This is a genomic window from Aquamicrobium ahrensii, from assembly GCF_040545755.1.
Lineage (GTDB): Bacteria > Pseudomonadota > Alphaproteobacteria > Rhizobiales > Rhizobiaceae > Mesorhizobium > Mesorhizobium ahrensii.
Genome location: NZ_JBEPMN010000002.1, coordinates 1 through 115343 on the forward strand (window position 1 = coordinate 1; position 115343 = coordinate 115343).

The 115343-nt window shown below is 63.0% G+C and carries 97 protein-coding genes and 3 pseudogenes (1 of these 100 running past the window's edge); 50 read left to right on the forward strand and 50 right to left on the reverse strand.

Going from position 1 to position 115343, the window contains the following annotated elements; translation table 11 throughout:
* The 3 genes and pseudogenes from ABID44_RS02940 to ABID44_RS02950 form a co-directional block, all read left to right on the forward strand.
* Positions 1–650, forward strand: a pseudogene (locus ABID44_RS02940) (hypothetical protein); the annotation flags it as partial.
* On the forward strand, positions 647–2059 hold the full coding sequence (locus ABID44_RS02945) for an argonaute/piwi family protein (protein ID WP_354150202.1): 1413 nt from the start codon (positions 647–649) through the stop codon (positions 2057–2059). The pseudogene ABID44_RS02940 and the gene ABID44_RS02945, both read left to right, overlap by 4 nt.
* 200 nt (positions 2060–2259) lie before the next feature.
* Positions 2260–3984: a retron Ec67 family RNA-directed DNA polymerase/endonuclease gene (locus tag ABID44_RS02950; protein ID WP_354150203.1), complete on the forward strand. Its 1725-nt coding sequence runs from the start codon at positions 2260–2262 to the stop codon at positions 3982–3984.
* A gap of 926 nt (positions 3985–4910) precedes the next feature.
* On the opposite strand, the gene ABID44_RS02955 is transcribed toward ABID44_RS02950, so the two are convergent.
* Genes ABID44_RS02955 through ABID44_RS02965 form a run of 3 tightly spaced genes read right to left on the reverse strand, consistent with a single transcriptional unit; the run spans position 4911 to position 7806 of the window.
* Positions 4911–5558 (reverse strand): response regulator transcription factor, encoded by a 648-nt coding sequence (locus ABID44_RS02955; RefSeq protein ID WP_193731094.1) that lies wholly within the window; start codon positions 5556–5558, stop codon positions 4911–4913.
* Complete coding sequence (locus ABID44_RS02960; protein ID WP_193731093.1) at positions 5555–7366, reverse strand: sensor histidine kinase; 1812 nt, start codon at positions 7364–7366, stop codon at positions 5555–5557. Before ABID44_RS02960 ends, ABID44_RS02955 begins: the two co-directional genes overlap by 4 nt.
* The gene (locus ABID44_RS02965; RefSeq protein ID WP_193731092.1) at positions 7363–7806 is read right to left on the reverse strand and encodes a putative pterin-binding protein; all 444 of its coding nucleotides are present in this window, start codon (positions 7804–7806) and stop codon (positions 7363–7365) included. Before ABID44_RS02965 ends, ABID44_RS02960 begins: the two co-directional genes overlap by 4 nt.
* 256 nt (positions 7807–8062) lie before the next feature.
* Between ABID44_RS02965 and ABID44_RS02970 the strand changes: the two genes are divergently transcribed.
* The 4 genes from ABID44_RS02970 to ABID44_RS02985 are packed head-to-tail and all read left to right on the forward strand — an operon-like array spanning position 8063 to position 12422.
* Positions 8063–9046 (forward strand): hypothetical protein, encoded by a 984-nt coding sequence (locus ABID44_RS02970; protein WP_239800555.1) that lies wholly within the window; start codon positions 8063–8065, stop codon positions 9044–9046.
* Positions 9047–9072: 26 nt separating this feature from the next.
* On the forward strand, positions 9073–11100 hold the full coding sequence (locus ABID44_RS02975; RefSeq protein ID WP_354150204.1) for a vWA domain-containing protein: 2028 nt from the start codon (positions 9073–9075) through the stop codon (positions 11098–11100).
* A 2-nt stretch (positions 11101–11102) separates the two neighbouring features.
* Positions 11103–11915, forward strand: a complete 813-nt coding sequence (locus tag ABID44_RS02980) for an SH3 domain-containing protein (protein WP_354150205.1) — start codon at positions 11103–11105, stop codon at positions 11913–11915.
* Positions 11916–11951: 36 nt separating this feature from the next.
* Entirely contained in the window at positions 11952–12422 is a 471-nt protein-coding gene (locus ABID44_RS02985) for a hypothetical protein (RefSeq protein WP_354150206.1), read from the forward strand.
* An 82-nt stretch (positions 12423–12504) separates the two neighbouring features.
* Here ABID44_RS02985 and ABID44_RS02990 read toward each other — a convergent pair.
* From ABID44_RS02990 to ABID44_RS03005, 4 genes and pseudogenes are all read right to left on the reverse strand, one after another.
* Positions 12505–12930: pseudogene (locus ABID44_RS02990) on the reverse strand (trypsin-like peptidase domain-containing protein); the annotation flags it as partial.
* Between the two features lie 134 nt (positions 12931–13064).
* Positions 13065–13289, reverse strand: coding sequence for a hypothetical protein (locus ABID44_RS02995; RefSeq protein WP_254692840.1), 225 nt, complete (start codon positions 13287–13289; stop codon positions 13065–13067).
* Positions 13290–13360: 71 nt separating this feature from the next.
* On the reverse strand, positions 13361–14986 hold the full coding sequence (gene groL, locus ABID44_RS03000) for a chaperonin GroEL (protein ID WP_354150207.1): 1626 nt from the start codon (positions 14984–14986) through the stop codon (positions 13361–13363).
* A gap of 56 nt (positions 14987–15042) precedes the next feature.
* Positions 15043–15357 carry a co-chaperone GroES gene (locus ABID44_RS03005; RefSeq protein ID WP_122066815.1) on the reverse strand — a complete coding sequence of 105 codons (315 nt, stop codon included), beginning with the start codon at positions 15355–15357 and terminating at the stop codon, positions 15043–15045.
* Between the two features lie 400 nt (positions 15358–15757).
* Here ABID44_RS03005 and ABID44_RS03010 point away from each other — a divergent pair, with 400 nt between their 5' ends.
* A complete protein-coding gene (locus tag ABID44_RS03010) occupies positions 15758–16102 on the forward strand; it encodes a hypothetical protein (protein WP_354150208.1) in 345 nt (114 codons plus the stop codon).
* A gap of 19 nt (positions 16103–16121) precedes the next feature.
* Positions 16122–16400, forward strand: a complete 279-nt coding sequence (locus ABID44_RS03015) for an usg protein (protein WP_354150209.1) — start codon at positions 16122–16124, stop codon at positions 16398–16400.
* Here the strand turns inward: ABID44_RS03015 and ABID44_RS03020 are convergent.
* Both ABID44_RS03020 and ABID44_RS03025 read right to left on the reverse strand, forming a co-directional pair.
* Positions 16394–16780 carry a DUF982 domain-containing protein gene (locus ABID44_RS03020; RefSeq protein ID WP_354150210.1) on the reverse strand — a complete coding sequence of 129 codons (387 nt, stop codon included), beginning with the start codon at positions 16778–16780 and terminating at the stop codon, positions 16394–16396. The two genes, ABID44_RS03015 and ABID44_RS03020, sit on opposite strands and share 7 nt — an antisense overlap.
* 33 nt (positions 16781–16813) lie before the next feature.
* Positions 16814–17029: a hypothetical protein gene (locus ABID44_RS03025; RefSeq protein WP_354150211.1), complete on the reverse strand. Its 216-nt coding sequence runs from the start codon at positions 17027–17029 to the stop codon at positions 16814–16816.
* 217 nt (positions 17030–17246) lie between these two features.
* Between ABID44_RS03025 and ABID44_RS03030 the strand changes: the two genes are divergently transcribed.
* The 15 genes and pseudogenes from ABID44_RS03030 to ABID44_RS03100 all read left to right on the forward strand — a co-directional run bounded on the left by ABID44_RS03030 (position 17247) and on the right by ABID44_RS03100 (position 31818).
* Positions 17247–17723 carry an Hsp20 family protein gene (locus ABID44_RS03030; RefSeq protein ID WP_354150212.1) on the forward strand — a complete coding sequence of 159 codons (477 nt, stop codon included), beginning with the start codon at positions 17247–17249 and terminating at the stop codon, positions 17721–17723.
* Positions 17724–17819: 96 nt separating this feature from the next.
* Positions 17820–18332 (forward strand): Hsp20/alpha crystallin family protein, encoded by a 513-nt coding sequence (locus ABID44_RS03035; RefSeq protein ID WP_253176705.1) that lies wholly within the window; start codon positions 17820–17822, stop codon positions 18330–18332.
* A 98-nt stretch (positions 18333–18430) separates the two neighbouring features.
* On the forward strand, positions 18431–19135 hold the full coding sequence (locus ABID44_RS03040; protein WP_378226833.1) for an NADH dehydrogenase ubiquinone Fe-S protein 4: 705 nt from the start codon (positions 18431–18433) through the stop codon (positions 19133–19135).
* Positions 19136–19489: 354 nt separating this feature from the next.
* Positions 19490–19849, forward strand: coding sequence for an SPW repeat protein (locus ABID44_RS03045; protein ID WP_148912897.1), 360 nt, complete (start codon positions 19490–19492; stop codon positions 19847–19849).
* A gap of 122 nt (positions 19850–19971) precedes the next feature.
* Positions 19972–21801 (forward strand): ATP-dependent zinc metalloprotease FtsH, encoded by a 1830-nt coding sequence (gene ftsH, locus ABID44_RS03050; RefSeq protein ID WP_354150214.1) that lies wholly within the window; start codon positions 19972–19974, stop codon positions 21799–21801.
* A gap of 47 nt (positions 21802–21848) precedes the next feature.
* Positions 21849–22019, forward strand: a pseudogene (locus ABID44_RS03055) (transcriptional repressor); the annotation flags it as partial.
* Between the two features lie 319 nt (positions 22020–22338).
* Positions 22339–23133 carry an IS21-like element helper ATPase IstB gene (gene istB / locus ABID44_RS03060; protein WP_354150572.1) on the forward strand — a complete coding sequence of 265 codons (795 nt, stop codon included), beginning with the start codon at positions 22339–22341 and terminating at the stop codon, positions 23131–23133.
* 394 nt (positions 23134–23527) lie between these two features.
* Positions 23528–23815, forward strand: a complete 288-nt coding sequence (locus ABID44_RS03065; RefSeq protein ID WP_354150573.1) for a LysR substrate-binding domain-containing protein — start codon at positions 23528–23530, stop codon at positions 23813–23815.
* A 184-nt stretch (positions 23816–23999) separates the two neighbouring features.
* Positions 24000–25235, forward strand: coding sequence for a chromate efflux transporter (gene chrA, locus ABID44_RS03070; protein ID WP_354150215.1), 1236 nt, complete (start codon positions 24000–24002; stop codon positions 25233–25235).
* A gap of 114 nt (positions 25236–25349) precedes the next feature.
* Positions 25350–27338, forward strand: coding sequence for a heavy metal translocating P-type ATPase (locus ABID44_RS03075; RefSeq protein ID WP_354150216.1), 1989 nt, complete (start codon positions 25350–25352; stop codon positions 27336–27338).
* 726 nt (positions 27339–28064) lie between these two features.
* On the forward strand, positions 28065–28394 hold the full coding sequence (locus ABID44_RS03080) for a DUF1236 domain-containing protein (protein WP_354150217.1): 330 nt from the start codon (positions 28065–28067) through the stop codon (positions 28392–28394).
* 186 nt (positions 28395–28580) lie between these two features.
* On the forward strand, positions 28581–28913 hold the full coding sequence (locus ABID44_RS03085; RefSeq protein ID WP_354150218.1) for a hypothetical protein: 333 nt from the start codon (positions 28581–28583) through the stop codon (positions 28911–28913).
* Positions 28914–28918: 5 nt separating this feature from the next.
* Positions 28919–29806, forward strand: a complete 888-nt coding sequence (locus tag ABID44_RS03090) for a DMT family transporter (RefSeq protein WP_354150219.1) — start codon at positions 28919–28921, stop codon at positions 29804–29806.
* Between the two features lie 570 nt (positions 29807–30376).
* Positions 30377–31081 (forward strand): glycosyltransferase family 25 protein, encoded by a 705-nt coding sequence (locus ABID44_RS03095; protein WP_354150220.1) that lies wholly within the window; start codon positions 30377–30379, stop codon positions 31079–31081.
* Positions 31082–31098: 17 nt separating this feature from the next.
* A complete protein-coding gene (locus tag ABID44_RS03100) occupies positions 31099–31818 on the forward strand; it encodes a class I SAM-dependent methyltransferase (RefSeq protein WP_354150221.1) in 720 nt (239 codons plus the stop codon).
* A 189-nt stretch (positions 31819–32007) separates the two neighbouring features.
* Here the strand turns inward: ABID44_RS03100 and ABID44_RS03105 are convergent, their stop codons facing one another.
* The 18 genes from ABID44_RS03105 to hutC form a co-directional block, all read right to left on the reverse strand.
* Positions 32008–34632 carry a TonB-dependent receptor gene (locus ABID44_RS03105; protein ID WP_354150222.1) on the reverse strand — a complete coding sequence of 875 codons (2625 nt, stop codon included), beginning with the start codon at positions 34630–34632 and terminating at the stop codon, positions 32008–32010.
* Between the two features lie 252 nt (positions 34633–34884).
* Positions 34885–35886, reverse strand: a complete 1002-nt coding sequence (locus ABID44_RS03110) for a FecR family protein (protein WP_354150223.1) — start codon at positions 35884–35886, stop codon at positions 34885–34887.
* A gap of 107 nt (positions 35887–35993) precedes the next feature.
* A complete protein-coding gene (locus tag ABID44_RS03115) occupies positions 35994–36488 on the reverse strand; it encodes an RNA polymerase sigma factor (protein WP_354150224.1) in 495 nt (164 codons plus the stop codon).
* A gap of 434 nt (positions 36489–36922) precedes the next feature.
* Positions 36923–38311, reverse strand: a complete 1389-nt coding sequence (locus tag ABID44_RS03120) for an aspartate aminotransferase family protein (protein ID WP_354150225.1) — start codon at positions 38309–38311, stop codon at positions 36923–36925.
* Positions 38241–39842 (reverse strand): M81 family metallopeptidase, encoded by a 1602-nt coding sequence (locus tag ABID44_RS03125; protein WP_354150226.1) that lies wholly within the window; start codon positions 39840–39842, stop codon positions 38241–38243. Before ABID44_RS03125 ends, ABID44_RS03120 begins: the two co-directional genes overlap by 71 nt.
* Complete coding sequence (locus ABID44_RS03130; RefSeq protein WP_354150227.1) at positions 39839–41353, reverse strand: aldehyde dehydrogenase; 1515 nt, start codon at positions 41351–41353, stop codon at positions 39839–39841. Before ABID44_RS03130 ends, ABID44_RS03125 begins: the two co-directional genes overlap by 4 nt.
* Positions 41350–42093 carry an ABC transporter permease gene (locus tag ABID44_RS03135; protein ID WP_354150228.1) on the reverse strand — a complete coding sequence of 248 codons (744 nt, stop codon included), beginning with the start codon at positions 42091–42093 and terminating at the stop codon, positions 41350–41352. Before ABID44_RS03135 ends, ABID44_RS03130 begins: the two co-directional genes overlap by 4 nt.
* A complete protein-coding gene (locus ABID44_RS03140) occupies positions 42090–42788 on the reverse strand; it encodes an ABC transporter permease (RefSeq protein WP_354150229.1) in 699 nt (232 codons plus the stop codon). The genes ABID44_RS03135 and ABID44_RS03140 overlap by 4 nt, the downstream gene beginning before the upstream one ends.
* Before the next feature lie 146 nt (positions 42789–42934).
* Positions 42935–43714 (reverse strand): lysine/arginine/ornithine ABC transporter substrate-binding protein, encoded by a 780-nt coding sequence (locus tag ABID44_RS03145; protein WP_354150230.1) that lies wholly within the window; start codon positions 43712–43714, stop codon positions 42935–42937.
* A 35-nt stretch (positions 43715–43749) separates the two neighbouring features.
* Positions 43750–44514 carry an ABC transporter ATP-binding protein gene (locus ABID44_RS03150; protein ID WP_354150231.1) on the reverse strand — a complete coding sequence of 255 codons (765 nt, stop codon included), beginning with the start codon at positions 44512–44514 and terminating at the stop codon, positions 43750–43752.
* 364 nt (positions 44515–44878) lie between these two features.
* Positions 44879–45685, reverse strand: a complete 807-nt coding sequence (locus tag ABID44_RS03155) for an IclR family transcriptional regulator domain-containing protein (RefSeq protein ID WP_354150232.1) — start codon at positions 45683–45685, stop codon at positions 44879–44881.
* A gap of 90 nt (positions 45686–45775) precedes the next feature.
* Complete coding sequence (locus ABID44_RS03160; RefSeq protein ID WP_354150233.1) at positions 45776–47272, reverse strand: M81 family metallopeptidase; 1497 nt, start codon at positions 47270–47272, stop codon at positions 45776–45778.
* A 252-nt stretch (positions 47273–47524) separates the two neighbouring features.
* Positions 47525–48019 (reverse strand): hypothetical protein, encoded by a 495-nt coding sequence (locus tag ABID44_RS03165; RefSeq protein WP_354150234.1) that lies wholly within the window; start codon positions 48017–48019, stop codon positions 47525–47527.
* 58 nt (positions 48020–48077) lie between these two features.
* Positions 48078–49418 (reverse strand): HlyD family type I secretion periplasmic adaptor subunit, encoded by a 1341-nt coding sequence (locus tag ABID44_RS03170; RefSeq protein ID WP_354150235.1) that lies wholly within the window; start codon positions 49416–49418, stop codon positions 48078–48080.
* Positions 49415–51679 carry a type I secretion system permease/ATPase gene (locus tag ABID44_RS03175; RefSeq protein WP_354150236.1) on the reverse strand — a complete coding sequence of 755 codons (2265 nt, stop codon included), beginning with the start codon at positions 51677–51679 and terminating at the stop codon, positions 49415–49417. Before ABID44_RS03175 ends, ABID44_RS03170 begins: the two co-directional genes overlap by 4 nt.
* Before the next feature lie 42 nt (positions 51680–51721).
* Positions 51722–53704: a type I secretion protein gene (locus ABID44_RS03180; protein ID WP_354150237.1), complete on the reverse strand. Its 1983-nt coding sequence runs from the start codon at positions 53702–53704 to the stop codon at positions 51722–51724.
* Between the two features lie 260 nt (positions 53705–53964).
* A complete protein-coding gene (locus ABID44_RS03185) occupies positions 53965–55716 on the reverse strand; it encodes a hypothetical protein (RefSeq protein WP_354150238.1) in 1752 nt (583 codons plus the stop codon).
* A 423-nt stretch (positions 55717–56139) separates the two neighbouring features.
* On the reverse strand, positions 56140–56907 hold the full coding sequence (gene hutC / locus ABID44_RS03190) for a histidine utilization transcriptional repressor HutC (RefSeq protein WP_354150239.1): 768 nt from the start codon (positions 56905–56907) through the stop codon (positions 56140–56142).
* A 380-nt stretch (positions 56908–57287) separates the two neighbouring features.
* On the opposite strand from hutC, the gene ABID44_RS03195 reads away from it, so the two are divergent.
* From ABID44_RS03195 to scpB, 8 genes are all read left to right on the forward strand, one after another.
* Positions 57288–58448, forward strand: coding sequence for a CaiB/BaiF CoA transferase family protein (locus tag ABID44_RS03195; protein WP_378226455.1), 1161 nt, complete (start codon positions 57288–57290; stop codon positions 58446–58448).
* Complete coding sequence (locus ABID44_RS03200) at positions 58435–59598, forward strand: acyl-CoA dehydrogenase family protein (protein ID WP_354150241.1); 1164 nt, start codon at positions 58435–58437, stop codon at positions 59596–59598. Before ABID44_RS03195 ends, ABID44_RS03200 begins: the two co-directional genes overlap by 14 nt.
* Positions 59599–59813: 215 nt before the next feature.
* Entirely contained in the window at positions 59814–60632 is an 819-nt protein-coding gene (locus ABID44_RS03205) for a transporter substrate-binding domain-containing protein (protein ID WP_354150242.1), read from the forward strand.
* Between the two features lie 51 nt (positions 60633–60683).
* Positions 60684–61349 (forward strand): amino acid ABC transporter permease, encoded by a 666-nt coding sequence (locus ABID44_RS03210; protein ID WP_378226382.1) that lies wholly within the window; start codon positions 60684–60686, stop codon positions 61347–61349.
* Complete coding sequence (locus tag ABID44_RS03215) at positions 61349–62011, forward strand: amino acid ABC transporter permease (protein ID WP_354150243.1); 663 nt, start codon at positions 61349–61351, stop codon at positions 62009–62011. The genes ABID44_RS03210 and ABID44_RS03215 overlap by 1 nt, the downstream gene beginning before the upstream one ends.
* A 1-nt stretch (position 62012) precedes the next feature.
* Positions 62013–62789 (forward strand): amino acid ABC transporter ATP-binding protein, encoded by a 777-nt coding sequence (locus ABID44_RS03220; protein WP_354150244.1) that lies wholly within the window; start codon positions 62013–62015, stop codon positions 62787–62789.
* A gap of 98 nt (positions 62790–62887) precedes the next feature.
* Positions 62888–63862, forward strand: a complete 975-nt coding sequence (locus ABID44_RS03225) for a DUF1403 family protein (protein ID WP_354150245.1) — start codon at positions 62888–62890, stop codon at positions 63860–63862.
* Complete coding sequence (gene scpB, locus ABID44_RS03230; protein ID WP_378226383.1) at positions 63859–64566, forward strand: SMC-Scp complex subunit ScpB; 708 nt, start codon at positions 63859–63861, stop codon at positions 64564–64566. The genes ABID44_RS03225 and scpB overlap by 4 nt, the downstream gene beginning before the upstream one ends.
* Positions 64567–64586: 20 nt before the next feature.
* Here scpB and ABID44_RS03235 read toward each other — a convergent pair whose 3' ends face one another.
* From ABID44_RS03235 to ABID44_RS03245, 3 genes are read right to left on the reverse strand one after another with little or no spacing between them, the layout of a single operon-like run.
* A complete protein-coding gene (locus tag ABID44_RS03235) occupies positions 64587–67589 on the reverse strand; it encodes an efflux RND transporter permease subunit (RefSeq protein ID WP_378226457.1) in 3003 nt (1000 codons plus the stop codon).
* Between the two features lie 56 nt (positions 67590–67645).
* On the reverse strand, positions 67646–68728 hold the full coding sequence (locus tag ABID44_RS03240) for an efflux RND transporter periplasmic adaptor subunit (RefSeq protein WP_354150576.1): 1083 nt from the start codon (positions 68726–68728) through the stop codon (positions 67646–67648).
* A gap of 2 nt (positions 68729–68730) precedes the next feature.
* Entirely contained in the window at positions 68731–69810 is a 1080-nt protein-coding gene (locus ABID44_RS03245; protein WP_354150247.1) for an efflux RND transporter periplasmic adaptor subunit, read from the reverse strand.
* A 452-nt stretch (positions 69811–70262) separates the two neighbouring features.
* Between ABID44_RS03245 and tauA the strand changes: the two genes are divergently transcribed.
* The 3 genes from tauA (at position 70263) to ABID44_RS03260 (ending at position 73045) form a co-directional block, all read left to right on the forward strand.
* Positions 70263–71294: a taurine ABC transporter substrate-binding protein gene (tauA, locus tag ABID44_RS03250; RefSeq protein ID WP_354150248.1), complete on the forward strand. Its 1032-nt coding sequence runs from the start codon at positions 70263–70265 to the stop codon at positions 71292–71294.
* Between the two features lie 118 nt (positions 71295–71412).
* Positions 71413–72225, forward strand: coding sequence for a taurine ABC transporter ATP-binding protein (locus tag ABID44_RS03255; protein WP_354150249.1), 813 nt, complete (start codon positions 71413–71415; stop codon positions 72223–72225).
* Positions 72218–73045 carry an ABC transporter permease subunit gene (locus tag ABID44_RS03260; protein WP_354150250.1) on the forward strand — a complete coding sequence of 276 codons (828 nt, stop codon included), beginning with the start codon at positions 72218–72220 and terminating at the stop codon, positions 73043–73045. Before ABID44_RS03255 ends, ABID44_RS03260 begins: the two co-directional genes overlap by 8 nt.
* A 205-nt stretch (positions 73046–73250) precedes the next feature.
* On the opposite strand, the gene ABID44_RS03265 is transcribed toward ABID44_RS03260, so the two are convergent.
* From ABID44_RS03265 to ABID44_RS03285, 5 genes are all read right to left on the reverse strand, one after another.
* A complete protein-coding gene (locus ABID44_RS03265; RefSeq protein WP_354150251.1) occupies positions 73251–73994 on the reverse strand; it encodes an ABC transporter permease in 744 nt (247 codons plus the stop codon).
* A gap of 22 nt (positions 73995–74016) precedes the next feature.
* On the reverse strand, positions 74017–74955 hold the full coding sequence (locus ABID44_RS03270; protein WP_354150252.1) for an ABC transporter ATP-binding protein: 939 nt from the start codon (positions 74953–74955) through the stop codon (positions 74017–74019).
* The gene (locus tag ABID44_RS03275; RefSeq protein WP_354150253.1) at positions 74952–76115 is read right to left on the reverse strand and encodes an ABC transporter permease; all 1164 of its coding nucleotides are present in this window, start codon (positions 76113–76115) and stop codon (positions 74952–74954) included. Before ABID44_RS03275 ends, ABID44_RS03270 begins: the two co-directional genes overlap by 4 nt.
* 16 nt (positions 76116–76131) lie before the next feature.
* Positions 76132–77043: a glycine betaine ABC transporter substrate-binding protein OsmF gene (gene osmF, locus ABID44_RS03280; protein WP_354150254.1), complete on the reverse strand. Its 912-nt coding sequence runs from the start codon at positions 77041–77043 to the stop codon at positions 76132–76134.
* A 123-nt stretch (positions 77044–77166) separates the two neighbouring features.
* Positions 77167–79398: a heavy metal translocating P-type ATPase gene (locus ABID44_RS03285; protein WP_354150255.1), complete on the reverse strand. Its 2232-nt coding sequence runs from the start codon at positions 79396–79398 to the stop codon at positions 77167–77169.
* 283 nt (positions 79399–79681) lie between these two features.
* Here ABID44_RS03285 and ABID44_RS03290 point away from each other — a divergent pair, with 283 nt between their 5' ends.
* The 5 genes from ABID44_RS03290 to ABID44_RS03310 all read left to right on the forward strand — a co-directional run bounded on the left by ABID44_RS03290 (position 79682) and on the right by ABID44_RS03310 (position 87866).
* Positions 79682–81139 (forward strand): phospholipase D-like domain-containing protein, encoded by a 1458-nt coding sequence (locus ABID44_RS03290; RefSeq protein WP_354150256.1) that lies wholly within the window; start codon positions 79682–79684, stop codon positions 81137–81139.
* 173 nt (positions 81140–81312) lie between these two features.
* Positions 81313–82116 (forward strand): endonuclease/exonuclease/phosphatase family protein, encoded by an 804-nt coding sequence (locus ABID44_RS03295; RefSeq protein ID WP_378226458.1) that lies wholly within the window; start codon positions 81313–81315, stop codon positions 82114–82116.
* Positions 82117–82401: 285 nt separating this feature from the next.
* Entirely contained in the window at positions 82402–84765 is a 2364-nt protein-coding gene (locus tag ABID44_RS03300) for an AGE family epimerase/isomerase (RefSeq protein WP_354150258.1), read from the forward strand.
* A gap of 72 nt (positions 84766–84837) precedes the next feature.
* Positions 84838–86706 carry a GumC family protein gene (locus tag ABID44_RS03305; protein ID WP_354150259.1) on the forward strand — a complete coding sequence of 623 codons (1869 nt, stop codon included), beginning with the start codon at positions 84838–84840 and terminating at the stop codon, positions 86704–86706.
* Entirely contained in the window at positions 86703–87866 is a 1164-nt protein-coding gene (locus tag ABID44_RS03310) for a glycosyltransferase family 4 protein (protein WP_354150260.1), read from the forward strand. Before ABID44_RS03305 ends, ABID44_RS03310 begins: the two co-directional genes overlap by 4 nt.
* On the opposite strand, the gene ABID44_RS03315 is transcribed toward ABID44_RS03310, so the two are convergent.
* Positions 87764–88969: a glycosyltransferase gene (locus tag ABID44_RS03315; protein ID WP_354150261.1), complete on the reverse strand. Its 1206-nt coding sequence runs from the start codon at positions 88967–88969 to the stop codon at positions 87764–87766. The genes ABID44_RS03310 and ABID44_RS03315 overlap by 103 nt on opposite strands.
* A 148-nt stretch (positions 88970–89117) precedes the next feature.
* Here ABID44_RS03315 and ABID44_RS03320 point away from each other — a divergent pair, with 148 nt between their 5' ends.
* Entirely contained in the window at positions 89118–90230 is a 1113-nt protein-coding gene (locus ABID44_RS03320) for a glycosyltransferase family 4 protein (RefSeq protein ID WP_354150262.1), read from the forward strand.
* 178 nt (positions 90231–90408) lie between these two features.
* Positions 90409–91206: a sugar transferase gene (locus ABID44_RS03325; RefSeq protein ID WP_354150263.1), complete on the forward strand. Its 798-nt coding sequence runs from the start codon at positions 90409–90411 to the stop codon at positions 91204–91206.
* Here ABID44_RS03325 and ABID44_RS03330 read toward each other — a convergent pair.
* Complete coding sequence (locus ABID44_RS03330) at positions 91160–91462, reverse strand: hypothetical protein (protein WP_354150264.1); 303 nt, start codon at positions 91460–91462, stop codon at positions 91160–91162. The two genes, ABID44_RS03325 and ABID44_RS03330, sit on opposite strands and share 47 nt — an antisense overlap.
* A 141-nt stretch (positions 91463–91603) precedes the next feature.
* Here ABID44_RS03330 and ABID44_RS03335 point away from each other — a divergent pair, with 141 nt between their 5' ends.
* Entirely contained in the window at positions 91604–93037 is a 1434-nt protein-coding gene (locus ABID44_RS03335) for a hypothetical protein (RefSeq protein WP_354150265.1), read from the forward strand.
* 8 nt (positions 93038–93045) lie between these two features.
* On the opposite strand, the gene ABID44_RS03340 is transcribed toward ABID44_RS03335, so the two are convergent.
* Positions 93046–94425, reverse strand: coding sequence for a polysaccharide biosynthesis/export family protein (locus ABID44_RS03340; protein ID WP_354150266.1), 1380 nt, complete (start codon positions 94423–94425; stop codon positions 93046–93048).
* 16 nt (positions 94426–94441) lie between these two features.
* Positions 94442–95317, reverse strand: coding sequence for a glycosyltransferase family 2 protein (locus ABID44_RS03345; RefSeq protein WP_354150267.1), 876 nt, complete (start codon positions 95315–95317; stop codon positions 94442–94444).
* 282 nt (positions 95318–95599) lie between these two features.
* On the opposite strand from ABID44_RS03345, the gene ABID44_RS03350 reads away from it, so the two are divergent.
* On the forward strand, positions 95600–96832 hold the full coding sequence (locus ABID44_RS03350; protein ID WP_354150577.1) for a glycosyltransferase: 1233 nt from the start codon (positions 95600–95602) through the stop codon (positions 96830–96832).
* Here ABID44_RS03350 and ABID44_RS03355 read toward each other — a convergent pair.
* The 6 genes from ABID44_RS03355 to ABID44_RS03380 form a co-directional block, all read right to left on the reverse strand.
* Positions 96829–98280, reverse strand: a complete 1452-nt coding sequence (locus ABID44_RS03355) for a DUF4214 domain-containing protein (RefSeq protein ID WP_354150268.1) — start codon at positions 98278–98280, stop codon at positions 96829–96831. The genes ABID44_RS03350 and ABID44_RS03355 overlap by 4 nt on opposite strands.
* A gap of 10 nt (positions 98281–98290) precedes the next feature.
* Positions 98291–99718, reverse strand: a complete 1428-nt coding sequence (locus tag ABID44_RS03360; RefSeq protein WP_354150269.1) for an aminotransferase class I/II-fold pyridoxal phosphate-dependent enzyme — start codon at positions 99716–99718, stop codon at positions 98291–98293.
* A 2-nt stretch (positions 99719–99720) separates the two neighbouring features.
* Positions 99721–100761, reverse strand: coding sequence for a GHMP family kinase ATP-binding protein (locus tag ABID44_RS03365; protein WP_354150270.1), 1041 nt, complete (start codon positions 100759–100761; stop codon positions 99721–99723).
* A gap of 217 nt (positions 100762–100978) precedes the next feature.
* Positions 100979–101911, reverse strand: coding sequence for an NAD-dependent epimerase/dehydratase family protein (locus ABID44_RS03370; protein ID WP_354150271.1), 933 nt, complete (start codon positions 101909–101911; stop codon positions 100979–100981).
* A 45-nt stretch (positions 101912–101956) separates the two neighbouring features.
* Positions 101957–103162, reverse strand: a complete 1206-nt coding sequence (locus ABID44_RS03375) for an AGE family epimerase/isomerase (RefSeq protein WP_354150272.1) — start codon at positions 103160–103162, stop codon at positions 101957–101959.
* 2 nt (positions 103163–103164) lie between these two features.
* Positions 103165–104430, reverse strand: coding sequence for an HAD-IIIA family hydrolase (locus tag ABID44_RS03380; RefSeq protein WP_354150273.1), 1266 nt, complete (start codon positions 104428–104430; stop codon positions 103165–103167).
* Positions 104431–104683: 253 nt separating this feature from the next.
* Between ABID44_RS03380 and ABID44_RS03385 the strand changes: the two genes are divergently transcribed.
* Positions 104684–106162 (forward strand): oligosaccharide flippase family protein, encoded by a 1479-nt coding sequence (locus ABID44_RS03385; RefSeq protein ID WP_354150274.1) that lies wholly within the window; start codon positions 104684–104686, stop codon positions 106160–106162.
* Here the strand turns inward: ABID44_RS03385 and ABID44_RS03390 are convergent.
* Positions 106146–106583 carry an Lrp/AsnC family transcriptional regulator gene (locus ABID44_RS03390; RefSeq protein ID WP_354150275.1) on the reverse strand — a complete coding sequence of 146 codons (438 nt, stop codon included), beginning with the start codon at positions 106581–106583 and terminating at the stop codon, positions 106146–106148. The genes ABID44_RS03385 and ABID44_RS03390 overlap by 17 nt on opposite strands.
* A gap of 126 nt (positions 106584–106709) precedes the next feature.
* Between ABID44_RS03390 and rocF the strand changes: the two genes are divergently transcribed.
* Positions 106710–107627 (forward strand): arginase, encoded by a 918-nt coding sequence (rocF, locus tag ABID44_RS03395; RefSeq protein ID WP_354150276.1) that lies wholly within the window; start codon positions 106710–106712, stop codon positions 107625–107627.
* A complete protein-coding gene (gene ocd / locus ABID44_RS03400; protein ID WP_354150277.1) occupies positions 107628–108686 on the forward strand; it encodes an ornithine cyclodeaminase in 1059 nt (352 codons plus the stop codon).
* 17 nt (positions 108687–108703) lie between these two features.
* Here the strand turns inward: ocd and ABID44_RS03405 are convergent, their stop codons facing one another.
* Complete coding sequence (locus ABID44_RS03405) at positions 108704–110107, reverse strand: aminotransferase-like domain-containing protein (RefSeq protein WP_354150278.1); 1404 nt, start codon at positions 110105–110107, stop codon at positions 108704–108706.
* A 116-nt stretch (positions 110108–110223) separates the two neighbouring features.
* Here ABID44_RS03405 and ABID44_RS03410 point away from each other — a divergent pair, with 116 nt between their 5' ends.
* Positions 110224–111087, forward strand: coding sequence for a DMT family transporter (locus tag ABID44_RS03410; protein WP_354150279.1), 864 nt, complete (start codon positions 110224–110226; stop codon positions 111085–111087).
* Between the two features lie 252 nt (positions 111088–111339).
* The gene (locus tag ABID44_RS03415; protein ID WP_354150280.1) at positions 111340–112113 is read left to right on the forward strand and encodes a helix-turn-helix transcriptional regulator; all 774 of its coding nucleotides are present in this window, start codon (positions 111340–111342) and stop codon (positions 112111–112113) included.
* A 104-nt stretch (positions 112114–112217) separates the two neighbouring features.
* Here the strand turns inward: ABID44_RS03415 and ABID44_RS03420 are convergent, their stop codons facing one another.
* Positions 112218–112943, reverse strand: coding sequence for a Crp/Fnr family transcriptional regulator (locus ABID44_RS03420; protein ID WP_354150281.1), 726 nt, complete (start codon positions 112941–112943; stop codon positions 112218–112220).
* Between the two features lie 580 nt (positions 112944–113523).
* On the opposite strand from ABID44_RS03420, the gene ABID44_RS03425 reads away from it, so the two are divergent.
* Entirely contained in the window at positions 113524–114342 is an 819-nt protein-coding gene (locus ABID44_RS03425; protein WP_354150282.1) for a LuxR C-terminal-related transcriptional regulator, read from the forward strand.
* Between the two features lie 307 nt (positions 114343–114649).
* Here ABID44_RS03425 and ABID44_RS03430 read toward each other — a convergent pair whose 3' ends face one another.
* Together ABID44_RS03430 and ABID44_RS03435 are read right to left on the reverse strand one after the other, a co-directional pair.
* Positions 114650–115051, reverse strand: coding sequence for a pseudoazurin (locus tag ABID44_RS03430; protein WP_354150578.1), 402 nt, complete (start codon positions 115049–115051; stop codon positions 114650–114652).
* Between the two features lie 144 nt (positions 115052–115195).
* Positions 115196–115343: the 3' portion of a DUF302 domain-containing protein gene (locus ABID44_RS03435; protein WP_354150283.1), read on the reverse strand. It continues 317 nt past the right edge of the window; only the last 148 of its 465 coding nucleotides appear in the window; its start codon lies off the right edge, out of view — the gene reads right to left on this strand; its stop codon occupies positions 115196–115198.

A 115343-nucleotide genomic window follows, 5' to 3' on the forward strand; every position in this document is an offset into this window, starting at 1 on the left:
TCGAGGCCATGCGGCTTTTCCGGCGAGGCCGGAACGCGGGTGACGACAAACTTCACCCAATAGCCGCCTTTGGGATCGACAAAGAGCATCTGTCCGTCGAGAACCTCTACCTCAAAGGGTTTGTGGAGGGCGGTTTGGCGCTCGCGCTCAAACGCGGGAAGCCGTTGGTGCATCGGGCTTCTCGCTACGGCTCTACGCTTATCGTCGAAAGGCAGTCGGCACGGTCTCCTCTCTTGAAGGGGCTATCCGAGGCTGTCGAATCTGGAGGTCACGTCTACGGGCAGGTCCCCGGCCTAATGACGAAGCCCACCGAAGAACATCCGGAGTCGATTTCCGTATGGTGGGCTGAAGCTGTGGAGATCGACCTCCAACAGATCGGCGGACGGACGTGGGTGCTGCTGAAGCCCGACGTCTACATCTGGCCGCGGTGGGCGAGAAGGGAAGCGTCCACGTTTTTGGATCGAAGAATGCGCGGTCGCTACAACGGTCCTGCCAATGCGCTGATGAGCGCGTGGATTGAGCTGCTTCTTCCCGGAACTCCGCGACACACAGACCGAACGCTGACGTCGTTCGATCACGTTGCAGGGCCGGGCAATCCGACCTTCGTCGTCAATGACCGAACGGGCTTTTCGAAAGGGGGCGCACGATGAGTCTTCGCCCCTACGAACTCAGTGGCTACCTGACGGTTCCCGAGCCGCAGTTGATCTTTGCTAACCGCAACGTCGGGCTTCATCCGCTTAAGGGACTGATCGATCGCGGCCCCTACAGTATGGCCCTCGGTGTTCCTGCACGTGTCCGACTTGCGTTCCTGGCGCCTAAGGCTGGAATGTCGAAACTCGACAGACTGGTCACTGAGCTCAACCGCAATTTCACACCGCGCGAGGCGACCAACTACTATCCGGAGTATCCTGGCTTTGAGCCTCTCTTCCGGATACCTCTGAATGGTCCGAACGCGGGTGCGCGTTCCGAGCTCGGGCAAGATCTCGACGAGAGCGCGCGGCAGGGCGACAAACGAGAACTCGCGCGCCTCCTGTTCGATGCGATCGGAAAAATGGCGTCGCAGCGATCCAACTTCGACGTCCTTCTCCTCTATCTGCCGCAGAGTTGGGCCGCCTGCTTTGAGGAGCCCGGCTTCGACCTGCACGACTTTCTGAAGGCATACTGCGCGCCGTCCAACATTCCGCTCCAAATCGTGCTGGACAGCAGTTTAGCGCGGTCAGACCGCGCGAACGTGATGTGGGGATTGAGCCTGGCTCTCTACGCCAAATCCAACGGCATCCCTTGGAAGCTGGCTGGCCTGGATCGGAACAACGCATTCATCGGCATCAGCTACGCGATGAAGAAGACGGCTGACGGCACAGAGTACCAGACCTGTTGCAGCCAAGTCTTCGACCCCGACGGCACCGGCTTTCAGTTCGTCGCCTACGACACGCGCGACTTCACGCAGGACCGTCGTCACAACCCTTATCTCTCCTACAACGAAATGCTGAGCGTCATGTCGCGCAGCCTCGAAATCTATCAGCGCGGTCACTCTGGTCGTGCACCGAAGAAGGTGACGATCCACAAGAACACGGCCTTCCGCGAGGAAGAGGCGCTGGGCGCGATCGAGGCCTTCAACGATCAGACCGAAGTTGAGTTGGTGCAGGTTGTTCGCGACACGAACTGGTCGGCGACGCGGTACAACACTTCCACCCCGCCGCGTCCTGATGGCTACCCCGTGACGCGGGGCACGCTGATCCATATGTCGGAGAGCGAAGCGCTCTTTTGGACACAAGGAAGCGTCTGCGGTGTTCACACCTCGCAGCCCAACCGCGACGTCTACAAAGAAGGGCCACTCAAGCCGGTGCCTTCGCCGTTGATGCTACGCAGGTTCAGCGGCAGCGGCGGTTGGTTCGAGACGTGTTCAGGCATATTGGGCCTCACCAAGATGGATTGGAACAACAACACGCTCTACAAGAAGCTTCCCGTGACGCTTGAGTACTCTCAGCGCTTCGCTCAGATCATCAAACAAAACCCATCGCTAGTCGATGAAGAGTACGATTTTCGGAGTTTCATGTGATGTCCCTGGCCTCGACATCAATCCGAGAAATTTGCTACTCTGGCGGCAAGGCTTACAGGCAGACTTGTTGCGGCGTCATTGCCGCATATGAACCAATGTTGGGGGGAGACGCTCCTCAACGCTCCTCGGCGATGGGCTGTCGATCGACGGTCGTTTGCGTAAGAGTGCCTGTAAGCCGCCCCCTGTTCGACGGGGGTTGAGTGTCGAAACTTCTCGCACTGAAAGCCCGCACTAAGCTTGGCGATGTGGCCGATCTTCTCGGTTTCAAGCCGAGTTATCTGGCCTACGTCCTTTACAAGCTTCCCGACGCGGCGAAGTATAAGAAGTTCACGATCCCCAAAAAGGCCGGTGGTGAGCGGGAGATTTCCTCCCCTGTCGGGCCACTAAAGGACGCGCAACGAGCGCTGTCGGATCTCCTCAACGAATGCCGAGATGAGATCCAGGAGGCGACGCCGCGCAAGCCGCTCTCCCATGGCTTCCGAAAGAAGCTGTCTATCGTCAGCAACGCGCGCAATCACACGAACCGCCGCTACATCTTGAACGTCGACCTCGCTGACTTCTTTCCGACGTTCAATTTCGGGCGCGTACGCGGTTTCTTCCTAAAGGACAAGGACTTCGAGCTCGACGAGAAGATCGCGACCCTCCTCGCCAAGATCGCCTGTTTTGAAAATGGGCTACCGCAGGGGAGTCCCTGTTCGCCGGTGATCGCCGACATGATCGCGCACCTCCTCGACGTCCGCCTCGTTCAGCTTGCTAAGAAGCATCACGTGACATACTCGCGGTACGCTGACGATCTGAGTTTTTCGACGAACCAGAAGGAATTCCCGGCCGAACTCGCGCTGCTGGCGGAGGCGGAAGACGGCTCGTGGATTGCGGGTGATGCCCTCGTCAAAGTGATTGAGAAATCTGGCTTCCTCCTCAATCCTACTAAGACCCGGATGCAGATCAAGGGGAGCCGCCAACTCGTCACCGGCTTGACCGTCAACGCGAAGGCCAACGTGACCCGCACTTATTGGCGATCGCTACGCTCAATGTGCCGGTCGATGTACGAGACAGGCAGCTATCAGCTGCCGACGCTGAAGGCCGGCGTGCCCGAAGGTGCTGCTCCTGAAAACATCACCAGCCTGGCGCCCCTAGCCGGCATGATGAGCCATGTTCGAAATGTGAAGCTCAAGAGCGAGCGCCTTCCAAACGATGCGAAGCCCGATGTCGTCTATGGTCACGCCGACCATGTCCGCTTCTGGTTCTACAAGACCTTCGTCGCGCTCGAACGGCCACTTATTGTCTGCGAAGGTCCGACCGACAGCATCTATCTGAGGAACGCGATCGCGCACCTGCCGGCGTTTCAACCGACCCTCGGCGAGAAGACGCCGGAGGGGTTCTCCTATGCGATGACCTTCTTCAACTACACGAATGAGGTCCATCGCATCTTGGGCCTAACGGGCGGTGCCAGCCTCTTGGTTTCGCTGATGCATAGCTACGCAAAGCGCATGAGGGTCTACAAACACAAGCCGTTGCTGTTCCCCGTGATCATTCTCCTAGACAACGACACGGTCCTCTCGCCGAAGGTCGCCAAACCCCTCAACAGCCACTTTGGCACATCGATCAGCAACGCCTCGACCGATCCGTTCTTCTATCTCACGGAGAACCTCTATCTCGTAAAGACGCCTCACGTCGCAGGGGCTCCCATGTCCGAGATTGAGGATCTTTTCGACGCGGCGACGAAAACTATCCCTGTCGAAGGGAAGCTCTTCCACGCGGAGGGCGAAGGCTTCGACAAGGCGATCCACATCAGCAAGGCACCGTTCGCTCATCGGGTCGTCAGACCTCATGCGAAAGCCATCAACTGGGACGGATTTACGCCGCTTCTTGAGCGCCTCGTTGCGGTGTTGGCCGACCATGCTGCGAAAGTTGGCGCGCCTTGACTTGAAGCGGTTCGCCAGCGGCGAGAACGCCTGCACTTCAGAGCGGAACTCCACAAAGTTCGAAGAGCCCTATCTCACCGCAAGGTTGGACGCCCGGCAAAGGATGCTGCGCTATTCGGACGAGACAACTCAGAACGTCCGATTTGTAGCTTGAAGCCAACGTCCGCTCCTGGCGCCAAGCTGTCATTGCGGGTGGTGTAGGTGCCACGCGCGATTTCCGGTGTGTAATCGGCGGCTGTTTTCGGCGACGGCTGTTCCGCTTGGTCGGGCATGTGAGAACCCTTCCTTTATTCGCGCTGTAGAGGGCTATCGGCGGGACGTCTCGCGTGATTCCGCAAATTACTGTGCGGTGATCGGCGGTTATGGGTGGCGATATCGCGCTATCGGCGGCGAAGTGGCGGAACGGGAGGGATTCGAACTTTGAGGTTTTTTCCTCTTTTGATCTGGGAGGCGAAATGCCCAGATCAGGAAAATCACATCGAAGGCTAAATACCTTGGCCAAATAGGCAGGCTCTAGAGGGCTATAGAGTAGACGTAGTTGTCATCTTCACCCGGAGCAGCGCGCCAAATACCGCCGATTTCCCTCCACAGTACGCTATAACCGCCGAAAGTACGCTTGTGCCAGGAGCGAGAGGTGGCGTCATGTGAGGGAGAGTAGAAACGGCGGCGTTTGGCGGTGGAGAAGTTCGAATCGCTTCCGGCCCGATTGATGGTTTTTCGCAAACGACGTTGTGCATGAAGCTCTGAATGGCAGTTGCCTGCCTTCATCGGTCGATAGCAAAGTCGAGACCTCCTATCGAGTGTGGTTATACTTTTGTCTCGGCACCTCTCACTTGGGAAGTAGCGGCAGTAAAAGAAACGGCGGAGAAAACACCGGCTCGGTGGTCACATGACGACCTCCATATACGAAAGCCTCGCAGGCGCTGTTATTTCTTGAGCAGGAGAGCAACCAGTTCCGCCTGCCTGCCGGTATTAGTCTTCTGGAATATATTGCGCATATGAAAGGCAACGGTAGACCGGGATACACCAAGGTCAGCCGCGATCTGCGTCAATTTCCTGCCTTGTGTAAGCGCTTGGGTTATCCGTATTTCTGCGGGCGTGAGGCCGTATGACTGAGCCAGCGTTGAAAAATCTGTATCGGTCGGCTCCAGTGGGCGCGCTGAACGGATTCGATCGATCTGGCGCAAACGCGCTTCGATTGTCACTAGTAAGAGATCATAATCTATTGGTTTGACGAGATAATCATCGGCACCAAGCCGCTTTCCATCGACGATGTGCCTAGGATCGGCAAGGGCAGAGAGGAACACGAACGGAATTTCGGCATAGTCCGGCCCCCTTTCATGCAGGGCCTTAAGCACGCCATAGCCGTTAAGTTCGGGCATGGAGATGTCGCAAAGAACCAGATCGGGGCAGACACGCGCCAGCTTGCCGAGCGCATGCTTGCCATTGTCGGCTTCTACCACATCATAGCCTGCCTCGACCAGTTCATCCCTGATGTCACGCCTCAGTTGCGCTTCATCCTCGATGCAAAGGATCACAAAGCGCTTCCGGTTCGGAGACGGCGCGAATGTCATGCCGGTTCCTTTCGTAGGGCCATGGCTGTAACGGAGCCGGAACCGGAGGCACTACTGGGCAGCAGCATCGCCATTCGAACCATGCCAGGCTCCGAATTTTGCAATTGCACATCACCGCCCTGCAAGCGGGCAAGCGCTCTGGCCATATAGAGGCCGACTCCGATACCGGGACGGCCTTCCGTATTGCTGCCGCGATAATAGCGTTCGAACAGCGCCTCCCGTTCGAATGACCCCTCCTGAGGTCCAGTGTTGGCTACTACGCATTCGATCTGCGTGCCGCTGTCGGTGAGGGTAATGCTTATCGGTGTCTTTGCCGGTGAGTATTTGACGGCATTGGACAGCAGATTGGTGAGGATGTGTTCCGCATGCACGGGATCACAATAGGCAATGGGAGAAGCGCCGTCTGGAAGCGTGACAGTGATCCGCCCCGAGCCAGTGTTTTCTGTCGACCGGGAGCAGATCTCTGCTACGAGGTCACCGAGATCGCAAAGCTGACTGCGGACTTCGATCTGGCCGGCATCGAGGCGTGCGGCGTCGAGGGTGCTTTCCACCAACCTGACCAGACGCGCGACAGCGCTGCGGGCTTCCTCGCCCCGTTCCAGGATTTCTTCCGGAGTCAGCCGGTCACGCCGGCGCATCAGGCGCTGAAGCGCGGAATCGACAAGGGCGAGCGGCGTGCGGAACTGGTGCGAGATCATGGTGCCGAAGTTCCGATAAAGATCCGCTGTAGCCCGCTCTCGGGTCAGGGCAGCGTCAAGCTCCTGCGTGCGCGCCTGCACCAGCTGCTCCAGATGGTCGCGATGATTGGCTATCTCCCGCTGCGCTGCCCTCCGCTCGGTCACGTCCGACATCAGCAGGATCATGCCGATGATGCGTCCGCCGTCACGCAGAGAGAAGCAGCGCAAGTCGACATAAAGCGGGTTGGACTGATGAGACGGAAAGAACGGCTGATCCAGCAGTGCAACAGCCTGTCCCTGAAGGGCATCGCTGATCGCCTGCTCAATCCTGCCGACCTCGAAAAAGCCTGAGATTTCGCTCAGTATTGCGCCTGTAGCCACGTCAGCGGTGACCCCAAACAACCGTTCGGCAGCCTCGTTCCAAACCGTGCAGCGCCGATCCATATCCACGGCGATTATGCCTTCGCCACTGGAGCCGATCAAAAGTTCGGAGAACGCCTTTTCCTTGTTGAGCAGGCGAGTCCGTTGCCTTGCATCCCGTATCGCCAGCAAAAAATGGACGCAAAGCACGGTGCCTGCCAGCGATATACCGATCATGGAGATGATGATCTGCCATAACTGCTTGCGTGTTGTGTCGAGCGTAGCGCCAAGGTCGTCCCATTCGGCCACCATTGCCTTGTTGGCCGCTTCCGTGAGCGCTGCATTGTAAGGGACAAGCAGAGCCCTGATACGGGGTATCACCTCTGGTCTGGCGCTCATCAGCAGCGAGCCAAGATCAGCCAGGCTTCCACGCAAGGCGTCAAGCGCGGAGGTAGCGCCAAGTGCTTCCATCCGCCGACGCTGCGGGCCCTCATCAAGCAAGGCAAGCCGGCTAAGGAATACGTTGTAACGCAACTCCATCTGCGCGTGATCAACCTCTCCGGCTACGCTGCCCACGACGGCCTCACCCAGCTGAAGGCTTGAAATATGCGCCCTGGAGATCACCCAAAGCATGTTCTGGGTGGCCTCGATGCGCATATCCCGCTCAAGGTCGGAAAGACGCATCAGCGAAAACGCCAGCAGAGCAACGAAGATGACGATGGCCGAAACCGGCAGCGCGACGCCAAGCAATGCACGCGCCTGACGGCTCATTGAATATCCAGCCATCGCAATTGCCAGACCCAGCGATAGTCGAAGCGGATATCCTGCAACTCCGCATGCTGGTCACGCGGATAGATTATCCATAACGGCCCCTTGTCGCTCGGCAACAACGGTTCGCCATCCATTTCATAGGCTACGAGGACATCAAACCGGTCGAATTCCTCGATCGCAATGTCAATTGCGTAATCGTTCAGGGCTCTCGCCGTCACGGTTGTGCCCCGGGCACCGATATGCGCCAGAAGGTCTCTCATCAGAAATCCGCTAAAGCGACGCACACCATCTGTGACGGCCGTCGCTGTTTCCAGCCGGGCGACAGGCAACGCCCTCAGCATCTCCATGTCGAAATACGCCGCTCCTTGCGTAGTGATCCTGGAAATCGCCCCCCGAACCTCAAGTATTGGGGGAGACGTTGGCGGCGGGATTTTTTCCATGTCACGTCCATGGACGTCAGAGAAGCAAAACAACGTGGCCGCCAAGGTAGAAAACAAAAATCTTCGCAAATTGACGCGCCGCCTCCCAGGCTTTTCCGTGTATTTTTTCTGCCAGTTTATTCCATCCGTTCTGCAGCTCGGATAGCTGGGGCCAATTATACCCAGGCTTGCCGGCATGTCCCTATCCAAATGAACGGGGCATATTGGGTTTGCGCCTGCTAAGCTTGCGCAACAGGCATATAGGGCGGAGCAGAGCATGTGGGATTTCAATGTCGGCAATGCGCTGGCAATGATGGCGCGGACCATGCCGTTCATCGTGCTGCGGATGGTCGTCTATTTCGGCATCGCCGCTGGCTACGTTCTGGTAACCGGAACCGGTGCGGGCATCGGCTATGGCGTTGGCGGCTTCGGTGACGAAGGATTTCAGGCCAATACGACCATGTGGGGCGCCATCATGGGGTTCGGCCTGTTTGGCGCCATCATGTACTGGGCGCGCGAATACATCCTTTATATCGTCAAGGCGGGCCATATAGCGGTGCTGGTCGAGCTGATCGACGGCAAGCCAATGCCAGACGGAAAGTCGCAAGTCAGCCATGCGACAGCGGTGGTAAAGGAGCGTTTCGCTCAGGCCAGCGTGCTGTTTGCCATCGATCAGCTCGTCAAGGGCGTGATCGGCGCGATCACGGGGCTGGTGCGCGGAATTCTGACCATCCTGCCCATACCTGGCGCGCAGCAGCTTTCCGGTATCCTGCATGCCTTCCTGCGGGTCGCCGTCGGCTTCATCGACGAGGTCATCCTCGCCTACGCAATTCGCACTGGTTCGACCAACCCATGGGGATCGGCCAGGGAAGCGCTGGTGCTCTATGGCCAGAATTACAAGGTGATGCTCAAGAACGCCGCCTGGCTTGCGATCATTGTCTACCTCATGAGCTTTCTCGTGTTTCTGGTCATGCTCGCGCCGGCGGCTCTCGTCGTCTATCTGATGCCGGGAGCCTGGGCGGCAGGCGGCTTCGTCTTCGCACTGCTGTTTGCCTGGAGTGTCAAGGCGGCGCTTCTGGAACCCTTCGCCATCGCCTGCATGATGCAGGTCTACTTCAGGACCATTGAAGGCCAGCAGCCAAACCCCGAATGGGACGCAAGGCTGGAACAGATGTCGGCCAAATTCCGCAAGCTGAAGGCCCGGGCCCTGGGTGAAGCACGACCTTCCGCCGCAGCCGAAAGCAGCTGGCGTCAGGCGTGACGCGCCATTCACGACAGGAGACAATGATGAAAGTTCTGAAGGCAGCGCTGGTCGCGGCCACGGCAGTCACGATGTCCATTTCGGACGCCTCGGCGGCTGAGGATGTGGTGATCGTCTATGACGCCTCCGGCTCGATGTGGGGCCAGATCGACGGCACCAGCAAGATTGAAATCGCGCGCGACGTGATGGCCGATCTCGTGACCGGCTGGTCCGACGACATCAATCTCGGCCTCGTCGCCTACGGGCATCGCTCGGAAGGCGACTGCCGCGACATCGAGACCCTGATCGAGCCGGGGCCGCTCGACCGGGCAAGCTTCATCAGCACGGTGAACCGCATCCGCCCGAAAGGAAAGACGCCGATTTCCGCCGCGGTTCAGCACGCCGCGGAACTCCTGTCCTATCGCGACAACCCCGCCACCGTGGTGCTCATTTCCGATGGTCTGGAAACCTGTCAGGCCGACCCTTGTGCGCTGGCCGAGCAACTGGCGCGGCAGGGCGTGAAGTTCACGACCCATGTCGTCGGCTTCGACCTTGAGGATCAGGCCCATGAAAGCCTTGCCTGTATTGCCGAAAACACCGGCGGCGTCTTCGTTCCGGCGCAGAATGCCGATGAATTGAAGGCCGCGCTGGCCCATGTCCAGTCGGTGATGGATTTGCAGCCAATGACGCCGCCAGAGGCCGAAGTGGCGCCGGAGCCGGAGCCGGAGCCACAAGCGGAAATAGCGATCCAGGCGCCGGAACAGGTGACGACCGGATCAAGCTTCAAGGTAACCTGGTCGGCGTCGATCCATCCGGAAGACTATGTCACCATCGTTCCGGTCGGAGCCGAGGAAGGAAAATACACCAACTATCAGCGCGTGCGTGATGTCACCGAAAACAGGTTGATCGCGCCCGCCCAGCCCGGTTTGTACGAGGTACGTTACGTCACACGGAAAGATGGCCATACGCTGGGAGCAACTCCCGTCGAGGTCGTCGAGGCCGAAATCGGTATCACTGCGCCGCAACAGGTGACCACAGGCGCAAGCTTCAAGGTGACATGGTCGACGTCGATCCATCCGGAAGACTATGTCACCATCGTTCCCACCGGAACCGAGGAAGGAAAATACACCAACTATCAGCGCGTGCGCGATGTCACCGAAAACAGACTGACCGCGCCCGCAGAGCCCGGCCTTTACGAAGTGCGCTACGTGCTGCGCGAAGGAGGCCGCACCATGGCGTCTACCCCTGTGGAGGTCGTTGAGGCCGAGATAGGGGTCGCGGCACCGAAAGAGGTGACCACTGGTGCAAGCTTCAAGGTGACCTGGTCGGCGTCGATCCATCCGGAAGACTATGTCACCATCGTTCCAGTGGGAGCCGAGGAAGGAAAATACACCAACTATCAGCGCGTGCGCGATGTCACCGAAAACCGATTGATCGCGCCCGCAGAGCCGGGTCTTTACGAGGTACGCTATGTGCTGCGCGAAGGGGGACGCACCATGGCGTCCGCCCCGGTGGAAGTCGTTGAGGCCGAAGTGGTGGTGAGCGGCCCTGATGTCGTCCGGGCCGGAACTAAGATTCAGGTGACCTGGTCGATCTCGATCCACCCGGAAGACTATATCACCATTGTTCCCGCCGGGACCGCCGAGGGCGAATATGCCGACTATATCCGGGTTCGGGACGCACGTGCCGGCGAGATGAAAGCGCCAGCTGAAACAGGGCTTTACGAAATCCGCTATGTGTTGCGCGAAGGCGCCCGCACTCTTGCCAGCCACCAGCTGGAAGTGGTGGCGCAAGACGCGCCGCTGGATGACGGGGCGGGACTGGCGGCACCGTCAGAAGCCGGAGCCGGTGAGACAATCACCGTGTCGTGGCGCACGGAAGGCAAGAGCGCGGACCAACGCGTTGCCCTTGCCCGCGCCGATCAGGCCGATTTCAGCTGGATTGCCGCGCACAAGGTCGGAGCAGAAAAATCGCTGGAGCTGCAGATGCCGGCACAGGCTGGAACCTATGAAATCCGATTTCTTGACGTCAGCGGCCGCAAGGTTCTGGGCCGTGCGATCGTAGAGGTGAAATGACCATGCCACACACATTCAAGGCCACATTGCTTGTCATGGCGCTCGGCCTGGCCGTGTCTGCCGCCCATGCCGAAATCGATGGTCACGGACCGGATGCCTGGCGTGTCACGGGCGTCTCCGGCAACGATGTTCTCAACGCTCGGATGGGCCCCGGCACCAACTATCCGGTGATCGAGACATTCGCCCACAATGAACGCAACATGCAGCAGATCACCTGTGTTCCGTTCTACACCGCTGCCCACTACATGGCGATGACGCAGGCGCAAATCAGCGCGCTGCCGCCCCGCTGGTGTCTGATGCGCAACAAGGCGATGAGCAAGGCGGGCTGGGTGGCGCAACGCTATATCACCCCCGATGGCAGCGAGCCCATCGCCGCAGCGACGAAGCCCCGCCCGGCACAGCCAGCGCCCGAACCCTATGCAGCAGCCCCCGGCATCGATCCGGTTGCTCAGGCGCAGGACCTGGTGCGTGAGCTCTACGAACGCCAGTTCCAGTCGGAAAACAGCAATCTGCCGAGCGCATTCGATCCTGCCGTATCCAGAAACTACTTCACCGACGACATCGTCGCCTGGCTGGCCTCCGGCAATGTCGGTGCGCATCCTCTTTATGGCGCGCAGGACTTCGACGGCGCCATCGAAGACCCCATGCCCGACCCCGACCAGCCGATGCTGCGCGGCATGATCACCATCAATGTCGATTTCACCAATTTCGGCAAGGACCAGCGCGCGGTCTTCTACCTGCGCGCCGACACCACCAAACCCGGCGCGCCGTTACGCATTTTCCGCGTCGAACACAACGGTTGGTCCTATCCGTAGGCAATGGAGAAAGAAGTGATCACAGGAAACTTCGGAATGGACGAGCGTAGAACCGGATCCGTTGTCATGATCGGCTTGTTCAGCAGCTTGATGCTGACAGGTTGTAGCGCGGAGGCGGAAGCGCCGACATCAGAAAGCGCCGCCGTCGTAATAAGTGTTTTGGAAACATCCGCAGGGCGCTACGAATTTACGCCGACCACATGCGGCATCCATAGCCAGGATGGTTTCGACGATATTGAAATCCAGGGGCCAGGGACGACACCGGATGGAGAAAAGTTCTTTTTCGAACTGTCGTCTACTGCAAATGCAATGACCATCGGCCTCGGCGTCGATGGCCCGTTCGCCAGTCCCGAGCGTCGGATCCAGGCCGGACGTGTCTATTCACAGGAGTTCACAATCGTGGCTTCCGGGAGACAGCTGTCCGTTGCCGGTCTGGTCTTGGTGGACGAAAATGGCGCATCTATCGATGACGGTGCTACACTAACCATCGATTGCGGCGCGCAGTAAGGAACAGGGTCTTGATTTCCTGCGAGGTTTAACACGTAGTTTTCGCCCAGAAATGAAAGCTTTCATGGATTGGGTTGCGTGTCTTGTCGCTGCCGACCAGTTCGGCATTGAAGCGGCGGCGATCTTTCAGCGTCACCGCGATCTCGCTCGCGCCGTCGACGACATGGTGGTTGGTGAGAATGTAACCCTTATCCGCGTCAACGATGACGCCGGACCCGGCGCTCATGCGGGGCCTTTGCTGCGGCATCTGAGACAGATCGAAGTAGCGTCGGAAGTAGGGATCGTTGAAGAGCGGGTTGGTTTCGGCAGACGCGCGAGACGCGACGGCGATGTTGACCACCGCGGGCGTGATCTCCTCCAGAACATCGGGCAACGAACGCTCGCCACGCACGCCGGATGCCACATCCTGTGCGGCAGCGGGCGGCACAGCGCCACCGGAAAATGACAATGCAAGGCACGTGACAAGGACGGCGACAATCTGCGGGGCGCGAGGCAGGCCGATGAACATTGTCGATCTCCCGATTTGGTTCCTTCGTGTTGGATGCGGCGATGCCGTCGCGCCGGAAGAGATCTTCCGCCGCCGGTCCTTCGCGCGTCTGGTTCGATTGGAAAGGAACCCCGCCCGGAGGCGAGGTTCCTGGATCATTGTGGCCGGCCGTCTCGCGAGAGGGCCGACACCTGCGCCGCCGCATGGAACATCAGCGCGGAGGCCGCTGTGCGCCGATCCCATCCAGCCATCACCAGTCTGTCGAGCAGAGATTCGAACAGCGGGGCCAATGCCGTGCGCGCTTCCGCATCGTGCGACAGGAACTCGGCCGGGGGATGATGCGGCACAGGTACATGGTCAAAGTCCGGCATGAGGCTCATGTCAGTCTCCGATCTATGCTTTGCTCCTGACCGCCCCCGACATGGGAGCGGTCACTTTCAGAGCGAGATGGTCAGAAGTCCATGCCGCCCGCTGGCATTGCCGGGGCTGCTTCCTTCTTCAGCTTCTCGGCGATCATCGCCTCGGTGGTCACCAGCAGGCCGGCGACGGACGCCGCGTCCTGCAAGGCAGTGCGCACCACCTTGGCCGGGTCTATGACCCCCTGTGCGAACAGGTCGCCATATTCGTCGGTCTGGGCATTCCAGCCGAAGGCGAAGTCGGCCTTCTCGCGCAGCTTGCCGACGATGATGGAGCCTTCGGCGCCGGCATTCTCGGCGATCTGGCGCACCGGCGCCTCGATCGCGCGGCGCACGATCTCGACGCCGTGTTTCTGGTCGACATTGTCGGTCTGGATACTGTCGAGAGCCTTCTGCGCACGCAGCAGCGCCACGCCGCCACCCGGCAAAATGCCTTCCTCGACCGCCGCGCGGGTGGCGTGCAGCGCGTCGTCGACGCGATCCTTCTTCTCCTTGACCTCGACCTCGGTCGCGCCACCGACGCGGATCACCGCGACGCCGCCGGCGAGCTTCGCCAGACGCTCCTGAAGCTTCTCGCGGTCGTAATCGGAGGTCGTCTCCTCGATCTGCGCCTTGATCTGCTTCACGCGGCCTTCGATCTCGGCCTTTGAACCGGCGCCATCGACGATGGTGGTGTTCTCCTTCTCGATGACGACCTTCTTGGCGCGCCCGAGCATCTCCAGCGTGACGTTCTCCAGCTTGATGCCGAGATCCTCACTGATCGCCGTGCCGCCGGTGAGGATGGCGATGTCCTCCAGCATGGCCTTGCGGCGGTCGCCGAAGCCCGGCGCCTTGACGGCGGCGACCTTCAAGCCACCGCGCAGACGGTTGACGACGAGCGTGGCCAGCGCCTCGCCCTCGACGTCCTCGGCGATGATGACGAGCGGCTTGCCGGACTGGACGACCGCTTCGAGCACGGGAAGCATGGCCTGAAGGTTGGAGAGCTTCTTTTCATGGATCAGGACATAGGGATCCTCGAACTCGACCCGCATCTTGTCCTGATTGGTGATGAAGTAGGGCGAGAGATAGCCGCGGTCGAACTGCATGCCCTCGACCACCTCGAGCTCGGTCTCGGCGGTCTTGGCTTCTTCGACGGTGATGACCCCCTCATTGCCCACCTTCTGCATGGCTTCGGCGAGGAAGCGACCGATCTCGGAATCACCATTGGCTGAGATGGTTCCGACTTGGGCGATCTCGTCATTCTTCGAGATCTTCCGCGCATTGGCCTTGAGTTCGGCGACAACCGCATCCACCGCCTTGTCGATGCCGCGCTTCAGATCCATCGGGTTCATGCCGGAGGCGACGGCCTTGGCGCCTTCCTTGACGATGGCCTGCGCCAAAACAGTGGCGGTAGTGGTACCGTCGCCGGCAAGGTCGTTGGTCTTCGACGCCACTTCGCGGACCATCTGGGCGCCCATGTTCTCGAACTTGTCCTCAAGCTCGATCTCCTTCGCGACCGACACACCGTCCTTGGTGATGCGCGGCGCGCCGAACGACTTGTCGATGACGACGTTGCGGCCCTTCGGCCCGAGCGTCACCTTGACGGCATTGGCGAGAATGTCGACGCCGCGCAGCATCTTCTCGCGGGCTTCGGTGTTGAACTTGACTTCCTTGGCAGCCATTGGATCACTCCTTCAATAGGCAGTTTTCATTGACTGGTTGATGATCGAAGAATCCGTCAGGCGGCCTTCTTCAGCGTGGCGGTCTGCTCGATCACGCCCATCACGTCGCTTTCCTTCATGATGAGCAGGTCTTCGCCGTCGAGCCGGATCTCGGTGCCGGACCATTTGCCGAACAGGATTCGGTCGCCGACCTTTACGTCGAGCTCAATGATCTTGCCCGCATCGTCGCGGGCACCGGGGCCGACCGCGATCACTTCGCCTTCGCTCGGCTTTTCCTTGGCGGTATCGGGAATGATGATGCCGCCTGCGGTTTTCTCGTCGGCTTCGATGCGGCGAACCAGGATACGGTCATGCAATGGACGGAACGTCATATCGTTCTCCTCAAGGACAAACAGATTTTGAGAGGTCCCTCCGCTCCGGCCCGGTGAGAGCCGGAGCGGGGCCGCGCAACCCTTGTCGGCGTCACGCGCGTATCGATCTGGTTTTGGCGATTTTCGATTTCAAGAGGGGAATGCAAAATTTTTGGCACTCGCAGCCGTTCACTGCTAGTGCGATGTAATCGCAGCCGAAATTGACACCATCGAGCATCCGGGCACTTGAAAAATTCGCTCGATTGGCCGAACTTCCTTCTGTGCTGTGCTGTGCTGTGCTGTGCTGTGCTGTGCTGTGCTGTGCTGTGCTGTGCTGTGCTGTGCCGTGCCGGGAGGTACGGTCCGGAGTCCTGATCGAAACGGAGTTTTTGGAACGGCTGAAAACGGAAGGAGGACAGCGATGCGCCGAGCCGATTTTTCGACGATCATTCCCTCTCTCGCGCCACGAGCCGAAGACATTGCGCTCGACCGGCTCCTGTCGCCGGCGCGCCACTACAGGTATCCCGAGGATGTGCTGCGTGACGCCACGCTCGACCGAGGCGAGAAGCGCGCCATTCTCTCGTCATGGGCATCCGACGCATGCGCGGTCGAATCGATGCCCGCACTGCGCCAGCCGCCGGGCGCGGAAAGCCCCATCCCATTCGATGTCATCATGGATGCGCTGCGGCGTCTTGATCACGGCGACATCGGGGCGGACGATGCCGTATGCGGATCCGCAGACCATCACCATCGTCTTCACGCATGAAACGACAAAGGAGAGACATATGCCAGCGATCGTCAGTCGTGAGTTCCGGATGCAGATGGAAGGCTACGGCCTGACCACAGCCGAAATCCACTATTGTCTTCCAGATCACCCGAGCCTGTTGCAGGTCTATGTCTGGCAGGATTACGATCTCGCCCCGAAGTTTCCCGAACTGCGCGGCTTTCTCGACTACTGGACCGAGACGCTGGAGGGCGCGCTGCACTCCGTGCGCGTCGCCCACCATCGTCTGATCCGGCCCTCAGAATGGAAAGCCGTCGACGGGATCATATCCGTTCACTGAAGCCCGGCGGGAATTCCCTGATAGCTACCGAGAGTACCCCGAACTCGCGTGCGTCGTGCTCCCTGAACGAGGCCCGCTCGCATTGCAGCCTTCATGAAGCTCCGGCGTGCCTCCTTCGCCGAGCGCCATCCATCGAGTGCGTCCCGACAGGCAGTAACGGCATTCCGCCAACGCCGTCCACGTGCCCAGTCCGGCCATTCGCGCTCAAGGCATTCCAGTGCTTCAAAACCTGTCGCCACCTTTCGGAGGCCAGTTTTTGGCATGCGCAGAATTACAGGTTCGTTGAACACGACATCAGACATCACTTCCTCCTTGTTTTCTGATCGTCTTTTAAGAGCAAGTAACTGATCGTTCTGTACGATCTCTTGTGATCTGGGCATACCGACGTGCCTCTTCAACCCTCCATCCGTAGCTCAGTCCACGCCGTCATCATCAGGTTCAAGCAGATCGATGAGTTGGCTGACGCGTGTGTCCGGGAGCGGTCGCCCTTCGCCCATCAGCGCCTCGTCATTGTTAAGCCAGTTCCACGCTTCTCGAAGTTCATCAACACTCGCCCCGGTTGCGATAAGCCCCACCGCCAGATCGTCGTCTATGGAGCCGAGCACTGAAACGATGTCGTCATAGGTCATGGCAGGTCTCCATTCATTTTACCAACCAACTCATCAGATGGTGGAGTTGTTCTCAATTTCCAACAGTCTGAAATCGCTGTAGAAATTTTCCGCCGTCACCCTCTTGAAACTCAGAGATGACGAAACCAGATCGATTGTGCGCCGCTGCCACTACGGGGCGGCGCCGGCCAAAAGCCGGACAATCTTGTACCCATGTTGCTTCAAGGAGAATGTGGCTATGAGAACCACTATCGATTTTTCTCCACTGTTCCGGTCGAGCATCGGCTTCGACCGTCTGGTCAATGCGCTGGAGGCAGCCAGCCGCGTCGAGAGCATCGACAATTGGCCTCCCTATGACATCGCAAAGACTGACGAAGACGACTACCGCATCACCATGGCGGTGGCCGGCTTCAGCGAAGACGAGCTTTCCATCACGCAGGAGCAGAACATGCTTCTCGTGGCGGGTAGCAAAGCCACCGACGAGAATGCGCAGTATCTGCATCGCGGCATTGCCGGACGCTCGTTCCAGCGTCGCTTCCAGCTCGCCGACCACGTGCGAGTTGAAGGCGCGACTCTCGTCAACGGCCTCCTGACAATCGATCTTCGGCGTGAGATCCCGGAGGAGATGAAGCCTCGTCGGATTGCGATCTCGTCGCAGGAGAAGACGATGCAGATTGAAGCCCCTTCGCAGACCAACGAGCAGATCGCAGCCTGACGCTTTTGTCAGTCTACGTATCGCCAGCGCCGGGCCACGCGTCCAGCGCCATCAGCGAAGCTGTGTCCAATTGTTCAGAACAGAAGGAGAGTAACCATGAACGTACGTGACCTGATCCCCTGGGGCCGTGACACGAGCAGCAATCAGGCTCCCGCTGTCTATCGTGAAGAGGACCGCAATCCGTTCCTGTCGCTGCACCGGGAAGTCAATCGCCTGTTCGATGATGTCTTTCGCTCGTTTGATCGAAACCTGCCAGCTTTTGACTCTCTGGCCTCCTTCGGACGGGGGTGGCCGAGCGTCGAAATCTCCGAGACTGAAAAGGAGATCCGCATAACCGCGGAAGTGCCAGGTCTGGAGGAAAAGGACATCGAACTGGTTCTGGATGACGGTGTGCTGACGCTGCGCGGCGAAAAGCGATCTGAGACCGAGGACAAGGACAAGCAGTTCTCGGAACGCTTCTACGGCCGTTTCGAGCGCCGTATCCCGGTTGGAAGGGAAATCGTCGAGGACAGGATAGACGCCAGGTTCAGAAATGGCGTGCTGAGCCTCGTCCTTCCCAAGACCGAAAAGGCACAGTCGCAGGTAAAACGCATAGCGATCAAGAGCTGACGACGGTTTCTGCGCCGGCGGGTTCGTTGCGCCCGTCGGCGCCGACCTTCACCGATCACGGAGGAAGAACCATGAACATTGCTGCAAGAAGGACATCAATGGCAGATGGTCCTGTCGACCGGCCCGTGCCGGGAGCCAACGACAATCGTCGCACGATGCTGTCAATGGGACGCTCCTTATTCCCCAGCGATGCCGTGGCCCGGATCTACCGCCCATCTCGCTCGGCGACTACCAGTGCTCCGTCGCGCGATCAATGGAAGCTCGTGTTCGAGGCGCGCAGCCCGTCTTTTATCGAACCGCTCATGGGCTACACCGGCAGCCGGGACACACTGAAGCAGGTCGAGCTTAAGTTCCCGACGCTGGCGTCTGCGATCCGTTACGCGCAGCGGCAGGGTCTTTGCTATGTCGTGGACGTACCAAAGGATAAGGCTAGGATTACCATGGATAAGTCTGGAGAAAAGCGAAACACATTCTCCGATGCGACGCTCGGCAAGCTTGGCCTCGCCGGGCTTTCGGACAAGTACCGTCGGGCCATGTCGAATGACGCCAATCGCAATGATGGGGATGGCAGCTGGGCTTCGCCGATGGATGTCGTGACTGATAACCGGCTCCCCCTTGATGCGAGGCGGTCGATCCTGATGAACTGGGCCTGGACCGAATTCCTGATCGATCAGGCCACCAACGAGGGCATGCCTGAGAACGGCCGCCCCTCGCGCCTTGATGAGGTCGAGCAGGCGTTGCTCGCTCTCGAAAGAGGCGTGGATGCCCAGTCGGCTGGTCCGGGGCATCTCGAAGCAGCATGAGGTGATTCCATGGATCCATTTGTCACGATCGATGCACAAAAGGTTCTGCCTAACAGGTTCGGGCTGGCTCTCGCAGGGGCCATGCGTTGTAGAGCGCTGAGGCGGGGCGATGAGCCTCGACTGGCGCTGGAAGGAATGACAACGCAGGATCTTGCGCTGCATGAGATTGCTGCGGGTGCTTTCACCGATGCGGAGCTCGCTCCGTTCCGTATCGGACAGCAGCCTGTGGGGCGTCTGCGCGCTCCACATCAGCAGTTGTGTGCCGGCTTCCCATCTCGTGACACCGGCACCTGCGTTCCGCCCTACAGGCGGACCGCTCATTGACGACGCATCAAACCGGAAAGGAGGAAAACGATGCTGAAGACATTCGAAAACCGCTCTGCCTTTGATGTTGTGAATATTGCCGCCGGCCTCGGACTGGCCATAACGCCATGGATTCTGGGTTATGCGGCTCTAACGACTGCGGCCTGGAACGCATGGCTTGTAGGAGCGGCGATCGCCGTTGTTGCATGCATTGCGCTGTTCGCGTTCAGCGAATGGCAACAGTGGGTTAACACGGCGTTAGGCGTCTGGTCGGTCGCGGCGCCATGGGTGTTGTCATTCTCGACCAACAGCAGCGCGACGATCTCCCATGTCGTCGTCGGCCTGATCGTGGCTGCTGCTGCGGGCTACAGCCTTTGGAACGGCTCCGACAAACCGTTCTCAACGGCCTGACCGAGGGGCCCGGCTCTGCCGGGCCCTTTCACGTTGATCTGCCTTAAACGAGGACAGGGTGGTCTGGCTAAAGTGATGTCGGTAGGGGCGGCGTACCCCACGCAGATGCATGGCGATAGAGAATGGACAAGAAGACGCAGTTCAATATCTGGTACTGGATCGCGGCCTTTCTCGGCCTGATGGTCTTCCAGTACCTCTTCGCGGCGGCGACGCAAGTCGCGCAGATTCCCTACAGCGAGTTCCAGACCTATCTTACGCAGGGACGCATCGCCGAGGTCGCCGTCTCCGACCGCTTCATACAGGGTCGCTTCACCGAACCGGTGGACGGCCGGCCGATGTTCATCACCACCCGCGTCGAGCCCGATCTGGCGCGCGATCTCCAGCAGCACGACGTCGTCGTCACCGGCCAGGTCGAGAGCACCTTCCTGCGCGACCTCCTGTCGTGGGTCGTTCCCGTCGCGCTGTTCGTCGGGTTGTGGATGTTCATCCTGAGGCGAATGGGCGGCGGCATGGGCGGCGGCCTGATGCAGATCGGCAAGTCCAAGGCCAAGGTCTATGTGCAGACGGACACCGGCGTGACCTTCGCCGACGTCGCCGGCGTCGACGAGGCCAAGGCCGAGCTGCAGGAGATCGTCGATTTCCTGAAGGACCCGGAGGAGTACGGCCGGCTCGGCGGGCGAATGCCCAAGGGCGTGCTTCTCGTCGGCCCGCCCGGCACCGGCAAGACGCTGCTCGCGAGAGCGGTGGCCGGCGAGGCGGGCGTGCCCTTCTTCTCCATCTCCGGCTCCGAATTCGTCGAGATGTTCGTCGGCGTCGGCGCCGCGCGCGTGCGCGATCTGTTCGAGCAGGCGCGCGCCAAGGCGCCGGCCATCATCTTCATCGACGAGCTCGACGCGCTCGGCCGCGCCCGCGGCATCGGTCCGATGGCCGGCGGCCACGACGAGAAGGAGCAGACGCTCAACCAGCTTCTGGTCGAGCTCGACGGCTTCGACCCGTCGAGCGGGCTGGTGCTGCTCGCCGCCACCAACCGGCCGGAGATCCTCGACCCGGCGCTGCTGCGCGCCGGGCGCTTCGACCGGCAGGTCCTGGTCGACCGGCCGGACAAGCAGGGCCGCATCGCCATCCTGCATGTCCACATTAAGAAGGCGAAGCTCGCGCCGGACGTGTCGCCGGAGCAGATCGCGGCGCTGACGCCCGGCTTCACCGGCGCGGACCTCGCCAACCTCGTCAACGAGGCGACGCTGCTCGCCACCCGCCGCAAGGCCGACGCGGTGACGATGGAGGATTTCAACAACGCCATCGAGCGCATCATCGCCGGGCTGGAGAAGCGCAACCGCCTGCTCAACCCCAGGGAGCGCGAGATCGTCGCCTATCACGAGATGGGCCATGCGCTCGTCGCCATGGCGCTGCCGGGCGTCGATCCCGTGCACAAGGTGTCGATCATCCCGCGCGGCATCGGCGCGCTCGGCTACACCATCCAGCGTCCGACCGAGGACCGCTTCCTGATGACGCGCCAGGAGCTTGCGAACAAGATGGCGGTGCTGCTCGGCGGCCGCGCCGCCGAGTGGATCGTCTTCGAGCATCTTTCCACCGGCGCGGCCGACGACCTCGTCAAGGTCACCGACATCGCCCGCGCCATGGTCACGCGCTACGGCATGACCGAACGGCTGGGCCATGTGGCGCTGGAGAAGGACCGCCGCTCGTTCCTGACCACGGACCAGCCCTATTACGGGCCGCAGGAGCGCGACTATTCCGACGAGACCGCGGCGGCCGTAGACGAAGAGGTCAAACGTATCGTCGAGGAAACGTTTGGGCGTACCGTAGCGCTGCTTCAGGAACGCCGCGAAATCCTTGAGAAATCGTCGAGACTGCTGTTGGAGCGCGAAACTTTAGGCGAGGAAGAGTTGCGGGAAATTCTGAGAAAAGATGTTAAGAGTCGGAGCGGTAATTGATCTGAGGAAAGTTTGATTATCTATTGCAAATGTCTTTTCGACGCTATTCAGGGCGGGTGGTTGAATTCCGGTCAGACGAGATCGAGCGCCTCCAGGAAGAGATAGCGCGTGCACATGGCTTCGAAATCGTGAGTCACAGGCTGGAACTCTATGTCAGGCCGCTGAAGAAGCGCCGCAGGCAGCGGCGCGAAATGCGTGGCAGCAAACCAGACGGATGAGTTAAAATCACCTCCCTGCCTTACTGCCTGCCCCAGCGGCGCAAGGAGCTTTGCAAAGACGAGATCAGAGCCTGCTGTCTGAGCCGGCTGATTTCTTCCGCGTCCATGTTGACCCCACGCTGCTCGGAGGCAGCAGCATTCTCATTGCAGTTTTGGGCTCTGGTGCAATCAGTATCCTGGAGGGGATTTGCCGGTCCAGGGGGTGCAACGAACGAATCTCCAAGCAAACGCTGCACGACCCGTGTGCGAAAAAGAAGCGCGCCCAAGGCCAACGTCGAACGTTACGATGGCCTGCGTGTCCCGATCGTGGGAGGTCGTCATGCGTCATGATCCTGCCAGCGCCGCCGTCGTCATCATGCTGCGTAGCCTGAAGATGTATGGCATGGCCCAAGCGGTCACCGACCTGATCGAGCAAGGAGCACCAGCCTTCGATGCGGCCGTGCCGATCCTGTCTCAGTTGCTGAAAGCCGAGATGGCCGAGCGCGAGGTTCGCTCGATTGCCTATCATATGAAGGCTGCACGCTTCCCAGCCTACAAGGATATCTCTGGCTACGACTTCGCCGCCAGCGAGATCAACGAGGCGACAGTGCGCCAACTGCATCGATGCGAGTTCATGGACGGAGCGCAGAATATCGTGCTTGTCGGCGGGCCCGGAACAGGAAAAACACATGTCGCGACCGCCCTCGGTGTTCAGGCTATCGAGCACCATCGCCGAAAGGTCCACTTCTTCTCGACCATCGAATTGGTCAACGCTCTCGAGCAGGAAAAGGCCAAAGGAAAGGCAGGCCAGATCGCCGAGACGCTGGTCCGTCTCGATCTGCTGATCCTCGATGAACTCGGATACCTTCCGTTCAGTGCTTCCGGCGGAGCGCTGCTCTTCCACCTGCTGAGCAAGCTCTATGAGCGCACCAGCGTCGTCATCACCACCAACCTCAGCTTCAGCGAATGGGCAACCGTCTTCGGCGACGCCAAGATGACGACAGCTTTGCTCGATCGCCTGACCCACTGTTGCCACATCCTGGAAACCGGTAACGACAGCTTCCGCTTCAAGGCCAGCTCGGCCGCAGCAGCGCAGAAGAGAGGAGAAAAGGCCAATCCCTTGACCAAACCCTGATCAGAAAACCATACTCGGAGGTGGCTCACTTCTCGGTGGAAAAACCGGCTCAGTTCTGCGTGGAAACCAACAGTGTAACAATTCTGAAAGCGGACAATTTTCGCAATCGGGAGTGCGAATGCAACCGCCGTCTTCATACCCATTTTGATACAGTCCTCAAAGGGCTTTATCCTTAATGTAATTTGCGACAGGTTCTTCGTCGCGTGAGCCGGAGCTTTTATCCAATCCTCTGGAGGGAGACGATCGTAAATCAGATAATCAGCTGAACTTGCCAATTGATTTGTCTTGATCGATGCGAACTGGGATGATCTGCGCTTCTTTCTGGGTGTGATCCGAGCGTTCACATTGAGCAATCAGCCATCAGTTGGTGACTTGACTACCGAAAATACGGCCGATCTATCGCACCAATTCAATCTCGGCCGCGATTGCCGCGGCTAGGGCCGGGATCGACTTTGCGCCGCTGCCTTGCGCCGTAGCCGACCGCACCCTCGACCTTTTCCGAACCGCCATGTTTCCGGAAGATTTCCGGCTCGATCTGTGGCTGCTGACCCATGAGGGTCTGCGCAACACCACCCGTGTTCGTGCCTTCATGGACTTCATGGCTGATACGCTGGCCACCGACGCCGACGTGCTGGAGGGCCGTCGTCCGCAGGCTGGTCCTCTCCCGACAACCACGCCATGATTCCTCCGTTATCTCTCTTGCGGGGTGCGGTCTTGTGGACACCACTTGCGATATGAGGCAACGACGAGGGCGTGTTTCGGCAGTCACCTGTCTGTTTCATTGCCCCATTACAGGTACAATGATCACATACGCCCTTTCAGGGCGTCTGGCGAGTCCCGGAAATCGCGAGCGTCACGGAGACATCATGCCCGCCAATGACACGCTGAAGGCCGTGGCCCTAAGCCGACGACAAGGCACGCCCGGCGAGGTTCTGGCCGCTTTCCTGAAACTGGGCCTGACCTCCTACGGCGGACCGATCGCGCATCTGGGCTATTTCCGCGAGGAATTCGTTGCCCGGCGCGGCTGGATCGACGATCGTGGCTATGCCGATCTGGTTGCGCTGTGTCAATTCCTTCCGGGACCGGCATCCAGCCAGGTCGGCTTCGCATTGGGCTTGCAGCGTGCCGGGCCGACGGGCGCGCTCGCTGCCTGGGCGGCCTTTACCTTGCCTTCCGCCCTGCTTCTGATGCTGTTCGCACTCGGTGCGGCGGCGTTTTCAGGCCCGCTCGGCAGCTGGGTATTGCACGGGCTGAAACTCGTCGCGGTGGCCATCGTGGCGCAGGCGGTCTGGGGGATGGCGCGCACGCTCTGTCCCGACCGTTCACGCCAGACGATCGCGCTCGCCGCCGTCCTGATGGTGGTGCTGATCGGGGGCACGACGGGTCAGTTGGGTGCAATCCTGCTCGGTGGGCTCGCCGGGCTCCGGCTTTGCCGCAACACGGGGGGAGTTTCGGGTGAAGCGCTGCATTTCCCGGTCTCGCGGCAGGCGGGAATAATCGCGCTGGCCCTGTTCTTCATCCTGATCTTCGGCTTACCGCTGGCGGCGGCGATGTTTCCCGCGCAGTGGCTGGCGATGATCGACGCCTTCTATCGCGCCGGTGCGCTGGTGTTCGGCGGCGGCCACGTGGTCTTGCCTTTGCTGGAAGCCGAAGTGGTTCGCCCGGGCTGGGTCACGCCCGATGCGTTCCTAGCCGGCTATGGCGCGGCCCAGGCGGTGCCGGGGCCGCTGTTCACCTTCGCCGCCTATCTCGGAATGCTGCTCGAACCCGGCCCGAACGGGATCGTCGGCGCGACACTTGCCCTTCTTGCGATCTTCCTGCCGGGCTTCTTGCTGCTTGTCGGCGCGTTGCCGTTCTGGCACACGCTGCGCGCACGCTCCGGCGTGCGGGCGCCGATGGCGGGGGCGAACGCCGCGGTAGTTGGCATTCTGGGCGCCGCGCTCTACGATCCGCTCTGGACCAGCGCGGTCGGGTCGCCCCGCGACTTTGCGCTGGCGCTGTCCTGTTTCGTCGCCCTGATGAGCTGGAAGTTCCCGCCATGGCTCGTGGTGCTGATTGCGGCTGCCGGCGGCGCGATCCTGGGGGTAAGCTCGATGCCGTGATGGAAAAGGAATAACGGAACCCGATCGACCGGGCGAATCACGCCAGCCCATCCGGCGCGTCATCGCCGGTCTCCCCAGCCATTGCCGCCGTCGCGGCACAGCCAGGAACATAATTTGCAAATCGACCTTTCCTCCGACCGCTTCATGACGGCATTGACCGGCATCACGCTTGCCGGGATGGCGCTTGCGACCGTCGATGCCTTTTTGAACCCCGGCCCTTGGGGACCAATTGGCCACGCGCTGGTCTATCTGGCCGGCGGCGTGCCGACGGCGGTGCGGGCCCTAAACGCCCTCTGGCGCGAGCGGGTTCTCGACATCGATCTTCTGATGATTGTGGCCGCCCTTGCCGCCGCTGCCGTGGGCGCTGCGCTCGAAGGGGCCGTGCTGCTGACGCTCTTCAGCCTGTCGACCACGTTGGAGCAGCGGGCGATGGGCCGGGCGCGCCATGCCGTCGAGGCGCTGATGGCGCTGCGTCCTGACACCGCGCTCAAGCGCACTCCTGACGGCACCGTCACGGAAGTTCCGGTGGGCGATCTCGTGGCCGGCGACATGGTGGTGCTGCGCCCCGGCGCGCGCGTGCCGGCCGATGGCGAGATCGTCGAGGGAGAGGGATCGCTCGACGAGGCGACGATCACCGGCGAATCGATGCCGGTCGGCAAAAGCCCCGGTGCAAAAGTGTTCGAGGCCACGGTGAACCTCAACGCCGTGCTGGCGGTGCGCGTCACCCGCCCGGTCGCGGAAAGCACCGTGGCGCGGATGATCGCACTGGTGACCGAGGCGCAGGCGGCGCGCGCGCCGTCCGAACGGTTCAGCGCCTGGTTCGGCCAGCGCTATACCATCGCGGTTCTGGCGGGCGCGGTGGCCGCCTTCGCGATCTTCCTGACGCTCGGCTGGACGATGCAGGATGCGCTTTATCGCGCCGCGACGCTGCTGGTCGCGGCCAGCCCCTGCGCGGTGGTGATATCGGTTCCGGCCGCAATCCTCTCGGCGCTGGCGGCGGCCGCGCGCGGCGGCGTGCTGTTCAAGGGCGGCGCGGCGCTGGAGACGTTGGCCGAGGTCGATATATTTGCCTTCGACAAGACCGGTACGCTAACCACTGGCAAGGCCGAGGTGACGCAGGTCGTGACGCGGGAACCCGAAGAGCGGTTCCTGTCATTGATCGCCGGTCTCGAGGCGCATTCCGAGCACCCGATTGCCGGTGCCATCCGCCGCCACATCGACGAAAAAGGCATAACCGCCGCCGAGGTGCGCGATGTGGAAACTGTTCCCAGTGAGGGGATTACGGGGGAGGATGCCGTGGGCCCGATCTGGGCCGGCAATCCGCGGATGGCCGCACGTATGGGCGCATCGCTCGACGCACCCGAATATGCACAATTGACGGACGGCAGCCAGACCGTGGTGTGGCTAGGGCGGGGAGATCGGGTCTCTGGGGCGCTCACCGTCGCCGACCGTCCGCGCGCGACCTCGGCCGCGGGATTGGCTGCGCTCAGAGCGGCTGGGGTGGGCACCATCGCCATGATGACCGGCGACCGGCGCTCTGTCGGCTTGCGGATCGCCGCGGAGCTCGAACTGGAAGCAAAGGACGTCCATGCCGACCTGTTGCCCAAGGACAAGGTCCGGCTGGTGGGCGAACTGGCGAGGAATGGGAAAGTCGCCTTTGTCGGCGACGGGGTGAACGACGCCGCCGCGCTGGCGCGCGCCGATGTCGGCATCGCCATGGGCGCGGCGGGCAGCGATGTCGCGTTGCAGGCGGCCGATGTCGCGCTGCTGTCGGAGGACATGGCGCGTCTTGCCGCCGCGCATTTTCTGGCGCGGCGTACCCGGCGGATCATCCGCCAGAACCTCGCCTTCGCCATCGGCATGATGCTGCTTCTGGTCGCATCAAGCCTGTTCTTCGCCCTGCCGCTGCCGCTCGCGGTTCTGGGGCATGAGGGCGGGACGGTGCTGGTGGTGCTGAATGGTCTCAGGCTGCTCGCCGACCCGATCCGGGCGCGCAGTGCCACCTCACTGCGATGCCAACCCGACGCCGGCCCAGTAGAGCCGTCATACCAGTCAGGGGTTTTACCGGATGACGGCTATCCCGCTCGAAGCGCGCGTAAATGAGGAAACCGACCGATCTTCAGCAGGTGTCGATTGCCAGTCAAGAACCTGTCGTGCGAATTGCGCCCGAAGGGCTCTTCCAGACGGACCATTTCGCCGGAGGGTCCAACCGAGTGCGGTATCCAGTTCGAACTGCGTCTTCATGACTGCACCCATCGCGCCATGATGCGCCAAAGCGACAGGCTAACTGGGTCAAACTGCGTTCACGGCCGTTGACAGCGTTAACGAGGACTAGGGAGGGAAATAGCGTAGGTGTAGTTCTTCGGCCCGGCAGGCGTCGTGGTGCCACCTGCCGGAACGGGAGGGATTCGAACGCAAGGGATCGCTCCTCTTTTTTCGCAAGCGAAGAAAACTCATGAACAGGAAGTTCACATCGAGAGCCTCGACCTCAGGCATCCCCACTAAAGCGCGCCTTAGAGGGCTATAGAGTAGATGTAGTTGTCATCTTCACCCGGTGCGGCGCGCCATTTCAGTACAGAACTCTGAACGCCGCCGTTTCCATGCTGGAAGCGGCGACCAGCGTTCGCAGCAATTCCGTCTTCAACCCCATGATCCGAACCCTGTCGTCCGCGACCTCGACACGCTGCGCCAATAGGCCTGTACGGGAATTGTTCCGCGCTACCGTAGGCACCAATCCCGGAACGCAAAAAGGCCTTAATTGATTTCGGAACGAGAGGGCTTATAGCGCCGTTTCCGGTCCATGCTATTGTTCATGAAGGGAGCAAACCCATGAAAATGCTTGTACCGATTTTTACCGCTAGCATCATGCTGGCGGGCACGGGAATTGCTTCAGCCCAGGATGTGATTGTCGTGCCCGAAGATCGGCCTGACGTGTATGTCGTTCAACCAGAGCAGCGGCCGGTTATCCGAGAGTACGTGCAGAAGAACCCGGTGGCCTCGATCAACCTGCTTGGATTGGAAGTCGGTGTCGGCTCAAGATTGCCAGATACCGTTGTCCTGTACGAAATTCCCGATACCGAGTACCGGTATGTGGTCATCGACGACCAGACAGTGGTGGTGGATCCGAGAACCAACGAGATCATTGACGTTCTCGACTAACCGCTTTTCCGCACCCGCCGGCGTTGATCGCCGGCGGGTGCTCCTTAGCTAGAAGCAGTGCGCCGGTCCCGCCGTTCTTATCAAAGGGGCGTCGACATATTGCTGAAAGTTATGGACGCTGCGAACCGCGTAGACCACTTCGACGCAAACGAGACGTAAGCGTTGCTGCGAGAGGAGGTGGAGGTCGTGAGCGCCATTCTTGAGCGCGACGCACGCCTCATTCTGAAAAAGAACGATTCCAATATCCTTGAGGTTGTGATCCCGCAAACAGCAGAAGCTGCGCAGGGCGGATCGGCCCTGCTGGCAAGGCGTGGCGTTCTGCAAGCCGGGCAAAGTGGACAGATCCCTCCAACCACACCAGCAACGAGATGGCTCGGGTCGAGGATCGAAATTGCACGCACCTCTGGCACAAGAAGCAAATGGCGCATAAGACATATCCAAGGGGCGCTCTTGGCTGGTTTGCGCGGTTCCAGCTGCCTGCATGGTGCTGCGCTTTACAATGATCAGCCAGGAGGATGATGGGCTTGGATTCTGTTTCTCACAATGAGCAGCGACATGCCGTCATCACGGGCATTGTGTTGATGTGCGCGGGCATAGCCCTTTTAACTATCAATGACGCCATCGCAAAGACACTGACGAGCAAGCATTCGCCGTTGCAGATCATTTTTCTCCGCAATCTTATCGCTCTGCCTGTTGCTTTCGCCATTACACTGAAAATGGGTGGAAGGAATGCGTTACGCTCTTATAAACCCACCGCTCACCTGTTTCGCGCTATTTTGTGGGTGAGTTCAGCAGTGATGTTCATCACAAGCATCAAATATTTAGCGCTGGCCGAAGCCACCACATTAATTTTTGTAGCGCCGCTTATCATCACCGCAATTTCCGCAATTGTTTTGAAAGAACATGTAGGCTGGCGGCGCTGGTCTGCTGTAGTCGTGGGGTTCGTCGGTTTGATCATTGTTATCCGACCCGGAAGCTCGACGTTCCATTTGGTTTCACTTTTACCCATCGGCGCTGCATTTCTTTACGCTATATTGATGCTCGGCGCTCGCTGGCTGGACGTCAGAGATAGCGTTTGGACGCTAATGCTCTACCTCACTGCATCGGGTGCTCTGATAAGTGGTATTTTCATGCCGTTTGTATGGGTTGAAGTGCAGGCAAGCGACCTGTGGCTATTCTTTTCCCTCGCCGTTGTGGGTACCGCTGGCATGACGATGCTTACCCAGGCGTTTCGCTTCGCGCCGGCTGTCGTTATAGCGCCCTTCGAATATACGGCGATCCTTTGGGCCGTGATTTTGGGCTGGCTGTTTTGGAAAGATATCCCGGACACACTGACATTCCTGGGCGGAGCTATCATCATTTTGAGCGGAATTCACATTGTATGGCGTGAAGCCGCGACGAAGGCCGCATGATTGCTTATTCAAGGCGGCGGCTTTCGTGCCATCCCGAGCCACTTGGCAATTGGGCCGAACAATACATCTGACGCCCACATGGCCGAGTTGCCCACCAGAAACGACGACGCCACGATGCCCTTGATGCGCTGGACGAATCAACATCCCCGATCAGCGACATGATCGCGATTACGCCGCCAGCGCCGGTCGCAACCTATGCCTCCGAATAATCGCGATAGAAGGCCCCGACGCTTGCCAGCGGCAACACGGTCGCCCACTTCCCTCCATTCGTGGAGTTCCGCCTTTTCAGCCTCCCGGCTGGCCCTCCTTTCAAATTTCTGCTTCAGATCAAGAAGCGAGCGGTACACGTAATAGCGGTCGCCCGCGCCCATGGGTGCGTTCGCCATGTCAGTTCCTTTCAGACTGTCGGGTGGTGGGGGTCAGATTAAATGTGCGAGCGAGCGCAAGGTCGTAGGTCGGCGCGTCCCCTCCCCAAGTGACTGCGCATAGGCCCGATTCTTTCAGGATATTGCGAAAACCTTTGCACAGCGCTACGAGCAAGATGGCGGGAGCTATGGGGGGAACGACGCCGTGCGCATTTTTTGTGTCAATCTTGACCGTTCCACGGAACGGTGGGCATCTATTGAGCGTCAAGCATCGAATTTGGGGTTGGAAATTGAGCGCTTTTCAGCTGTAGATGGCTCGGCGATGAAGTCGCTTCCAGATTTTCCAATTGCAACAGGCGCGATTGGTTGCTTTCTTAGCCACCATAAGATTTGGAAGCTCATCAGCGACGGTCAGGATGAATATGCGCTCATCCTTGAAGATGACGCGCTGTTGAGCGCGAGCCTTCCAGATTTTCTGCGAAACATCTCTTGGATACCGAAAGATGCTGATCTTGTGCATCTCGGCGGTTCCGACCCTCGGTGCCGTATTGCTGGGCTGTCGCGTCCGGCAATAGGCCGAAAAATATACAAATGCATTGGGTGCACCGGGACCGAGGGCTACATCATCTCCAAGCGATGCGCTGGTATCCTTCATTGCGAAATGATTTCCATTGACCGGGAATTCGATCAGGTGCTTTTCAACGGTGGCCGCCCAGACTTGAAGACCTACAAAATATTCCCTGCGCTCTGCACGCAGGACCGTGCGAACCTACCTCGCATTATCGATCGGGGCATCAGGAAGGTGAAAACACCAGCGGTCAACAAAATAAAGCGAGAGGTCGTTCGCGGAGTGAGTAAATTCGTGAACCTCTTTCGCCTACGCCGCCGAGCATTCATCAATTACGAATAAGAAATTGAGAAGAAACAATGTCCGAAACGCCGTATTCCTCAGAATTCTTTCAGTTCCTATCCAGCGGCAAGGATGAGTACAAGGCAGTGCTCCGCCCAGTTATGGTCACTGTCAAGCCGACGTCGGTAGTGGACCTCGGCACAGGCTCTGGAACATGGCTGGCGGCGGCAAAAGACATGGGTGCTTCGCGGGTTCTTGGATTAGATGGACAATGGGCTGCTACAGAGCATCAACTGATCATCAGCGATGAATTTCAGGTCGTCGATTTCGAGACGGGGTTCCCTGATGTTGGCCGGTTCGATCTGGCTATCTGCCTCGAAGTTCTGGAGCACATCACACCACAAGCGGGTGAACAGGCCGTTCGGTGGCTGTGCGAACGGACAGATGTAGTCCTTTTCTCCGCTGCGATACCGGGCCAAGGTGGCACGCATCATATCAACGAGGTATGGCAGAGCAATTGGGCACACAAGTTCCGCGTGCACGGCTTTCATGCCTACGATATTGTTCGCCCGACGATCTGGCGAAATTCCGATATTCCATGGTGGTATAGGCAGAACACCATTGTCTATTCTCGCCCCGAGACTGCTCAATCTTATGGATGGGCAGAAGCAGATATTGACGCTCTGGATGTAGTCCACCCAGAGCGATTCGACATGGCAACTGATACGATTGCCAGATTGCGAAGACGCTCGGTTAAAGGCCGCTTGCGTGCTTTAATGGGGAGAAAGCCCCGATAGGCAATTGGCTACAGGCTATCAGAAGCGGTGAAGAACGCTCCGATCTGATCGGATGTGAAGTCCAGCGCCGCAAAGCCTGGCTGCATCATCGGCTCATCGCACACGAACGCGCCGCTATTTGCGCAGAGTCCCTTTGAGAGATTCCTTGTGCCTGTGGGCGGATGTCGCCCACAGGCCATGTGGAGATCGTCAGAATTTTGCGGTGACGGACGCCCAGACCGTTCTTCCCGGGCCGGGGATGTTGGCAAGCCCCAGCGGATCGACATAATGAATATCGCCGACGTTATCGATCCTGAAGTCGGCCTTGAGGTTTTCGGTGAATTCGTAGGATGCGAAAACGTCAACGAGCGCGTAGGGCTTCCAGTTGATTGGCACGATAAACGGCGATGCGCCTTGCATCGTCGGCTGATCCGCCTTGATCGCGCGGGGCCCCACATGCGTGGCCCGCGCCCCGATCGTCAACGCGTCGTCCAGGAACTTATGCGAAACCGTCAGCGAGGCGGTATATTTTGGAGGCACGTGATTGGTGGCATAGTCGCCATAAAGAGTGCTTCGCTGGCATGCGCCGGAGGTCGGACAAAAGGCCATGTCCGTATAATAGGAGGCGCCCAGTTCGAGGCTGAGCCCGCCAACGGAATAGCGGCCGGAGAGTTCCACGCCCTCGAATAAAGCACGATCGATATTACCCACGCCCGGGCCATCGTAATTGGTCCCGAAGTCGGTCGAGATATTGACGATGCGCCGGGCGATATAGTCATCGACCGTGTTGTGGAACCAGCCGAGCTTGAATTTCACGTCATCCTGGTCGAGCAGGAGATCCTGAGCCATGACGTTGACGCCGATGTCCCAGTTGTGGGCGCGCTCAGGCCGGACATCGGACGTCAGATAGGTCGCCGCCATCGCCGATGATTCCGCCATGCTCGGCATGCGCATACCTTCCGAATAGCGCGCAAACAGCTGAACCCCGTCCAGCGGGGCGACGGCCACACCTATCGAGGGGCTGACGCCGCTGCCGCTTCTGCCGCGTGGCTGCCCCAGGAAGCCGGCCGCTGGCGTATCCCCCTTCTCCATGCGATCCCGCGCGGAGAAATTATGGTAGCGCAGCCCGCCGTCGAATGTCAGCCAGTCCAACGGCTTCCAGTCGGCGTTCATGAAGCCCTGCCATTCATGGCGCGCGCCATTTGGCGGAAGAAACTCCTCGAGCGTACGCGTCAGATCGGTGGGCCCGGTGTCCTCGTTGAGATAGGATATCCCGTAATTCATCGACACATCGCCCCAGGCTGAGGCGAAGCGCGACCTATTGGAAATATCCGCCCCCCATTGCCTTGTATCGGTGCCGACAAGGAGGCGTGTCGTAAGCGGATTGGGAAACCCCAGGTCCGTCACCGTGCGGCTGCTGGCCGTGGTGGGGTTCCGGATATCGAGCGAGGTCAGCCATAAGTTGGAGTGCAGGTCGACAAGATCGTTATCGGCCGGATTCCAGCGATGGCGAACCGAATAGCGGTCGACGGAAGACGTGGACGTCCATCGCTGCGTCGCCTGTGCGCCCATGGTGCTCGACAGGATCGAGGCCCGGATATCGCCATGGTCGCTTCTGAAGCCGGTGTGGATCAGTTCCAGCGACTGATCGGCGGGCAGTTCGAACTTTCCCTTCAGCAGCCATGAATCTGTATCGCTTGATGTGTTCATGACCGCTTCGCCGCCCCGATAGACCGAAACGCCGGTATTCTCGTAGTAGCTGGCGTAATTTGTGCAGGAAAGAAACCCGCCGCCATAGTCGCGGCAGATCGAGCGGGGTCCGAGATCCTCGGAACTTGCCGCTGAAGGTCCGTTACTGCCGGCGTGATAATTTCCGCTGCGCCGGGCCGCATACGCCGCGACCAGTTCGAATGTCTCGCCGCGCATGGCGCCGGCGATGCTGCCGAACTCCCGTGTGTGGTCAAGGAACGAGGGGCGTGAAATGTCGGCCGGCCCCACCACGCTGCCGGGCCGCGCGCCTTGAAAAAAAATACCCGCAACCGTGTTCAGCGGGGGAATGTCGGAAGTGTTGGTGCCGAAGCCGCCCTTCAGGCGGACGCCGTAATTTTTTCCATCGAGGAGGATGTCGGACGCGTTGAGCGTTTCCATGCTCACGGAACCGCCAATACCGCCATAGGCCCCGCTTCCGGGACCCTTCTGGATGCTGACGCCGCCGATCAGGTCGGGATCGATATAGGTGCGGTTGCTGACGCCCTGATAGCCCTGGTAAACGGTGGCCGAGCTGAGGGTGCCGTCGACTGTAACCGGAACCCGCCCCATGCCCTGCATGCCGCGAATGTTGACGTCGATCGAATTGCCATTGCGCGACTCGCCGGAAAGTACGCCCGGCGTGCCGGTGAACATGTCGGCCGGTGTCGTTCCCCGAAAGCGCTCAATCTGTTCGCCAGAAATATACGCGGTGGCCGCCGCCGTTTCGTACGGCGCATCATGGGGATTTCTCCCCTGCCTTCCGGTCACGTCGATGGTGTCCAGCACCACCGAGCCATCGTGGGGCGCATCAAACGCCTGAGCGACCCGACCCGTAATGGTGACGGTGTTGGCGTTGGTGAAGGCGTAGCTGAGGCTGGTTCCCGCGAGAAGCTGCGACAGGGCTTGTTCGCGGGTCATCGTTCCCGAGACGGGATTGCCGCTGACAGACGCCGCTGCCGTCTCGCTGAACACGACCGACACGCCGGTGATGCGGGAGATGTCGTTGAGCGCCTGGCGGACGGGTTTTGCCGGAATATCGAAGTTGTGGGTCTGTTGCACGGCTGCCTGAGCCCAGGCCCGTGGCATAAGCAGCAAACTCTCCATGCCGGCTGCAAGCACGGTTGTTGTCAGCAAAAACGCAGCGGCGCCCCGTAACCGGATCCCCATCGATATCATCCTTCTCGTCCATGACACGCGAGAGGGAGCGAATAGCGCCGGCTATCTGGGTCCTCTCATAATGCTTCACGGATGAGAGGGCTGAGGTACACATCGGAAAAACATGAGGATCCTCCTGAAGAATCATAAACTATTGATAATCAAGGGAGAAATATTTCACAATCAGGGGCCGATGATCGTCAGGCGGCCGCCAATGCCGTTCATGCGGAAGCCGACCGTGGCCTGGAGCGAAGCGAGCGCGGCGTCGGGGTCGTCCAGCGGCAGGTTGCCGCTGACGCGATGCCCGGCGAGGCCGGAACCGAGTATAATGATGCGCCCGGACCGGTAGCGTCCGATCTGCGAGACGATATCCTCCAGCCGGGCGTTCTCGAAAATCAGGCGACCGTCGCGCCATGCCAAGGCATCGTCAAGGCTGACCTGTCTTATCGGACCCAGCCCGGCGCTGCCATAGCTGACACTCTGCTTCGGCTCCAGCATCGCCTTCCGGTGGTCCGTATGCGAGGAGACCCCGACACTGCCGCGTGCGAGGGTGACGACCGTATCGTCGTCACGAAGCTCGACCGAGAAGGCCGTGCCGGTTACGCGTGTCTCGCCCTGTCCGGCCTCGACGATGAAAGGGCGGCCCGTGGGCACCACGTCGAAATATGCGGCGCCACGCAGCAGGCGCACGCGCCGCGCGTCGCCGTCCATCTGCTCCGTCAGCGCGCTGCCCGCGTCAAGCATGACGACGGTGCCGTCGGCGAGCATGACGGTCCCACGTTGTCCGCGCTCGGTCACATGGTCGGCGGCAAGGTTCTGAAGGACATCGGGATGCTCCAGCCAAATGGTGAAACCCAGCACGAGCGCGAGCAATGTGGTGAATGTGGCAATCTGGCCGTTGAGCTTGCGCCGGCGATGTCGGTTCCTGCCGATCGCATCGAGATAACCGCTTAGCGTATCGGCCTCTTCGGCTGCGACCCTTTCTCCCGGCGCATCCGTGGACGCCCATGTGGCGCTGACGTCGCGATAGGCTCTCTCATGCGCGGGGTCCGCATTGCGCCAGCGGTTGAAGTTTTCGTGGTCCCCGGCCGAAGGCTCGCCGTTCATGCGCGTGAACCAGGCGATGGCCTCCTGCTCGACCCGTTCGGGCGGGCGGGGCGGCTGGGAATCCTGGCTGCTGATCATGATGGGAGACCGAATCTGTTGCAACGGAACCGGCCGGCATCTAGCGCGGCCTTTCCCTCCTGAATCAATAGGCGGGCAAGAGGGGAAACCACCCGGCTTGCCTGAAATTATTCCCTGACGCCGCGACAGGCGACCATGGCGCGGGCGATATGCTTCTCCACGGCGCTGCGGGAGATGGCGAGCGCGTCGGCTATTTCGGAGTAGTTGCAGCCATGGACCTTGTTCAGCAGGAAGATGTGGCGCGTCCGCTCCGGCAGCGCGCGGATGAGATCGTCCATGCGGCGCATTTCGTCGCGGGGTTCGATGATGTCATGCGGGGTCGGCACCTGAGCCGCATATTGCTCGGGCAGGATGCCCTCGACATATTCCCTGCGAACGCGCTCGGCGCGCAAATGATCGACGATGGCGTTGTTGACGGACCGCCCGAGATAGGCGGCGGCGTCATCGGGCGTAAGGATGCGCTTTTCCCACAGGCGCAGGAAGACGTCCTGTACGAGATCGCCGGCCAGAGTGCGCGAACCCAGACGCCGCGTCGCCCGGCGCAAAAGCCCCGGCTGCTCATCGAGATAAAGCGCCTCGAATTCCCCGCTACGCGTGCTCATGCCAGGCCCATCCACCAACAACGAACAGAACAATCAAGATTGGCTGGCCGGAGAGCGGCGGGCTGATTTGCCAGGAAGCCATTGGCGAGGATTAAAGGAGAGTCAAGTACTCCAGTTTCTGGAATGGTTCCGGAGGGTTGGGCGCATTTGGAAACTTACCGCCGGAACCCGTCCCTTCGCTCATGTTTTGTGCGACTTGGCGGCTGGAGCAGAGGGCGTTCTGACGAATGCGCATTCCGCACGATGCGTTGCATTTGTGTGACAGCGCCGTCCTGTTCGCGCGCGATGTCAGGCGGAGCCGGAATGGCCCCGCGCCCCGAAATTTGGCCGGTCTGGCCGGGCTTCATATCAGCCCGGACTTCCATGGCGGCCGGATGGGCTTATGCGACGCTTTTGAGTGCCGGCGGTCGTCCGGCGTCGCCGCCCCTCCCGGATTATTTCAGTTGCTGATCGAGGCTGCGCCGCAGGATCGATACGAGTTCGTCCACTTCCGCTCGGCTGATGACCAGCGGTGGAGAGAAGACAAGACAGTCGCGCACAGCGCGTGTTGTCAGCCCGTTTTCGAAACAGGCGTTGCGCACCGGGGTGGCAAGGCCGCCCAATGGCTCGACGGCGCTTCGTCCTTTCTTGTCGCGGGTCAGCTCGACCGCAGCCATGAGGCTGACGCCGCGCACTTCGCCGACCAGTTCGTGGTCGAGGAGGGTGGCCAGCCGCTCCTGGAAGTAGGGGCCTATATCACCGCCCACGCGTTCCACAACGCCCTCTCGCTTCATGATGGCGATGTTTTCGCGGGCGACGGCGGCCGCGACCGGATGGCCGGAATAGGTGTAGCCGTGCGGGAAGCGGCCGGGGCCGTCGAAGACGACTTCGGCAACGCGATCATGCACGATGCTGGCCGAGATCGGCAGGTAACCGGATGACATGCCCTTCGCCACCGTCATGATGTCGGGCGCAATGTCGAAGGTCTGGCTGCCGAACCACCGGCCGGTGCGGCCGAACCCGCAGATCACTTCATCGACGATCAGCAATATGCCGTATTTGCGGCAGATGCGCTGGACTTCGGGCCAATAGGTCGACGGCGGCACGATCACGCCGCCTGCGCCCTGAACCGGTTCGCCGATGAAGGCGGCGACGCGTTCCGGGCCCACCGCAAGGATGGTTTCCTCCAGACCGCGCGCTGCCTGAAGGCCGAATTCCTCTGGCGACATGTCGCCGCCATTGGCCCACCAGAACGGCGCCGGCGCATGGACGATGTCGGGGATCGGAATGCCTGGTATGTCATGCATGCTGGCCAGTCCGGTCAGGCTGGCGGCGGCGATGGTGCTGCCGTGATAGGCAAGATTGCGGCTGACGATGACTGTGCGGTCAGGCTGTCCCTGCTTCTGCCAGTACATGCGGGCGATGCGGATATTCGTATCGTTCGCCTCGGAACCCGAATTGGAGAAGAACGCGCGGTTGAGACCTTCCGGCGTCAGGGCGGCGAGGTCTTCCGCAAGCTGGACGGTCGCCGGCATCGTCGTCTTGAAGAAGCTGTTGTAGTAGGGCAGTTCTTGCATCTGGCGCGCTGCGACCTCCGCCAGTTCTGGCCTGCCATAGCCGATGTTCACGCACCACAGTCCGCCCATGCCGTCGAGCAGGCGCGCGCCTTCGGTGTCGGTCAGATAGCATCCCTTCCCGGAAGCGATGACGCGGGCGCCGCCGTCGCCGCGCAGTTCCTGGTGATCGGTGAACGGATGCAGATGGTGAGCAAGGTCAACCGCCTTGAGCGTGGCGGTGGAGGGCGAGGGGTCGTTCCTCAGATCGGGGCGCGGTGTCGAAGACATGGGCGTTTTCCAGTTTGCGTGACGGGTCTGCGGGGCTGAGAGGCCAGATGGAGCGGTCGATCCGGCGATAGGGAATTTGCGAAAGGCGCATGGTTGCGATGCCGCCGGTGTCGACCAGAACGATATCCCGGGCGATGGGACCGAAAGCGGCGCGCAGGTGGTTGCGGCTCTTGAGGCCGATCGTGCTGAGGCTGGAGGGTTCGATGCCGACCGCCCGCAAAAGGTTGAGATCGGTGACGGCAAGGGCGCGGCTGGCGATCACAACGCGGATTCCCGCAATTTGCACCAACGCCATCGGTCCCATGTCGACCTTCAGTCCGCGCAGCACGGGCCCCTCGCATTCGAAACGGCCGTCATGCAGGCGCAGAACCTTGACCGTGGCATGGAGCGGAGGGGCGATGTCCGGCGCGAGCGTGCCTCCCAGCGCAAGGTCGATCATGGCGTCTTCTCCCGCCTCCCTGGCGCGCTGAACGGAGCGCGGATCGGCAAGGCTGGCGAAAGCCGCATTCTCCAGCCCTGCGTCGATCATGGCGCGCAGCAGATTGGGCGAGTCGCCGTAAGCGCCGGCGGCCGGGTTGTCGCCGAAGTCGGCCAGCACCAGCGGGCGCGTATCGCTGCTTGTCCCGGCGGCGATCGCCATCGCTTCCGCGGCATCGGGAAAATCGAGCTGCGTCCGATCGCGGCTTTCCCACAATCCTTCGGCGAGCTCCATGGCCGGAGCCAGCGGGTCGGCCGGCGAGGACGCCATCACGGTGACCACGACCGCAGGACCAGCCTCCGGCACGTCGGCCCACGGGAAACCTATGGTCAGTCCGGCGGAAACGAGGCCCGGCCGGCCGCTGATCTCGCTTGTCTGCGCCAGCAGCCTGTTCATGGGGCCGGGCGGGCTGGTGCGGCCATGGTCGGCGGCATCGAGCATGGGTGGCCGGACGAGGACACTGCGGGTGAGGCGCGTGTTGCCCATGCCTCTCTTTGCTTGGTCCATCAACAGCGTGAGGGCAGCGGCTGCGTCGGCGGCGCATTCCGCATGATCGACATGCGGATAGGTGCGGTAAGGGAAGAAGGCGTCGGCCGCTTCCACCATCGCATCGGAGATGTTGGCGTGCATGTCGAGGGTGGCCACGATCGGCACCTGCGATCCATGGCGGGCCCGCAGCGCCATCAGCAATTCACCTTCGGGATCAAGACTGTCTTCGGTGACCATGGCTCCATGAAGAGCGAGCGCGATTCCGTCGAAAGGTCCTTCGGCGTTCAAAAGAGCAGCCTTGAGCACGGCCCAGTCGCCTGCGGTGAGCGGACCGGATGGGCCACAGGCTGCGGCGACCGCAACCGCCATGTTCCAGCCAAGGGTCGCGCCCGCTTGCAGATAGCCGCCGATCTCGGTGCCGGTGCCGGCAAGCTGCCGGTGCGCAGCCTCCGTGCCGAACAGCAGATAGCGGCCGGCGAAGTCGGCAAGCCGTGTCGGAACCTGGTTGAACGTATTGGTCTCATGCAGGATCGCGCCGACCAGAATGCGTCTGGCTTTCGTCATGCCGACAAATCCGCCCAGACGCTCTTGCGGTGGGTCACGTTGTCGAAGGCGTGCAGGGACTTGTCCCGCCCGTTGCCGGATGCCTTGACGCCGCCGAACGGCACCGTGATGTCGCCGACGCGGACGGTGTTGATCCAGACGAGGCCGGTGTCGAGCCGCCTTTCGATCTTCAGCGCCCGGGACAGGTTACGTGTCCAGATGGCGGCGGCGAGCCCGTAAGGGCTGTCATTGGCGATCGTTATGGCCTCATCCATGTCAGCGGCGTCGATGACGCTGAGAACCGGACCGAAAATCTCTTCGCGCGCTATGGTCATGGCGTTGCTCACGCCCGCAAAAATAGTGGGGCGGATGCAGCTTTCCGGCAGGATACCTGGCAGCGCCGGCCCTTCCCCGGTAAGGCGTTGCGCACCTTCCCCGATGCCTTTCCCGATGAAGTCGCGCACCCGCGCCGCATGAGCTGCGGAGGCCATCGCTCCGAAACGCGTTTCGGGCAGGAGAGGGTCGCCGGGCAGGAATGTCCGGGTGAGGGCGACCAGTTTTTCAAGGAAAACGTCGCGGATCGGCCTTTCAAGGATCAGCCGCGTGCCGGCGTTGCAGATCTGGCCCTGATTGTGGAAGGCGCCCATGGCGGCCGCTTCCACCGCCCGATCGATGTCGGGGCAGTCGGCAAGCACGATATTGGCGGATTTGCCGCCGCATTCGAGGCTGACCTTCTTCAGGTTGGACCGGCCGGCATAGCCCATCAGCAGCTTGCCCACCGCCGTCGAGCCGGTGAAGGACAGCGCCGCGACCCCTTCATGCAGCGCCAGCGCCTTGCCGGCTTCCGGCCCGACGCCCGGGACGACGTTGAACACACCGTTCGGCAGACCCGCCTCGCTGGCCAGTTGTCCGAGCCTGATGGCGCTGAGCGGCGACAATTCCGATGGCTTGAGGACAACGCTGTTTCCCGCCGCCAGAGCCGGCGCGATCTTGGTCATCGCCGTGACCAGCGGGAAGTTCCACGGTACGATTGCGGCGACGACCCCCACCGGCGTGCGCCTTATCATGGCAAGGGCGTCGCCATGGGTGGGTGCGATCTCGTCATAGAGCTTGTCCGTGGCTTCGGCGAACCAGCGCAGGCAACGTACCGCCGCCGGCACGTCGATCGACAGGCTGTCGCGGATCGGCTTGCCCATATCGAGCGTCTCAAGCAGTGCGAAGCTTTCGGCGTCGGCTTCGACGAGATCGGCGAAACGCTGCAAAACCGCCTTGCGTGCGGCTGGTGCGGCATTGGCCCAATGGCCGGCCGAAAACGCGCGCGTGGCCGCCACCACCGCATCGTCGACATCGGTTGCGCCGCAGGCCGCCACATGGGCGATGATCGAGCCGGTGGCCGGGTTGACGGTTGGAAACGTCGCGCCGGATCGGGCGGGCCGATATTCGCCGTCTATGAAGGCTTGCGTCCCCGGATTCAGCACGCTGGCGGCTTCGCGCCAGTTCTTGCAGGCGGCGGCTTGGGGGTGAACTGTCATTTCGCTTGCCCGGATGCGACGGAAAGAGACTTCTGGGAAGAGCCGCCGGCGATAGGAGGCTGGCGACGATCGGCCGAGACGGCGTGCTCCAGCAACTTGAAGGCGCGGGTGACGGTGAAGGTCATCGCCAGATAGATGAGAGCGGCCATGGAAAGCAGTTCGACCGGCATGTAGTTGACCGAACTGATCGTGCGGGCGACGCCGGTGAGGTCCAGCAATGTCACGGTGCTGGCCAGCGAGCTCGCCTTGATGAGCAGGATCACCTCGTTGCCATATGCCGGCAGGCCGATGCGGATGGCCTGCGGCAAGACGATGCGGCGCATGCGCGTCAGGCGTGACATGCCGATGGCCATCGCCGCCTCGATCTGACCGCGCGGCACGGCCTGGATGGCGCCGCGCATGATTTCCGCCGTATAGGCGGAGGTGTTGAGCGTGAAGGCGATCAGCGCGCACCAGAAGGGTTCGCGCAGGATGAACCACAGGGAACTCGCCCGCACCGCCGGGAATTGCGATAAGCCGTAATAGACGAGAAATATCTGCACCAGCAGCGGTGTGCCGCGGAAAAAGAACACGAAGCCGTAGGCGGGAGCCCACAATAGCGGGCTGCGCGACAGGCGCGCCAACGCCACCAGGAAGGCGACGGCGAAGCCGGCGACAAGCGCCAACCCCACCAGTCTGAGGGTCAGGCCCGCACCGCCGAGCAGCGCGGGGATGCTCTCGATCATGACGCCGATATTCATGCCGCCTCCACAGGCGTGAAACCGCGCGCCGCCCGACGCTCCATCATCTGCAATGCGAGCATGCTGATGATGGTGAGGCCGAGATAGATGAAGGCGGCGCAGAGGAAGAAGGTGAAGGGCTGGCGCGTGAAGCCGACCGCATATTCGGTCTTGCGCATCAGCTCCTCCAGACCGATCACGGAAACCAGAGCGGTTTCCTTAAGGATGACAAGGAAGATGTTGCCGAGGCCGGGCAGGGCGATGCGCCAGACTTGCGGCAGCGAGACGCGCCGGAAGGTGAGCCAGCGGCCCATGCCAAGCGCCCGCGCCGCCTCGATCTGCCCCCTGGGAAGGGACTGGAACGCGCCCCTGAACACTTCCGTGGCATAAGCGCCGAAGGCCAGCGACAGCGCAAACACGCCGGCCACGAATGCGTTGATATCGATATGCTGGTCGTGCCCGAAAGCATGCCCGATCTCGTTCACCAGCCTCACTCCGCCGAAATAGATCAGCAGGATGAAAACCAGTGCCGGCACGCCGCGAACGAGCGTGGTGTAGACGTCGCCCGCCAGCCGCGCGAAACGGCTCGACGACAGCTTCATCATGGCCACCGCAATACCGATCGCCACGCCGAAAACGGTGCTGAGCAATGCGACCTGAAGCGTTATCAGCGTCCCCTCGGCCAGCATGTAGCCGAACCCTTGCAGATCGGGCATGAGCTTGTCCTTGCGAATTGAGGTTGTGCCGGCAAACAGCTTTCCCGACCGGACATTCAGGCCCGGTCGGAAGAACGATCAGTCGTGGCGCCGGCCTCGGAACCTTCGACGCGCCGCGCTTGTCGGCGGCACGTCTGCAAACGTGGTCAGTTCGCCGGCTTCAGGCTGAACGGGAAGTAGCGTGTATTGATTTCGTCATAGACGCCGTTCTCCAGAATGGCGGCGAGCGCAGTGTCGACGCGTGCCTGCAGTTCGGTGTCGGACTTGCGCAGAGCGATGCCGGCGCCCTCGCCGAGAATGGCCGGGTCGAGCATGGCTTCGCCTTTTATTTCATAGGCTGCGCCGTCGCTGGAACCCAGCCACTCCGACATGATGATGCGCTGGGCGATCACCCCGTCGATGCGGCCGGAGACGAGATCGAGATTGTGATTGTCGGTCTTGTCATACAGGCGAACGTCGGCCTTGGGGAAGTTGGCTTCGATCAGCTTGGCGTAGGTGCTGGCCCGCTGGACGCCGATCGATTTGCCGGCGAGGCTGTCGGCCGTCGGCTCGAGGCCGGAATCCTTGGGCGCCACCAGCACCGCGCCAGCCTGATAGTAGGGCTGGGTGAAGTTCACGGCTTCCTGCCGGGCAGGCGTGATCGACATGCTGGCGACGATGAGATCGTATTGACCGGCGTTCAGCCCGGGGATGATGCCGTCCCATGCCTGGGCGGCGATGGTGCACTCGACCTTCATTTCCGCGCAAAGCGCCTTGGCGATGTCCACGTCGAACCCTTGCAGTTCGCCCTTGGCGTCGACGAAGTTGAAGGGCGGGTAGGCGCCTTCGGTGGCGATGCGCAACGTTTCGGCCTGCGCTCCGGCGGCCGCGAGGCCCATCGCGCAGCCGGCCAGCAGGGCAAGCAGGGTCTTTCTGATTGTGGTCATATCCGATTTTCCTCCGTTATTCTTGAATGACTGTCTCAGGCGGCGGCGAAGGCCTGGCTGACGAATTGCCGGCAGCGCTCCGAGCGCGGGTCGCCGAAGACCTGCTCGGGCGAGCCCTCCTCCTCGACCCGGCCGTGATGCAGGAAGACGACCTTGGACGAGACGTCGCGGGCGAACCGCATCTCATGGGTGACGATGATCATCGTGCGGCGCTCTTCGGCCAGCCCGCGCATGACACGCAGCACCTCACCGACCAGTTCAGGATCGAGCGCCGAGGTCGGCTCGTCGAAAAGCAGGACGTCAGGGTCCATGGCCAGCGCCCGGGCGATGGCGGCGCGCTGCTGCTGGCCGCCGGAAAGATGGCCGGGATAGTGGGCGCGCTTGTCGTGGATGCCGACTTTATCCAGCAGCGCTTCCGCCTTGTCGATCGCCTGCGACCGCTTCATGCCCAACACGTGGACCGGCCCTTCGATCAGATTTTCGAGGATGGTGAGATGCGACCAGAGATTGAAGCTCTGAAACACCATGCCGACGCGCTGGCGGATGCGATCGGCCTGACGGTTGTCGATGCGGCCTTTCGGTCCGACCTTCAACGCCTCGCCATAGATGCGGATCGATCCGGAATCGTAACGCTCCAGAAGGTTGATGCAGCGCAGGAAGGTGCTCTTGCCCGAGCCGCTGGAGCCGATGATGGAAATCACATCGCCCTGTTCCGCCCGAAGCGAAATTCCCTTGAGAACCTCAAGCCTGTCGAAGCGCTTGTGGAGGTTGTCCACCACTATGGGCGTGCCAGCGGTCATGCGTTCCCTTCTTCATGTTCCGGCGTAATGGTTTATCGTGTTCGCTAGGCGGTCTTAAGTTCACTGTGCGTACAAACTAGAAAGAAACTTTGGCGGTGTCAAGAACAAGGCGTCACCTGTCGGGGCTGCTGCTGTGGCCGTGTCGAAAAGAGGGAAGAGGGTGCTGGCCGGGGGAAGGGCCGTGGCGATTGCAGGGAGAGGGCGAGGCGATCGTGTGTCCGGAATTGCGTAAGGCAGGGCGGCAGATCGTTTCGCCCTCTCCGCGGAACTGCGAATGTTTCCTGAGGCCTGGCCTCTCGCGGTGCGGTGCTCCCGGCGTCGGCTTTGCCGGATGCCGGCCGGACCGAAACCTGGATAAGACGGCCTATGGTCGCGAGCGGATGGCGAATTCGATCTCGCTTGCCGCGCTGCGCAAAATCGGCAGCAGATGCGAAACAAGGCTTTCCATGCTGTGCCGTGTGGCCGGAACGCCCATGTTGATGGCGGCGATGATCTTGCCGTCGCGGCCGCGCACCGGCACGGCGATCGAGCGAATACCGACCTCAAGCTGGCCATCGGCGGTGCAATAGCCGTCGGAACGTCCCTGAACGATCATTTCGCGCAGCTTGTGCTTGTCTGTCACCGTCATCGGGGTGACCGGGCGAATGCCGGCCTTGTCAAGAATGGCGTCCAGCTCGGCATCCGACAGGCCGCCCAACAGAATCCGACCGAGCGAGGTGGAGGTCGCCGGATAACGGTTTCCCAGCGCGATGCTGATGGACATCATGCGGTTTGCGGTATGGCGCGCGACATAGACCAGTTCGGCGCCGTCGAGCACGCCCATGGAACAGGGCTCTTCCGCCTGCTTGGCCGCCGCCTCAAGAATCGGGTTGGCGATTTCAATGAAGGAGAAGGAACTGAAATAGGCCATGCCCAGTTCCAGAACACGAGGACGCAACCGATATTCGCGGCCATCGAAGCTGGCATATTCCAGCGTGACCAGCGTTTTCAGAAAGCGGCCGGCGGCGGCGCGGGGCAGGCCGGTCTTGCGCGCCACGTCGCTCAGCGTCATCGCCGGCGTGAAGCGGTCGAAGGCTTTGATGACACTGAGGCCGCGGGCGAGCGAGCGAACGAAATCGGCGCTGTTTTCCGTCTGCCCGTCGGAAAGATCATCAATCTCTTCTGAGGCCATTCGGGTTCTCCCGGGAATCATTCACATGCATTCCCGTTAGCATGACGCCTCTATGTCCGCTAGGCGAACTCCGCGGTTCCGACGCCTGTTTCATGGCCGCAGGAACGCCGGCGATACATGGCGATAAGGCAGGAGCGTCAGATCGGCCGGCGCGGGCCCCGGCGTGTCGACATCGATGATGGCTTCGCATAATTCGCCAAAACCCGCGCGGAAATGGTTCTTGGCCTTGGTGCAGAACAGCGCGATGCGGGTGAGGTCGAAACCATGCAGTGCGCACCACGCCGGATCGTTCACGCTCTGCGCGGTTTCTGCGATAACGACCGTGATGTTGCCGTTGCGAAGCACGGCCGTACGACCTGTCGCTTCCGTTCTTCCGTGCTCCATCGGCCCGGTATTGACGAAACGGCCGTCGGTCAGCAGCACGATCTCGCCCCTGAATGAGACGGGCGGGCCAAAAGCGTCTGTCAGCCGGCCTCCAAGCCGGGTGTCCAGAGTTGCGCCCACACCCGCTTCATGCGCCAGGGCCACAAGGTCCGGGTCGCAGAAGCTGGCGAACAACGCCGGAAACTCCGGGTTCATTTCGACCAGTGCGCGGAACAGGGCAGGCGTATCCCCCGCGCCGCCGGAAAGCGGGTTGTCTGCATTTTCCAAAATCGCGACCGGCCAGCGCCGGCCTTCCGCCAGCAGTTGCCGGGCCTGCCTCAGCCCTTGCGCCGCGTCAGGCAGGCAGGGCAAGAATTCCTTGTGCCGGCGCTTCATCCCGACGGCGAGTTTCTGCGCGCTTGCCAACGCCAGGCCGTGGGCCTGCTCGCCGCTGTCAGGGTAGCAGACCGTCACGGATGCGCCGGTCCATGGCGTGTCGGCATAGGCGAAGCCGCCGAACATCGTGATGTCGCCGAACCCTTGCGCTGCCTCGGTTTCGGCCGCAAGGCGCACCAGCGACCCCATCGGCTCGATGGCGGTGCGCATGGAATGGCTGGGCGGCAGCATGGGAACCGGCAACACCAGCGAGCGGAAACTTTCCGTTCCGCGCGCCATGCGGTCGAGCAGCGCAAGCGCTTTGGCCGCAGTCTGCGCCATGTCGATATGGGGATAGCTCTTGTAGCCGACGACGATGTCGGCGCATTCGCCGATGCGGGGATCGAGACAGGCGTGCATGTCGAAACTAACGGCGACCGGAACATGGGGCCCGACCGCGTCGCGTACGCGACGCAGCAGCGTGTGGTCCGGGCCCGGATCCTCCGTTCCCGAAATCGCGCCATGCAGGGAAATATAGACGCCGTCCCACGGACCATCAGCCAGGCCGGCAATGATCTCGTCGAAAATGGCGTTCAGCCCCGCCTGCTCCACGGGGCCGCCGGGCGGAGCCGAGGTGCAGCGCAGGAAAACCCCGTCCCAGTCCTCGCGCGCCTGAAGGAACGAGACCACTGCGCCCATTTCGGTGGCCGTGTCCTGATAAGCGTCGCGCGCGTCGGGGCCGCATTGCCATTCACGCATACGGAAGCGGTCGAGACCGGTCGGAACGGGGGAAAAGGCATTGGCTTCGTGCCACACCCGCGCGATGGCCAGACGCCGCACCGCATTCATTGGATTCTCCATGGCTGATGGATGCGCAGGGCATCATTCGGGGTTCGGGATTGTCCGTATAATGAATTTATGTTCACTATGCGGACAATCCTAGTGCCGGAGTTCCATTTCTGTCAATGAGAAGAAGAAGAAGGATGGTCGCTTCATTCACAGGCCGCGCATGCAAGTCGCAGGCGGCGCGCATGGCCGGGGTAGCGCTCGCATCGTGATGACGGGACCGCACAGCATCGCAGGGCGCGCCGCCCTGTCTTTTCAGAGTGGAAAGCCGTGGCGGCGGGCAAGCGCCCAGATTTCGCGGTTGGTCTCCGCCAGCCGGTTGATCGAGCGGGTGATGTTGGCGATTTCGTCGGCGTCGATGGCGTCCATCTTGCCATATCTGAGCTGGTCGCCGGATTCGGAGACCCGCATCAGCAGGGTGGAGACATTGTCACCGGTGTCGTCGAACGAATAGATGCAGTGGTTGTATTTGTTGCGCAGCTTCGCTTCGGCCATCATCTTGCGGGTGACGTCCAGCACGTCCTTGCGAACAGGCGCGGGCATGCGCGCCATCTTGGCCAGCCGCTCGACCAGATCGACGCGGGCGCGCGTGGTGTTGAGGGTCAGGAAGATGATGGTGGCCGTTTCCTTGTCGACCACGGCCAGCCCTGCGATCAGGTGGATGAGAAGGCTTTCGGTGTTGGTCCAGGTATAGTTGAGCTGACCCAGAAGGGTCAGCACATCCTTGAAAGGCGGCGCCGATCGGTTCATCGCGAGGCTGCTTGTTTGCCCAAGACCGGCTGATGGTAGCACCGCACGCAGGGCCCGTCTAATCCTCCCGGAAGGCGCGGTTCATGCTGTCTCGAATGGGTTTCGACAGGTAGTCGAAGAAAGTGCGCTCCGCCGTCTGGATCAGGACCTCGGCCGGCATGCCGGGCGTCGGCAGGAAGCCATGTACGCGCGCCAGTTCGCTGGGCGGAAGGCGTACGCGCGCAAGGTAGATCTCGCGCACCTCCTGTATCGATTGCTCGCGCAGCGCATCGGCCGAGACGTAGTAGACCGTCCCGGTCAGCACCGGCGTGGTGCGCTGGTTCAGTGCGGTGAGCCGCACCGTGGCCTCCTGCCCGGCGCGCACAGAATCGATCTTGGTGCGCGGTATCTGCGCCTCGATGATGAGGGGCACGTCTGACGGCAGGATTTCGGCGATGCTCTTGCCGCTTTCGATAACGCCGCCCGCCGTATGGTAATAGAGCCGGACCACGGTTCCGCTGACCGGCGCGTTGATGGTCGCCCGGCGCAGCACGTTCTCGGCGGTGCGCGATTGCTCGCGCACCGAATCCAGTTCCGCCTCGACGCTCTGCAGCTCGTCCAGCGCCGCCTGCCGGTAGGCGGCGAGCGTCTGCTGTTTCTGCTGGCGATAGCGCGACATCTGCGACCGTGTCTCGTCGATTTCGGCGGTCAGCCTTCCGCTCTGGCCGTCCGCCTCGGCCATGGCCCGCCGGATGGCCGATATCTCGGGTTTGCGCAGCAGGCCCTGGTCGTAGAGCTTCTGTTTGCCGGCATACTCGTCGTTGAGGAAGCCGATCTGTCGCTTCAACGCCTCGTGTTGCGCCTCGTAGCCGCCGGCGCGGAATTCCAGCGCGGCGATGTTGTTGTTGAGCAACTCGATCTCGCTGGTGAGCTTGCGTTGCGAGGCTTCGAAATTCAGCCGCTGACTGGCGAGGATTTCGGCGATTTCGGGATCGACGGCGTTGCCGGTCAACTCGGCCGGGAAGGCGATGCTGGGGCGCTCCTCGGATTGCGCGGTCAGCCGCGCCACGATGGCCTCCAGCCGTGCACGGCGCAGGAAGAGCTGGCGCTCATTGGACAGCGCGGAGGTTTCGTCGAGTTGCACAAGCGGCTGGCCTTCCATCACATGATCGCCCTCGGAAACGAGGATTTCCCTGATGACGCCGCCTTCCAGATGCTGGACGATCTTGTTCTGGCCGGTAGCCACGAAACTGCCTTGCGCGATGACGGCGGCGGCGAGCGGCGCGAACCCGGCCCACAGGCCGAAACCGCCGAAACACACGACCAGCAACAGCACGCCGGCGATGCTTTGTTTGCGGATGGAGCGGGGGACTTCTGCATACCAGGTGAGGTCATGCAGCTTTGCGATATCCGTGCTCATGCCGCACCTGCCTTTGCCATGGTGGCTGGGGCCATGTTGGTGGGGGCGATGCCTGCCGGGCTCATGCCGGGTTGGGGGGTTGCCGGCTGGGCCATTCCGGGCTGGGGCAGCCGCTCGCCGAACGGATTGCCATCCAGATGTCCCGCGCTATAGGCCGCCAGCGCCCGCAGCACCTCGTCGCGCCGGCCGAACATGGAAATGGTGCCGTTGGTCATCAGCAGGATCTTGTCGACATGGCGTAGCAGTGACGGCCGCTGGGTGATCACGACCACCGTGATGCGGTTTTCCTTGGCGTGGCGCAGCGCGCGCGCAAGGGCGGCGTCGCCCGAGGCGTCGAGATTGGAGTTCGGCTCATCGAGCACGATCATGCGCGGATCGCCGAAGAAGGCGCGGGCAAGGGCGATACGCTGCTTCTGCCCGCCCGAAAGCGGCGATCCGTCGGCCGCCACCAGCGTCTCATAGCCTTGCGGAAAAGTGGCGATCATCTCATGCACGTCGGCGAGGATCGCGGCGCGGTAGATTTCGCTGTCCTCCACGTCGTCGCGCATGCGTGCGATATTGGCCTTGATCGAGCCGGGGAAGAGCTGCACGTCCTGCGGCAGATAGCCGATATTGTCGCCGAACTGGCGCTGATCCCAGTTGCGCAGATCCATCAGATCGAGGCGCACAGCGCCCGAAGTCGGCAGGATGGAGCCGACCAGCATCTTGCCGAGCGTCGTCTTGCCCGCGCCCGAATTGCCGATGACGGCGAGCGAGTCGCCCGGCTGAAGCGAGAAATTGATGCCGTTGAGCACCACGCGTTTGGTGCCCATCGGCACATAGAGCACGCGCTCCACGTCGAGCCGGCCTTCGGGATTGGGCAGCACCAGCCGTTCGAGATTGAGCGGTGAGGACCGCAGCAGCGCGCTGATGCGGCCATAGGCGCCGCGTGACAGGATGAACTGGTTCCAGCCTTCGATGGAACCTTCGATCGGGGCCAGCGCGCGGCCGGCGATGATCGAGGCGGCGATCACCATTCCTCCGGTGATCTCGCCCTCGATGGCGAGGAACGCGCCCCAGCCGAGCAGCGCCACCTGCGTCAGCAGGCGGATCGCGCGCGAGGTGGCGGCGGACACGATGTTGCGGTCCTGCGCCTTCACCTGCGCCTTCAGCGAGCCGGCCGTGTCCTGCCCCCAGATCTTCACCGCCTCGGGGATCATCGCCAGCGCGTTGATGATCTGCGAATTGCGGGCCATGGAGTCGAGATGCAGGTTGGCGCGGCTTTGGAAGACGTTGGCCTCGCCAAATGGGGTGGCGGTCACCCGCTGGTTGACGAAGGCGACAACCAGCAGAAGCAGGCCGGACAGTATGATGATGCTGCCCAGATGCGGATGCACCAGATAGACGGCCAGTATGAACAGCGGCGCGAAGGGGATGTCGAGGAAGGACAGCAAGGTTCCCGAGACGAGGAACGAACGCAATTGCTGGAGGTCGCCCAGCGTCTGGTATTCGCGGCCCGAGCCATGCAGCGAGGCGCGGGCGGCGGCGCTCAGGATCGGCGCGCCAAGCTGGGCCGCAACCTCCACCGCGGTGCGCATCAGGATGAAGCGGCGGATGGCGTCGAACGTCGCCTGCAGGAGCACGGCGCCGACGATGACGATGGTGAGCATGACCAGCGTGTCGGTCGAGCGGCTGGTCAGCACCCGGTCCGATATCTGGAACAGATAGACCGGGATGGCCAGCACCAGAACATTGCTGGCGTTGGTGAACAGGAACACCATCAAAAGGTTCTTGCGAACCGCGCCAAGTCCGGCGCTGAGGCTCTTCGACAGGTCCACCGGCCCGAGGCGGCGATGGAAGGGACCGGAGCCGCCATTCCCATCCTTCTGGCCGCCGCCGGCCTTGTCGTCGGCGATGGCATAGCGGCCGGCCGGCGAGGGAGGCTGGCCCGCGTCGCGCCCCTGCGGCTGCGGCCGCGCCTGTATCGGGCCGCTCTCGCCATCCAGGATGACCGTCGCGCCCGGCCGGGCCGCTTCGGGTCCGGATTGTTGCGGTTGTCGCATCGTGTTCTCCGGCTCCGGATCGCCGCGCGCCCTTTCGGATGCGGCCTGACGATCCGCCTGCTTGCTGCATCGGTGCTCCGAAACGGCATCCTCGACGGAGAGTTCGATCTCCCTTTCGAGCGCCGCCAGCACTCGTATCAACTGCCCTGTGTCGGGCTCGCGAAATGTCGTGTTGCCTGGTGCGGCCTGAGACGCCGCCGTTGCCTGAAACCTCTCCATGAAGACGCTCCCCTCCGTCCGGACCGGTCAGTATGGTTCGTATCAACTCAGCATGGTCTGCATCACGTCCGCCGAACCGGCCCCTGGCGCGATGCCGTCATGAACCGGGCCGCCGTCGTCGGCGTCCGGCGTCAGCATGTCGTCGCTCAGGAACACCACGGCTTCGCTCACCAGCGCATTGGCGTCCTGCATGTAGAGGCTGCTGCTGTCGTTCGAGATCAGCTCGGCCTGGATGAGCAGCTCGTCCGAATAGACATGGCCGCCGGCATAGACTGTCGAATCGACGCCGCCGTCGACGATATGGGCATGATTGACGAGGGCGTTGGCGCCGGTCGAGATGTTCCAGTCCGCATCGGCGTAAGCGCCCGCCTGATCCATCGCCAGCGCCACCTGATCGGCGTCGCCGAGAATATTGGTCTGGCTGATATATTGAAGATCGATCACATCACCGGAAATGTAGAGCACCTTCAGACCCGTCAGTCCGCCGAAGGCGTCATGCTGAAGCAGGCCGGATGGTGCATCTGCGGGGCCGGAAGCGAGCTTGTCGGCCGCCTCTTGGAAGGACGGGGGCAGGCCCTCGAAGTTCATCGTTCCATATTGTGTGATCGACGCCTGATTCCACAAAAGGTTGCCGCCGGTGGACAGCGAGGCGTCGCCCGAGGTCTGGAAGTCCCCAACGGTCGCGATGAGATCATCGTCGAGCAGGATGTTGGTCTGGCTGATGATGTTGCCGTGGTAGATGGAGCCGCCGACGATGATGAGGTCGTAATAGCTCCCCAGTTCGGCGAGCGAAGCGATGTTGACGACCGTGTTGCCACCGAGCGTGATGGTGGCGCCGCCGCCGCTGGCCGACATCACCGTGACGTCGTTGTCCTGCACGAAGCTGATCTGCTTGATCCAGTTGGCGATCAGGAGATCGCCGTCGATGCGGGCGACCTGCCAGTAGGAGGGGAAGCCGGAGCCGCCGGCCGGCTCTGCGCCATAGGCCGGGTTGGAAATGGTCTCGATGGTGGCGACGTTGAAGCCTTGAGTCGGCGTGCTGGTCAGCGTCTGCCAGCCGCCCAGAGCGTCGGAGACCGCATCGCAATCGCTCCAGACATTCGTCTGGCTGATGGCGTTGACGTGGACATAATTGCCCGCCGTGGCGACCACCGGCGCGCCGTACCAGTTGTTGACCAGCACGGCCTCGTTCACCAGCAGATTGCCTCCCGCTTCCAGTTCGATCTTTGAATTGTGCGAGTGGTCGACGCCGGTTGGCGTGGGCGTGTCGTCTTCGGTCTCTTCAGGCGGCGGCCGGAACTTCGCCGGCAGGAGATCCTCGAGGACCGGCGCTTCGTCCACGCTTTCGCCGTTGACATGGATGCCGGCCGTGGCTTCGCCGTGAGCGACGAAGAGACTGCCGCCGGCGGGCGCTGCATCGGGCAGCGTATCGGCGGACTCCGTGACATGCAGGATGAAATCGCCCGCGTCGGCCTCCGTATGCAAGCTCTCCATGGCGGCCAGTGGCTGGAAATGCGAGGCGGCTTCGACAAGCTGGGCGAGGGCGGCGACCGGGTCGCCCGCAATCTGCACGCCGAGCCCATGACTGCCGATCGTCAGCACGTCGTTGTCGACGAGTTGCGCTTCCTGCCGAAGATAGAGAGCGAGCGAGCCGATAGGCTCATATTCGGGGATCACCCTGTCCCCCATCCCCGGCATATCATGCCGGGGAGTGTGCCCGAACACCTTGGTCAGGTTTCCGGGCGGAATATGCAGCGGGATCGGCTGATGGGAAACCGGCGTGACAATGGCCGTCGACACCATGTCGAAGGCGGGTGGCGCATAGGTCACCTTCGCCACGAACTGCCCCAGCGTGTAGGGGCTGACCATGTTCAGCTTGATGTCGAGAAGATCGGGTGTTTCGGGCGGCGCTTCGCGCTGGGCGGTGAACTTTGCGTAGTCCAGCCGCAGCCGCACATCCTCGACGGTTTGGGAAAACACTCCGATGAAATGGGCGATGATCTCGGTGGTCGAGTCCATATGCATGGTGCACTACCTCGCTGGCTTGCCAGCAGAACCGTTGGTCAGGGCCGCCCGCCCCATGCGATGCTCCTGGCCGTGCCGATCTGCCGAACGGCGCAGGGCTTCAGTCCAGATCTGCCTCCCCCGTTTTTCGTGCCTCGTTTTCCATGATCGCCCGCTGCGGGCATGAAGGGAAAAGTGCGGAGCTGTGCACGGGGACCATGCACAGCTCCAGAACCCGACGTCCTTGGGGGGAGAGGACGCCGGACCCGTGGACGGCTTTTTTATCCGTCGTCTTCCCCGACCAGCGTGCTGATCAGGTCGCCGCCGACCACAGTCATGTCGACCGTGTTGCCAAGGACGTTCGCGCCCATGACAATCTGCTGGTTGAAGGCGCTGGTGTCGACGAGCGCGCTGGCGCTGGCTTGCGACGATCCGGTGACAAAGCCGTCATCGCCATTGTTGGAGCCCCACATTCCACCTGCGCCGCCTGCGCCGCCTGCGCCCGTGGTGGCGATGCCGCCCATGCCGCCGAAGCCGCCATTGCCGCCGGAGACTTCACCGGCCCATGCCGCGCCGCCGTCGCCGCCGGCAGCCAGAGCCCAGCCGCCGATGCCCGCGCCGCCGTCGCCGCCAGCACCGCCGGTGCCGCCGCCGAGACCAAGGCCGATGCCCTGGCCAGCGCCGAGGCCGAGGCCGCCACCGCCATCGGCGTCGCCGCCCATGCCGCCTGCGCCACCCATGCCACCCATGCCGCCGGAGCCTGCGCCGCCCATGCCGCCGAAGCCGTCACCGCCGAGGCCGCCGTTTCCGGCGCCGCCTGCACCGCCGAGGCCGCCTGCGCCACCGGCGCCGCCGCCGGCTGCCGCTGCATCAGCCGCCGCGGCCGCCGCGCCGGCAAGTCCCGACGCCGCTGCAGCATCCGCCGCCGCCGCCGCCGCGCCTGCGCCACCGTTGCCGGCCGTGCCGCCGCTGCCGCCATAGCCGCCGGTGCCTGCGCCGCCGGAGCCGCCGGAACCCGCGCCGCCAGCGCCGCCATAGGCTGCGCCGCCGCCGCCGCCGGAGCCGCCCGCGCCGCCGTCACCGCCCGCGCCGCCGTCGCCGCCTGCGCCGATGCCGACGCCAAGGCCGCCGAGCCCGAGCCCGAAGCCGGTGCCTGACGCGCCGTCGCCGGCATCCGCGCCGTTGCCGTCGCCGGCGCTTGCGCTGGTGTGGCCGCCGAAGCCGCCGAAGGCGTCGGAACCATAGGCCGAGCCGCGTCCGCCGCCGCCGCCATCGGCATTGGCCTCGCCGCCGCCTTCACCGCCGCCGCCGCCGGCATTTATGCCGTCGCCGGTCTTGGCGAAGCCGCCCGTGGCGCTGCCCTGCTGCTGGAAGTTGCCGTTGTTATGGACCTGCGGGTCCTTCAGAATGTCGTTGTCGACCAGATCGTTGACCTGGTTGAATACAAAGGCGTTGTTGCCGGATCCGTTCAGCGAACCGTTGAGAATGTCTTCGAAGGACACGTCGTCACCCGGATCGTAGGAAATCACGCCGTCGCGATTGATGAAGAGCTGATCGACCCTGGCGCCGCCGTAAATGTCGACGTCGGCGAAGTCGTTGTCGCTGGGGATGATGCCATCCAGACCCAGGTTGACCGAGGTCGATACAGAGGTCGCGACATTGGTTGCGACGTCCGTGGTGTTCGTCGCCACGTTCTCGGCAACGTTTCCGGCGGCATTGGCCGCAGCATTGCTGGCCGCGTTGTTCGCGGCGTTGCCGGCCTGGTTCGAGGCGCCGTTGCTCGCGGAATTCCCCGCGGAATTGCTGGCGTTGTTGCCCGCATTGTTGCCGGCGTTGTTATTTGCCTCGTTGGCGGCCGTGTTCTGCGCGGTCTGCTCCTGACCCTGGTTCTGCCAGGAGTCCTGATCCTGGTTCTGGTGCTGGTCCTGTCCCTGATCCTGGTGTTGGTCCTGATCCTGGCTCTGGTCCTGATTGCCCAGCGGCCACCAAGGGAGATAAAGGCCAAACCCGCCTAACCCGTTATTGTTTCCCATGATCGTGTCCTCGATTAAAGAACCGTGCGACACGATCACCCGTCATCTGTCAGGCGATATGGTGCCGGCACGGTTCCACTGGTTCGACGACCGAAGCGGTCGCCGTCTGCTTTGTGTGCATCCCCCCCACGAAGATGGACAATGCACTGCTTGTTTGGGCACTGCTTGTTGGCCGGAAGCTTTCTTCCCGGAAACGCGGAACCCCCCTGTTCAGGAACCCTCGATCCCATTCCGGAAGTTCTGGCTGGTCCGGCGTTTGGACTGTCGCGCCGGACGTCGCCATTGAACAGTTGCACCTGCGTCGTAACACCATGCGCAATGGGGCAATGGACGCGCAGTTCCTCATCCGGGAGGATGGGGATTAGGGAAGGGGATTACGACCGCCAGGCTACGCGGATTAATCCATACGGGAATGGCCGATGATCAGGAGATGCGCGGCGTGCGCGTCTCTCCCGGGGACCAGTTGCTTTTCGCGTAGCCGCCGTCGGTGCTGATGAGGTGCCCCGGCTGGCACGCGACACGGACTGTGGTGATCGGCCCCAGATCGTTCCATGTCGTGCGCTGCATGACGAGCAGCGCCTCACCTTGCCTGGTTTGGAGGAGGCGCGCTTCGCGCTTGTCCGCGTTGGCGGCGGTGAAAGCGAGCTCGGCGCGCAGGTAGGGTGCGTTCTGCACCAGCCATTCATTGGCGTTGAGCTGCCAGAAATCGACACCGTCCAGCCCCGGCGCCGAACTGGTGTTGATCCACCGGTCCTCGAGCTGGAAGGGACGGCCATCGCCATAATGCACTGCGCGCATGTGGACCAGCAGCTTGCCTTCCGGCAGGCCGAGACGCGCGCCGATGTCCGCGGGTACAGGGCTGCGGCGCTGCGCCACAACGCGGTAGCTGTAGGCCATGCCGGCCTGCTCGACCTGTTCGCGCACGATGGAAATGGACACTGTCGCCTTGCGCGTGGGGTTGACCGTAACGCGCGTGCCGGCCCGGCGGCGGCGGTCGAGGAGCCCTTCATCGGCCAGCAGTTGCAGCGCTTTGTTGACGGTCGCGCGCGCCGCGTCGAATTCGATGGCGAGATCGGCTTCGTCGGGAATGCGCTCGCCCTGCCGCCATTCGAGCTCGATGATGCGGCGCCGCACCTCGTTGGCGATGTTCAGCGCCTTGGGGGATGTCGATCCGGCCGGTCTTGCGGGCATTCGTTTTCTCCTCCCTGGCCGCCTTCCCATGCAAAGCGGCATGAAACAGCGCGATGGCGTACGAAAGCTGGTTCCTCCGCAGCTTTCCCGGCGGCCCGTTCAAGTGGTCGCAAACGCATTGTCACGAGACCACTGGGGCAATTCATCGACATAAGTTTATACATAGACAAAAGATAAGTATAGACATAGAGGCATTGTTGTTGTTAGGGTCATGCCGGGTGAGGAGAGTGATCGCGGCGCCGGTCAGGCGGCCGGATTGTCCGGACCCTGCTGATATTTTCGTCGCATCGGGTTCGTCCCATGCGTGCCTGGAGGCTGACATGCCTGAACCCGTTCCGGCCGGATATGAGCGGATTGATGCGCCCGCGACGGGAGCGCGCATGAGCGGGCCGCTGAACGGAATCAGGGTTCTCGACCTTTCGCGGGTTCTGGCCGGCCCCTATTGCACGGCGTTGCTGGCCGATCTTGGTGCGGAAATCATCAAGCTGGAGCCGCCCGCGGGCGATGACTACCGTCATATCGGCCCGTTCAAGGACGGTGAAAGCGCGCTTTTCACGCTGAACAATCGCGGCAAGAAGAGCCTTGCGCTGGACCTCAAGAAGCCTGCCCACCTGAAACTTGCGCAGGAGCTGGCCGCCCGCGTCGACGTGGTGGTCGAGAATTTCCGCCCCGGCGTCGCCGCACGGCTTGGACTTGGTGCAGAGGCGTTGCGTGCAGCCAATCCGCGCCTGATCTACTGCTCGATTTCCGGTTTCGGTCAGGAGGGGCCATTCACGGACCTGCCCGCCTACGATCTGGTCGTGCAGGCTATGTCGGGTCTGATGGCGTCGACGGGCGAGGAGGGCGGTGCGCCGCTGAAGACCGGAGAAAGCGTCGCCGATCTGATCGCCGGCCTCTTCGCAGGCTGGTCGATCATGGCTGCGCTGGTGCAGCGCAATGCGACGGGGCGGGGCGCAAGCCTTGACGTCGCCATGTATGACGCTCTCTTCTCCATGCTGACGACGAGCCACGCCCAGTATCTCTATGATGGTGTGACTCCCGGCCGTGTTGGCAACCGTCACCCGCTTTCGACCCCCTTCGGCTGCTTCGGGACAAGCGACGGGCAGGTGGTCATCGCCGTGCTGAATGGCGGTCAGTTCCAGCGTCTGGCGGCGCTGATCGGCAAGCCGGGGATCGCGGACGATCCACGCTTTGCAAGCGACAGCAGCCGCACGGAAAACGAGCCGGCGCTACGGGCGCTGATCGAGGAGTGGTCGGGCGCGCTGACGACCGAGGAAGCCGTCGCCGCCCTGTCGGCTCAGAGCCTGCCCACCGCGCCGATCTGGGACATTGCGCAGGCCGCCAACAATGAGCACGCCATCCGGCGAGGTCTGGTGAGCGAGTTGCCGCATCCGGTTCTCGGCCGCGCGCCGGTTGTCGGTCAGCCCGTGCGTTTCGACGGCGTCAAGCCCGTCGCCCCGGCCTCTGCGCCGCGCCTTGGCGGCGACATCGAGGCGGTCCTGAAGGAATTTGGACTGGAGTATCCGCATGACGCAGATTGACGATCCCTGGCACATGCTTTCCGAAGAGGAGCGCATGTTCTGCGAGGTGCTGGAGCGCATCTGCGCAGACAAGATCGCGCCGCTCGCCGCCGACACCGACGAGTCCTCGCGTTTCGTGCATGAGCAGCTCGCCACGCTCGGCGAAGCGGGCATGATGGGCGCCAACCTGCCGGAAGCCTATGAGGGCGGCGGCATTTCCGCGCCTGCGCTGTTGCGGGCGGTGTCCATCGTCGCCGGCGCTTGTGGCTCCACCGCTTCGGCGCTCACCGCGCATTATCTGGCGACCGATTCGATCCTGATCGGTGGCACGGCGGAGCAGAAGCGGGAATGGCTGCCGAAAGCGGCTTCCGGCGAGGCGCTGGGTGCGTTCGCGCTTACCGAGCCCACCGCCGGCTCCGATCCCGCCGACATGAAGACGCGCGCGCGCCGTACTGAGACAGGCTGGCGCCTCAAGGGCGCCAAGTGTTTCATTTCCAATGGCGGCGTGGCCGATTTCCTCGTCGTCTATGCGGTGACCGATCCCGAAAAGGCGCATCGCGGCATTTCGGCTTTCATCCTGCCCAAGGGCACGCCGGGCCTGGAAGCCGGCGCACCTGAAAAGACCATGGGTCTCAAGGGCGGCCATGTCTTCACCATCAATCTCGACTGCGAACTGCCCGCGAACGCGCTACTGGGTGAAGAGGGCAAGGGCTTCCGAACCGCCATGCAGGTTCTGGACAATGGCCGCATCGAGGTGGCTGCGCAGTGCCTTGGCATGGCCAAAGCCGCGGTGGACGCCGCCATCGGCTATGCGAAGGAGCGCGTGATCGGCGGTGTCGCGCTGTCGGAGCGGCAGGGCATACGCTGGATGATCGCCGACATGGGGCTCGCCTACAAATCCGCGCTGCTTCTGTCGCAGGAAGCCGCCCGCCAGCGTGATCTGGCGCATGAGCATGGCGGGCGCTTCTCGCTGGCGTCTTCCATGGCCAAGCTCGGCGCTTCGGAGGCCGCCGGCAAGATCGCGGACACCGCGCTGCAACTGCATGGCGGTTATGGCTACACGCGCGACTTCCCGGTCGAACGCATCAACCGGGACCTTCGCATCATGCGGATTTACGAGGGGTCGAGCGAGATTCAGCGTATCATTATCTCGGGCAACATGCTGACCTGATAGGGGCCATACTTTGGTAGGCTTTGCGTTGCGGTCACTGGTGGCGCGTTGAAAAATGAACAATAACGAGGTCTCGGACTCACGTATATGAGCGCAATGGCGAGCGTCCGGTGATGGCGTCAGAGGGCAAGCACCGGTCCGGCGTCCGCAAAACGCGGCCATTCCGGTCAAATCCGTGAATTCACGACATAAACCTGTCCAGCAAGGAGAACGAAATGACACTTTCCAGAATTCTGAAATCGGCCCTCGCCGGCATAGCGCTGATGGCTCTCGCGGCTCCCGCCAGCGCGGATCAGCTCGATGACATCAAGGCCGCAGGCAAGATCGTCACCGCGACCGACATGCACTACGCCCCCTTCGACATGCTCATCGATGGCGTCTATCAGGGCATGACCAAGGACCTGTTCGACGAGGTCGCCAAGGAAATCGGCGTTGAGCCTGTTTACCAGGACATTCCGTGGACCGCCGAATTGCCCGGCCTCGAGGTCAAGAAATTCGACATCGTCATCGCGCCTGTCACCATCACGCCGGAGCGTCTTGAGCGCTACACCTTCACCCTGCCGATCGCCGACGCCACCGTTTCGCTGGTGCGCGCCGCCAGCAACACCGAGCTGCAGAAGCCGGAGGACATCAAGGGCAAGACCGTCGGCGTTCAGCAGGGCACCGCGCAGTTCCGCCAGCTTGAGGCTTATGGCAAGGAACTCGGCGGCGTGAACGTCAAGGAATATGGCACCACCGACGAGGCCTATGCCGATCTCGCAGCCGGTCGTCTTGACGCCGTCGCAGGCTCGTTGCCGAACCTGACCTATCTGGTGAAGAACCGTGGCGAGACCTTCGCCCTGTTCGAACCGGCTTCCTTCGGCCAGCCGACCTATTTCGCGTGGGTTCTGCGCAAGGAAGCCGACACCGAAAGCTTCGCCAAGGCCATCGGCGACGCCATGCTGAAGATGACCGATGACGGCCGCGTCAAGGCCATCCAGGAGAAGTGGCTGGGTTCCTACACCGAACTGCCGCGCGAAGTTCCGACCAAGTAATATTATGCCGCGGGCGGGTTCACCCGCCCGCGTTTTTCCCGGACCGCCGGGATGGCAAGCGGAGGCGCGATGTTCTCGATCCCGACCTTTCTCGACAGTTTCGGGCCACTCTTCTGGGCGGCGCGCTATACGCTGCTGATCTCCGTTCTGGGCATTAGCCTGGGGCTGGTCATCGGCGCGCTGGTTTGCGCCGCGGCGCTCTCGCCGGTGGTCTGGCTGCGCCGCATCGCCGGCCTGTGGGTCAGCTTCCTGCGCGGCGTGCCACTGCTTGTCCAGCTTCTGCTGTTCTACTATCTGCTGCCTGTCATCGGCATAGACGTTCCGGCGATGGTTGCGGCCGTGGTCACGGTCGGCATCTGCGCCAGCGCCTATATTTCGGAAATCTGGCGCGGCGCCATCAACGCCTTGCCGAGGGGGCAGGCCGAGGCCGCCACCGCCATCGGCATGGCCCCGCCCGCCATCTGGGCCCGGATCGTGCTGCCGCAGGCGATCACCCTGTCGCTGCCGGCGCTGATCAATGAGCTGATCCTGCTGGTGAAGGCGTCGTCGCTGGTTTCGGTCGTCGGCATTCTGGAGCTGACGCGCGCCAGCCAGGCGCAGGCGGCCACCACTTTCCGTCCGCTCGAAGTCTATCTCGCCGCCGCCTGCATCTATCTCATCATCAATCTGTGCCTGGCCGCTTTTGGGCGTTACCTCGAACACAGGATGGCCGTGTAATGGAATGGAACATCCTGCAGCAATACGGACCGATGCTGCTGCGCGGCTTCGGCCTCACCATCCTGTGCTGGCTGCTGGGCACGATCTTCGGCATGGTGCTGGGTCTGGTCATCGCGCTTGTGCAGCGCTATGCGCCGCGCCCCGTCGGCTGGCTGGTGCAGGCCTATATCGAGGTCATTCGTGGCACGCCCTTCCTCGTGCAGCTCTTCGTCCTCTATTATGGCGGCCCGCTGATCGGTCTTCGGCTTGATGCGCTGCCGGCTGGCATCCTTGGTCTGACCGTCTATGGCAGCCCCTATTTCGCGGAAATCTTCCGTTCGGGTTTCCGCGCCGTTCCCATCGGCCAGATCGAGGCCGCGCGGGCGATCGGTATGTCGGAACCGACAATCGTGCGCCGCATCCTGCTGCCGCTCGGTCTGGTTTCGGCGCTGCCGGCGCTGGTGAACTTCTCGATCATCCTGACCAAGGAGACGGTGATCCTGTCGATCATCACTGTGCCCGAGCTGATGTACCAGACCCAGCGCATGTCCACCGAGACCTTCCGCTATCTGGAGGCGAACCTCGTGCTGGCGCTGTTCTTCTGGGCCCTGGTCGAAACCATCTCGCGCTTTGGTCGCCGGCTTGAAAAGCGCATTACCGGTTATCTCATTGAAAGGACGTAAGATGCTCGCCGCGTCATCCGTCGAAATCCGCAAGGTCAATAAATACTACGCCAAATTCCAGGCGCTGAAGGATGTCGACCTCTCCATCCCGCCGGGCAAGGTCACCTGCCTGATCGGCCCGTCCGGCTCGGGCAAGTCCACGCTGCTGCGCTGCATCAACTTCCTCGAGGAGTATGATTCCGGCGAGGTGCGGATCGATGACCAGCTGATCGGCTATGAAAGCCCCGGCGGGCGCAAGATGGCCGGACGCAAGCTGCGCGACATGCGCCGTTCCATCGGCATGGTGTTCCAGCAGTTCAACCTGTGGCCGCACATGACCGCGCTTCAGAACGTGGCCGAAGGTCTGATCCGCGTTCGCGGCATGAAGAAGGCCGACGCCGAGGCGCGCGCGGCGGAAGCGCTGAACAAGGTCGGCCTCGGCGATAAGATGGCCAACCATCCCTCGCGCCTGTCCGGCGGCCAGCAGCAGCGCGTGGCGATCGCCCGCGCCATCGCCATGGAACCGCGTCTGATGCTGTTCGACGAGCCGACCTCGGCGCTGGATCCCGAACTCGTGGGCGAGGTGCTCAACGTCATGAAGGCGCTGGCGTCGGAAGGCATCACCATGGTCGTCGTCACCCATGAGATGGGCTTCGCCGCCCATGTCGCCGATCAGGTGGCGTTCATGGAGAAAGGCGAGCTTGTCGGCGTCGACGCGCCCAGCGGCATTCTCCATCATCCGGAAGACCCGCGCATTCAGGCCTTCCTGCGCACCTATCACGAACGCAACAGCTTCTGACGGCGAGGCGCGGCGAAAGAAATCCCCGTGCCTGATAAATTGTGCGGATCGAAACAGGTAATCTGTAACGATCCGCACGGTGCGGTTAAGCTCGCGCCATGAGAAAGCGTTCCGATTCGCTGCCGGGTTTCGAGCCGGCGCTGGCCATGCCGCAGGCCGTTCCGCGTCTGCCGGGCTGGATCGCCGTGCGCGGCGACGTCGCTGATCCTTCAACCGCTCTCTTCACTGCCGGAGCCGCCCTTCACGCTCTGGATGCTCTCGTGCGCGCCGGGCCGATCTGGGCCGGAGCCTGGCGCAACCGGCTGGCGCTTGAGTGCGCCGGGGGGGCCTGTCGTCTGGCCGGCCGCACCGAGACGCAGCAGGCCTTGCGCGATGCCTGGTATCTGTGCCCGAAAGGATCCGATCCGGGGCCAGCCGGCAATCTCTTCGCCGCATGGCGCAGGCTCGCCTCGCACCGGCCGCATGTCGACGCCGAAACTCTGGCGACGCTGGGCGATCTGATGGGCCTGCCGGGCGATATGGACTGGCAGGCGCTGGCAGGCGCGGTCGAGGAAGCGGCGACGACCGGCAAGCCGGCTCCGGTCGCCGCTGCAACTGCGGCGGCGCGGGTGATGGCGCTGGAGCCCCGCGCGGAGCTGTTGTGCTGGTGGCTGGTCGATCTGGTGCTTGCCCGCAGTCTTGGCTGGGATCGGGCGACGCCGATGGCCATGGCTTTGGCGTTCGATCCGGTGTTGCGGGTTGAGGGCGGCCGATCGAAGCGCATCAGGCCGAACGATCCCGGATTCGAACAGGCGCTGTGCCTGGCCTGTGTCGAGGGTGCTGCGTCCGCCCTGCGGGATGCTGGGGTTCTGGCGCGCCGCGCGCAGCGTCTTCTGGAAGTCGCGCCGAAGCTTCGGGCCAAGGGCGCGCCCGATGCGCTCGATCTGTTGCTGGGCGACGACGCGGTGGCGGGCACGCTGGCCACGCGCCGGCTCTCGCGCTTCGCCTCGCGGCGGCTGTTCGCCCGGCTCGAACAGTTCGAGGCCGTGCGCGAACTGACAGGCCGCCCCAGCTTCAGGATTTATGGGCTGTGACCGTGGCCGCGGACCGGATACAGGACGAAGAAACAGCCCGGACGACGAAGCAACCGCCTTTGCTCGACACGGAGCTGGAGCATCTTCCGCCCGAACTGCGCTGGCGCGAATGGATGAGCCGGGTCGAGGCCGTGATTTTCGCGGCCTCCGAGCCGGTGCCGCGCGAAGTGCTGGCCAAGGTGGTGGGGCGCGACTGCAATCTGGACCTCATCATCGACGACATCCGGGAAGAGTTGCGTGGCCGTCCCTACGATCTGGTCAAGGTCGCCGGCGGCTATCAGCATCGCACACGCCCTGCCTTCGCCGATGCGATCCGCGCCGCTTCGGGGCAGGCCACGGGAAAGACCAGCCGCCCGCTGTCGCAGACTGAAGCGCTGGTGCTGATGACCATCGCCTATTTCCAGCCGATCACCCGCGCCGAGCTTTCGTCCTTCTTCGCAAGAGAGATAAGCCGCGACCTGATCGGAGTGCTGCGGGGGCAGGATTTCATCGCGTCGGGACCGCGCAGCCCGACGCCAGGCGCGCCCTACACTTATGTGACGACCAAAATCTTCCTGTCGCATTTCGGGCTCGATACGTTGCGCGACCTGCCCGATTTCGAAGCGCTGGAGGATGCCGGCCTGCTTTCGAAGGACAAGCTTCTGGCCGGTGAAATCCCGATCTCGATGGCGACGGAAAGCGAAGTGCAGGACGCGGAAGAATAGCTGCCGCGTTCTGGCCGTGGTCAGGCCTCCGCTGTCTCCTCACGCGCCGGCTCCTTCACCCGATGCCACGCCACGTAGAGCGCGGGCAGGAACAGCAGCGTGATCGCGGTGCCGGCTATGATGCCGCCCATCATGGCGAAGGCCATCGGCCCCCAGAACACTTCGCGCGAGATGGGGATCAGCGCCAGGCTGGCCGCGGCGGCGGTCAGCGCGATGGGGCGCATGCGGTGGGTGGAGGCGTTCACCACTGCGTCCCACGGATGCTCGCCTTCACGGATATGCTCCTCCACCTGCACGATCAGGATCACCGAATTGCGGATCAGGATGCCGACCAGCGCCAGCACGCCCAGTATGGCGACGAAGCCGAGCGGCTTGTCGCTGAGCAGCATGGCGACCGATACGCCGATGATGCCGAGCGGCGCCACCGCCACCACGAGGAACAGGCTCTGGAAGCTTTGCAGTTGCAGCATCAGAATGGTCGCCATCACGAACAGCATCAGCGGCACGACGTCCACGATCGGCCCCTGGCTTTTGGCGCTTTCCTCCACCGTGCCGGCCGTTTCGACATTGTAGCCGGCCGGTAATCCGGCCGCGAAGGCGTCGACCTTCGGCGAGATGTCCTTGACGATGGTGTCGGGCATGGTCTTGTCGACGATGCCGGCGGAAATCGTGATGGTGGGAATGCGGCCCCGCCGCCACACCACGGGTTGCTCCAGCTCATAGCGGAAGTCGGCAATGGCGGCCAGCGGCACGGAGCTGCCGGTGCCCGTGGCGATCTGGAGATTTTGCAGCGTCTCGATGGAATTGCGTTCGGCTTCGCGCGCCCGCACCACGACATCGACCAGATAGGTGGCGTCTCGCACCTGGGTGATGGCGATGCCGCCGACGACACCGTTCAGGGTGGTGGCGATGTCCTTGGAGGATATGCCGAGCTTGCGCGCCTTGTCCTGCAACACGTCGACGCGCACCACGCGGCCGGGTTCGTTCCAGTCGTAGGCGACGACGCCGAGCCGGTCGTCGGTGTCGAGAATGGCGGAGAGCTGCTGGGCGTAGCCGCGCAGCGTCTGGATGTCCGGTCCCGAGACGCGAAACTGGATCGGACGGCCGACTGGCGGCCCCAGCTCCAGATATTTGACGAAGGCGTCGGTGCCCACGAACTCGCGCCGCAGCGTCTCGTTGAACTGCTGGCGCAGCCTGTCGCGCGCCTCGATATCTTTCGCCACGACCACCATCTGGCCGTAATAGGGGTTGGAGAGCTGTACGTCGAAAGCCAGCACAAACCGCACCGCTCCCTGACCGACATAGCTGCTCCAGTGGTCGACATCCGCATTGTCCCGGAGCACGGTTTCCTCGAAGCGGACCATCTGTTCGCGGGTGTCGGCGATGGAGCTGTTCTCGGGCAGCCGCCAGTCGATCACCAGTTCGGGTCGGTCGGATTCGGGGAAGAACTGCCGTTCGACGAACGTCATGCCGAAGAGGGCGATCGCGAACAGGACGACGGTGGTGATGATCGTCACCCAGCGGAACCGCATGGCGGCGAGCAGGGCGCGGCCGAAGGCCCGCATCACCGGGCCTGCTTCCCCGGCCTTGTGTTTCAGCTTCGCCGGCAGCAGCGTGACGCCCAGCAGCGGCGCAAACAGCACCGCCACGATCCACGACACCAGCAGCGACACGCCGATCACTATGAACAGCGTATAGGTGTATTCGCCCGCCTGGCTGGAATTGAGCCCAATGGGGATGAAGCCGGCGATCGTCACCAGCGTTCCCGTCAGCATCGGGAAGGCTGTGTGCGAATAGACGTAGGTGGCCGCCTTGTTGAGCGGATCGCCTTTTTCCAGCCGCGCCACCATCATTTCCACGGCGATCATCGCATCGTCGACCAGAAGGCCGAGCGCGATGATGAGCGCCCCGAGCGACACGCGCTGGAGCGAAATGTCCATATAGGACATGGTGAGGAAGGTGATGGCGAGCACCAGCGGGATCGACAGCGACACCACCAGCCCGGCGCGCACGCCAAGGCTGACGAAGCTCACCGCAAGCACGATGACGACGGCTTCGAACAGCGCCTTGGTGAAACCCGACACGGCGTGATCGACCACTTCCGGCTGGTCGGCCACCTTGGTGACGGCGATGCCGACCGGCAGGTCGTTCATGGCCTTTTGCATCAGCTCTTCCAGCGCCTGTCCGAATTCCAGCAGGTTGCCGTTCGGCTTCATGCCGATGGCGAGCCCGATGGCCGTCTCGCCATTGACCCGGAACAGGGATTTTGGCGGATCGACATAGCCGCGTGTGATCGTCGCCACATCGGAAAGACGGAAGAAGCGGTCGTTGACGCGCAGGTTCACCGCGCGCAGATCCTCTTCCGATGTGAACTGGCCGCTCACCTGCACGCTGATGCGTTCGGGCCCCGCCTGCACCACGCCCGATGGCGTAATGGCGTTCTGCGCCTGCAGACTGTCGAGGATCGCCTGCTGGTCGAGGCCGAGCGCCGCCACCTGCCGGGTCGAGAATTCCAGATAGATCGCCTCGTCCTGCGCGCCGATCAGTTCCACCTTGCCGGCGTTTTCAATGGTCAGGATGCGCGAGCGCACCTCTTCGACATAGTCGCGCAACTGGCGCATCGACAGGCCGTCGGCGGTGAAGGCGTAAATGTTGCCGAACACGTCACCGAAACGATCGTTGAAATAGGGACCGTACACGCCCTCCGGCAGGCTGGATCGGATATCCTCCAGCATGTTGCGGACCCGCACCCAGCTCGGCTCGACGTCCCTCGCCTTGACCGTGGGCTTGAGGTTGACGAACACGACCGACTGGCCGGCGGTGGTGACGGAGCGGGTGAAATCCAGCCCGTCCAGTTCCTCCAGCTTCTTTTCGATGCGGTCGGTAAGCTGGTTGAGCGTTTCCTCGACCGAAGCTCCGGGCCAGTTGGCCTGCACCACCATGGTCTTGATGGTGAAATGCGGGTCTTCCTCGCGGCCGAGCTTCACATAGGAAGCGACGCCGGCGATCAGGAAGACGGCCATGAAATACCAGACCAGCGAACGGTGGTTCAAAGCCCAGTCGGAAAGATTGAAGCCCTTCAATTCCGCTTTCCTTCGCCCTCAAGCCGCACGTTCTGGCCTTCCGACAGTTCATGCACGCCGGCTGTCACCACATAGCTGCCCACCGGCACGTCATCGGTGACGAAGCCATCGCGCCCGCGTTGCGCGACGGTGACCGGCTGGCTCTTCACCTGAAGGGCCTGCGGGTCCACCAGCCATACCGAAGCCGTTCCGTCCTTCTCCATCAGCGCGCTGGCCGGCAGCACCACCGGCGCGGGGCCGGCCGCCCGGTGCGCCACGCGCACGGTCGCGCCAAGCCGGAAGCCCGGATCGGGCTCGTCGAGCGCGATCCGCAGCCGGCGAAGACGCGTCTGCGGGTCCGCCTGGGGAGACACTTCGCGGACCGTGCCCCTGCCGGTTACCGAAGGGTCGGCCTGCAACCGCACCTCGAACTCCGTTCCCGGCGTCAGCAGTCCGTTCAGCGTATCCGGCACGTCGACGACGGCTTCACGGATGTCGGGACGCGCCACGGTCAGCACCGGCTGGCCGGCGGCGATCGTCTCGCCGACCTCGGCATGAACGGCTGAAACGACACCATCGAAATCCGGGCGAAGCTGGGCGTAGCCGCGCTGGTCCTCGGCCTTGCTGAGGCCGGCGCGCGCCTTTTCGAGGCCTGCGGCCGCGCTGTCGCGCGCCTGGCGGGCCGCATCATAGATCGCCTGCGAGACGCTGTTGACGGCCAGCAAGGCGCGCTGGCGTTCTTCACTGGCCGAGGCGCTGGCAAACTGCGCTTCGGCGCTGGCGAGGTCGGCGCGCGCCGACTGCATGGCGAGATCGAGCGCCGCCGGATCGACCGCCGCGACAACCTCGCCTTTCCCGACCAGATCGCCGACGTTTACGGGCCGGCTGGTGATGCGGCCAAGCACGCGGAAGGCAAGTGCTGCGCTGTAGCGGGGTTCGATCGTTCCGGTGAAACCGGTTTCGACACTCGCGTGAGGCTCGACCACGGTATAGATCACCGGGCGCGGCGGGGTTTCCTGCTGCGGCGTTTCCACCTCGCCGCAGGCGCAAAGCAGCGCCAGCGGTGCGCAGACAAGCAGCAGATGCAGGAAGCGCGTCATGCTCACTGGCCTTCCTGTTCGGCATCTGAATCCAGAATTTCGACGACCTGACCCTGATGCAGCATCTGGCCGCCCTTCACCACCACGGTCATGCCTTCCTCCAGTCCGGAGCGCAGGATGAGGCGTTCGCGCTCATAGGCGAGAACCTCGACGGGAACGCGGCTTACGACACCGGTTTCCGGCGCAATGCTCCACACCGCCGGGTTTCCCGCGTCGGAGGTCAGCGCGCTCCATGGCAGCGCCACCGCCTGCGCCTGCGGCAGATGCACAGCGGCGGTCACTACCGTCCCGAGCGTCATCTGCGGCGGCGGATCGACGATCTCGACCTTGACGCGCACCGTGCCCGTGCGCGCATCGACGACCGGCGAGACTTCGCGCACGCGCCCCCGAGCCCTGATCGAGGGATCGGAGAGCAGGGTGAGCGTAACCGACGTTCCGGGAGGGCCATGATTGACGAGCGTCTCCTGCACGTCGAGCACCACGTCGCGCCCTCCGTCCTCGGCGAGGGTGAAGACGGGTTGCGCCGCCTGCACCACCTGTCCCACCTCGATATCGCGTGAGGTGACGATGCCGGCCGAAGGCGCGCGCAATTCGGTATAGGAGAGCTCGTCGCGGGCATTCTCCAGCGCGCTGTCGGCGCTGGTCCGGGTGTTTGTGGCCGTCAGCCATTGCTGTTCGGCCTGATCGAAACGGCTTCTTGTGGTGAAGCCCTGATCGAGCAATTGCCGCTGGCGCTGATAGGCGGCCTCGGCTTCGACAAGCATCGCCTGCGCCGCATCGCGCGAGGCCTGGGCGGCGCGCAGATTGGTCTGCTGCTCCGCATCGTCCAGCCGCGCCAGAATGTCGCCGGGCTGAACATGCGCGCCGACATCGGCGATGCGCTCCACGATCTGGCCGCTGACCCGGAAGGAAAGATCCACATTCAGCCGGGCATGGATATCGCCCGCCAGTTCCAGCGGTGCGGCATAGCTTGAATATTCAACCTTCTGCACCGTCACCAGCAGGTTTTCGGCGTGGGCGGTGGTGAAAGAGCCGATCATGGCGAGCGCGCCAAGCAAGGGAAAGCACAAGTTGCGTGACAATGGCCCTGACCCCATCATTGATCCTGCACTATCTGGTCCGCGTCGCGCACCTGCGCTCCCTGCACTCTTCAGGCAGCGACGGCAGCACTAGCATTTAGCGGGTTAAAAATCTCAAAGGAAACATCGCTCATCGCTATTCGTTCCGACCGTCGTCCACTCCGCCACACGGTCGCGGAAGGCGGCTCGGGTGGCCGGATCGTTCCGTCTGTCTGCACATTTAAGCAGAGCGGAAGAACCGGCTTCAAGATTCCGCGCCGGATATTGGCGCCGCGCATTCAGGCGTGGATATGATATAGTGTCTCGTGGCCATATCTGGACTCATTGAAGTTTCAGATTGGATATAAGGTGAGGGCATGGGCTCACCTAAAGTCAGACAGGCTAGAAAAACGACCGGCAAAGGTTGCGGCTTGGGGCGGACCATGAATTTCCGCAGTTTCAATGGGAGAAAATCAATGACACCATTTCAGGCACTGAAGGGAATTGCCCGCGTCGCCACGGTGACGGCGTCGGTCCTCTATGCGGGGGCGGCATTCGCCCAGACGACGATTGTCGTGGGTTATCAGCAGATTGTCGGCCCGTTTGTCACCGCCATCGCCGACGGCCGCTTCGACGAGGCGCTGAAAGACACCGGCTTCAAGGTGGACTGGCGCCAGTTCTCGTCCGCAGGCGATATTTCCACCGCGCTTGCGTCCGGCAACGTGCCCATCGGCGTCATCGGCTCGACGGGAGCGGCCGCCGCCGCCACTCGTGGCGTCGACATGCAGCTTTTCTGGATCCTCGACAATATCGGCAAGTCCGAAGCGCTTGTGGCCCGCGAAGGCTCCGGCATCGAGAAGCCGGAAGATCTGAAGGGCAAGAAGGTGGGCGTGCCATTCGTTTCGACCTCGCACTTCCATCTGCTCGTCGGCCTGGAGAGGGTGTGGAACATCGATCCGCGCGAGGTCAACATCCTCAACATGAAGCCGCCGCAGATCGTGGCCGCATGGCAGCGCGGCGACATCGACGCCGCCTATGTGTGGCCCCCGGCTCTGACCGAAATCCTGCAAAGCGGCAAGGTCATCTCGGACTCCGAAGTGATCGGCAAGGAAAGCGTTCCGACCTTCGACGGTATCGTCGTGGATCGCAAATTCGCCGCCGACAATCCGGATTTCATGAACGCCTTCACCAAGGTTCTGGCCGACGCTTATGACGACTATGCCGCGAACAAGGACAAATGGACGGCGGACTCGGCCGAGGTGCAGAACATCGTCAAGCTGATCGGCGGCAGCCCCGAAGGTGCGGTCGAAGCCTTGCAGTTGCTGGTTTTCCCGACGGCCGAGGAACAGGCCTCCAACGCATGGCTCGGCGGCGGCGCCGACAGCGGGGCGGTGCAGGCTTTCACGGAAAGTGCTAAGTTCCTTGTCGAGCAGAAGCAGATCGACCACGCGCTGGAGGATTACACCCCCCACGTGAACGCGGATTTCGTGACGTCGGCTGCGAAGTAACAATTGAAATACCTGCCGGCGGCGACTGCCGCCGCCGGTTCTGTTCTTTCCATACGGGTCCGTCACGGTCCTGTAGCCCCGGCGCATGCCCGTAGGACACGACGCGAGAAGGCAAGACATGGAAACGCTCAACGTAAGCAATGTGAACCTGACCTATCCGGGGCTTCATTCGGATGAAGCGGTGATCGCGCTAAAGGGCGTCAACGTGACGATCAACAGCGGCGACTTCGTGGTGGCGCTCGGCGCATCCGGCTGCGGCAAGACCACGCTGCTCAACCTGATGGCCGGTTTCATGGCGCCGACCGCCGGCGAGATCACGCTGGGCGGCCGCCGCGTCACCGGGCCGGGCGCCGACCGTGGCGTGGTGTTCCAGAAGCACGCGCTGCTGCCCTGGCTGAACGTCATCGACAACACCGAATTCGGCCTCAAGCTCCAGGGTGTTCCAAGGGAACAGAGGCGCGAGCGCGCCGTGCGCAATCTGGCGCTGGTCGGCCTTGAGGACTTCCACCGGCACATGATCTATCAGCTTTCCGGCGGCATGCAGCAGCGTGTCGGCATTGCTCGGGCGCTGACCTGCGATCCGGCCATGCTTTTGATGGACGAGCCGATGGCGGCGCTCGACGCGCTGACTCGCGAGACCATTCAGGAACTGCTGCTCAGGGTCTGGCAGCACACCCACAAGATGTTCTTCTTCATCACCCACAGCGTCGAAGAGGCTTTGTTCCTCGGATCGCGTCTCATCGTGATGTCGCCGCGACCGGGCCGTATCACCCACACCTACGAACTCGATTTCAACCGCCGTTTCCTCGAAAGCGGGGATGCGCGCGCAATCAAGTCCAGTCCCGACTTCATCCAGATGCGGGAAATCATACTGGGGATCATCTATGGCGACGAGCGAGCATCAGGAAATCCGGAGCTGGTCAATGCTTGAGCGGCTGTCGAAGGCTAAGTCGGCGAAGCCCGGCAAGATCTACGGCGCGCCGGGCGAGGGCTATAGCAGCCACATCAGCCTCATAACGGCGCTGGTGCTGATTGCGGCCTGGTTCCTTATCACCTCGATGGGCTGGGTCAGGCCGCTGTTCCTGCCTTCTCCAATCGCCGTCTACAACAAGTTCATCCTGGCGATGACCGAAGGTGTGGCGAACTCGACCCTGGTCGAACACACCCTTGCCAGCCTCGGTCGCGTCTTCGGCGCCTTCGCGCTGGCGTGTGTGACGGCCATTCCGATCGGCATCATGATGGGCGTCAACCGCTTCGTGCGCGGCGTGCTCGATCCGATCATCGAGTTCTATCGCCCGCTGCCGCCGCTGGCCTATCTGCCGCTGGTCATCATCTGGCTGGGCATTGGCGAGTTTCCCAAGGTCTTCCTGATTTTCCTGGCGATCTTCGCGCCGATGGCCATCGCCGCCCGCGCCGGCGTCCGCTCCGTCTCGACCGAACAGATCCACGCCGCCTATGCGATGGGCGCGACCAGCCGCCAGGTCATCTTTCAGGTCATCATGAAGGCGGCGCTGCCCGAAATCTTCACCGGCATGCGCATCGGCATCGGCGTGGGCTGGACGACGCTGGTCGCCGCCGAAATGGTCGCCGCTAGCCGCGGCCTCGGCTTCATGGTTCTGAACGCCGCCGAATATCTGGCCAGCGACACCGTCATCATGGGCATCATCGTCATCGGCGTGTTCGCCTTCGCTTTCGACCTGCTCATCCGCTACCTGGAGAAGATATTCATCCCCTGGAAGGGGCGCGTCTAGAGCCTTTCCAGCAAAGGTGTGAACAGCTTTGCGCCTGGAAATGCGGTTGCAATAAAGAGATAGAGCGGTTCTGTCGATTCAAGTGAAGACCGGAACCGCTCTAAAAGCGTATCGCGATCTTTCAGATTCGCTCCCTACGCTTTAAGTTCTTGTTTTTACGCATGTCCCTGCCCCGAAACCGGTTTCCCCTTTCGGGCGACAGGCTCTAGCGATCCCGTCCCATGCGCCGCGCCGCCATGCGCTCCACCGCCAGAAACCCGTCATGGATCAGTACGGCGATCGCCGCCACGATCAGCCCGCCTTGCAGGACGAAGGCCAGATTGTTGGACAGCAGACCCGCAATGATGACTTCGCCCAGCGTTTTTGCCGCGACCGTGGAGCCGATGGTCGCGGTGGCGAGGCTGATGACAACCGACAGCCGGATGCCGGCAAGCATCACCGGCAGGGCGAGCGGCAGTTCGACCTTCAATAGCCTTTGCGCCGGCGTCATGCCCGCGCCACGCGCCGCCTCGACCACATTGGCGGGCAGGGTGGTGAGCCCGGTCAGCGCGTTCTCGAAGATCGGCAGGAGCCCGTAGAGAAACAGCGCGATCAGCGTCGGCTTTTCGCCGAAGCCGACCGCCGGCACGGCCAGCGCCAGCACCGCCACCGGCGGGAAGGTCTGACCGATGTTGACGAGGCTGCGCGACAGCGGCAGGAATTCGGTTCCGAACGGACGCGTGACGAGGATCGCCAGACCGACGGCGACGACGATGGCGCCAAGCGTGGCGATGGCGACGGTTCGCAGGTGCAGGAGCGTCAGCGTCAGCAGATCGCCCTGATTGTAGATCGCCGGCGCGTTGTTCTCGGTGAGCGGTTTCAGCAGGGGCTCGAACCAGCCGGGGTTGGTCACGAAAACGACCAGCAACGCCAGAAGCGCCAGCCGGGCAAGTGTCGGCAGCCACTTCATGCCAGCTCCCTCACGCCCGATCTCACGCAGGACACGCGGCCAGCCGGACCAGTCCGTCCACGGTGACCCTGCCGATCAGCCTTCCGTTGGCGTTTCGCACCGGCAGGGCCGGCCGGCCGGACCACAAAAGCTCGGCCAGCGCGTCGCGCTGGCTGGCGTCGTCGGCGATGGGCTCGCCTTCGGCCCTGCCTTCCTCCACTGCGTCGCCGACGCGGCCGAGCGAGAGCAGCCGGAACGGCTTTTCGCTGGCCCCCACCAGCGTGTCGACGAAGGTGCTCGCCGGATGCGCGAGAATCCGGTCCGGCGTATCGTATTGCAGCAGCCTGCCGCCATCCATCACGGCGATGCGGTCGCCCATATGCACGGCCTCCTCCATGTCGTGCGTGACCAGCACGATGGTGGTGCCGAGGCGCTTCTGGATCGCCAGCAAATCTTCCTGCGCCTTGGTGCGGATGATCGGATCGAGCGCGCCGAACGGCTCGTCCATGAGCAGCACGTTCGGCCCCGCCGCCAGCGCGCGGGCGACGCCGACGCGCTGCTGCTGGCCCCCCGAAAGCTCGTGCGGATAGCGGCTGGCGAACTCGGCCGGATCGAGCTGGAACAGGCTCATCAACTCCTCGACACGGGCCCTGATGCGTTCGCTATCCCACCCGAGCAGCAGGGGCACGGTCGCGATATTCTCCGCCACCGTGCGGTGCGGGAACAGGCCGTGGCCTTGTATCACGTAGCCGATGGAGCGGCGCAGTTCGTAGCCGGGCAGCGAGCGGTTGTCCGCGCCGTCAAGCCTGATTGCTCCGGCGCTCGGCTCGACCAGCCGGTTGATCATGCGCAGCAGGGTCGTCTTGCCCGAACCCGAGGTGCCGACGATGACGGTGACGCTGCGCGGCTCGATGACCATCGAAACGTCGTCCACAACCGTGATGTCGCCGTAGCGCTTGGTGATGCCTTCGATCTCGATCACGACGAGGCCCCGCTTTTCTGGATGGAGGTGAGTTCGACGACGGCGTCGAGGACGATCGCGGCTGTGAAGGCGAGCATCACCGTGGGCAAAGCGCCCAGCAGCACGAGGTCCATGGCCGTCTGGCCGATGCCCTGGAACACGAACACGCCGAAGCCGCCGCCGCCGATGAGGGCGGCGATGGTGGCGAGGCCGATGTTCTGGACGAGCACGATGCGGATGCCGGTGAGGATCACCGGCAGGGCGAGCGGCAGTTCAACGCGAAACAGACGCTGGCGGCTGGTCATGCCCATGCCGCGCGCCGCGTCGTTGGCTGCGCGCGGCACGCCGGCAAGCCCGACCACCGTGTTGGCCACAACAGGCAGCAGCGAATAGAGGAAGAGCGCCAGGAAGGCGGGCGCGGTTCCGATGCCGCGAATGCCGAGCGCGGCCGCGCCCGGCGCATTGGCCGCAAGCCAGCCGAGCGGTGCGATCAGCAGCCCGAACAGGGCGATGGAAGGGATCGTCTGGATGATGTTCAGCACGTTGAGCACGCCGGCGCGCAGCGGGTCGACGCGATGGCACAGGATGCCGAGCGGCAGGCCGACGACGACCGCTGCGGCCAGCGAGCCGAGCGCGAGCGTCAGATGCTTGCCGCCCTCGGTCCAGAAACTATCGGCGCGGTTCGTGTATTCCTTGAGGATGGAAAGGCTGTTCCAGCTGCCCGAGGCGAGCAGCAGGCCAAGCGCGGCAACCGCGGCGGCGAGCGCGGCGACACGAGCCCATGGCGAAAGCGAGAGGCGCGTGAGAACATCGGCGAGCAGGAGCGCCAGGGCGAACACGAGCAGCCAGAACCCGTGCGCCGGGGAGATGCGGGCATAGCTGTCGCCTTCCGGCGTGAGGAAGGAGCCAGCCAGCCCGATCAGCACGGCAACGGCTGCGAGCGCGATGACGCTGGCGACAAGGCGAAGCAGGAGGGGCGTGCGCAGGAGGGCGACGAGCGCTGCGGCGGCGACAATCGCCGTCAGCGTCCAACCGGCGGCCGGCGGCAGCGCTTCCAGCATCGACCGCGCCTCGCCGGGCACGATGCGGTTGGCGCGGAAGGTGGCGAAGGGGGCGACAAGACAGGCATAGGCGGCGATCGCGGCGATCACCACGCCGAGCTTGTCGAACCGGATGCCCACCGCCGCGCCCTGCTCTTTATTGCAGGAAGCCGTTCTGCTTCAGGAAATCCTCAGCCACCGCCTTCACCGGCTCGCCGCCGACCTGCACGCGGCCGTTGAGGTCCTGAAGTGTGGTGAGGTCCAGTTTCCCGAACACGGGCTTTAGCAGTTCCTCGATCTGCGGGTTCTGCTTCAGCACCTCCTCGCGGATGACGGGAGCCGGCTGATAGACCGGTTGCACGTGCTTGTCGTCTTCGAGGACGACCAGACCGGAAGGGGCGATGCCGCCATCGGTTCCATAGACCATGGCCGCGTTTGCGCCGTTGGTCTGGTTGGCGGCGGCGGCGATGGTGGCGGCCGTGTCGCCCCCGGAAAGCGTGATGAGCTGGTCCGGGTTCAGCTTGAAGCCGTAGGTGGTCTGGAACGCGGGCAGGGCGGCAGCCGAATTGACGAATTCGGACGACGCGGCCAGCACCACCTCGCCGCCGTCGGTCACATATTTGCCGAAGTCCGACAGCGTGGCGAGATTGCCGGCGTCAGCGACATCCTTGCGCAGGGCGATGGCCCATGTGTTGTTGGCGGGCGAAGGGCTGAGCCACACGATCTTGTTGGCGTCGTAATCCAGCTTCTTTGCTTCGGCATAAGCCTGCGCCGGGTCTTTCCACACCGGCTCGTCGGCCTTTTCGAAGAAGAAGGCGGCGTTGCCCGTATATTCGGGATAGATGTCGATCTCGCCGGCGAGGATCGCCTGGCGCACCACCGGCGTGCCGCCCAGCTGGATGCGGTCGCTGGTCTCGATGCCGTTGGCGTTCAGCACGAGCTGAATGATGTTGCCGAGCACGCCGCCTTCCGTGTCGATCTTGGATGACACGACAACCTGCGCATTCGCGGATGCAACGGAAATGCCGAGCGACAAGGCGGCGACGGCCAAGGTTCTGATCGGAAACATCACAAGGAAACCCCTCTTTGAAACAGGTGTGGATAGCACCGGTCGAAAGAGTGTAACGCGCTAACCTTGTGAGGGTTTCATGAAACTGCATCGCAGCCCTTTTCTCCTGACAATTCCTTGCCTTCACCTGCCGGGGCGAAAGGCCAGCAGGCGCATGGCGTTCATCGTCACCAGCACCGTGGCGCCCGTATCCGCCAGAACGGCGATCCACAGGCCGGACAGGCCGGTAACGGTGGTGATGAGGAACACCGCCTTGAGGCCGAGCGCGATGGCGACGTTCTGGTGGATGTTGCGCATGGTGGCGCGCGACAGGGCGATCATGCCGGCGACGTCGGTGATGCGGCTGCCCATCAGGGCGGCGTCGGCGGTTTCCATGGCGACATCCGTGCCGGAGCCGATGGCGACGCCGATGCTTGCAGCGGCGAGAGCCGGGGCGTCGTTGATGCCGTCGCCCACCATCACCACCTTGCCGTTGGCGGCAAGCCTGCGGATTTCCTCCACCTTGTTCTGCGGCAGAAGCTCCGCGCGCGCCTGCATGCCGAGCCTGGCGGCGATGGCGTTGCCGGTGCGGGCGTTGTCGCCGGTCAGCATCACGCTGTCGACGCCGAGTTCGCGTAACGCGGCAATACCCGCGCCGGCGTCCGGGCGTGGTTCGTCGCGCATGGCCACCAGCCCGATGGCCGCTCCGTCCAGGACCACCACGGCCACGGTCTTGCCCTTGCTTTCGAAGGCCGCCGCCGCCTCGGCCAGATCGTCGGAAACGCCGCCGGCCTCGGCGGCGAAGCGCGGCGCGCCGATGAACGCCTCCCGCCCGTCGACGCGGCCTTCCATGCCGCGTCCGGCTATGGCGCGTATGTCTTCACCGGCAATGAAAGACGCGGCGGCTTCATTCGCATGATCGACGATCGCGGCCGCGAGCGGATGGCTGGATTCACGCTCGATGGCGGCGGCGATTGCAATGAGCCGCGCCTCGTCGCCATCGGCGGCCACCACATCGGTGACGCGCGGCCTGCCCATGGTCAGCGTGCCGGTCTTGTCGAAGGCGACGGTTTTCGCCTCCGCCAGCGTTTCGATCACGGCCCCGCCCTTGATCAGCACGCCGTGGCGCGCGCCGGCCGAAAGACCGGAGGCGATGGCCGCGGGAACGGAAATGACCAGCGCGCAGGGACAGCCGATGAGCAGCAGCGCCAGCCCGCGGTAGATCCACTCGTCCCATGTGCCGAAACCGGCCAGCGGCGGCACGATGGCGACCAGCGCCGAGAACGCCACGATGGCCGGCATGTAGAGGCGCGAAAAGCGGTCTATGAAGCGTTCGGTCGGGGCCCTGGCCTCTTGCGCGTCCTCGACCAGCGCGATGATGCGGGCGATGGTGTTGTCGGATGGCGCGCGCTCGACGCGGATGCGCAGCGACGCGTCGTGGTTGATCGAGCCAGCGAAGACGGCGCTGCCTTCCTGTTTGGCGACGGGCACGCTCTCGCCGGTCATCGGCGATTCGTCGACGCTCGATATGCCGGCCAGCACCACGCCATCGGCCGGAATGCGGTCGCCGGGTCGGCACACCACGGTCTGGCCGATGGCGAGTTGATCGGTCGATACTTCGTGCAGATTGCCGCCGTCCTCCACCATTGCGGTGCGCGGAATGAGCGACCCAAGCGCCTTGATGCCCGAGCGGGCGCGCGCCGCGGCCAGCCCTTCCAGCACCTCGCCGATCAGGAACAGCAGGACGACGACGGCCGCTTCCTCGACTGCGCCGATGATCAGCGCGCCGATTGAGGCGATGCTCATCAGCATCTGGATGGTGAAGGGCGCGCCCAGTCGGGCGGCCGCGAAGGCGCGCTTCGCGATCGGGGCGACGAGGACCAGCGTCGCCGCCGAAAACACATAGCGACTGCTTTGCGGCCAGAAGAATTCGGCCGCGAAGGACAGCGCGACCAGCACCACGCCAATGGCCGCATGGCGTGATTTAACGCTCCGCCACCATGGCGTTTCCGTCTTGATGGAAGCGACCGGCGCACCATGCGCACGGTCATGTGCGCAGGCAAGGCCGTGCTCATGCTCATGGTCGTGGCGATGCGGCGTTGCTGCGGGCGGCGCGGCATCGCTTTTGCCGTCCAGCAGGGTCGGTACGAAACCGAGGCTGCGCACCGCCTTCTCGATAGCGCCCACCGGCGTCCGTGCGGCGTCGAGCGACAGCGCCATGCGTTCGCGCGTTACCGAAACGTTGATGTCCGAAACGCCGGGCAGATGGCCGAGCGCAGTGGTGATGGTGCCCGCGCAACTGGCGCAGTCCATGCCTTCGACACGGAAGACGAGCGCCTCCGCCTTGCCTGCATCGGGCGTTCCGGGCTGGGTCATAATGCGATTCCTTGTTCCAGTCCGGCCAATGTAGTTTCTCTAGCGACTAGAGGTTCAAGAGGTGTTTTGCGAAATTTTTCAGGGTGCGTTGAAAAGATCCGGGGTAGGGCGCGACAGGCATTGCGATCATTGATCGGGCGCAAAGCCGTGGGTGGATTGATGGATTCTCCTTCCGCCGTGGCGTGCATTCCTGATTGTGCACTTTCGACGTGAGCCGATTTCCCCTTTGGCGATACATGATCTAGTTTCGCTTGCGAGACATGATTGGCGGAGGTGAGCGTTCATGTGGGAAATCCTGCCGGCTTATTGGCCGCATTTGCTCGCCGCCCTTTCGGTGGCGGTCGCGGCCGTGGCCGGCGTCCATGCGGCCATGACCAAGGACGAGGTGCGCTCGGCCATCGGCTGGGTCGGCGTAATCATCCTTTCGCCTTTTGTCGGCGCGCTGATCTACGCGGTTGCGGGCGTCAACCGCATGAGACGGGACAGCATTGCGGCGGAGCGCTCCGCCGCCGGCCATGAGAAAGCGGCGCATCCGGCAGCCGATGTGAGCGGGGAACTCGTGGCCGGGCGTTTCGGCGGCCGGTTCGCCGCCCTCCGGAACGTCGGCGACAAGCTGACCCATCACCGCATGGTCGCGGGCAACGCCATCGACATGCTGAAAAGCGGGGACGAGGCGTATTCGGCGATGATCGGGGCGATTGCCGGGGCGCGTCGCGGTATTGTCCTCGAAACCTATATCTTCGACCGCGATCCGGTCGGCCTGCGTTTCGCCGATGCGCTGATCGAGGCTGTGAAACGCGGTGTTGCGGTCAGGGTGCTTATCGATGCGGTGGGCGCCCGTTACTCGGTGCCCAGCGTCGTCGGCTATTTGCGGGAAGGCGGTGTCGACGCCCGCGTGTTCAATGGCAGGATCATCGCCGGATTGCGTCTGCCCTATGCGAATTTGCGCACGCACCGCAAGATCCTCGTCGTGGATGGAGCGGTCGCCTTCGCGGGCGGCATGAATATCCGGCAGGGCTTCACGGCCGAATTCGCGGGTGAAACCAGCGCGCGCGACACGCATTTCCGCATCCGGGGGCCGGTGGTCGCCGATATCTTCGCCATTGCGGCCGAGGACTGGAATTTCGCCACTGATGAGAGGCTCGATGGCGAGGCATGGCGTGTCGAGCAGACGGTGGTCGAGCCCGGCGCCCCAGTCTTCATGCGCGCCCTGCCGTCCGGTCCGGACGCCAGCCTGGAAACCAATCACAAGATGCTGATGGGCGCGTTTTCCGTCGCCAGCGGCTCCATCCGCATCATGTCGCCCTATTTCTTGCCCGACCGCGAGCTGATCAGCGCGCTGACCACCGCGGCCCGCCGTGGCGTTGCGATCGACATCGTGGTGCCCGCCGCCAACAATCTCGTGCTGGTCGATCGCGCGATGACGGCTCAGTTCGATCAGGTGCTGCGCAGCTATTGCCGCGTCTGGCGGGCGCAGGGTCCGTTCGACCATTCCAAGCTGCTGGCCATAGACGGCACATGGGCTTTCGTCGGCTCCTCCAATCTTGATCCGCGCTCGCTCAGGCTGAATTTCGAGATAGATATGGAGGTTCTGGACGCTGATTTCGCCGGCGCTATCGATGCGCGCATCGCCGCCGTCATCGACAAGGCGACGCCGGTTACACTGGCCGAATTGCGCGCGCGTCCGTTCCCGGTGCGTCTGGTGGACCGTATTCTCTGGCTTGGTTCGCCCTATCTTTGACGGAAAACAGTTTCATGCACATCGGGCGTTGCATCGCGATTCGCGCTTTCCTAATTTAGTGAACAGTCCCGACTCGCATCATAAACCGGTCCGCGCCAGCAGCAGGGAGACGGCAAGGAACAATGCAAAAGTTCGGCACCGGGCTTCCGGCCAGCATTATGGAGCGGCTTCGCATGCGTCGGGAGCATCCCGGACATGTGCCCGCCGTGGAGCATGGCGGCGAGCCAGGCGTGGTCGTCGCTTCCTACAATGTGCACAAATGCGTGGGCACCGACGGCCGCTTCGATCCCGAGCGCACGAGCCGGGTCATCCATGAGATCGGCGCGGACGTGATCGCCCTGCAGGAGGCCGACAAGCGCTTCGGCAACAGGGAAGGGCTGCTTGATCTTGCGCGCCTGGAGCGTGAGGCGGGTCTCACCCTTGTGCCGGTCTTCGGCAAGGCCAAGGCGCATGGCTGGCACGGCAATGTCGTGCTGTTCAGGCGCGGCATGGTGCGTGACGTGCATCAGTTCAGGCTGCCCGGCCTGGAGCCGCGCGGCGCAATCATGACGGAGATCGATCTGGAAGCCGGCGGCAGCATCAGGATCGTGGCCGCGCATTTCGGCCTTTTGCGCCGTTCACGCGCGATGCAGGCGCGTGTCATCCTCGACATCATGAGCGCCAGCTCCGAAACGCCGACGCTGCTGATGGGCGACCTCAATGAGTGGCGTCTCAACGACCGTTCGGCGCTCGCCCTGTTCGAGGAAGCCTTCGGCCCCCTGCCGACGGCGGTGCCGAGCTTCCCATCGCGGCTGCCCCTGCTGGCGCTCGACCGCATCATCGCCAATCGCTCGGACATCGTCTCCCCGGTCATGGTCCATGACACCCCTCTGGCGCGTATCGCTTCGGATCACCTGCCGATCAAGGCTTTCGTCCGGCTGGCCGCCGCTGATGGAGACGCCTCTTCCGAAGGTCGGGGCGAGCGCCGCGCCGCCTGAGGCAGGCAACTGCCCGTTCAGGCGGAATCTGCTCTCTTGCGCAACCTCGACCGTGCCGCCAAGCGGCGTCAATCCCTCCTGCCGTATCGCCCGATAAGCCTTCCGTCGGACGGGTTAACACCTTCTGGGAACCGCTAATCCAGGTTAACCGGCCTTCTCTCGAACATCGCCTATGGTCCGGCCCTGAACCCGGTTCTCTGCTCTTCGGACGAACTGGCACGGGGCGGGTGCGAGCTCACGCAAGCAGGCGGATTACAAACAGGCGCATTACAGGGGGAGCTGGTCATGACCGGGCGGATTTCGTGTTTTGTGATGAGCGGTGGAGTAGGGTCGCGTCTGTGGCCTCTTTCACGGGAAGACAACCCCAAGCAGTTCCACGATCTGTCGGGCGACGGCTCCATGCTGGTCAAGACGGTGCGGCGGCTGAAGGCGCGAGAGGCCGGGGACACGCCCGTTCACGTCATCGCGGCCGAGCGTAATGCGGCGCGCATCCGCACCGACCTCGCCGGGCTGGATTTCAGCGGCGGTGGCGCCATTTTCGAGCCTGTGGGCCGCAACACGGCGGCTGCGGTGGCGGTTGCCGCGCTGCACACCATCAACAGCCACGGCGACGGCATCGTGCTCATCGTGCCGTCCGATCACGTCATTTCCACAGACCGTGACTTCTGGGAGAGCGTCGAGGCCGGCGTTCCCGCAGCTCAGGCCGGGCAGGTGGTGGTGTTTGGAATGAAGCCGACGCGTCCGGAGACCGGCTACGGCTATATCGAGGCAGGCGAGGCGTTTGCCGGGCAGGATCGGGCAGGGAACGGTTTCGATTGTCCGGGCGTGCGCCGTGTGGTCCGTTTCGTCGAGAAGCCGGACGCCGAAACGGCCAGCAGCTATGTGGCGACATCGGATTTCTTCTGGAACACCGGCATTTTTCTGTTCAGGGCAAGCGTCATTCGCGCGGCCTTCCTTCGCCACCATCGCGATATCTGGCTTCACGCCGAACGGGCGCTGGACAGCGCCGTGCGCGATCTGTCGGGCGTCTGGCTGCCGCTCGACGCTTACGCGTCGATCCCCTCCATCTCGGTCGACTACGCCATCATGGAGCATCTGTGCAACATCGCCATGGTGCAGGCGAGCTTCCGCTGGAGCGATCTGGGATCGTGGCAGTCGCTGCTGGAGGCCAGCCGCACAGACGAGCGCGGCAATGTGGTGGTCGGCGATGTCGTCGCCATCGATTGCGAACGCTCCTATCTTCGCAGCAATGGAAGACTCCTGTCGGTCGTGGGGCTTAGGGACGTGGCGGTCGTGGCCACCGACGACGCCACATTCGTGGCTCCCGTCGCCGAGAGTCAGAACGTCAGGCACGTGGTGGAGCAGCTTGAGAAATGGGGCCGGCTGGAGGTGAAGTTCACGCCCGCCCATGATCGCGTGGTGCTGCCCGGCGCGTGGCGCGAGCGCGTCGCCCACTGGCTGTTCGAGGAAACGCTGCCGCGCTGGTCGACGGCCGGCGTGGACGAGCGCCATGGCGGCTTCCACGAGGCTTTCGCCTTCGACGGCACGCCGCTGTGCAAGCCGAAACGCATGCGCACCATGGCGCGGCAGGTCTATGCCTATTCTGTCGCAAGGCTGCGTGGCTGGAACGGGCCGGCGGACGAACTGATCGCGCATGGTATCGCCTTCATGGAGAAGGGGCGCACGGAACGCGGCGGCTGGGCGCGCACGCTCAATGTCGACGGCTCCATCGCTGATCCGTGCGAGGACGCCTATGACCATGCCTGTGTGCTTCTGGCGCTGGCCTATGCGCACCGCGCCGGCAACAAGGATGCGCTGGCGCGGGGTCAGGAAGCCATGGCCTTCGTCGAAGCCTACCTCGAGGACGAGCGGCTGACGGGGTTCCTCGAAACCTGTGACGGCACCGAAATCCGGCGCTCCAACCCGCATATGCATCTGCTGGAAGCGTTCCTCGCCTGGCACGAAGTCACCGGCGAGCGCAGCTATCTGCGCCGCGCCGCGCGCATCGTCGACCTGTTCAGGACGCATTTCTTCGACGCCGAAAGCTGGACGCTTGGCGAGTATTTCGACAATGAATGGAAACCGGCGCAAGGCGGGCAGGGCCTGTGGACCGAGCCTGGCCATCATTTCGAATGGGCCTCGCTGCTGGTCGATTTCGCGGCCCGCAGCAAGCAGTCGGACCTCGTTCCCTATGCGCGCAAGCTTTACGCCTCGGCGGTGGCCAATGGGCACAACCGCGCCACCGGCCTCGCCTATGGCGCGGTATCGCGCGATGGACTGCCGCTCGACCTGATCTCTCGAAGCTGGCCGCAATCGGAAGCCATCAAGGCTGCGATCGCGCTCGACCGCGCCGACGGGCCGGACCTGAAGCCGGAGATCGAGGCCCGCGTCGGGCGGCTGTTCCGCTGGCATATCGACCCGGCCCCGACAGGATTCTGGATTGATCGTATCGATGAACGGGGCAGGGCGGTGGCCAGCGAAGTGCCGGCCAGCATCTTCTACCATCTGGTGACGGCGCTGATGCAATATCTCGACAAGACCGAAGTCGCGCTCGTCCACCCGTTGCCCGTTGCGGGCGAGGCGGAGGAAGAGGTCGAAGAGACCCCACGCCCCCCGCTTCGGGAAGCCGTACTTCGGGAGATCGCCTGATCCTGATGTCGGGCAGGGGTTTTCGCCTACCTCGATTGGTCGTGTTTTCGCGTCGCTGACACGGCGTTAGGCTTGCAATCGAAGGGCAGCTGCAATCAGGGGGACGAAGCCATGCTGGAGCGGCAATGGGCAGCGGCGGCAGCCAGAGCCGACTGGCGAGGCGGCGGCGGTTCCAACGAGTTCGTCAACCTGTCGGACATCCTGTCCTTTTTCAGCAGGTACATCATATCCATTCTGGTCTGCGCGCTGGTCGGCATTGCGGGAGCGAGCCTTTATCTGGCCACCTCCGTCCCGATATTCACGGCCCGCACGCAGATCCTGATCGAGCCGAAGCTGCCCCAGTTCATGCAGCAGCAGATGATCGAGGTGCATCTGTCTCTCGACACCGCCCAGATCGAAAGCCAGCTCGCGCTGCTGCGTTCGCAGAAGATCGCCATGATGGTGATCGACGAGCTCGATCTTGCGCACAATCCTGCCTTTGTGGATGCGGGTGGGTTGCGTCTGCGGGAGAGGCTGGAAAAGCTGCGCTCGCTGATAACGGGCGCCCCTTATATCCCCGACACGGCAAGGTCCGACGGTGCGTCGGACGACGGTTTGACGCCCGAACAGAAGGCGGCCGAGGTTTTCGCCGGCAATCTCGATGTCCAGCGGGTGGGTGTCTCCTATGCGATCGACATCCATTTCAAGTCGCCGAACCCGGCGCTGGCCGCGCGCATCGCCAACGCCACGGCGGACGCCTTTGTGCGCGAACAGATGGAAAATCGGGCGGTTTCAGCGCGTGAGGGCGTCGCGTGGCTGGAAAAACGCATCGACGAGGCCGGCGCGCAGATGAACAAGGCGACGCAGATCGCGCAGGAGTTCCGCGCCACCTATGATTATCGCGTGGACAGGCCCGAGGAGGCGGCAGCCGACGCCGCGCGCGCCGACGCACCCACGCTGGAGCAGCTCGAAGTCGCGGCCGAAACCTATCGCAAGATGTATGAGAGCCTCCTTGCCGCCTATACCAGCGCGGTGAACCAGCAACCCTTCCTCATCGCCAACTCGCGCGTCATCACCCCGGCGGTGCAGCCGACCGTGCAGAGCCATCCCCGCAAGCGGCTCACCCTGATCTTCGGCGCTTTCGCCGGTCTGATGCTGGGTGTCGGCGTCGCCTTCGTCCGCCACAGTCTGGACCGGACCTTGCACACGCCCCGCCAGATCGGCGAGGAGCTGGGCCTCGTGTGTACGGGCGAGTTGCCGTATTCCGGCTTGCACAAGGCTGCCGGCCTCTGCGAAGAGGTGATCCGCCACCCCCATTCCCCGTTCAGCACAAGCCTGAGGGGGGCGAGGGCCGTTATCAGCCTGGCCGATACCGGCAAGACGAGGCTTTGCATCGGAGTGACCGCCGCATTGCCAGGCCGGGTGAAAAGCGCGGTGGCCGGCAATCTTGCCGCACTTCACGCGGCATCGGGAATGCCGACGCTGCTGATCGATCTGGATTCCCAATCGACGCTGACAAGAGCGGTGCAGGGCTCGCTTTCGCGCATCGACACGAAACAGGAAGCTGCTGGCGCTCACGCCGCCACGGCCGCAATCCGGACCGTCTCCCCCGCGGGTTTCGACTTCATGCCGAATGAGGAACGCGGCGCGGCAAGCCTCGCGCTGCCTGTCAACATGCAGGACCTGCTCAAGACGCTGGATCGTTACAAGGTGATCGTGGTGGATCTGCCCGCTTATGAGCAGGGGGCCGATGGGCTGCTGGTCTGCCCGCTTCTCGATGGCGTCATGGTGGTGGCCGAACGCGGCGGAACGCCGCTCGATTCGCTGGCCGATCTTGCCCGCACCCTTCGCATCGCCAACGCCCCCATACTGGGTGTTTTGCTGGCGCACAGGCGTCGCTTTCCCAGACTGCGCATGCGCCGCTCATCCTCCGTCGGCCGGCCGCCGTTTCGACCCGCATGACTAAAGGCGCGCGGCATTGGGCGATCAACGGCCGGTTCCTTGCACAGCCGGTCACCGGCGTGCAGCGCTATGCGCGCGAGGTCGTGGCGGCGCTCGATGCCCGCATCGCTGCCGGCGACCCTCTGGCGCGTAACCTGACGGTCGAACTTCTGACGCCGCCGGACCGCAGGGATGAGCTTGCGCTGGCGGCGATCCGCACTCGCGTCATCGGCGATTTCGGGGGGCATGGGTGGGAACAGGCCGTCCTGCCCTTCGGTGTCAGGGGAGGTCTGATCAGCCTGTGCAACAGCGGGCCGCTGGTGACGGCCAGGCAGATCCTGTGCATACACGACCTCAACACGCGCGCCTGTCCGCAAAGCTATTCGCTGCCGTTCCGCCTGCTCTACCGCACGCTGATCCCGGCGCTCGCCAGAAGGGTCCGGCACGTCACCACGGTATCGGGCTATTCGGCCGGACAACTGGTGCGCCATGGCCTGTGTGAGGCAGACAAGATCACCATTGCGCCTGACGGCTACGAGCATGCGCTACGCTGGACGCCGCGCCATTCGATACGCACGCATTCAACCGCCAGCGCCGGCACCATCGTGCTTCTGGGCAGCCGCGCTCCTCACAAGAACATCAACATCGTTCTTGGCATGGGCGACCGTCTTGCGGCGGCGGGCTTGCGGGTCGTCGTGGTCGGGCTTTCGGACGGGCGTGTTTTCGGCAAGCGGGAGGAGCAGGCGGGCGCTAACATCGGCTGGCTGGGCAGGATTGGTGACGACGAACTCGCCGCGCTGCTCGGCGACAGCCTGTGCCTCGCCTTTCCCTCCCTCGTCGAAGGGTTCGGTCTGCCTATGCTTGAGGCGATGGTCAGGGGGTGCCCTGTGGTGGCGTCCGACCGCGCCAGCCTTCCCGAGATCGGCGGTGACGCCGTCCTCTACGCGCCGCCGGACCGCGCCGACATCTGGTTTGATCGCTTCATGCAACTGGCCGGCGATGCTGCGCTGCGGCGCATGATGATCGTGCGCGGCCGCAGGCAGGCCGAAAAATTCAGCTGGGACGAGACGGCGAAACGCTATCTGGAACTGATGGCCCGGACGGACGGGATTCCGATCGCGGCTACCCGTTCGCCGGCCAGGCCTTCGCTGGTTTCAGCGACCACGCGCTCGAAGCTGTAGGCCCTGGCGTAGCGTCGCGCCGCCTCCCGCGCCGACGAAAGTGCGGCAGGATTGCCGAGAAGTGTCACGATGCTCTGGCGGTCGAGCGGAAGAACACAGTCCTCGTGGCCGGGCAGCAGGCCGGTCAGGGCGCCGGGGGCGGCAAAGACGGGGCGTCCCGCCGAAAGCGCCTCGATGAGCTTGATCTTGGTGCCCGTTCCTTCAACGGGACAGATCGCGGCGCGGGCTTTTGCATAGAGGGAGGCAAGATCATCGACGAAACCGAGCAGTTCGACGCCGTTTCCCGCCACGAGCCGCGTGTCGCGGCACACGCTGCCCGCGATGGCGATCTTCAACGGCAGGTTCCACCCGCCATAGGCGTTCAGGAAATTGCTGATGGCGTCCCCGTTCCAGCGATTGTTGGAGCCGACGAAAACGAGATCGTAGACAGACGTCGTGTCCGTCGCCGCAGCCACGTCCCAGCTCCGCAACGCCGGCGGCACGATGCGCACGCGCTCGCGCTCCAGGAGCGATTTCAGAAACTGTCCTTCGCTGTAGGAAATCGACCAGATCTCGTCGGCCTGCCCGAGGTAGAAAAGCTCGCGTTTGAGGGTGAGCATGGAGCGTGTGCTCGGCTGCCCGGCCGGAGTGTCGCCGATCAGCTCCAGCGCCGCAAGATCATGGGTGTCGACGATCATGCGCGGCCCGGGGGACCCGTTGAGGTGGGATATGCCCCACGGGTAGCTTACCAGCGCCAGCTTCAGGTCGGGATCGCGTTGCAGCCGGTCGAACTCCGGCGTGAGCAACGGCAACCATGTGCGAAGGGCCCGAGTGGCCGGCCAGCCGCCGAAATAGGCGATGACGCCCTTGAGCTTCTGGAGGAAGGCCAGTTTCCAGTTCCAGTCGTCGAGCACGAGTTCGACGCCGGGGAAGCGGTCGCGGAAGGTTTCGATCCCCTTCGCGCTCCAGGGCCATTGGTGATGGTTGCGATAGGAATAGACGGCCACGCGCCAGCCAAGGGCAAGCAGCATCTCAAGGTCCTGGCAGGCACGCACATGGCAACCGTCGGTCACGGTGCTGAAACAGCCTGCGAAGAAGAAGATAGCGAGATTCCGCTTCTCCACTCATGCCTCCCGAGGCGTCAAGTTCCCGAGCAGTGTCGGCAGAATCTCAATCCGAAATCATTGACGAGTCAAACGGATCGTGAGGCAATGGCCTACCGTTTCCGGATGATCCCGATATGGATGCCGGCAACCGCTGGGGGGCGATGAAATGGATGAGGGTGGCAAATCCCGCACGGTCTATGTCAACGGCCGTTTCCTGCGCGGGCCAATCACCGGGACTTCGCGGGTCGCCGAGGAGGTCCTGGCCTGCTGGGATGCGGCGATGCTGGCCGGCGACGCGCGCTTTTCGGGCATGTCGATCGAGGTGCTGTGTCCGGGCAACGCCGCGCGCGCCCTGCCCCTCAAGGCAATTCCGATCCGTCGCAGGAACATACTGGGCGGCAAGTTCTGGGAGCCGGTCGACCTGGGCCTGATGGCATGGAAGGGGACGCTGGTGAATTTCGCCAATGTCGCACCATTATATCATCCACGCGCGGTTACCTATCTGCACGATGCGCAGATGTTTCTTTATCCGCAATCCTATCCGGCAGGGGAATTGCGCACCCACCGGCCGCTGATGCGGCTTGCCGGGCGCATGTCGCGCCGGGTGGTCACTGTTTCGGATTTTTCGAGCCGCATGCTCCAGCGCTTCGCCATCGCCCCGGCATCGAAGATCGCCGTCATCCACAACGGCGCGGACCATATTCTGCGGGTTGCGCCGGACAATTCCGTGCTCGCAAGGTTCGGCCTCCAGCCTCATGGATATGTGTTGATGCTGGGCAGCGCTTTTCCCTACAAGAATGTCGACGTGATCTACCGCGCCTTCGCCCGTATGGGCGTAAGCTCTCTCAAGCTGGCTGTCATTGCGCGGGCCGATCTGCGCAAGGCTGTCGGCTCCGTGCAGGAGGTTGGCGACAGGCTCGTCGTCGTCTCCGATGTCAGCGACGCCGATTTGCGTGCGCTCTACCAGCATGCGCTGGTGTTCGTTCAGCCTGCCCGAACCGAGGGGTTTGCGATGACCCAGCTCGAAGCGCTCAACTCCGGCTCGCCCGTCATCACCTGCGCGCTGGGCAGCATGCCGGAAGTGCTGGGGGGCGACGTGGTCTACGCCGACGCGGACTCGCCCGATGAATGGGCGCAAGCGATCCTCCATTTCGAGCGCGATCCGCGCTTTCGCTCGCAAATGGTGGCGCGGGGGCAGGCGATGGCGGCCCGCTACACATGGGCAGGGACGGCTGACGCGCTGTGGCGTGAGGTGAGCGATGTCGCCAAAGGGCGCTGACAGCGAGGCATTTGCACAACCGGCCGGACAGCCAAGCCAGCATTTTGTCGTAATCCACAAGCCACCCTCGTCACGACGCTACCACTATTGAGCCGCTTGCGGGTGAATGACCCCTTTCGACATCCTGCGTGGATAACAACAAGCAGGCAAAGGCGGGCGGCAAAGGGGCGTCCTTGGCATGTCGATCAGAGAGAGATACTACGCCGGAAGCAGCGCGCTTCCTGGGCGCGGGCGGTCGTTCCTGGACCGCGGACGCGTTTCGACTTCGGGTTTCCAGCGGCGCCGGTCCGGTGAGGTGCAGGACGCGGCGGTTTCCATACCGGCCGCTGCATCGAGCGGCTTCGTTCATGTCTGGCCGCATCCGCTCGGAGGCAGGGCCAAGCGCGCCCTCGACGGGGCTGTCGCAGTCACGGCGCTGGTGCTGGCGTTGCCGCTGATGCTGGTGGTCGCCCTGCTCATCAAGTTGACCAGTAAAGGGCCTGCCGTGTTCTCCCATCAGCGGATCGGCTTCAATGGAAGAACGTTTCGCTGCTACAAGTTCCGCACCATGGTGGCCGACGCCGAGGAGCGCCTGCAGGCGCATCTGGCCTCCGATCCGCATGCGGCCGAGGAATGGAGTAAGGCGCGCAAGCTGAAGCACGATCCGCGCCTTACGGTGCTGGGCAGCCTGCTGCGCAAGTCGAGCCTCGATGAACTGCCGCAATTGTTCAATATCCTGCGCGGCGAAATGAGCTGCGTTGGACCGCGCCCGATCGTCGCCGAGGAACTTCGTCGTTACGGCCCCGTCGCCAAGGATTATCTTCGCACAAGGCCCGGTCTCACCGGCTTGTGGCAGGTCACCGGACGTGACTCGGTGGACTATGCCGGGCGCGTGATGCTGGATGCGCAATATGTGCGCAACTGGTCGATGCGCACGGACTTGCTGATCCTCATCCGGACGGTCGGCGCGGTGACGAAGTTCGATCGCGCTTCCTGAAGCTGGCCTCCGGTTTGGCGGATTTTCCGCGAGGGGCGAGCGCCGTGAGGCCGAGGCCGATCAGGTAGCATCCCTGCAAGGCTATGATCAGGTAAAAGGTTCTGAGGAGGATGAGCTTGAGGGGCGATCCGAGGAAGACGCCGGTCAGGATCGACATCATCACGACGACGAGCGTCGCGAGAAGGATTGCGGGCGCGAGAAAACGCGCGCCGATGAAGAGTCCGGCCGCGCAGACTGCTATGAGTGCCAGGGTCACGCGACCCTCCTTCCTGTTGCATCTGCGCCCTGACCCACCTGCTTCAGAAAAACCGAGATTAGGCCCCGTGTATGAAGCGAGTTTTAACGCTACGCACACTGTCAGCCCCTGCCGCATTGCGGCCTGGCCGGATTGAAGGCGATGCAGCCCTCGATCGCAGGCATTATCGTTTGCGCGGTGATCATCCTTTTCGTGCGCCTTATGCGGTGGTCGATGATCGTGGCCTTCATGGCATCGCTCGCCTTCGGGGCCACGGCTATCGGAACGCTGAGCTCGCTCGGTGGATCTTCGCCCCAGATCTACACGGTATTTGCCGCGCTGCTCCTGACGACAGCCGTGGCGCGCAAGGGCATCTGGCGTGACCTGGCGGCGGTTTTCAGCCGCATAGGCGCAGCCTCCGTCATCGTGGTGCTGATGTTCCACGCGCTGATCGGGGCGGTGCTGTTTCCAAGGCTGTTTGCGGGGCAGACCAGCGTCTTCATCGCATCGCGCACCAGCCGGGGCGTTTACGAAACCGCGCTCGGCCCGTCCTCCGCAAACGTCACCCAGACCGCATATTTCACGCTTGGCATTCTTGTCTTCGTTGCGCTTTGCCTGCTGTTGCGTCGCCGGGAGACGCTCCTCGACGTGAAGCGGGGGTTCTTCCTCTGGTTCGGGTTGCATACGGCCATGGGCATGCTGGACCTCGCCGGGAAGATGGCGGGGGCGGGGGATGTGCTGGCCCCGATCCGCACCGCCAGCTATGCGATGCTCACGCTCACCATGGAGGGCGGTTTCTGGCGGATCGCGGGTTCCTATTCGGAGGCTTCAACCTTCGGCGCGGTGTCGCTGGCCGGACTGGCCTTCAGCTACACTTACTGGCGCAGGACAAACTCCCGTTTCGCGGCGGCGATCGCGGCGGCGCTTTTCCTGCTGCTTCTCCTGTCCACCTCGACGACGGCCTATGTCGGGCTCGCATTGCTTGGCGTTCCCGTAGCGTTGTCCCTGGCTCGCTCGCTGGTCTCGGCGAAGCCCAACCTCCAGGATGTGCTGCTGGTGGTGCTGATGGCGCTGCTGTGCCTCGTGGTGATGGCCGTGAGCCTCTACAATGCGCAGTTCTTCGAACCTCTGGTGCGGCTCATCGACCAGATGGTGACCCACAAAATGTCCTCGGCTTCCGGGCAGGAGCGCGCCTACTGGAATTACAAGAGCCTGCAGGCTTTCTTCGACACCAACGGGCTCGGCATCGGCCTGGGAAGCTCGCGCGCCTCGAGCTGGCCGATCGCGGTGCTTTCACAGCTTGGCGTGGTGGGGGCGACCCTGATCGCGATGCTGCTGGCGGCGCTCGTATGGCCGCGGGGCCGTTCGCGTCAACCTTTCGACGCCGAGGCCGATGCGATCATGGCGAGCGCGCGGGCGAGCGCGCTGGCCGTGCTGCTGGCGGCCTCGCTCGCCGGCGGCCTTGCCGATCCGGGAATGGGGTTCTTCGTTCCGCTGGCCGTGGTGATGGCCTGCTCCGCGAGGATATGGGCGGCAGCGCCGCCACGCGGACTTGCGATCGATCGATCCGGTCCGCCGTTTCCGGTATCCGGATAGGAACCGTTCTACCGGGCCGTGGAGTTGCTGCCGGCGATGTCGGCGGAGCCCACGGCCATTGACGTCGGGCTGATGGCGGTTTCGGGCGCATCCGGCAGGCTGCCGATCGCTTTCAGATATTCCGGCGGCATCGGGATTTCGACCTTCACCGTGTCGCCCGGCAGTACAGGGCTCGCCATGGTCGCCGCGATTTCGGATACGGTTCCGTCGGGCGCCGGCCTGTAGATCGTATAGAGCGGTTCCGCCTGTTCCATGCTGGCGCGGCGCGCCATCAGCCTTGGGGCGGCCAGTTCCGATTCGAAGATCAGGCGCGCCGTGGTCTCGGCCCTGCGGTCGAGCGCGTCCAGCTCGATCTGCGTATCGCGCAGCGCGTTGGTGACCTCGTTGCGGCGGGTGTCCTTCAATTCGATGATCTGGATTTCGGTCCGGCTGATTTCCTGCCGGCTGCGCAGCAGGCTGGTTTCGGCAGCCAGCCGTTCGCTTTGCACCTGCGCCAGCGCGCGTTCGAGCGAGAGTTCGCGCGGGGCGGCGGCAAGTCCGCGTTCCACCAGTGAGGAAACGCTGCCAAGCTCTTTCTGGACGAGCTCCACCTGCTTGTCGAGAAACACAAGCTGCGCCCCGAGCGAGCTCACTTCCTTCTCAAGGAAATCGCGCAGGTTGCTCAGGGCAAGCATCTGCGTCTCGATGCCTTCCTTGCGCGCCTTGAAGATCGACTCCTCCTGCCTCATCAACAGGGCGACCTCGCCGTCATCGCGAAACGCGGCGAGTTGCGTCGGAAAGTCGATGGCCTTCGCCTGCGCCAGCTCCGCTTCGAGCCGCGCCTTGCGCGCCAGCAGGTTGATCTTGTTGAGTCCGATCAGCTTCGCTTCGCCCTGACCCTGGATGATTTCGCGCTCGTAGCGATCCATGCGCTCCTCGCGAACCCGTATGCCTCCGGCGATGCCCAGCGCCTGCATTACGTTGAGGCCGGGGCGATAGGCGAATTCGCCTGACTGGGTGACCTGCCCCAGAATGTAGAAGGGGCGGTACTGCACCACTTCAACGGCCGTGTCGGGCTTGCGGCCGAGCCCCATGTTGCGCACCAGGCTTTCGCTTATGGCGCTGGCCAGCTCGGCGGTGGTGCGCCCGGCGGCGTCGACCTCGCCTGCCAGCGGCAGCGAGAGCGAGCCTGAGGAACTGACGATGAACACGTCGTTGAGCGCTGTCCACTCGAAGACGGTGTCGCGCGATGCGCGCCACTCGAAGACCTTGATTCTGATCTTGTCCTGCGCACCCAGTCGGTAGTCTTCGCTATAGGCCGGCGCAGGACCAAGCAGAAGCGTGGCCGAGGCCAGGCAGACCGACAGGATAATGCCGGGGCGGGATGAGATGATTGGATTGAAGCGCATTGTCCTGTTCCAATCGCTAGATTTCGAGGATGTATTCCGGTTCGACACGCCCTTTCAGCAGATGGCCGAGGGCGATAAGGTTTCCGCGCAGGCGACCGCGCCTGTCGATGTGGATTTCCGGCCGAATGCTGCGCACGACATTGGCGACGATGTTGCGGGCGATCAGCTTCATTGCGAAATCGGTGGGCATGGTTCCCTTGCGCAGCAGGTAGATTGGATTCGCGACCTGCGAATAGCCGAAACGTATGCCGCTGGTGCGCCCGCCTCTCACGGCGAGATGCACGCTGCGGATCGCCGGCAGGCAAACAATCCTGCCGCGCCGCCCCAACTGGGTGGTGAAGTCTATGTCTTCCTGCCAGCTATAGAGAGCCAGCCGCTCGTCGAAGCGCAGGTCGCCGATCATGGCGGTGCGGATCGTCATGTTGCCGCCCTGGGCGCCCACCTGGTCGAACACCCGAGGATCGATTCTGCCGCAGGCTTCCGCCGTGCGCAGCGTCTCCACCCCGTCCGCCCATGAAATTTCCCCGGTCGTCGCGCCATCCCATATGATGTTGCCCATGACGACCGCCCAGTCGGGGTTCTGCGCCAGCGCGCGGCCGGCGCGCTCCAGATAGTCCGTCGCGGGGATCAGATCGTCATCGAGATAGGTGATCACGTCGAAGCGGCCGAGCGCTTTCTCCAGCCCGCGATTGCGCTGCGCCGAAACACATTTGACGCCGAACACCGTGCTGACAGGAAAGCGCGTCCCGACGTCGGGAAGCTGGGTCTCGTCCGTCGTCGAGAGGATGACCTCGTCCGGCAGTTTCGTCTGCTTGCCCAGCCACACGAGCAGGCGGGCCAGAACTTCCCGGCGTCCGTAGGTCGGGATGATCACTGCGTGTGAAAATGCCATTGTCTGCTTCCCCTTGCCCCATCGTTGCCGCCGATCGCAGAGAGCGGCCGCCATTGGTGATCCTAAGTGTCGGAGGATCGGGAAGCAGCCTGCTAATAAGGCGTCGGTTGCGGCGATTGTAGCTCCATGGTGGTAGCGGCTTTACACCTTTGGGCGGTGTCGGCGTCGCCATGCTTCCCCCTTCACACCATTAGACCAGCTTGTTCCTGCACCTCGCCGCGTAAGAAACTCGGCTCATGCCCTCTGGCGGAAAGGGGGCCGCAAATGGGGTGGGTTTCCGACATGCATCAGGCACGCCAGACCGAGTGGGCGCGCGTTGCGCGTCTCGACGCAGAATGGGGCGGGCGCGCCGCCGGCGAACTTCCCGTACCCTCGGTGGACCGCCATGCGCGCATCGCCGTGGTCCACGACTGGTGCCCAAACTTTCGCGGCGGCGAGCGTGTGCTGGCGCGCTTGTGCAACGTGTTTCCCAACGCGGAGGTCTTCACCCTGTTCGACTTCCTTCCCCGCGAGGTGAAGGAGGAATATTTTCCTGACGTGACCTTCCACACATCGGTCGCCAACCGGTTGCCGCTGGTGCGCAAGTATCACCGCGCGCTGTTCTTCCTCTGTCCGTTCCTGATCGAGCAGTTCGACGTCACCGGTTACGATGCGGTCATATCGTCTTCGGCGGCCTTCTCCAGAGGGGTGCTGACACGGCCCGACCAGCCGCATCTGTGTTATGTGCACAGCCCCATCCGCTATGCGTGGGACGAGCAGTTTTCCTACCTTCAGCAAGGACGGTTCGGCTTCGGACCGAAGGGCCTCGCCTTCCGCTATCTGCTGCACAAGCTGCGCATGTGGGACATGCGCACCGCCCATGGGCCGGACCTCATGCTGGCCAATTCGAGCTATGTGCGCTCGCGCATCAGGCGCATCTATGGACGCGACGCTATGGTGGTCCATCCGCCGGTGCCGACGGGCGAGCTGTACTATGTGCCCGTCAAGGAGGACTACTACGTCACCGCCGCCTTCCATGCGCCCTACAAGCGGCTGGACGTCGTTATCGACGCCTTCACTAATATGCCTTCGCGGCGTCTCGTGGTGGTGGGCGACGAGGCGCAGTCGAAGCATCTGAGATCGCGGGCCGGTCCCAATATCAGCTTCACCGGCCACCTGCCGCGCAAGGACTATGTGACCCATATCGCCCACGCCCGCGCGATGGTGTTCGCCGGTTGCGAGGATTTCGGCATCACGCTGGCCGAGGCGCAGTTCTGCGGAACGCCGCTGATCGCCTTCGGCCGGGGAGGGGCCGCGGATATCGTCAGGCCGCTCGGGCAGGCGTGCGAGCCGACCGGGGTGCTGTTCACACGCCAGGACGCTAAAAGCCTCGCCGATGCGATCGACCATTTCGAGGCCAATGAGGCGAGCGTCGCGCCGCTCGCCTGCCATTTCAACGCCGAACGCTTTTCGGAGGCGAGGTTCGATCGGGAGATCTTGCAGGCGATGGCCTCCCTGCCGGCCATGCGGGCTTAAGGTTGCGCCTTGACCTCGGCGAACAGCAGCGGATGGGCTCTGCGGAATTCGTCGGAGCGGATGATTTCCAGCGCCAGCTGTGGCGATGCCAGTTCGCGGCGATTGAGCCGGGCGAGATAATTCGACAAGCCCCCGCCATCGGGTTCGCGGCCAAGCAGCAGCAGATATATGCCCTTTATGTAGTCCGCGCTGCTCATGCGCTCGACCGGATGCGCCTGCCGGAATTCGAACCTGTCCATAAGCGCCGCCAGCGTTTCGGTTGTGCTTTGACCGTGCTTTATCGCCAGCGAATCGCGCCATTGCTCGGCGGGGCCCGGCAGCCGATGCAGGGCGAGGCAATAGAGATAGGCCACCTGATTGGCGTGGTTGACCACGGACGCATCGAGCGCGTTGTGGTCACAACGGGCATGCGGATCAGGCGGGTCGGAAAGAGGCGCCGCAGGCTTCGGAAGCGCGGCGCTGCCGCCTGCTGCGATGAACCCCTTGGCCACGCTGTAGGCCAGCTTGACGCCGTCGGTCGTCCATTTGCCTTCTTCGGTCTCGCGCAGGCGCACAAGACCCATCACCGACTCGAAGCTCGGGCGCCAATAGGGCTCGTCAAGCAATTCGTAGATATGGGCGGCCTCGATGCGGTATTCGGCATGCATGTCGCGCAACTGGCGCATCATGTCCAGCAGCCCGTCAGCCTGGTTCTGCTCGCCCTTTTCGCTGGAGCGGTTGAACTCGGTGATCCAGATGGGCTTGCCGAGCATCTTGAGATAGTCGAGCGGCCGCTTCAGATCGTCGCCATAGTGGTGCCAGACAGAAATGTCCCAGTCGACGCCATCTGCCTTCATGCGCGCGAAGGCCCCGGTGTGCCCCCAGCCGGCGGTTCCCATCGCCTTGCGGATATCCGGATCGGCCGCTTCGGCTCCGTCGGAAAGGCCGCGCAGCACGGCGCTCACTTGTCTCCATCGCGGCGTGAAATAATGCGAAGGATCGTCGCCTCCGGCCGGTCCCCAGGAACAGTCGTACTGGCTGCCGTCGTCCCGCATTTCGCATGCGGTGATCAGCGCATGGATTTCCATCTCGTTGCCAAGTTCCCACACGCGAATGTCGTTCCTGAATCGTGAGACGAGTGTCATCGCCATGGCGTAGGATTTGGCGTAGAGATCGCCGGCGGTCTCGACGTCGAGGTCGAGATCGGGCGTGATCACCGGGAGGATGTCGATGCCGCGCGCCTTGGCCTGTTCCACCAGCGCGGCGAGACCGGCCATATGATCGAGGCTGGAAATGTTAACCCTGTAGGAGGTCATGCCGAGATCGCGCACATAGTCGAGCTGCTGCTCGTACGAGATGTCGGGATAGGCGGTGAAGGGATGGCCGTTCACGCCCCATTGAAGATCGGCGCTCCACGCGGCGGTGACGCCGAGCAGGCCGGCCAGAGCCATGCAGAGCCGTGCGATCATCCGTCTCGCTCTAGTTTTCGCTCTCCTTGAGCACGCCTGCAAAGATTTCGGCGATACGGGCGGTTGTCTGTGCGTCCACCTTGCGCGAGGTCGGCAGGTTGATGCCGCAGGCTGAAAGCCGCGCGCTCTCCGGACATTTCCGGGCGTAGCGCCGATAGGCCGGCATCGAGGAAAGGCCGTGGAAGAATGGCCGCAGGTCGATATTCGCCTGCTTGCAGGCCTGAATGAGCTTCGGCCTCGTTTCCGCCGGCGCCAGAGCGCAGGAAAACCATGTCACCGGTTCATGCCTTGGCGGCATGGGTGGCGGGAAGGCGATGCCCGGCAGGTCGCCGAGCGCCGCCTCATAGCCCTCATGCACCTTGCGGCGCATCTCCAGGAACCCGTCCATACGGTCGAGCTGGGCGCATCCGATCGAGGCCTGGAGATTGGTCATGCGGAAATTGTAACCGGCTTCCTCGTGCCAGTAGCGGCGCTCCGGGCGCATGCCATGGTCGCGCAGCATGCGCATGCGCCGGGCGAGGTCGGGGTCGCGCGTCACGCAGATGCCGCCCTCTCCGGTGGTGACGATCTTGTTGGCGAAGAAGGAGAAGCTTGCCACATCCGAGAATGACCCGACCGGCTGGCCGTCATAGCTCGCGCCATGGGCCTCCGCGCAATCCTCTATGACGAACAGCCCGCGCCGTAGCGCGAGTTCTCGGATTTCGGTCATCGGCGCGGGCCGGCCGAACACATGCACCGGCATCACCGCCCGCGTGCGCGGCGTAATAGTGCGCTCGATCGTTTCGGGCGAAATGCACCATGTCAGAGGATCGACATCGACCAGAACCGGCGTCGCGCCCAGGTGAATGACCACATTGGCGGAGGCCGCGAAGGTCAGGTCCGGCACGATCACCTCGTCGCCGGGGCCGATGCCGAGCGCCGCCAGCGCAAGGTGAAGGGAAACCGTGCCGTTGGAGGTGGCGACGCCGTGGCTCATGCCGGTGCGCGCGGCGAAGGACGATTCGAACCGCGTGATGTATTCGCCAGTCGAGGAAATCCACGTGGAAAGGAACGCATCCATGAGGTTGCGCAGTTCCGCATGGGAAAGGTCGGGCTCCGCCACCGGCAGGAAGGCCGCGCCCGCCCGCTTTTCGATGCCGACGATGCGCCGCCGTCCGTCCAGCACCGGCGCAACGGGCGAATCCGCCTCATCGAGCCCGCCGGTCCTGACGATTTCGCCGAGTGTGGGGTTGCCGAGATGCGCGCCGTCGCGCAGGGCTTGGCGCAGATCGCCGAGCGTCAGGCGACCCATGGCCTCGCCATTGCCGCCGGTAACGAAGACCAGCCCGAACCCGTTGTCGAGCGCGCGTTCGATGGCCGTCCACATGCTGTCGGTGGCGCGGCAGAGGAAGCCGTCCGTGCCGGCTTCCGTTTCGATGCTGGCGACGTGTAGGTTCATGGCTATGACACCCTGGCGGCCGAGGTCAGGTAGTTCGACGTCAGGTCGGGGTTGTAGAGAACCACCGATGTGCCGTCATGCTCCATCCTGAACGGAACGAAGGTCAGGTTGGCGAGCGCGGAGAGAACCGAGGCGCGCGCTTCCGGCGGCACGAACATCAAGAGGAAGCCGCCGCCGCCTGCGCCCAGCAGCTTGCCGCCCAGCGCGCCTGCCTTGCAGGCGGCCTCGTACCAACCGTCGATCGTCGGGTTGGAGACGGAGCTGTCGAGCTTGCGCTTTTCCATCCATGCGTGGTGCAGCAGTCTTCCGAACTCCGTGAGCGGGCAGTTCGGATCGGTCAGGATGCGTTCGCCCTCGGCCACCATGTCGTACATGGCGCGCAACTCGCGCGCACGGTCGTCGAAACGGGCGACCTTCTTCTTCTCGATGGCGTCGGCGGAGCGGGTGAAGCCGGTGAAGAACATCATCAGCGAGTCTTCCAGCAGCGCGCGCCGCGCCGGCGTGATGTTGACGGGGCGCACCCTGTGGTCGCCGCCGGGGCTGAAATCGATGCGGTTGAGCCCGCCATGGGCGGCCGCGATCTGGTCCTGGCAGCCGACCGTTTCCTTCAGCAGGTCCTGCTCCACGAAAATCGCCTCCCGGGCCAGCACATGCTTGGGGCTCAGCCGCCCGAGATTGCCGAAATAGGCATGCAGCAGCGAGACGGTGAAGGCGGAACTGGAGCCGAGGCCCGTCTGCGAGGGCAGGTCGGCGTTGTAGATCACCTCATAGCCGCTGTCGTCGACGCCGCCGCCGTAGTGCTTCAGAACTTCACGCACCACCGGATGGCGGATTTCGTTCATGCAGCGCACTTCCTCCAGCATGCCCCATGCCACCCGGTAGTTGAAATCGAACACAGCCGGCAGGCGTCGGAGCTGGACATAGATGTATTTGTTGATTGTGGTGGAAAGCACGGCTCCCGGCTCCGGCCGGTTGAACCATGACGGATGATCGGTGCCGCCGCCGAAGAAGGACACCCGCAAGGGACTTCTGACGATGATCATGGATATGCCCCCAATGCTTCGAGATTCAGCAATCGGCTCGGCAGACGATGGCCGTCGGGCCAAAACCAGTATTTCCAAGGGTGTTTCGTCGCGCAAACCGGGCGTTCGGTGATCGGGCTACCCTCTTTGGGTGAGCATCGGCCCTTCGGGCGTATTGGCTGCTCCTTGCCTGACGCAATTGCGGCCACTAGGCGATCCCGTCCGGCTGCGGGATGCTCTACACATTCGCGTAGCGGGAGTTGCGGATCATCCTGTAACCGCGGATCAGCTCCCCGATTCCGTCGTCGAGGCTCCAGTCCGGCATCCAGCCGGTGCGTTCCAGCTTCTCATTGGAGACGATGTAATCGCGCTTGTCCGGGTCTTCGCCGATCGGCGCTTCGAGATAGACGAATTGCGGCGCGTGCGCCCTTATGCGCTCGCACAGCTCCAGCTTGGAAAGATTGGCGCTGGACAGGCCCAGATTGTAGGGCCGGCCGCGCATCGTCTCGAAATTCGCCAGAGCGTGCTCGAAACCCTTCACCACGTCGCGCACATGAATGTAGTTGCGCTTGAAATGTCCCTCGAAGATGACGACCGCGCGGTCGGTGACCGCCCGCCATGTGAAGTCGTTGACGAGGAGGTCGATGCGCATGCGCGGCGACATGCCGAACACGGTCGCCAGCCGCAGCGTGACGCCCTGCGCTTCCTCCAGCACCGCCGCCTCGGCCTCGACCTTGGTGACGCCGTAGAGCGAGATCGGGTTGAGGGGCGTTTCCTCGGTGCAGAAGATGCCCTTCTCACCGATGCCGTAGCCGGAATTGGTGGTGGGGTAGACGATCATCTGCGCCGGCGACACGCGCCGGGTCAACGCCACCACAGCGTCGCGGTTCAGGGTCGTGGCGGTGATGGGGTCCTGCTTGCACAGCGGCGCGCCGACAAGGGCGGCGAGCGGGATCACGGCGTCGGCCTTGGGCGCCAGCTCGTCCAGAAGGCGCTCGTCGCGGGCGTCGCCGCGGACCGGATCAAAGCCCGCATAGCGGCAGCAGGACGCCAATTCGGTGGTGCCGCGCTCGAAAGTGTCGAGCACGGTGACGCCATGCCCGTGCTCAAGCAGCGTGGGAACCAGAACCGAGCCGATATAGCCCGCCCCGCCGGTAACCAGTATGTGCATCGTCATCCCCCGACAGTTCATGAAAAGGAAAAAGCTACTCGTGCCTCATGATGGAAAGGCGTCGTCCACCTCCGGCGCGATCCTGATCATTTCCGCGAAGGCGATCATCAGATGGTAGAGCGTGGAGGCGGGCACATGGTCGCTCACCGGCCGTCGCTCCGCGTCGATCCGGTCCATCCACGTTCCGGGCGGCCCCTGATCGAGGAAATGGTCGAACAGCACGCGGGTGCTGCTGGCGAACACCGGACGCGGGTCTATGCCGAACAGTTCGAACATGGCCACCGCCGCCTGAATGCGTTCGGTGTTGGGCCACACCCGCGAACCGGCGTCCATGACGACGCCGTCGTCACGCACCGTGTTGAGCGTCAGCCAGTCGTCATGCTCCACGCCGTGCGTCTCGGCGAACCATGTCAGCCCCTCCACGAAGGGCCGCATGTCGCGCCCGGTAAGGCGTTGATAGCGCGCCAGTATCCACGCCCATTCGAACTGGTGGCCGGGCTCGATGGCGCGTCCCTCGGCGCTGCGAAGCCGGCTCCATCGTTCGTCGAATTGCTCGCCGAGCGTCGATGTGCGGGGATCGAAGAATCGCGTGGCGAAAAGCTCAACGATTTCGTCGGCGAGGCTGCGGAAGCGTTCGTCGCCGCTGGCTTCAAGGTTGACCAGGGCGGCTTCCAGCAGATGCATGTGCGGGTTCTGGAGGCGCGCGCCGGTAGCCGGCTTTTCCACCAGAAAGCCATGACCTCCGGGGTGGCGCATATGCGTCTCGAGGAAATCGAGCGTACGGATCGCCCACTGGTGGACGGCCTCGTCCCGGGAAGCGCGCCGATACCAGCCGAAGGCGTAGAGAATGAAGGCGAGGTCGTAAAGGTCGGGTGTGGGGTCCTTGATCCCACCCTCGGGGGTGAGCAACCGCGCCCAGCCACCGTCCGGCCCGAGCCAGGCGTTGCGGGTCAGGAAATCATAGCCGAAACGGGCGCATTCGAAAGCCTCCGGACGGCCAAGCAGGGCTGCATGGCTGAAGACGTAGATCTGGCGGCCGATAACGCGCGCGCGCTTGAAATCGACCGGCCGCGCCGTGCCGTCAAAGGCCATCTGCTCGACATAGCCGCCTTGTCGCCAGTCGACGCCGCTTCTGGCCCAGAGCGGAATGGCGCAATCGAGCATCCATCGGCTTGCCCGGTGCACGGCGGTATCGGCCTGCCATGCCTGATCGACGGCGATTTTCTGGCGCGCGGCTGTGAGATACGGCATGGTCAACCTGCCTGCATGGCTGGAGTTTCAAGGAAGATCGGTTTCGGCGGCGGGCTCGCCGCCGGCCGGACTGCGGCCAGCGCCTGCCGCACCGTGGCGAGCAGGTCGACGCCGTCGAACAGCATGGCCGGTATGCCGGCGCGGTTCGCGGCTTCGATGTCGCTTTCCCGGTCGCCGACGAGGAAACTGCCCCTGTCGCGGACGCGCCATTCGCGCCGCGCCTTCAGCAGCATGCCCGGATTGGGCTTGCGGTCGGGATGCGAGGGATGCCTGTAGCGTGGGATCGTCGCGTCCGGATGGAAGGGGCAATGATAGAAGGCGTCGATATGGCCGCCGATATCGGCAAGCTCGGTCTGCATGCGGGCATGGAAGGCGTGCATGTCCGCCTCGTGATAGAAACCGTGGGCGACCCCGGCCTGGTTGGTGACCACGAACGCCAGATAACCCGCCTCGTTGAGGGCGAGCACGGCTTCGCGCGCGCCTTCGATCCACTGGAGCTGCTCTGGCCGGTGGGTGTAGCCGCGGTCGATGTTGAGAACGCCGTCGCGGTCGAGGAAGGCGGCGGGCCGCGTCAGCCTCAAAGGCAGTTCGCGCCGCGCCTGCGCCAGCGTTTCCGGCAGGCCGATGTCGAGGAAATAGCCGTCGAAGACCCGGCCCTCGACGGCGCCCTGCCGCACAAGTTCGGGAAAGACGTCCTGCTCGATCGAGCATGGACCGGCGATATGGTCGAGAATCGCGCGGTTGAGCAGATAGAGCCCGCCATTGATGAGCCCCGGACCCTCCGCCGCCTTCTTTTCGGTGAAGGCGGTGATGCGCCTGCCGTGCAGTTCGACCGAACCGTAGCGCGCCGTATCCGCCATGCTGCGCAATGCGATGCGCGCAAGGGCGTTGCGCGGCGGCGCGATCGTCAGGGCGCGCAGGTTGATGTCGAACCATGAATCGCCGTTCGCCAGCAGGAACCACGGGTCGAGGATGCTGGCGGCATGACGCAACGCGCCGCCGGTCCCGGCCGGCTCGGGTTCGCGGATCACGCGGATGGTGGCGTCCTTGATCTGTCGCCCGTGATACAGTCGTTCGACGCTGTCGCCCAGATGGCCGGCCAGCAGCACGATGTCGGTGAAGCCGTGGCGCGCCGCGTCCTCGATCAGCAGGTCGAGCAACAGCATGTCGGATGCGATCGCAAGCAACGGCTTCGGTGTGGTGGCCGTCAGCGCGCCGAGACGCGTTCCCTTGCCGCCGACGAGGAAGACTGCCTGTTTGACAGCCATGCCACGTACCCCCCGTGGTTTGCCGGCAGCGGGTTGCGCGCTCGGCTGATGCTGGTCTGCACGATCAGCTTCCGCGCCTCTCCACGAAGCATCAACGCGACAATAAGGGGTAGCCCCCTCGCCAACCTGTTGACTTGCTACCTCGGCTGATCGCTTGCCATCGCGTCGCCCACGGCAGCATGCTGGCCGCTGCTCTGGAAAGCCCGGTCAGGCGAGATTCCGTCCGGGCGGCAGCGACGGGGGAAAAGCCGCAATGGTGCTGAAGCAGCAGGCGAGGTTAGGCGCCTATTGGCTGGTGGGGTCGCAGGTGGTCAATATGGTGACAGCCTTCCTGCTTGCCGTTTTTCTCGCCCGCATCCTCGAAATCTACCAGTTCGGTCTGATGACCCTTTCGACGGTCGTCTTCTTCATCGGCACGCTGGTCACGACGGCGGCGTTTCGCGAAACGCTTATCGTACGACAAGATCTTGATCGCGATACCGTATCGGCGCTGTTCTGGCTGAGCCTTGGCCTGTCGGTCGTCATCGCTTCGGCTTGCGCGCTGGCCGCCGCCCCGGCCGCCCGGATTCTCGACGCGCCCGAATTCGAAACGCTGATGTGGGTCGTGGCCGGCTCCATCCTGGCCAATGGCGTCGGCGGCGTTCCGGGCGCGATCCGTATCGTGAAGCGGGACTTCGCCCGCATCGGCATGCAGACGGGAGCGCTTTCGCTGGCGCTTGCGCCGGTCACCGTGGTCATGGCGCTGCGGGGCTACGGCGCCCTGAGCGCGGTCATGACGGCCTTTATCTATCACTGCATCACCTGCGGCCTGAACTGGTATTGCGCCGGCTGGACGCCGCGTTGGCGTGCGCCCTGGCGCGCCATCGGGCCCGCGCGCTCGACATTGCTGGTCATGCTGGGGCAGCAGGGCCTCGATGTCGCCAATTCGCAGGTCGACAGGGGTATCATCGGCTCGCTTCTCGGCCCTCATGCACTCGGGCTCTACTCGATCGGCCGGCGGCTGAACGATCTCATGACGGACGCCATCATCGGGCCTTCAGTCAGCGTCACCACGCCGCTGATCGCCTCCATACAGGGCAATGTCGAGCGGCTGCGCTCCGCTTATGTGCAGACGCTGTCGCTGGCCATGATCATGGCCGTTCCGATGAATCTCGGCCTGCTGGCGGTGGGCGACCTCGCCATCCGCGTGCTGTTCGGCGACAAATGGCTCGATGCGACCCCGGTGATGTATGCTTTCGTGTTCATGGGAATGCTGGGCGCCATCAGCGGGGTGCAGCGCTCCGTGGTCCAGGGCGGCGGCAGGCCCGGCGTCTGGTTCCGCATACAGATGGTGCACACGATCGCCAACATGGCGGTCATCGTTGCCGCGGCGTCCTTCGGCATCGTCGCGATCGCCTGCGCCATGCTGCTGAGGGCCGTGCTTCTGAGCCCGCTGGCGTTCATCGCAGCAGGAGAGATGACAGGGGTCGGCAGACGTGAGCATCTCGGCATCATGCGTGCTCCAATCGAATCCGGCGTCGCCATGCTGGTGGCGGTGCTGCTGGTCCGCATGGCTCTGCCGGACGACTTCGCACCGGCGCTGTCGCTGGCGATCCTGGTGACGGTTGGCGCGGCCGCCTATGTGGGGGCGCTGGCCCTCATCGCCAGAAGCGATTTCATGCACGCGTTGTCACTGGTCATGCCGAAAAGCCTGACGATGAAGCTGCATTCGCTCTCTAAAGCCGGGCCTTGACGGAACGCGGCGTGGCCAGCAACAGGCTGGTTTCGGAATTCGTGATGCCGGCGATCAACCGGATGCGCCGCAACACCTGATCGAATTCGATCAGGTCCGATGTTCCAAGCTCCACCACCAGATCCCATTTGCCGTTGGTTGTGTGGATGGCGCTCACTTCCGAGAATCCGTTAAGCGTCCTGATGACGGCGTCGGCGCTGTGGCCACCGATCTCGATCATCATGATGCCGCGCACCGGCAGGTCGATGGCGTCGGAACGCAGGATGACGGTGAAGCCGATGATCTCGCCACTTTTCTTCAGGCGTTCCAGCCGCGCACGCACGGTGGCGCGGGTGAGGCCAAGCTCGGTGGCCAGATCCGAAAGGCTGCGCCGCCCGTCATGACGCAATATGGTGATGAGGCGTTGGTCGATTGCGTCCATTTTCTGTCCAGTTCGATCAATGTGCCTTGCCATAATGGTAAGTCTTCCGAGCATATTAGGCAATCTGGCTGCTTCCAAGTGCCGCGAAAATTGAGTCTTCTAGTGTGGAAGACAACGAGGGCGGCCATGAACTGCAAGCTGATTTCCGTACCGGTCGAACAGGGACAGCCCGTTCCCGGATGTGCGCTTGGTCCCGAGGCGCTGAAAGGCGCAGGCCTTGCCGACGCCCTGCGCGAACTCGGCCATGAAGTCGTCGATCTGGGCAGCGTGCCTACGCCGCAACCGCGCGTCGTGCCTGACCATCCCAACCATCTGAAGTTCCTGCCGCAGGTCAGCGCCTGGGTTGAGGTGACCGCGCAGGCGGCCTATGAGGCCAGCGCTGACGGCTTCCCGATCTTCCTTGGCGGCGACCACAGCATCTCGGCGGGCTCCGTTTCCGGCCTGGCGCGCCGCGCCGCCGAAAATGGCCAGCCGCTTTTCGTGCTGTGGATGGACGCCCATTCCGATTTTCACACGCTGGACACCACCACCAGCGGCAATCTGCATGGCGTGCCGCTGGCCTATCTGTGCGGCCTTCCGGGCTTCGACGGTTATTTTCCGCCGCTGGCTGCTCCGCTGGCGCAGGAGCGCGTCTGCATTCTGGGACTGCGCAGCGTCGACAAGGCCGAGCGCGAGGCGCTGGTCGTTTCGCCGGTGCGGGCCTATGACATGAGCGAAATCGACCGCAAGGGCATCGGCCCTCTGCTGGAAGCTTTCCTCGATGAGGTGCGCGCGGCGAACGGACTGCTGCACGTCTCCTTCGATGTCGATTTCCTTGATCCGCCGCTCGCTCCGGGCGTCGGCACGCCGGTTCAGGGCGGCGCCACCTTCCGCGAGGCCCATCTGGCGATGGAGATGCTTTACGAAAGCGGACTGGTCACCAGCCTGGACGTGGTGGAACTCAATCCCACGCTCGATGAGCGGGGCCGCACGGCAGGGCTCGCCATAGAACTGGTGGGGAGCCTGCTCGGCAAGACGATAACAGGCAAGAGGAGGGCGGCCTGAATGGACAAGCAACTGAATGTAGTGCCGTTTATCAGTGTCGACCGCATGATGCGGCTCGTGCATTCGGTGGGCATAGAGCGCTTCCTCACCGAACTGGCGGGTTACATCGAGGAGGATTTCCGCCGCTGGCAAAGCTTCGACAAGACGCCGCGCATCGCTTCGCACAGCGTCGACGGCGTCATCGAGCTGATGCCGACCAGCGATGGCACGCTTTACGGCTTCAAATATGTCAACGGCCATCCGAAGAACACGCGCGAAGGGCTCCAGACCGTGACCGCCTTCGGCCTGCTGTCGCATGTTTCGACCGGCTATCCCGTGCTGCTCTCCGAAATGACCATGCTGACCGCCCTGCGCACCGCCGCCATGTCGGCTGTCGCGGGCAAATATCTCGCGCCGAAGGGCGCAAGAACCATGGCGGTCATCGGCAATGGCGCGCAGTCCGAGTTCCAGGCGCTGGCCTTCAAGGCGCTGCTTGGCGTCGACAGGCTGCGCCTCTATGACATCGATCCGGCAGCGTCGCGTAAATGCGCCGGCAACCTCGCCCGTCAGGGTTTCGCTTCGATCGAAATCTGCGATGCCGCGGCCGAGGCCGTCGAAGGGGCCGCGATCATCACCACGGCCACCGCCGACAAGCAATATGCCACGATCCTGACCGACAACATGGTCGGCCCCGGCGTCCACATCAATGCTGTGGGCGGCGATTGCCCCGGCAAGACCGAGATCCACCGTGACATCCTGCTGCGCTCCGATATCTTCGTGGAATTTCCCCCGCAAACGCGCATTGAGGGTGAAATCCAGCAGCTGCCCGGGGACCATGCCGTCACCGAGCTGTGGGACGTGATAGAAGGCCACGCCACCGGGCGGCGCGACGAGCGCCAGATAACCCTGTTCGATTCGGTCGGATTCGCCATCGAGGATTTTTCGGCGCTGCGTTATGTCTACGACCTGACGGTCGGCGGCGAGGCGCTCGAATTCCTCGACCTGATCGCCGACCCGGATGATCCGCGCGACCTGTTCGGCATGCTGATGCGCTCGCCGGCGGCGCCTGCCACGCACTGATTTCAACCGGATAGGGATCAGCCGGACAGGGCCGCTTCGAGAAGCCGGTAGATGCGGCTGTCGCCGGACTGGGCGACATTGAAGCGCATGAAGCCGTTTGCGGTCTGCGACAGGCTGAAGGCGTTGCCGGGCGCCAGCACGATGCCTTCGGCCAGCGCCTGGCGGGCGACCTTGCCCGCATCGATCCCCTCGGGCAGCCGACACCACAGGAACATGCCGGCCTGCGGCGTCAGCCATGGCACGATGCCGCTTTCTTCAAGCCGTGCGACAGTCTCGGCCATCGAGCGTGCCAGCCTCGTGCGCAGCCCCTCCAGATGTTTGCGATAGCCGCCGTCGGTCAGCACGGCCAGAACCAGCGCTTCGGCGAAATGGCTGCCGCCGAAGCTGGTGGCGATCTTGAGGTCGACGAGGCCTTCAACCCATTCCGGCTTCGCCGCGATATAGCCGCAGCGCACCGAGGCCGAAAGGGTTTTTGAGAAACTGCCGATGGTGATGACTCGCTCCAGCCCGTCGAACGCGGCGAGCCGGGGGGCGGGCATGATCTCGAAATCGGCGAAGATATCGTCCTCGACGATGATGAGGTCATATTGCTCGGCGAGCTTGAGAAGCCGGTGCGCGGTTACCGGTGAAAGGCTGGCTCCGGTCGGATTGTGGATGCCGCTGTTGGTCAGATAGAGCCTTGGCCGATGCTCTTCCAATATGACCGCGAGCCGCTCGATATCCGGCCCGTCCGGGCGGTATGGCGCCGAAACCACCTTTGCACGGTGTGCACGCAGCAGCGCGTGAAAATTGAAATAGCAGGGGTCGTCGACCAAAACGGTGTCGCCTGAATCGAGCAGGTAGCGGCAGATCATGTCGATGGCCTGCGTACCGGATTCGGTCAGCATGATCTGGTCCGGCGCGACGGCGACATTGTGCTCGCCCATGCGCCGGGCCAGCAGTTCGCGCAGCGCCCGCAGGCCCAGCGGCGTGCCGTAATCGACGAGTGTCGCATCGCCGTGGCGCGAAAGCGTGCGCAGACCCCGCCGCAGCGCCTCATGCGGCATCCATGACGCCGGAAGCCAGCCGCAACCGGGTTTCAGCATCGTGTCCCCCGCATCGAGCGACTGGCGCGATATCCATAGCGGGTCGACCTCGCGATCCAGCCTGGGGCCGATATCGGCGAGCGACAGCGGGGCCACGGGTGCGGCGACATAGAAGCCCGAGCCCGGACGGGAGCGTATCACACCTTCGGCCGCCAGCCTTTCATAAGCCTCGACCACGGTCGATTTCGAAACACTCATGCTGGCGGCCAGCGCCCGGACGGAGGGTAGCCGCGCGCCCGGCGTCAGACTGCGCGAGGCGATGCGCTGGCGGATCGCCGCCATGACCGTGGTGATCAGCGTATCTCCTTGCGTGGATGCTATCAGCGCCTCGTTCATGTTCAACCGTCCTGCTCAATGGACCAATACAGTTCGATAAAATCGTACTGCACTGTATCTGGAAAATCCATGCCTGCCAGTTCGATAGAAATGGCTGGAACAACAGGTGAAAGAAAATGGACAAGACAGCGGCCGGCTGGCTGAACGGATTTCTGGGGGTTCTGATTTTTTCGGGCTCCCTGCCTGCCACGCGCGTGGCGGTGGCGGACTTCGCGCCGGTATTCCTGACTGCCTCGCGAGCCGCGATCGCCGGCGTGATTGCACTGGCGCTGCTCGCCGCGCTGGGTGAGCGGAGGCCGGGACGGGGCGATCTGATATCGCTTGGCATCGTTTCGCTTGGCGTTGTGGTCGGCTTTCCGCTGCTCACGGCCATCGCCTTGCAGCATATCACCTCCGCGCATTCCATCGTCTTCATCGGCCTGTTGCCGCTTGCCACCGCCATCTTTGGCGTAATACGCGGCGGCGAACGCCCCCGCCCGGCCTTCTGGGCGTTCTCTGTCCTTGGCAGTGCGCTGGTTGTCGGCTTTGCGGTTTCGCAGGGCATCACGGCTGCCCCGATGGGCGATCTGCTGATGGTGGCGGCGGTCATCGTCTGCGGATTGGGCTATGCCGAGGGCGCGAAGCTGTCGCGCAGACTCGGCGGGTGGCAGGTCATCTCATGGGCGCTAGTGCTGTCATTGCCGGTGATGTTGCTTATCGCATTCGTCACCAGACCCGACACGCTTGCAGGCATCGGCGGCCCGGCGTGGATAGGGTTCGCCTATGTGTCGCTGTTCTCGATGCTGATCGGCTTCGTCTTCTGGTATCGCGGCCTTGCGCAGGGCGGCATCGCCGCCGTCGGTCAGCTTCAGCTTCTCCAGCCCTTCTTCGGTCTGGCGCTCGCCGCGCTTCTGTTGCACGAGGAAGTGAATCCCGCCATGATCGGCGTCACCGTCGCCATCGTCTTCTGCGTCGCCGGCGCGAAGAAGTTCGCCAGATGAACGAAGGCCCGCCGTCTCATCCATAAGGATGGCCGTGACAAACCACGGCCTCCCAAAGAGGCAGCACGGCGTCCTGTCGGACACGTCACCCCTTCTCTTGAAGATCGGCATTGCCGCCTATTGCGGCGTCGCCACACCCTGGCGTCCGCGGTTATTGTCGGAGGCTGACGGATTTCTGTCCGTCGCTCCGGGCCGTCGGGGCGATCCTGCCCGGCTGTGCTGTCTTGGAGAGAGGGCAGGGAGGGGACTGCAGTGATCGATCGGATCCATACGGGTGCGGGGCCGGGCGCTTCCGGGGAGCCGGAGGGCGGCGCGGGCGCGGCACGCAGGGCCATGCTGACGGTCGCCATGCCGGGTGTTGTCTCGACAAGTCTGATCCGGGCCATCGAACTCGAGTTCCCATGGATCGTCGTGGAGCAGCGTTCCGATATCTCCGCCGCCTGCCAGCACTTTGACGAGCCGCTGGCGCTGATTCTGTGTGAACCGCATGGTTTGCCTGCGGTGGAGGCGGTTTCTTCTGATATTCTGCGCCTCCATCCTCTCGCGAGCGTCGCCGTGATAGAGCACGGCGACCGTGAGCCGTCATTCCGTCTGAAAGATGCGCTGCGCTCGCCGCTGGTGCGGGGCGTGTTGCCCATGAATCTGAGGCTGGACGTCTGGCTCGCGATCGTGCGGCTTCTCCTGCATGGTGGCGAATATTTCCCTGCCCGCATGTTCTTCAGTCAGATCGCCAGCGAGGCGGCGTTGATCCCCGCGTCAGGCATGGCCGGCGCATCCTTCGCCGCCGGGGAGGAAGACGAACTGGCGACGCTGACGGCACGGGAGCTGCAGATTCTCGAAATGGTCGCCCGCGGCCTCCAGAACAAGACGATTGCCGCGGAGTTTTCCCTGTCCGAACATACGGTCAAGGTTCATCTTCACAACATCATCGGCAAGCTGGGCGTTCAGAACCGTTCGGAAGCGGCGGCGCGCTTTCGCGAGGGCATCAGCGCGCGGGCGGACGGAATGTTCCGAATTCAGAAATAGGACGTCGGAGCGGAAAGCATATGCGGTTTTTCGCATTGTTCCTATGCCCGATCAAAGCGCCCTTTGTGCGTCCGACAGGACGCACTGCGCACCGGCAGGGAATTTCAGGTGGCGGGCCCCTGATCGAGATAGGCCATCTCGAAGCCCGTGACATCGGCAGCGCGCTTGATGTCCTGGAACTCGACAACGCCGTCGCGAAAGACGACGATCTTCGCCTCGCGCAATTGACGCAGCACCCGGTTGATATGGATCGCGGTCATGCCAAGCGCGTCGGCCAGAATGGATTGGGAGATCGGGCATGGATAGGTGCTGCCGTCGCCAATGCCGACCAGTTTGAGGCGTTCGCCGAGTTCAAGCAGGAAATGCGCGGTGCGCTCGAACGCGTCGCGTCTTCCGATGCTGACCAGATGCTCCACCACCATCGCCTCGTCGCGGGACGCCGCCCACATAAGTCCCACCGCAAGCCTTGGCGTTCGGCGGAACACCTCCAGCATCCGCTGCCTGTCGAGCCGCGCCACCTCGACATCGGTTATGGTGAGAAAGCTGTGGTCCGAAGCCCTGAGCAACAGGCTGCGGAGGCCGAGAAAGTCACCAGGTATCTGTATGTCGATGATCTGACGGCTGCCGTCACGCAGCCGCTTGTAGGCGCAGGCCCAGCCTTCACGCAATATATAGGCCGCGTGTGGATACTGCCCCTCATAGACGACTTCCTTGCCAGCCTCGATCAGTGAACGCGGTTTCTGCAACTCGCGCAGCATCGCCAGGTCTTCAGGGCCAAGGCCTTTGAATGCTTGCAGTTTTCGGGTGAGTGCATCGTGCGTTTCATCCATCCGACACCCCCTTCTACCTGTCGTCCTCCCCCAGTCTTACGCTGCCAGATATCGCACTTGTGGAAGCCGAAATCGGCTACCAAAGGTTGTCTCAGGTTAACTTGAATCAATAAATAAAAAAATCCCCTATTCGTTGGAGCTGAATTATATGCTGCGCCGGCATAGTTTATTTTGGTTAAACGCCAGAGACGGCATCAATAGAAACACGGTGTGAAAAACATAGATCGTATATAGATCGCATGAAGCACTCCCATTGTGTCCGCAGGGCGGCGGGCGAGGTGGAAGCGATATGGGCAAAAGTTTCGCGTAAGGACTTGATAGACTGAGCCTCAGCCTGATCCATTACGCCTTGCGCGCTATCGACGGATGATCCCCAGCCTCCATAAGGCGTACGACCCGATTTAGCTTGATTAACGCCGAGTTAATCTGGGTTAATTTTATCGTTCACGAAAAACGCTATGGTTGCAACTGGCTTCGGGGGGGAAATCCCGGCCATGACATCACAACGGCTGGTATTTAATGTCGTGAATTACCACTCAGAGCCGATGCCATAAACTCCAGTTCAAAGGGGAATAAACCTATGAGTATGGGTATCGCTTCCAATGGCGTAAAAACGTCGTTCTCCAAACCGCCGATAAATTCTCCGATTTCACACCATGACATACAGGATCCGGGCGCGGGGCCCCCCGGCGGGGCGGACGAACTGGATCAGCTCGATCGCACCCTCGTCATTATCGACAACCGTGCCCTTGAGCGCGAATGCTTCGCCCAGAGTCTGATTGCGCGCGGCGTTGGACTGGAGGTTTTGCCAGTCGGCAGGATCGAGGAGTACACGGCCAGGCGCGATCAGTTGCCGCCCGTTTGCGCAATTCTGCTCAATCTTGGCGGCAGACGTGTCGGCGATCCGCAGGTGGGTGATGAAATACGGCGTCTGTCCGCCGAGTTCGGCAAGATTCCGCTGATCCTCCTCGCCGATACCGACGAGTTGCCGCAGATCTTGCAGGCCCTGGAATATGGCGTGCGGGGCTTCATTCCGACCTCCGTTGGCATAGATGTCTGCATCGAGGCGATCGGGCTGGCCATGGCCGGCGGCGTGTTCGTGCCCGCAAGCAGCATCATGGCCATGCGCCGGCTGGTCGAATCCGACTCGGAGACGCGACCGCTTTCGGGCATGTTCACCTTGCGGCAGGCCGAGGTGGTCGAGGCGCTGCGCCGGGGCAAGGCCAACAAGATCATCGCCTATGAGCTTAATCTGCGAGAGAGCACCGTCAAGGTTCATATCCGCAACATCATGCGCAAGCTCAAGGCGACCAATCGCACCGAGGTTGCATTCAAGATTAATCACATGTTTCCCGGCTATACGCCGGTTGGTGGATCGCACGCGACGCATCCGCGCTAGCAGGACGAGCGTCCTGACAAGGGGATTTGAGGCATCGGCCGACCCCACGAGGGCCAACAATGGACGCCTCGGAATGTTCGGCCAGGATGCGGTTGCACCAGCCAGAACCGGTTTCCGCAGAATGGGCTTCTGTCAAAAGAGGAAAAAGAACCGGAATATCGTCTTCCGTCTGCACGGATGATCGATTCCGTTGTCACCTGGTGGTTCCTGAGCGCTTTCGGAACGCCGACCGCCGGACAACGTCGAGGCGCACAAGCAGACAGCGGCCCGCACGCGGGGAAGCGTGCGGGCCGTAATCGTCAGCGGTTCAGGAGCCCGCTTCGATCTCGGCGAAGATCTTCTCGGCCGTCTTCTTGGCCTTGCCAGGATATTTCAGACCCTTCACCGCTTCGAGATTCGCCGGCTGACCGACGACGATGGCGCCGATCATGCCCATGCCCAGATGCGGCGTGCACTGATACATGTAGACGCCCTCGGCATTCACGGTGACGGTGACCTGCTCGTTGGTCTTGCCCTTCCATGTCTCGGCGCCTTCGGGCAGGCCGTCCTTCATGCTGGCCGAGTTGTGGCTCTTGTCGGTCGGGATAAAGGTGATGGTGTCTCCCGGCTCAGCCTTCACGACGAGCGGCTCGAACACCATCGGCGTTCCATCCGAACCCTTGTTCAGCATCTTCACTTCATGGTCCGCGGCAAACACGGAAAATGGCATGGCCAGACCAATGGCCAGAGCGACGGCATAGAACGTCTTCAAGATAGTACCTCCAGTAAAACAAGGACATGGAGCGTGCCGGGAGTGCACTTCCGCTCGCATGGATTTCAACATTGGGTGTTTCGATCAAGCGGCGAAAAAGTCTCAGAGACCATTTGCCGCTTGATCGACAATCTCGGTGAGAAGCGTGTTGACCTCGTCGCGACCGGGTCCGGGCGGCAGTTCACGGAAGCCGATCGTCACTTCGCCGGGCTTCGCCTCCGCCTCATAGGCGAACACGACGTAGGGGCAG

Bases quoted from the DNA above. Each gene is read 5' to 3' on its own strand.
- ABID44_RS03020 (WP_354150210.1), bottom strand. From the start codon at position 16,780: ATGCCCAGATCACAAGAGATCGTACAGAACGATCAGTTACTTGCTCTT.
- ABID44_RS03385 (WP_354150274.1), top strand. From the start codon at position 104,684: ATGGTGCTGAAGCAGCAGGCGAGGTTAGGCGCCTATTGGCTGGTGGGG.
- ABID44_RS03005 (WP_122066815.1), bottom strand. From the start codon at position 15,357: ATGACGTTCCGTCCATTGCATGACCGTATCCTGGTTCGCCGCATCGAA.
- ABID44_RS03410 (WP_354150279.1), top strand. From the start codon at position 110,224: ATGGACAAGACAGCGGCCGGCTGGCTGAACGGATTTCTGGGGGTTCTG.
- ABID44_RS03185 (WP_354150238.1), bottom strand. From the start codon at position 55,716: ATGGGAAACAATAACGGGTTAGGCGGGTTTGGCCTTTATCTCCCTTGG.
- ABID44_RS03130 (WP_354150227.1), bottom strand. From the start codon at position 41,353: ATGACAGTTCACCCCCAAGCCGCCGCCTGCAAGAACTGGCGCGAAGCC.
- ABID44_RS03110 (WP_354150223.1), bottom strand. From the start codon at position 35,886: ATGATCAGCAGCCAGGATTCCCAGCCGCCCCGCCCGCCCGAACGGGTC.
- ABID44_RS03155 (WP_354150232.1), bottom strand. From the start codon at position 45,685: ATGGCCTCAGAAGAGATTGATGATCTTTCCGACGGGCAGACGGAAAAC.
- osmF (WP_354150254.1), bottom strand. From the start codon at position 77,043: ATGTTTCCGATCAGAACCTTGGCCGTCGCCGCCTTGTCGCTCGGCATT.
- ABID44_RS03040 (WP_378226833.1), top strand. From the start codon at position 18,431: ATGGCAGATGGTCCTGTCGACCGGCCCGTGCCGGGAGCCAACGACAAT.
- ABID44_RS03105 (WP_354150222.1), bottom strand. From the start codon at position 34,632: ATGCCACGGGCCTGGGCTCAGGCAGCCGTGCAACAGACCCACAACTTC.
- hutC (WP_354150239.1), bottom strand. From the start codon at position 56,907: ATGCCCGCAAGACCGGCCGGATCGACATCCCCCAAGGCGCTGAACATC.
- ABID44_RS02980 (WP_354150205.1), top strand. From the start codon at position 11,103: ATGCCACACACATTCAAGGCCACATTGCTTGTCATGGCGCTCGGCCTG.
- ABID44_RS03320 (WP_354150262.1), top strand. From the start codon at position 89,118: ATGGATGAGGGTGGCAAATCCCGCACGGTCTATGTCAACGGCCGTTTC.
- ABID44_RS03100 (WP_354150221.1), top strand. From the start codon at position 31,099: ATGTCCGAAACGCCGTATTCCTCAGAATTCTTTCAGTTCCTATCCAGC.
- ABID44_RS03340 (WP_354150266.1), bottom strand. From the start codon at position 94,425: ATGCGCTTCAATCCAATCATCTCATCCCGCCCCGGCATTATCCTGTCG.
- ABID44_RS03425 (WP_354150282.1), top strand. From the start codon at position 113,524: ATGAGTATGGGTATCGCTTCCAATGGCGTAAAAACGTCGTTCTCCAAA.
- ABID44_RS03120 (WP_354150225.1), bottom strand. From the start codon at position 38,311: ATGTCTTCGACACCGCGCCCCGATCTGAGGAACGACCCCTCGCCCTCC.
- ABID44_RS03225 (WP_354150245.1), top strand. From the start codon at position 62,888: ATGAGAAAGCGTTCCGATTCGCTGCCGGGTTTCGAGCCGGCGCTGGCC.
- ABID44_RS03370 (WP_354150271.1), bottom strand. From the start codon at position 101,911: ATGCACATACTGGTTACCGGCGGGGCGGGCTATATCGGCTCGGTTCTG.
- ABID44_RS03300 (WP_354150258.1), top strand. From the start codon at position 82,402: ATGACCGGGCGGATTTCGTGTTTTGTGATGAGCGGTGGAGTAGGGTCG.
- ABID44_RS03295 (WP_378226458.1), top strand. From the start codon at position 81,313: ATGCGTCGGGAGCATCCCGGACATGTGCCCGCCGTGGAGCATGGCGGC.
- ABID44_RS03350 (WP_354150577.1), top strand. From the start codon at position 95,600: ATGCATCAGGCACGCCAGACCGAGTGGGCGCGCGTTGCGCGTCTCGAC.
- ABID44_RS03430 (WP_354150578.1), bottom strand. From the start codon at position 115,051: ATGCCATTTTCCGTGTTTGCCGCGGACCATGAAGTGAAGATGCTGAAC.
- ABID44_RS03150 (WP_354150231.1), bottom strand. From the start codon at position 44,514: ATGACCGCTGGCACGCCCATAGTGGTGGACAACCTCCACAAGCGCTTC.
- ABID44_RS03025 (WP_354150211.1), bottom strand. From the start codon at position 17,029: ATGACCTATGACGACATCGTTTCAGTGCTCGGCTCCATAGACGACGAT.
- ABID44_RS03175 (WP_354150236.1), bottom strand. From the start codon at position 51,679: ATGGAGAGGTTTCAGGCAACGGCGGCGTCTCAGGCCGCACCAGGCAAC.
- ABID44_RS03405 (WP_354150278.1), bottom strand. From the start codon at position 110,107: ATGAACGAGGCGCTGATAGCATCCACGCAAGGAGATACGCTGATCACC.
- rocF (WP_354150276.1), top strand. From the start codon at position 106,710: ATGAACTGCAAGCTGATTTCCGTACCGGTCGAACAGGGACAGCCCGTT.
- tauA (WP_354150248.1), top strand. From the start codon at position 70,263: ATGACACCATTTCAGGCACTGAAGGGAATTGCCCGCGTCGCCACGGTG.
- ABID44_RS03285 (WP_354150255.1), bottom strand. From the start codon at position 79,398: ATGACCCAGCCCGGAACGCCCGATGCAGGCAAGGCGGAGGCGCTCGTC.
- ABID44_RS02985 (WP_354150206.1), top strand. From the start codon at position 11,952: ATGGACGAGCGTAGAACCGGATCCGTTGTCATGATCGGCTTGTTCAGC.
- ABID44_RS03355 (WP_354150268.1), bottom strand. From the start codon at position 98,280: ATGATCGCACGGCTCTGCATGGCTCTGGCCGGCCTGCTCGGCGTCACC.
- ABID44_RS03180 (WP_354150237.1), bottom strand. From the start codon at position 53,704: ATGCATATGGACTCGACCACCGAGATCATCGCCCATTTCATCGGAGTG.
- ABID44_RS03205 (WP_354150242.1), top strand. From the start codon at position 59,814: ATGACACTTTCCAGAATTCTGAAATCGGCCCTCGCCGGCATAGCGCTG.
- ABID44_RS03265 (WP_354150251.1), bottom strand. From the start codon at position 73,994: ATGAAGTGGCTGCCGACACTTGCCCGGCTGGCGCTTCTGGCGTTGCTG.
- ABID44_RS03310 (WP_354150260.1), top strand. From the start codon at position 86,703: ATGACTAAAGGCGCGCGGCATTGGGCGATCAACGGCCGGTTCCTTGCA.
- ABID44_RS02975 (WP_354150204.1), top strand. From the start codon at position 9,073: ATGAAAGTTCTGAAGGCAGCGCTGGTCGCGGCCACGGCAGTCACGATG.
- ABID44_RS03235 (WP_378226457.1), bottom strand. From the start codon at position 67,589: ATGGCCGTCTTCCTGATCGCCGGCGTCGCTTCCTATGTGAAGCTCGGC.
- ABID44_RS02965 (WP_193731092.1), bottom strand. From the start codon at position 7,806: ATGGAAAAAATCCCGCCGCCAACGTCTCCCCCAATACTTGAGGTTCGG.
- ocd (WP_354150277.1), top strand. From the start codon at position 107,628: ATGGACAAGCAACTGAATGTAGTGCCGTTTATCAGTGTCGACCGCATG.
- istB (WP_354150572.1), top strand. From the start codon at position 22,339: ATGCGTCATGATCCTGCCAGCGCCGCCGTCGTCATCATGCTGCGTAGC.
- ABID44_RS03240 (WP_354150576.1), bottom strand. From the start codon at position 68,728: ATGACGCGCTTCCTGCATCTGCTGCTTGTCTGCGCACCGCTGGCGCTG.
- ABID44_RS03045 (WP_148912897.1), top strand. From the start codon at position 19,490: ATGCTGAAGACATTCGAAAACCGCTCTGCCTTTGATGTTGTGAATATT.
- ABID44_RS03255 (WP_354150249.1), top strand. From the start codon at position 71,413: ATGGAAACGCTCAACGTAAGCAATGTGAACCTGACCTATCCGGGGCTT.
- ABID44_RS03380 (WP_354150273.1), bottom strand. From the start codon at position 104,430: ATGGCTGTCAAACAGGCAGTCTTCCTCGTCGGCGGCAAGGGAACGCGT.
- ABID44_RS03030 (WP_354150212.1), top strand. From the start codon at position 17,247: ATGAGAACCACTATCGATTTTTCTCCACTGTTCCGGTCGAGCATCGGC.
- ABID44_RS03210 (WP_378226382.1), top strand. From the start codon at position 60,684: ATGGCAAGCGGAGGCGCGATGTTCTCGATCCCGACCTTTCTCGACAGT.
- ABID44_RS03390 (WP_354150275.1), bottom strand. From the start codon at position 106,583: ATGGACGCAATCGACCAACGCCTCATCACCATATTGCGTCATGACGGG.
- ABID44_RS03420 (WP_354150281.1), bottom strand. From the start codon at position 112,943: ATGGATGAAACGCACGATGCACTCACCCGAAAACTGCAAGCATTCAAA.
- ABID44_RS03080 (WP_354150217.1), top strand. From the start codon at position 28,065: ATGAAAATGCTTGTACCGATTTTTACCGCTAGCATCATGCTGGCGGGC.
- ABID44_RS03010 (WP_354150208.1), top strand. From the start codon at position 15,758: ATGCGCCGAGCCGATTTTTCGACGATCATTCCCTCTCTCGCGCCACGA.
- ABID44_RS02945 (WP_354150202.1), top strand. From the start codon at position 647: ATGAGTCTTCGCCCCTACGAACTCAGTGGCTACCTGACGGTTCCCGAG.
- ABID44_RS03345 (WP_354150267.1), bottom strand. From the start codon at position 95,317: ATGGCATTTTCACACGCAGTGATCATCCCGACCTACGGACGCCGGGAA.
- ABID44_RS03170 (WP_354150235.1), bottom strand. From the start codon at position 49,418: ATGAGCACGGATATCGCAAAGCTGCATGACCTCACCTGGTATGCAGAA.
- ABID44_RS03220 (WP_354150244.1), top strand. From the start codon at position 62,013: ATGCTCGCCGCGTCATCCGTCGAAATCCGCAAGGTCAATAAATACTAC.
- ABID44_RS03290 (WP_354150256.1), top strand. From the start codon at position 79,682: ATGTGGGAAATCCTGCCGGCTTATTGGCCGCATTTGCTCGCCGCCCTT.
- ABID44_RS03215 (WP_354150243.1), top strand. From the start codon at position 61,349: ATGGAATGGAACATCCTGCAGCAATACGGACCGATGCTGCTGCGCGGC.
- ABID44_RS03035 (WP_253176705.1), top strand. From the start codon at position 17,820: ATGAACGTACGTGACCTGATCCCCTGGGGCCGTGACACGAGCAGCAAT.
- ABID44_RS02995 (WP_254692840.1), bottom strand. From the start codon at position 13,289: ATGAGCCTCATGCCGGACTTTGACCATGTACCTGTGCCGCATCATCCC.
- ABID44_RS02955 (WP_193731094.1), bottom strand. From the start codon at position 5,558: ATGACATTCGCGCCGTCTCCGAACCGGAAGCGCTTTGTGATCCTTTGC.
- ABID44_RS03015 (WP_354150209.1), top strand. From the start codon at position 16,122: ATGCCAGCGATCGTCAGTCGTGAGTTCCGGATGCAGATGGAAGGCTAC.
- ABID44_RS03260 (WP_354150250.1), top strand. From the start codon at position 72,218: ATGCTTGAGCGGCTGTCGAAGGCTAAGTCGGCGAAGCCCGGCAAGATC.
- ABID44_RS03375 (WP_354150272.1), bottom strand. From the start codon at position 103,162: ATGCCGTATCTCACAGCCGCGCGCCAGAAAATCGCCGTCGATCAGGCA.
- ABID44_RS03365 (WP_354150270.1), bottom strand. From the start codon at position 100,761: ATGATCATCGTCAGAAGTCCCTTGCGGGTGTCCTTCTTCGGCGGCGGC.
- ABID44_RS03200 (WP_354150241.1), top strand. From the start codon at position 58,435: ATGACGCAGATTGACGATCCCTGGCACATGCTTTCCGAAGAGGAGCGC.
- chrA (WP_354150215.1), top strand. From the start codon at position 24,000: ATGCCCGCCAATGACACGCTGAAGGCCGTGGCCCTAAGCCGACGACAA.
- ABID44_RS02960 (WP_193731093.1), bottom strand. From the start codon at position 7,366: ATGAGCCGTCAGGCGCGTGCATTGCTTGGCGTCGCGCTGCCGGTTTCG.
- groL (WP_354150207.1), bottom strand. From the start codon at position 14,986: ATGGCTGCCAAGGAAGTCAAGTTCAACACCGAAGCCCGCGAGAAGATG.
- ABID44_RS03145 (WP_354150230.1), bottom strand. From the start codon at position 43,714: ATGACCACAATCAGAAAGACCCTGCTTGCCCTGCTGGCCGGCTGCGCG.
- ABID44_RS03335 (WP_354150265.1), top strand. From the start codon at position 91,604: ATGCAGCCCTCGATCGCAGGCATTATCGTTTGCGCGGTGATCATCCTT.
- ABID44_RS03125 (WP_354150226.1), bottom strand. From the start codon at position 39,842: ATGACGAAAGCCAGACGCATTCTGGTCGGCGCGATCCTGCATGAGACC.
- ABID44_RS03360 (WP_354150269.1), bottom strand. From the start codon at position 99,718: ATGAACCTACACGTCGCCAGCATCGAAACGGAAGCCGGCACGGACGGC.
- ABID44_RS03135 (WP_354150228.1), bottom strand. From the start codon at position 42,093: ATGAATATCGGCGTCATGATCGAGAGCATCCCCGCGCTGCTCGGCGGT.
- ABID44_RS03140 (WP_354150229.1), bottom strand. From the start codon at position 42,788: ATGCCCGATCTGCAAGGGTTCGGCTACATGCTGGCCGAGGGGACGCTG.
- ABID44_RS03195 (WP_378226455.1), top strand. From the start codon at position 57,288: ATGAGCGGGCCGCTGAACGGAATCAGGGTTCTCGACCTTTCGCGGGTT.
- ABID44_RS02970 (WP_239800555.1), top strand. From the start codon at position 8,063: ATGTGGGATTTCAATGTCGGCAATGCGCTGGCAATGATGGCGCGGACC.
- ftsH (WP_354150214.1), top strand. From the start codon at position 19,972: ATGGACAAGAAGACGCAGTTCAATATCTGGTACTGGATCGCGGCCTTT.
- ABID44_RS03325 (WP_354150263.1), top strand. From the start codon at position 90,409: ATGTCGATCAGAGAGAGATACTACGCCGGAAGCAGCGCGCTTCCTGGG.
- ABID44_RS03160 (WP_354150233.1), bottom strand. From the start codon at position 47,272: ATGAATGCGGTGCGGCGTCTGGCCATCGCGCGGGTGTGGCACGAAGCC.
- ABID44_RS03165 (WP_354150234.1), bottom strand. From the start codon at position 48,019: ATGAACCGATCGGCGCCGCCTTTCAAGGATGTGCTGACCCTTCTGGGT.
- ABID44_RS03115 (WP_354150224.1), bottom strand. From the start codon at position 36,488: ATGAGCACGCGTAGCGGGGAATTCGAGGCGCTTTATCTCGATGAGCAG.